Source organism: Flavobacterium sp. ACN6, assembly GCF_002304005.1.
Classification (GTDB): Bacteria; Bacteroidota; Bacteroidia; order Flavobacteriales; family Flavobacteriaceae; genus Flavobacterium.
On record NZ_MRCQ01000003.1, the window covers coordinates 230,687 to 346,029 of the forward strand.

Annotated in this window: 121 protein-coding genes and 2 tRNA genes (2 of these 123 running past the window's edge); 15 read left to right on the top strand and 108 right to left on the bottom strand. The window is 31.0% G+C overall.

Annotated elements, in window-relative coordinates; all coding sequences use genetic code 11:
• The 3 genes from BSF42_RS06345 to BSF42_RS06355 form a co-directional block, all read right to left on the bottom strand.
• Nucleotides 1-493 carry the 5' portion of an ABC transporter ATP-binding protein gene (locus tag BSF42_RS06345; protein WP_095952264.1) on the bottom strand. The gene continues 458 nt to the left of window position 1, outside the view, so the window shows 493 of its 951 coding nt (coding positions 1-493); it begins with the start codon at nt 491-493; its stop codon lies beyond the left edge, outside the window.
• A gap of 106 nt (nt 494-599) precedes the next feature.
• Nucleotides 600-1,295, bottom strand: a complete 696-nt coding sequence (locus BSF42_RS06350; RefSeq protein WP_095952265.1) for an OmpA family protein — start codon at nt 1,293-1,295, stop codon at nt 600-602.
• Nucleotides 1,296-1,313: 18 nt separating this feature from the next.
• Complete coding sequence (locus BSF42_RS06355) at nt 1,314-1,811, bottom strand: lipocalin family protein (protein ID WP_095952440.1); 498 nt, start codon at nt 1,809-1,811, stop codon at nt 1,314-1,316.
• A 201-nt stretch (nt 1,812-2,012) separates the two neighbouring features.
• On the opposite strand from BSF42_RS06355, the gene htpG reads away from it, so the two are divergent.
• The 4 genes from htpG (at nt 2,013) to BSF42_RS06375 (ending at nt 7,176) form a co-directional block, all read left to right on the top strand.
• Nucleotides 2,013-3,896, top strand: coding sequence for a molecular chaperone HtpG (gene htpG / locus BSF42_RS06360; RefSeq protein WP_095952266.1), 1,884 nt, complete (start codon nt 2,013-2,015; stop codon nt 3,894-3,896).
• Between the two features lie 166 nt (nt 3,897-4,062).
• Nucleotides 4,063-5,328, top strand: a complete 1,266-nt coding sequence (locus BSF42_RS06365; RefSeq protein WP_095952267.1) for a patatin-like phospholipase family protein — start codon at nt 4,063-4,065, stop codon at nt 5,326-5,328.
• Nucleotides 5,329-5,487: 159 nt separating this feature from the next.
• A complete protein-coding gene (locus tag BSF42_RS06370; RefSeq protein ID WP_095952268.1) occupies nt 5,488-6,312 on the top strand; it encodes a hypothetical protein in 825 nt (274 codons plus the stop codon).
• 135 nt (nt 6,313-6,447) lie between these two features.
• Nucleotides 6,448-7,176 (top strand): DUF4369 domain-containing protein, encoded by a 729-nt coding sequence (locus BSF42_RS06375; RefSeq protein WP_095952269.1) that lies wholly within the window; start codon nt 6,448-6,450, stop codon nt 7,174-7,176.
• 81 nt (nt 7,177-7,257) lie between these two features.
• Here the strand turns inward: BSF42_RS06375 and BSF42_RS06380 are convergent, their stop codons facing one another.
• The 8 genes from BSF42_RS06380 to idi form a co-directional block, all read right to left on the bottom strand.
• A complete protein-coding gene (locus tag BSF42_RS06380) occupies nt 7,258-7,716 on the bottom strand; it encodes a hypothetical protein (RefSeq protein WP_095952270.1) in 459 nt (152 codons plus the stop codon).
• Nucleotides 7,717-8,032: 316 nt separating this feature from the next.
• Nucleotides 8,033-8,106: transfer RNA gene (locus tag BSF42_RS06385), tRNA-Thr, on the bottom strand.
• A gap of 108 nt (nt 8,107-8,214) precedes the next feature.
• Nucleotides 8,215-8,288 (bottom strand) — tRNA-Thr (locus BSF42_RS06390).
• Between the two features lie 76 nt (nt 8,289-8,364).
• Nucleotides 8,365-8,631 (bottom strand): hypothetical protein, encoded by a 267-nt coding sequence (locus BSF42_RS06395; protein WP_012022371.1) that lies wholly within the window; start codon nt 8,629-8,631, stop codon nt 8,365-8,367.
• 57 nt (nt 8,632-8,688) lie between these two features.
• Nucleotides 8,689-9,657 (bottom strand): type I phosphomannose isomerase catalytic subunit, encoded by a 969-nt coding sequence (locus BSF42_RS06400; RefSeq protein ID WP_095952271.1) that lies wholly within the window; start codon nt 9,655-9,657, stop codon nt 8,689-8,691.
• Nucleotides 9,658-9,705: 48 nt separating this feature from the next.
• Nucleotides 9,706-10,164 carry a peroxiredoxin gene (locus BSF42_RS06405; protein WP_095952272.1) on the bottom strand — a complete coding sequence of 153 codons (459 nt, stop codon included), beginning with the start codon at nt 10,162-10,164 and terminating at the stop codon, nt 9,706-9,708.
• A 3-nt stretch (nt 10,165-10,167) separates the two neighbouring features.
• Entirely contained in the window at nt 10,168-10,578 is a 411-nt protein-coding gene (locus tag BSF42_RS06410) for a 6-carboxytetrahydropterin synthase (protein ID WP_095952273.1), read from the bottom strand.
• Between the two features lie 21 nt (nt 10,579-10,599).
• Nucleotides 10,600-11,127 (bottom strand): isopentenyl-diphosphate Delta-isomerase, encoded by a 528-nt coding sequence (gene idi, locus BSF42_RS06415; protein WP_095952274.1) that lies wholly within the window; start codon nt 11,125-11,127, stop codon nt 10,600-10,602.
• A 331-nt stretch (nt 11,128-11,458) separates the two neighbouring features.
• Between idi and msrB the strand changes: the two genes are divergently transcribed.
• Complete coding sequence (msrB, locus tag BSF42_RS06420) at nt 11,459-12,013, top strand: peptide-methionine (R)-S-oxide reductase MsrB (RefSeq protein ID WP_095952275.1); 555 nt, start codon at nt 11,459-11,461, stop codon at nt 12,011-12,013.
• Nucleotides 12,014-12,020: 7 nt separating this feature from the next.
• The gene (gene msrA, locus BSF42_RS06425; protein WP_095952276.1) at nt 12,021-12,629 is read left to right on the top strand and encodes a peptide-methionine (S)-S-oxide reductase MsrA; all 609 of its coding nucleotides are present in this window, start codon (nt 12,021-12,023) and stop codon (nt 12,627-12,629) included.
• A 54-nt stretch (nt 12,630-12,683) separates the two neighbouring features.
• On the opposite strand, the gene BSF42_RS06430 is transcribed toward msrA, so the two are convergent.
• Nucleotides 12,684-13,121: an META domain-containing protein gene (locus tag BSF42_RS06430; RefSeq protein ID WP_095952277.1), complete on the bottom strand. Its 438-nt coding sequence runs from the start codon at nt 13,119-13,121 to the stop codon at nt 12,684-12,686.
• 261 nt (nt 13,122-13,382) lie between these two features.
• Between BSF42_RS06430 and BSF42_RS06435 the strand changes: the two genes are divergently transcribed.
• Entirely contained in the window at nt 13,383-14,783 is a 1,401-nt protein-coding gene (locus tag BSF42_RS06435) for an aminopeptidase P N-terminal domain-containing protein (protein WP_095952278.1), read from the top strand.
• A 345-nt stretch (nt 14,784-15,128) separates the two neighbouring features.
• Here the strand turns inward: BSF42_RS06435 and BSF42_RS06440 are convergent, their stop codons facing one another.
• From BSF42_RS06440 to BSF42_RS06450, 3 genes are all read right to left on the bottom strand, one after another.
• A complete protein-coding gene (locus BSF42_RS06440) occupies nt 15,129-16,214 on the bottom strand; it encodes a hypothetical protein (RefSeq protein WP_095952279.1) in 1,086 nt (361 codons plus the stop codon).
• A gap of 28 nt (nt 16,215-16,242) precedes the next feature.
• Entirely contained in the window at nt 16,243-16,944 is a 702-nt protein-coding gene (locus tag BSF42_RS06445) for an SMI1/KNR4 family protein (protein WP_095952280.1), read from the bottom strand.
• Between the two features lie 74 nt (nt 16,945-17,018).
• Nucleotides 17,019-18,578: an NAD(P)/FAD-dependent oxidoreductase gene (locus tag BSF42_RS06450; protein ID WP_095952281.1), complete on the bottom strand. Its 1,560-nt coding sequence runs from the start codon at nt 18,576-18,578 to the stop codon at nt 17,019-17,021.
• A gap of 298 nt (nt 18,579-18,876) precedes the next feature.
• Between BSF42_RS06450 and BSF42_RS06455 the strand changes: the two genes are divergently transcribed.
• Nucleotides 18,877-19,116 (top strand): hypothetical protein, encoded by a 240-nt coding sequence (locus BSF42_RS06455; RefSeq protein ID WP_095952282.1) that lies wholly within the window; start codon nt 18,877-18,879, stop codon nt 19,114-19,116.
• 212 nt (nt 19,117-19,328) lie between these two features.
• Here BSF42_RS06455 and recQ read toward each other — a convergent pair whose 3' ends face one another.
• Nucleotides 19,329-21,524 (bottom strand): DNA helicase RecQ, encoded by a 2,196-nt coding sequence (gene recQ / locus BSF42_RS06460; protein WP_095952283.1) that lies wholly within the window; start codon nt 21,522-21,524, stop codon nt 19,329-19,331.
• 86 nt (nt 21,525-21,610) lie between these two features.
• Here recQ and BSF42_RS06465 point away from each other — a divergent pair, with 86 nt between their 5' ends.
• The 4 genes from BSF42_RS06465 to lptB all read left to right on the top strand — a co-directional run bounded on the left by BSF42_RS06465 (nt 21,611) and on the right by lptB (nt 24,564).
• Nucleotides 21,611-22,576, top strand: a complete 966-nt coding sequence (locus BSF42_RS06465) for an SIS domain-containing protein (RefSeq protein WP_172426647.1) — start codon at nt 21,611-21,613, stop codon at nt 22,574-22,576.
• Entirely contained in the window at nt 22,576-23,391 is an 816-nt protein-coding gene (tatC, locus tag BSF42_RS06470; protein ID WP_095952284.1) for a twin-arginine translocase subunit TatC, read from the top strand. The genes BSF42_RS06465 and tatC overlap by 1 nt, the downstream gene beginning before the upstream one ends.
• On the top strand, nt 23,384-23,737 hold the full coding sequence (locus tag BSF42_RS06475) for a carboxymuconolactone decarboxylase family protein (RefSeq protein WP_095952285.1): 354 nt from the start codon (nt 23,384-23,386) through the stop codon (nt 23,735-23,737). Before tatC ends, BSF42_RS06475 begins: the two co-directional genes overlap by 8 nt.
• Nucleotides 23,738-23,823: 86 nt before the next feature.
• Nucleotides 23,824-24,564, top strand: a complete 741-nt coding sequence (lptB, locus tag BSF42_RS06480) for an LPS export ABC transporter ATP-binding protein (protein WP_095952286.1) — start codon at nt 23,824-23,826, stop codon at nt 24,562-24,564.
• A gap of 64 nt (nt 24,565-24,628) precedes the next feature.
• Here lptB and BSF42_RS06485 read toward each other — a convergent pair whose 3' ends face one another.
• Both BSF42_RS06485 and BSF42_RS06490 read right to left on the bottom strand, forming a co-directional pair.
• Nucleotides 24,629-25,483 (bottom strand): glycoside hydrolase family 25 protein, encoded by an 855-nt coding sequence (locus tag BSF42_RS06485; RefSeq protein ID WP_095952287.1) that lies wholly within the window; start codon nt 25,481-25,483, stop codon nt 24,629-24,631.
• Nucleotides 25,484-25,493: 10 nt separating this feature from the next.
• The gene (locus tag BSF42_RS06490; protein WP_095952288.1) at nt 25,494-26,210 is read right to left on the bottom strand and encodes a phosphatidylcholine/phosphatidylserine synthase; all 717 of its coding nucleotides are present in this window, start codon (nt 26,208-26,210) and stop codon (nt 25,494-25,496) included.
• Nucleotides 26,211-26,400: 190 nt separating this feature from the next.
• Between BSF42_RS06490 and BSF42_RS06495 the strand changes: the two genes are divergently transcribed.
• Together BSF42_RS06495 and BSF42_RS06500 are read left to right on the top strand one after the other, a co-directional pair.
• The gene (locus BSF42_RS06495; protein ID WP_256385352.1) at nt 26,401-27,468 is read left to right on the top strand and encodes a PorV/PorQ family protein; all 1,068 of its coding nucleotides are present in this window, start codon (nt 26,401-26,403) and stop codon (nt 27,466-27,468) included.
• A 35-nt stretch (nt 27,469-27,503) separates the two neighbouring features.
• Nucleotides 27,504-28,640 (top strand): DUF4105 domain-containing protein, encoded by a 1,137-nt coding sequence (locus BSF42_RS06500; RefSeq protein WP_095952289.1) that lies wholly within the window; start codon nt 27,504-27,506, stop codon nt 28,638-28,640.
• Here the strand turns inward: BSF42_RS06500 and BSF42_RS06505 are convergent, their stop codons facing one another.
• The 67 genes from BSF42_RS06505 to BSF42_RS06835 all read right to left on the bottom strand — a co-directional run bounded on the left by BSF42_RS06505 (nt 28,641) and on the right by BSF42_RS06835 (nt 99,520).
• Entirely contained in the window at nt 28,641-30,035 is a 1,395-nt protein-coding gene (locus tag BSF42_RS06505) for a sugar transferase (RefSeq protein ID WP_095952290.1), read from the bottom strand.
• A 54-nt stretch (nt 30,036-30,089) separates the two neighbouring features.
• Nucleotides 30,090-31,439 carry an O-antigen ligase gene (locus BSF42_RS06510; protein ID WP_095952291.1) on the bottom strand — a complete coding sequence of 450 codons (1,350 nt, stop codon included), beginning with the start codon at nt 31,437-31,439 and terminating at the stop codon, nt 30,090-30,092.
• Between the two features lies 1 nt (nt 31,440).
• Nucleotides 31,441-32,514, bottom strand: a complete 1,074-nt coding sequence (locus tag BSF42_RS06515) for a glycosyltransferase (RefSeq protein ID WP_095952292.1) — start codon at nt 32,512-32,514, stop codon at nt 31,441-31,443.
• Nucleotides 32,511-33,503: a hypothetical protein gene (locus tag BSF42_RS06520; protein WP_095952293.1), complete on the bottom strand. Its 993-nt coding sequence runs from the start codon at nt 33,501-33,503 to the stop codon at nt 32,511-32,513. Before BSF42_RS06520 ends, BSF42_RS06515 begins: the two co-directional genes overlap by 4 nt.
• On the bottom strand, nt 33,504-34,616 hold the full coding sequence (locus BSF42_RS06525) for a glycosyltransferase (RefSeq protein ID WP_095952294.1): 1,113 nt from the start codon (nt 34,614-34,616) through the stop codon (nt 33,504-33,506).
• Nucleotides 34,617-34,826: 210 nt separating this feature from the next.
• Nucleotides 34,827-35,828, bottom strand: a complete 1,002-nt coding sequence (locus BSF42_RS06530) for a glycosyltransferase family 2 protein (protein ID WP_095952295.1) — start codon at nt 35,826-35,828, stop codon at nt 34,827-34,829.
• Entirely contained in the window at nt 35,825-36,850 is a 1,026-nt protein-coding gene (locus tag BSF42_RS06535) for an exostosin family protein (RefSeq protein WP_095952296.1), read from the bottom strand. Before BSF42_RS06535 ends, BSF42_RS06530 begins: the two co-directional genes overlap by 4 nt.
• A 43-nt stretch (nt 36,851-36,893) precedes the next feature.
• On the bottom strand, nt 36,894-38,183 hold the full coding sequence (locus BSF42_RS06540) for a glycosyltransferase family 2 protein (protein ID WP_253250998.1): 1,290 nt from the start codon (nt 38,181-38,183) through the stop codon (nt 36,894-36,896).
• A 226-nt stretch (nt 38,184-38,409) separates the two neighbouring features.
• Nucleotides 38,410-39,567 (bottom strand): glycosyltransferase family 4 protein, encoded by a 1,158-nt coding sequence (locus BSF42_RS06545; RefSeq protein ID WP_095952298.1) that lies wholly within the window; start codon nt 39,565-39,567, stop codon nt 38,410-38,412.
• The gene (locus BSF42_RS06550; RefSeq protein ID WP_371615272.1) at nt 39,564-40,238 is read right to left on the bottom strand and encodes a hypothetical protein; all 675 of its coding nucleotides are present in this window, start codon (nt 40,236-40,238) and stop codon (nt 39,564-39,566) included. Before BSF42_RS06550 ends, BSF42_RS06545 begins: the two co-directional genes overlap by 4 nt.
• 239 nt (nt 40,239-40,477) lie before the next feature.
• Nucleotides 40,478-41,359: a hypothetical protein gene (locus BSF42_RS06555; protein WP_095952300.1), complete on the bottom strand. Its 882-nt coding sequence runs from the start codon at nt 41,357-41,359 to the stop codon at nt 40,478-40,480.
• Nucleotides 41,359-42,792 (bottom strand): MBOAT family protein, encoded by a 1,434-nt coding sequence (locus BSF42_RS06560; protein ID WP_095952301.1) that lies wholly within the window; start codon nt 42,790-42,792, stop codon nt 41,359-41,361. Before BSF42_RS06560 ends, BSF42_RS06555 begins: the two co-directional genes overlap by 1 nt.
• Nucleotides 42,793-42,833: 41 nt before the next feature.
• On the bottom strand, nt 42,834-44,225 hold the full coding sequence (locus BSF42_RS06565; protein WP_095952302.1) for a UDP-glycosyltransferase: 1,392 nt from the start codon (nt 44,223-44,225) through the stop codon (nt 42,834-42,836).
• A gap of 14 nt (nt 44,226-44,239) precedes the next feature.
• Nucleotides 44,240-45,139: an alpha-1,2-fucosyltransferase gene (locus BSF42_RS06570; RefSeq protein ID WP_172426648.1), complete on the bottom strand. Its 900-nt coding sequence runs from the start codon at nt 45,137-45,139 to the stop codon at nt 44,240-44,242.
• A gap of 1 nt (nt 45,140) precedes the next feature.
• Complete coding sequence (gene neuC, locus BSF42_RS06575) at nt 45,141-46,262, bottom strand: UDP-N-acetylglucosamine 2-epimerase (RefSeq protein WP_095952304.1); 1,122 nt, start codon at nt 46,260-46,262, stop codon at nt 45,141-45,143.
• Between the two features lie 10 nt (nt 46,263-46,272).
• Nucleotides 46,273-47,313, bottom strand: coding sequence for an N-acetylneuraminate synthase (gene neuB, locus BSF42_RS06580; protein WP_095952305.1), 1,041 nt, complete (start codon nt 47,311-47,313; stop codon nt 46,273-46,275).
• Between the two features lie 15 nt (nt 47,314-47,328).
• Nucleotides 47,329-47,997: a cytidylyltransferase domain-containing protein gene (locus BSF42_RS06585; RefSeq protein WP_095952306.1), complete on the bottom strand. Its 669-nt coding sequence runs from the start codon at nt 47,995-47,997 to the stop codon at nt 47,329-47,331.
• An 11-nt stretch (nt 47,998-48,008) separates the two neighbouring features.
• The gene (locus BSF42_RS06590) at nt 48,009-48,932 is read right to left on the bottom strand and encodes a glycosyltransferase family 2 protein (RefSeq protein WP_253251000.1); all 924 of its coding nucleotides are present in this window, start codon (nt 48,930-48,932) and stop codon (nt 48,009-48,011) included.
• The gene (locus BSF42_RS06595) at nt 48,933-49,943 is read right to left on the bottom strand and encodes a glycosyltransferase (protein WP_095952307.1); all 1,011 of its coding nucleotides are present in this window, start codon (nt 49,941-49,943) and stop codon (nt 48,933-48,935) included. It abuts the gene before it with no gap.
• A 24-nt stretch (nt 49,944-49,967) separates the two neighbouring features.
• Complete coding sequence (locus tag BSF42_RS06600) at nt 49,968-50,894, bottom strand: polysaccharide biosynthesis protein (protein ID WP_095952308.1); 927 nt, start codon at nt 50,892-50,894, stop codon at nt 49,968-49,970.
• A complete protein-coding gene (locus BSF42_RS06605) occupies nt 50,891-51,592 on the bottom strand; it encodes a hypothetical protein (RefSeq protein WP_095952309.1) in 702 nt (233 codons plus the stop codon). Before BSF42_RS06605 ends, BSF42_RS06600 begins: the two co-directional genes overlap by 4 nt.
• Nucleotides 51,593-51,610: 18 nt before the next feature.
• The gene (locus BSF42_RS06610; RefSeq protein ID WP_095952310.1) at nt 51,611-52,456 is read right to left on the bottom strand and encodes a glycosyltransferase family 2 protein; all 846 of its coding nucleotides are present in this window, start codon (nt 52,454-52,456) and stop codon (nt 51,611-51,613) included.
• Nucleotides 52,457-53,416: a glycosyltransferase family 2 protein gene (locus tag BSF42_RS06615; protein ID WP_095952311.1), complete on the bottom strand. Its 960-nt coding sequence runs from the start codon at nt 53,414-53,416 to the stop codon at nt 52,457-52,459. It abuts the gene before it with no gap.
• Nucleotides 53,413-54,336, bottom strand: coding sequence for a glycosyltransferase family 2 protein (locus BSF42_RS06620; RefSeq protein ID WP_095952312.1), 924 nt, complete (start codon nt 54,334-54,336; stop codon nt 53,413-53,415). The genes BSF42_RS06615 and BSF42_RS06620 overlap by 4 nt, the downstream gene beginning before the upstream one ends.
• A 51-nt stretch (nt 54,337-54,387) precedes the next feature.
• Nucleotides 54,388-55,224, bottom strand: a complete 837-nt coding sequence (locus BSF42_RS06625) for a glycosyltransferase (RefSeq protein WP_095952313.1) — start codon at nt 55,222-55,224, stop codon at nt 54,388-54,390.
• Entirely contained in the window at nt 55,221-56,210 is a 990-nt protein-coding gene (locus BSF42_RS06630) for a glycosyltransferase family 2 protein (RefSeq protein ID WP_095952314.1), read from the bottom strand. Before BSF42_RS06630 ends, BSF42_RS06625 begins: the two co-directional genes overlap by 4 nt.
• A gap of 3 nt (nt 56,211-56,213) precedes the next feature.
• Nucleotides 56,214-57,044, bottom strand: coding sequence for a glycosyltransferase (locus BSF42_RS06635; protein ID WP_095952315.1), 831 nt, complete (start codon nt 57,042-57,044; stop codon nt 56,214-56,216).
• A 119-nt stretch (nt 57,045-57,163) separates the two neighbouring features.
• On the bottom strand, nt 57,164-57,937 hold the full coding sequence (locus BSF42_RS06640) for a bifunctional 2-polyprenyl-6-hydroxyphenol methylase/3-demethylubiquinol 3-O-methyltransferase UbiG (RefSeq protein WP_095952316.1): 774 nt from the start codon (nt 57,935-57,937) through the stop codon (nt 57,164-57,166).
• Between the two features lie 2 nt (nt 57,938-57,939).
• Nucleotides 57,940-59,226 (bottom strand): ABC transporter ATP-binding protein, encoded by a 1,287-nt coding sequence (locus BSF42_RS06645; protein ID WP_095952317.1) that lies wholly within the window; start codon nt 59,224-59,226, stop codon nt 57,940-57,942.
• Nucleotides 59,227-59,390: 164 nt separating this feature from the next.
• Complete coding sequence (locus BSF42_RS06650) at nt 59,391-60,065, bottom strand: FkbM family methyltransferase (protein WP_095952318.1); 675 nt, start codon at nt 60,063-60,065, stop codon at nt 59,391-59,393.
• Between the two features lie 117 nt (nt 60,066-60,182).
• On the bottom strand, nt 60,183-61,049 hold the full coding sequence (locus tag BSF42_RS06655) for an ABC transporter permease (protein ID WP_095952319.1): 867 nt from the start codon (nt 61,047-61,049) through the stop codon (nt 60,183-60,185).
• Nucleotides 61,050-61,191: 142 nt separating this feature from the next.
• On the bottom strand, nt 61,192-63,159 hold the full coding sequence (locus tag BSF42_RS06660; RefSeq protein WP_095952320.1) for a nucleoside-diphosphate sugar epimerase/dehydratase: 1,968 nt from the start codon (nt 63,157-63,159) through the stop codon (nt 61,192-61,194).
• Between the two features lie 81 nt (nt 63,160-63,240).
• Nucleotides 63,241-64,125, bottom strand: coding sequence for a glucose-1-phosphate thymidylyltransferase RfbA (gene rfbA, locus BSF42_RS06665; protein ID WP_095952321.1), 885 nt, complete (start codon nt 64,123-64,125; stop codon nt 63,241-63,243).
• Nucleotides 64,126-64,180: 55 nt separating this feature from the next.
• Nucleotides 64,181-65,026, bottom strand: coding sequence for a dTDP-4-dehydrorhamnose reductase (gene rfbD, locus BSF42_RS06670; RefSeq protein ID WP_095952322.1), 846 nt, complete (start codon nt 65,024-65,026; stop codon nt 64,181-64,183).
• The gene (rfbC, locus tag BSF42_RS06675) at nt 65,026-65,574 is read right to left on the bottom strand and encodes a dTDP-4-dehydrorhamnose 3,5-epimerase (protein ID WP_095952323.1); all 549 of its coding nucleotides are present in this window, start codon (nt 65,572-65,574) and stop codon (nt 65,026-65,028) included. Before rfbC ends, rfbD begins: the two co-directional genes overlap by 1 nt.
• 23 nt (nt 65,575-65,597) lie before the next feature.
• Nucleotides 65,598-66,734 carry a DegT/DnrJ/EryC1/StrS aminotransferase family protein gene (locus BSF42_RS06680; RefSeq protein WP_095952324.1) on the bottom strand — a complete coding sequence of 379 codons (1,137 nt, stop codon included), beginning with the start codon at nt 66,732-66,734 and terminating at the stop codon, nt 65,598-65,600.
• Nucleotides 66,724-67,152 carry a WxcM-like domain-containing protein gene (locus BSF42_RS06685; RefSeq protein ID WP_095952325.1) on the bottom strand — a complete coding sequence of 143 codons (429 nt, stop codon included), beginning with the start codon at nt 67,150-67,152 and terminating at the stop codon, nt 66,724-66,726. Before BSF42_RS06685 ends, BSF42_RS06680 begins: the two co-directional genes overlap by 11 nt.
• Nucleotides 67,149-68,114, bottom strand: coding sequence for a glycosyltransferase family 4 protein (locus BSF42_RS06690; RefSeq protein WP_095952326.1), 966 nt, complete (start codon nt 68,112-68,114; stop codon nt 67,149-67,151). The genes BSF42_RS06685 and BSF42_RS06690 overlap by 4 nt, the downstream gene beginning before the upstream one ends.
• Nucleotides 68,114-69,010, bottom strand: coding sequence for an NAD-dependent epimerase/dehydratase family protein (locus BSF42_RS06695; protein WP_095952327.1), 897 nt, complete (start codon nt 69,008-69,010; stop codon nt 68,114-68,116). The genes BSF42_RS06690 and BSF42_RS06695 overlap by 1 nt, the downstream gene beginning before the upstream one ends.
• Nucleotides 69,011-69,832: a glycosyltransferase gene (locus BSF42_RS06700; RefSeq protein ID WP_095952328.1), complete on the bottom strand. Its 822-nt coding sequence runs from the start codon at nt 69,830-69,832 to the stop codon at nt 69,011-69,013.
• Between the two features lie 9 nt (nt 69,833-69,841).
• Entirely contained in the window at nt 69,842-70,747 is a 906-nt protein-coding gene (locus BSF42_RS06705; RefSeq protein WP_141248435.1) for a hypothetical protein, read from the bottom strand.
• A gap of 16 nt (nt 70,748-70,763) precedes the next feature.
• Nucleotides 70,764-71,606: a glycosyltransferase gene (locus BSF42_RS06710; RefSeq protein ID WP_095952330.1), complete on the bottom strand. Its 843-nt coding sequence runs from the start codon at nt 71,604-71,606 to the stop codon at nt 70,764-70,766.
• Entirely contained in the window at nt 71,599-72,717 is a 1,119-nt protein-coding gene (locus BSF42_RS06715) for an EpsG family protein (protein WP_172426649.1), read from the bottom strand. The genes BSF42_RS06710 and BSF42_RS06715 overlap by 8 nt, the downstream gene beginning before the upstream one ends.
• Nucleotides 72,718-72,789: 72 nt before the next feature.
• Entirely contained in the window at nt 72,790-73,560 is a 771-nt protein-coding gene (locus BSF42_RS06720; RefSeq protein WP_253251001.1) for a glycosyltransferase family 2 protein, read from the bottom strand.
• Between the two features lie 56 nt (nt 73,561-73,616).
• The gene (locus tag BSF42_RS06725; RefSeq protein ID WP_095952332.1) at nt 73,617-74,693 is read right to left on the bottom strand and encodes a glycoside hydrolase family 99-like domain-containing protein; all 1,077 of its coding nucleotides are present in this window, start codon (nt 74,691-74,693) and stop codon (nt 73,617-73,619) included.
• Nucleotides 74,694-74,738: 45 nt separating this feature from the next.
• Nucleotides 74,739-75,725, bottom strand: coding sequence for a glycosyltransferase family A protein (locus BSF42_RS06730; protein ID WP_095952333.1), 987 nt, complete (start codon nt 75,723-75,725; stop codon nt 74,739-74,741).
• A 72-nt stretch (nt 75,726-75,797) separates the two neighbouring features.
• Nucleotides 75,798-76,952 carry an acyltransferase gene (locus BSF42_RS06735; RefSeq protein WP_095952334.1) on the bottom strand — a complete coding sequence of 385 codons (1,155 nt, stop codon included), beginning with the start codon at nt 76,950-76,952 and terminating at the stop codon, nt 75,798-75,800.
• A gap of 20 nt (nt 76,953-76,972) precedes the next feature.
• Complete coding sequence (locus BSF42_RS06740; protein ID WP_095952335.1) at nt 76,973-78,112, bottom strand: TDP-N-acetylfucosamine:lipid II N-acetylfucosaminyltransferase; 1,140 nt, start codon at nt 78,110-78,112, stop codon at nt 76,973-76,975.
• A complete protein-coding gene (locus tag BSF42_RS06745) occupies nt 78,102-79,544 on the bottom strand; it encodes an MOP flippase family protein (protein WP_095952336.1) in 1,443 nt (480 codons plus the stop codon). Before BSF42_RS06745 ends, BSF42_RS06740 begins: the two co-directional genes overlap by 11 nt.
• On the bottom strand, nt 79,537-80,670 hold the full coding sequence (rffA, locus tag BSF42_RS06750) for a dTDP-4-amino-4,6-dideoxygalactose transaminase (RefSeq protein WP_095952337.1): 1,134 nt from the start codon (nt 80,668-80,670) through the stop codon (nt 79,537-79,539). The genes BSF42_RS06745 and rffA overlap by 8 nt, the downstream gene beginning before the upstream one ends.
• Nucleotides 80,667-81,839: an acyltransferase gene (locus tag BSF42_RS06755; protein ID WP_095952338.1), complete on the bottom strand. Its 1,173-nt coding sequence runs from the start codon at nt 81,837-81,839 to the stop codon at nt 80,667-80,669. Before BSF42_RS06755 ends, rffA begins: the two co-directional genes overlap by 4 nt.
• A gap of 5 nt (nt 81,840-81,844) precedes the next feature.
• On the bottom strand, nt 81,845-82,474 hold the full coding sequence (locus tag BSF42_RS06760) for an acetyltransferase (RefSeq protein WP_095952339.1): 630 nt from the start codon (nt 82,472-82,474) through the stop codon (nt 81,845-81,847).
• Complete coding sequence (locus BSF42_RS06765) at nt 82,475-83,110, bottom strand: HAD family hydrolase (RefSeq protein WP_095952340.1); 636 nt, start codon at nt 83,108-83,110, stop codon at nt 82,475-82,477.
• Nucleotides 83,111-83,112: 2 nt separating this feature from the next.
• Entirely contained in the window at nt 83,113-84,090 is a 978-nt protein-coding gene (locus tag BSF42_RS06770; protein WP_095952341.1) for an ATP-grasp domain-containing protein, read from the bottom strand.
• A complete protein-coding gene (locus BSF42_RS06775) occupies nt 84,069-84,908 on the bottom strand; it encodes an NAD(P)-dependent oxidoreductase (protein ID WP_172426650.1) in 840 nt (279 codons plus the stop codon). The genes BSF42_RS06770 and BSF42_RS06775 overlap by 22 nt, the downstream gene beginning before the upstream one ends.
• 36 nt (nt 84,909-84,944) lie before the next feature.
• The gene (locus BSF42_RS06780) at nt 84,945-86,018 is read right to left on the bottom strand and encodes a Wzz/FepE/Etk N-terminal domain-containing protein (RefSeq protein ID WP_095952343.1); all 1,074 of its coding nucleotides are present in this window, start codon (nt 86,016-86,018) and stop codon (nt 84,945-84,947) included.
• 9 nt (nt 86,019-86,027) lie between these two features.
• Nucleotides 86,028-88,451 carry an SLBB domain-containing protein gene (locus BSF42_RS06785; protein WP_095952344.1) on the bottom strand — a complete coding sequence of 808 codons (2,424 nt, stop codon included), beginning with the start codon at nt 88,449-88,451 and terminating at the stop codon, nt 86,028-86,030.
• Nucleotides 88,452-88,462: 11 nt separating this feature from the next.
• The gene (rfbB, locus tag BSF42_RS06790; RefSeq protein ID WP_095952345.1) at nt 88,463-89,509 is read right to left on the bottom strand and encodes a dTDP-glucose 4,6-dehydratase; all 1,047 of its coding nucleotides are present in this window, start codon (nt 89,507-89,509) and stop codon (nt 88,463-88,465) included.
• A gap of 12 nt (nt 89,510-89,521) precedes the next feature.
• Nucleotides 89,522-90,529 (bottom strand): mannose-1-phosphate guanylyltransferase, encoded by a 1,008-nt coding sequence (locus BSF42_RS06795; RefSeq protein ID WP_095952346.1) that lies wholly within the window; start codon nt 90,527-90,529, stop codon nt 89,522-89,524.
• A 30-nt stretch (nt 90,530-90,559) separates the two neighbouring features.
• The gene (locus BSF42_RS06800) at nt 90,560-91,849 is read right to left on the bottom strand and encodes a nucleotide sugar dehydrogenase (RefSeq protein WP_095952445.1); all 1,290 of its coding nucleotides are present in this window, start codon (nt 91,847-91,849) and stop codon (nt 90,560-90,562) included.
• Between the two features lie 280 nt (nt 91,850-92,129).
• Nucleotides 92,130-92,594 (bottom strand): UpxY family transcription antiterminator, encoded by a 465-nt coding sequence (locus tag BSF42_RS06805; protein ID WP_095952347.1) that lies wholly within the window; start codon nt 92,592-92,594, stop codon nt 92,130-92,132.
• 68 nt (nt 92,595-92,662) lie between these two features.
• Nucleotides 92,663-94,054, bottom strand: a complete 1,392-nt coding sequence (locus BSF42_RS06810) for a UDP-glucose 6-dehydrogenase (protein WP_095952348.1) — start codon at nt 94,052-94,054, stop codon at nt 92,663-92,665.
• 27 nt (nt 94,055-94,081) lie between these two features.
• A complete protein-coding gene (locus BSF42_RS06815) occupies nt 94,082-95,065 on the bottom strand; it encodes an SDR family oxidoreductase (protein ID WP_095952349.1) in 984 nt (327 codons plus the stop codon).
• 10 nt (nt 95,066-95,075) lie between these two features.
• A complete protein-coding gene (locus BSF42_RS06820; protein ID WP_095952350.1) occupies nt 95,076-97,523 on the bottom strand; it encodes a polysaccharide biosynthesis tyrosine autokinase in 2,448 nt (815 codons plus the stop codon).
• A gap of 15 nt (nt 97,524-97,538) precedes the next feature.
• On the bottom strand, nt 97,539-98,333 hold the full coding sequence (locus BSF42_RS06825; protein WP_095952351.1) for a polysaccharide biosynthesis/export family protein: 795 nt from the start codon (nt 98,331-98,333) through the stop codon (nt 97,539-97,541).
• A 69-nt stretch (nt 98,334-98,402) separates the two neighbouring features.
• Entirely contained in the window at nt 98,403-99,023 is a 621-nt protein-coding gene (gene recR / locus BSF42_RS06830) for a recombination mediator RecR (RefSeq protein ID WP_095952352.1), read from the bottom strand.
• A 131-nt stretch (nt 99,024-99,154) separates the two neighbouring features.
• Nucleotides 99,155-99,520 (bottom strand): CoA-binding protein, encoded by a 366-nt coding sequence (locus BSF42_RS06835; RefSeq protein WP_095952353.1) that lies wholly within the window; start codon nt 99,518-99,520, stop codon nt 99,155-99,157.
• A 154-nt stretch (nt 99,521-99,674) separates the two neighbouring features.
• Here BSF42_RS06835 and BSF42_RS06840 point away from each other — a divergent pair, with 154 nt between their 5' ends.
• A complete protein-coding gene (locus BSF42_RS06840) occupies nt 99,675-100,304 on the top strand; it encodes a MarC family NAAT transporter (protein ID WP_095952354.1) in 630 nt (209 codons plus the stop codon).
• Nucleotides 100,305-100,383: 79 nt separating this feature from the next.
• Here the strand turns inward: BSF42_RS06840 and ctlX are convergent, their stop codons facing one another.
• The 23 genes from ctlX to rplN all read right to left on the bottom strand — a co-directional run.
• Complete coding sequence (gene ctlX / locus BSF42_RS06845; RefSeq protein ID WP_095952355.1) at nt 100,384-101,319, bottom strand: citrulline utilization hydrolase CtlX; 936 nt, start codon at nt 101,317-101,319, stop codon at nt 100,384-100,386.
• 91 nt (nt 101,320-101,410) lie between these two features.
• Complete coding sequence (locus tag BSF42_RS06850; protein WP_095952356.1) at nt 101,411-102,325, bottom strand: dimethylarginine dimethylaminohydrolase family protein; 915 nt, start codon at nt 102,323-102,325, stop codon at nt 101,411-101,413.
• A gap of 63 nt (nt 102,326-102,388) precedes the next feature.
• Nucleotides 102,389-103,666, bottom strand: coding sequence for a citrate synthase (locus BSF42_RS06855; protein WP_095952357.1), 1,278 nt, complete (start codon nt 103,664-103,666; stop codon nt 102,389-102,391).
• 154 nt (nt 103,667-103,820) lie between these two features.
• The gene (gene eno / locus BSF42_RS06860; protein WP_095952358.1) at nt 103,821-105,113 is read right to left on the bottom strand and encodes a phosphopyruvate hydratase; all 1,293 of its coding nucleotides are present in this window, start codon (nt 105,111-105,113) and stop codon (nt 103,821-103,823) included.
• Between the two features lie 102 nt (nt 105,114-105,215).
• Nucleotides 105,216-106,334, bottom strand: coding sequence for a glutamine-hydrolyzing carbamoyl-phosphate synthase small subunit (carA, locus tag BSF42_RS06865; protein ID WP_095952359.1), 1,119 nt, complete (start codon nt 106,332-106,334; stop codon nt 105,216-105,218).
• A gap of 247 nt (nt 106,335-106,581) precedes the next feature.
• Nucleotides 106,582-107,073, bottom strand: coding sequence for a 50S ribosomal protein L17 (gene rplQ, locus BSF42_RS06870; protein ID WP_031456031.1), 492 nt, complete (start codon nt 107,071-107,073; stop codon nt 106,582-106,584).
• Nucleotides 107,074-107,109: 36 nt separating this feature from the next.
• The gene (locus BSF42_RS06875) at nt 107,110-108,102 is read right to left on the bottom strand and encodes a DNA-directed RNA polymerase subunit alpha (protein ID WP_008464329.1); all 993 of its coding nucleotides are present in this window, start codon (nt 108,100-108,102) and stop codon (nt 107,110-107,112) included.
• A 21-nt stretch (nt 108,103-108,123) separates the two neighbouring features.
• Nucleotides 108,124-108,729 (bottom strand): 30S ribosomal protein S4, encoded by a 606-nt coding sequence (gene rpsD / locus BSF42_RS06880; protein ID WP_095931494.1) that lies wholly within the window; start codon nt 108,727-108,729, stop codon nt 108,124-108,126.
• 91 nt (nt 108,730-108,820) lie between these two features.
• Complete coding sequence (gene rpsK, locus BSF42_RS06885; RefSeq protein WP_007803677.1) at nt 108,821-109,204, bottom strand: 30S ribosomal protein S11; 384 nt, start codon at nt 109,202-109,204, stop codon at nt 108,821-108,823.
• Nucleotides 109,205-109,212: 8 nt separating this feature from the next.
• Nucleotides 109,213-109,587: a 30S ribosomal protein S13 gene (rpsM, locus tag BSF42_RS06890; RefSeq protein WP_095952360.1), complete on the bottom strand. Its 375-nt coding sequence runs from the start codon at nt 109,585-109,587 to the stop codon at nt 109,213-109,215.
• Nucleotides 109,588-109,589: 2 nt separating this feature from the next.
• Nucleotides 109,590-109,706: a type B 50S ribosomal protein L36 gene (ykgO, locus tag BSF42_RS06895; RefSeq protein ID WP_002987490.1), complete on the bottom strand. Its 117-nt coding sequence runs from the start codon at nt 109,704-109,706 to the stop codon at nt 109,590-109,592.
• 12 nt (nt 109,707-109,718) lie between these two features.
• Nucleotides 109,719-109,934: a translation initiation factor IF-1 gene (gene infA / locus BSF42_RS06900; RefSeq protein ID WP_007136545.1), complete on the bottom strand. Its 216-nt coding sequence runs from the start codon at nt 109,932-109,934 to the stop codon at nt 109,719-109,721.
• 7 nt (nt 109,935-109,941) lie between these two features.
• Nucleotides 109,942-111,288 carry a preprotein translocase subunit SecY gene (gene secY / locus BSF42_RS06905; protein ID WP_007803669.1) on the bottom strand — a complete coding sequence of 449 codons (1,347 nt, stop codon included), beginning with the start codon at nt 111,286-111,288 and terminating at the stop codon, nt 109,942-109,944.
• A 13-nt stretch (nt 111,289-111,301) separates the two neighbouring features.
• Entirely contained in the window at nt 111,302-111,754 is a 453-nt protein-coding gene (rplO, locus tag BSF42_RS06910; protein ID WP_095952361.1) for a 50S ribosomal protein L15, read from the bottom strand.
• A gap of 11 nt (nt 111,755-111,765) precedes the next feature.
• Nucleotides 111,766-111,948: a 50S ribosomal protein L30 gene (gene rpmD / locus BSF42_RS06915; protein ID WP_056068811.1), complete on the bottom strand. Its 183-nt coding sequence runs from the start codon at nt 111,946-111,948 to the stop codon at nt 111,766-111,768.
• A 12-nt stretch (nt 111,949-111,960) separates the two neighbouring features.
• Complete coding sequence (rpsE, locus tag BSF42_RS06920; RefSeq protein ID WP_085949269.1) at nt 111,961-112,485, bottom strand: 30S ribosomal protein S5; 525 nt, start codon at nt 112,483-112,485, stop codon at nt 111,961-111,963.
• A 3-nt stretch (nt 112,486-112,488) separates the two neighbouring features.
• Nucleotides 112,489-112,839, bottom strand: coding sequence for a 50S ribosomal protein L18 (gene rplR / locus BSF42_RS06925; RefSeq protein WP_095952362.1), 351 nt, complete (start codon nt 112,837-112,839; stop codon nt 112,489-112,491).
• 11 nt (nt 112,840-112,850) lie between these two features.
• Entirely contained in the window at nt 112,851-113,393 is a 543-nt protein-coding gene (rplF, locus tag BSF42_RS06930) for a 50S ribosomal protein L6 (RefSeq protein ID WP_095952363.1), read from the bottom strand.
• 18 nt (nt 113,394-113,411) lie between these two features.
• On the bottom strand, nt 113,412-113,810 hold the full coding sequence (gene rpsH, locus BSF42_RS06935) for a 30S ribosomal protein S8 (RefSeq protein WP_029272051.1): 399 nt from the start codon (nt 113,808-113,810) through the stop codon (nt 113,412-113,414).
• Nucleotides 113,811-113,888: 78 nt separating this feature from the next.
• Nucleotides 113,889-114,158, bottom strand: coding sequence for a 30S ribosomal protein S14 (gene rpsN / locus BSF42_RS06940; protein ID WP_031456037.1), 270 nt, complete (start codon nt 114,156-114,158; stop codon nt 113,889-113,891).
• Nucleotides 114,159-114,161: 3 nt separating this feature from the next.
• Nucleotides 114,162-114,713, bottom strand: a complete 552-nt coding sequence (rplE, locus tag BSF42_RS06945; protein ID WP_035619635.1) for a 50S ribosomal protein L5 — start codon at nt 114,711-114,713, stop codon at nt 114,162-114,164.
• Between the two features lie 2 nt (nt 114,714-114,715).
• The gene (rplX, locus tag BSF42_RS06950) at nt 114,716-115,030 is read right to left on the bottom strand and encodes a 50S ribosomal protein L24 (RefSeq protein ID WP_026727873.1); all 315 of its coding nucleotides are present in this window, start codon (nt 115,028-115,030) and stop codon (nt 114,716-114,718) included.
• An 11-nt stretch (nt 115,031-115,041) separates the two neighbouring features.
• Nucleotides 115,042-115,343, bottom strand: partial view of a 50S ribosomal protein L14 gene (gene rplN, locus BSF42_RS06955; RefSeq protein ID WP_007803649.1) — the 3' portion only. 67 nt of this gene lie beyond the right edge of the window; the window shows 302 of its 369 coding nt (coding positions 68-369); its start codon lies off the right edge, out of view; the stop codon is at nt 115,042-115,044.

Genomic DNA, 115,343 nt, shown 5'->3' on the forward strand with positions numbered 1-115,343 from the left:
CAATCTGACTGAATGGCTCATCTAACAAAATCACTTCAGGTTCCAAAGCCAAAACTCTAACCAAAGCCACTCGCTGTTGTTGTCCTCCACTTAGAAATTTAGTTTTTACGTTAGAAAACTGTTCCATTTCTACCATTTCCAGTAATTCCTGAACACGTAGTTTTTTCATGTTGGCAAAACCATTCGAAAGGAATTTTCCAACATTTTCTGCCACAGTTTCATAAGGAGACAAGTCAAAATCCTGCGCAAGATATTTCATATACGGCATTCCCGGAATCAAATTAAACTTTGGTCCCAAGATTGGTTTATCTCCGTAAAAAATCTTTCCTTCGTCTAAATCATACAAACCATAAATCAGTTTAAGGAGCGTACTTTTTCCGCAGCCGCTTTCGCCGATAATAGAAATATTCTGCCCTTTCTCAATAGTAAATGAGATGTCTTTTATAACGGGTTTATCTGTATACGAAAAAGATATATTTTGAATGTCAAGCATGAGTTGTAATATGAGAGGTCAAATTTACAATGTTTAATTTCTAAAGTCAAAAAAAAGCTGCTTCAATTAAGAAACAGCTTTTTTTATATTTTATTTTATGGAGAAATTATTTTCCAGCTTCCGCTTTTGCGTCATTTACCATTTTGTCGTTTGCTGTAATTGAAAATTCAACACGACGGTTTTGAGCTCTTCCATCTGGAGTATCATTTGTTGCAATAGGATCTGCAATTCCTAAACCTGAAGTTTTGAAACGGCTAGATTTTAATCCTTTAGAAACTAAATAAGCCTGAACAGAAGCTGCTCTTTGTCCTGAAAGAGTTAAATTATATTCTGGCTTTCCAGTACTGTCAGTATATCCAAAAATTTGAATATCTGTATCTCCGTAATCATTAAATACAGGAACCAATTTATCTAAATTAGCTTTTGCCTGAGTTGTAAGAGTTGATTTATTAGTATCAAAACGAACTGAATTTTCATTCAAAGTTAAGTGAATTCCTTCACCAACTCTTTCTACAGAAGCACCTGGAAGAGCCTGATCGATTTCACGAGCTTGCTTGTCCATTTTGTTACCAATAAGTGCACCAGTTCCACCACCAACGGCAGCACCAATTGCAGCACCTAAAGCGGCGTTTCCACCTTTTCCTAAATTATTACCTAAAACGGCACCAATTACACCACCGGCAACAACACCAATTCCAGCTCCTTTTTGTGTATTATTTGCATTTTTTACTGAATCACAACTAGTAAAAAAACTAGTTAAAACCAATAAACTACTTAAACCTAAAACAGTTATCTTTCTCATCTTTTATATCTTTAAATATTAATTAGCTCTTTGAAATTGGTAAACCACGTCTTTAACCTGACCACCAACGTTAATGTTATCGATTAACTGAAATGAAGTTTCAGTTACACCTCCAACTTTAAGTAAATAACCATCTCTTACTTTTTTAGCTTTTTCGCCCGCATCAAGAATTTTAAGAACTAGCAAACCTTGATTGTTGATACTCCAAACAATTGGAGAAGAAAATGCTGTACAGCTTGGCGATGTTAAAGCCATTGTTCCTTTATTATTATTGGAAATAAAACTCCAAGTACTTCCAATAAAACATTTTGAATCTGCAAGATCAAATGAGTTTACTTTGATATAATCCGAACCTGGATATGATACATTAGTAAGAACCCAATTTCCTTTTAAAGCGACTTGGGTTTTCTTGTCAAGTTTAGTTGAAAGCGCTGTGTCTGTTGAAGCTGTCGACGAAGCAGATTTACACGCAAAAAACATAGCGGCAATCATGCATATTAAGATACCTTTCTTCATTTTGTACAATTTTTTATAGATTAATACTTGTCTTTTTAACAATTATTGTACCACAAATATACGATTCATTACACTAAAATATCTTTTACAATCTATTTATTTTCTTTCAAAATTAACATTCCGACATTTTGTCACTCACAATACAATTGGTATTCTATTTGAACAAGTGAAAATCATCACATTAAATAAAAATTAAAAAATATGGCAACAGGTAAAATTAATGTTTCAGTAGAAAACATTTTTCCCTTAATTAAAAAGTTCTTATACAGCGACCATGAAATTTTCTTACGCGAGCTTGTTTCTAATGGTACTGATGCTACTTTAAAATTAAAACATCTTATCAGCATTGGCGAAGCTAAGGTTGAATACGGAAACCCGATCATCGAGGTAAAAGTGGACAAAGAAGGTAAAAAAATCCACATTATCGATCAAGGTCTTGGTATGACAGCTGATGAAGTAGAAAAATACATCAATCAAGTAGCTTTCTCTGGCGCTGAAGAATTCTTAGATAAATACAAAGATTCTGCTAAAGATTCTGGAATTATCGGACACTTTGGTCTTGGCTTTTACTCTGCATTTATGGTGGCAGAAAAAGTTGAAATCATTACAAAATCATACAAAGACGAACCAGCTGCTCATTGGACATGTGACGGAAGTCCAGAATTTACTTTAGAACCTGCTGACAAAACTTCACGCGGAACTGAAATTATTCTTCACATTGCAGAAGATTCTTTGGAGTTTTTAGATGATTCAAAAATCAGCGGTTTATTAAATAAGTACAATAAGTTTATGCCTATTCCAATTAAATTTGGAACTAGAACAGAAACACTTCCTAAACCAGAAGATGCTCCAGAAGATTACGTTAATGAAACTTTTGAAGTTGACAACATTATCAATAACCCAAACCCAGCTTGGACAAAACAGCCTTCTGAATTATCTGATGAAGATTACAAAAACTTCTACAGAGAATTGTACCCAATGCAGTTTGAAGATCCGTTGTTCAACATTCATTTAAATGTAGATTATCCGTTTAACTTAACTGGTATTTTGTATTTCCCGAAATTAGGTTCGGATATGCAAATCCAAAAAGACAAAATTCAGTTGTACCAAAACCAAGTTTACGTTACGGATAACGTAGAAGGAATTGTACCTGAATTCTTGACGATGTTAAAAGGTGTAATTGATTCTCCAGATATTCCATTAAACGTTTCGCGTTCTGGTTTACAGGCTGATGGTGCTGTTAAGAAAATTTCAAACTATATCACTCGTAAAGTAGCTGATAAGTTGAAAGCTTTATTTAACGAAAACCGTGCTGACTTTGAAGCAAAATGGAATGATATTAAAATCGTTTTAGAATACGGAATGCTTTCTGAAGATAAATTCTACGAAAAAGCAGGAGCATTTGTTTTATACCCAACTGTAGACGACAAATATTTTACTTTAGAGGAATTAAAAGAAAAACTAAAAGAAAACCAAACAGATAAAGATGGTAAACTTGTAGTTCTTTATGCTGGAAACAAAGATGCACAGCACTCTTATATTGAGTCAGCAAAAGAGAAAGGCTACGAAGTATTGCTTTTAGATTCTCCAATTATCTCACATTTGATTCAAAAAATTGAAGGCGACAACAGCGACTTAACTTTTGTTCGTGTGGATTCTGATCATATTGATAATTTAATCAAGAAAGAAGAAAACAAAATTTCTAAGTTATCTGACGAAGAAAAAGAAACTTTAAAAACGTCATTAGAAGCTTATATCCCTAAAGCTTACAGCGTACAATTAGAAGCAATGGACAGCCAGGCAGCTCCATTCATCATTACGCAGCCAGAATTTATGCGTAGAATGAAAGAAATGAGCCAGTCAGGCGGAGGCGGAATGTTTGGAATGGGTAATATGCCGGAAATGTACAATTTGGTGGTAAATACTAATTCTGACTTAGCGTCAAGCATTTTAAATACAGAAGATAAAACACATCAAGAGCATTTGGTAAAACAAGCTTTAGATTTGGCTAAATTATCGCAAAACTTATTAAAAGGAGAAGCACTTACAGCTTTCGTAAAAAGAAGTTTTGAGATGATTAAATAAGCATCTGAAAATAATATTTTAAAAATCCTGCAAATTAACTTTTGCGGGATTTTTTTTGCTGTAAAAAACCCCTTCAAAAAAAGGGCGATTATCCCCTATTCTTAATAAAATTATTTGTATATTTTTGAAAATCAACGAATTAATAAAAATATAAATTCTAGAAATCATGGATAAAAGAAAATTTACAGAGAATGGGGCAATTCTAGCAATTATTAAAGATTTAAAAGATCAAATCAAAAACAAAAAATTCTCAGACATTACAGACAACAACAACTACCAATACGTAGATCTTGTACAGGAAGGCGGCGGCGTGCTCGGAATTGCATTAATTGGATATGTTTATGTTTTGGAAAAAATGGGAATCCGATTTCTAAGTTTGGCGGGAACTTCGGCAGGAAGCATTAATACAATGCTGATGGCGGCCGCAGGAACTTGCGATGTAGAAAAATCTGAATGGATTTTAGATTGTCTATGCAACAAAAATTTGTATGATTTTGTAGATGGAGACCGCGATGCCCGGGAGTTTATCGATGCATTATTGAGTGATGCCGGAAACCTAAAATTAATAATAAAAGGCTATCAGGTTGTCGATAATTTTAAAGATGATCTGGGTTTAAATCCAGGAAATAATTTTCATCAATGGATGACCAATTTACTTTCTCAAAAAGGAATAAAAAATTATGCTGATCTAAAAGCATTAAGAGAGAAAGGCGTTTCAGATAAAAATAAATTATATCGAATAAATAAAGTCAATTCCGGCGACAAAGAAGAGTACAAACGTGTAGATCACTGGAGCGAAATGGCCATAATCGCCGCCGATATTACTACCGAAAGTAAAATTGTTTTTCCCAAAATGATGGATTTATTTTACTCCAATCCAGAAGTCCAAAATCCAGCCGATTTTGTCCGCGCATCAATGTCGATTCCGTTATTTTTTACTCCTTTTAAAATTAAAAATATTCCGACCGGAGTCGATGCTTGGAATAAATGGAACGAGGCAACCTGTTTGCGTACTTCTGTCCCATCTGAAGTTATGTTTATGGACGGTGGAATTATTTCAAACTTTCCAATTGATATTTTTCACGAAAATCTTAATGTTCCTGCTTCACCAACTTTTGGAATTAAACTCGGCTACGATAAAAATGAGATCAACAAAAATGAAAAATTTCCCAGTTTAATAAGTTCAATGTTTGACACAGCGAGATATGGTTATGATGCTGAGTTTTTAAGAAAAAATCCAGATTTCAAAAACCTAATTGGGTACATTGACACTGGAAGCCATAATTGGTTAAATTTTAATCTGACCGACGATGCCAAAATTGATCTTTTTATTCGCGGCGCACAAAATGCTGCCGACTTTTTAAATCGTTTTAATTGGGAAGAATACAAAAAAATCAGAAAGGCAAAAAGTGATTATTACAAATCAGTCTAATATTTACATACAATTCATAATCAAATTATTATCTATAATTTTTCTTTCGTAAAATCGTTATAATATCCTGCAGTTAAACCATTGCAGGATTTTTTATTGCGATTCATTTTTTTATTACATTTGAATGCCTTTTTTATCTAACCCAAAACAAATACCACTATGAAAAAAACCGCTATTTTAGTCACAACTATTTGTGCCGCAACACTTATTGCCGTTTCATGTTCAAGCGATAATAATGAAAACACTACCTCAACAGACATAACTACAGTTGGCGCCTCACTTGCTGTTGACGCCGCTAATGAAATGGATGTTAATACGGGTCTGTTTGTAACCTCAACTCCTGCAGCAGCAAAAACTGCCGAAACTCCTGTTGGCTTATGTGCCACTATCACCGTTACAACACCAAACGGAACACAATACCCTAGAGTATTTCTAGTGGATTTCGGAACTGGATGCACGGATAATAATATAATTAGAAAAGGAAAACTAAAAATTACCCTTTCTGGACCAATAATTAATACAGGCAGCAAAATGACTATTGAAAGGATAGATTATTCTATGAGCGGCATAAAACTAGAAGGAACGATAGAATATACCAATATTACAACTGTAGCAACAGTACCGCAATGGACTAGAAAAGTAATAAATGGTAAACTTACAGATAACCAAGGAAAAGTATACAACAATTCCGGAATTTACACTACGAAACAAACCGCTGGTGTTGAAACTCCTTTTGTATTAACAGACAATGTTTATGAGATTCCAGAGGGAACGCATACCGTAACCGCTGCCGACGGAACGACTTTGACTTTGACAGTAAAAGAAACTTTAATTAAGAGATATTCCTGTCTTTTTATTTCGAAAGGACAATTACAAATTAAAGGAGGTATTTTGAACGGCGTTGTTGATTATGGAAATGACACCTGTGATTCTTTTTACATTTACACACACGAAAACGGCACTTCATTTAATCTTTCCTTCTAAAACCTTTTCTTACTATACTTTAAATCCCAATTTTTAAAAAGATTGGGATTTATTTTTTTTATAAAAATAAAACTGGGACCTCTAAACATTTAAACTATTTTCTTTATTTTGCACCCAAAATCTAATAACCCACCAATGAAAAAAACATTAATTGCTTTTGTTACTCTTGTCTTACTTGCATCATGCAGCAAAAAAGAAACTACTGGTAACGTACATATTACTGGAAATATAAAAGGTCTAAAAAAAGGAACTTTATACATCCAAAGAATTGTTGATACATCACTTGTCGCAATTGACAGTATTAAAATAGATGGTAGTTCTGCTTTTGAAAGCAATATCACATTAGATTCTCCAGAAATGCTGTATTTATTCTTAGATCGCGGTGTAACCAATTCACTAGACAATAATATTTTATTCTTTGCTGAACCAGGAAATATTACTATTGAAACGAACTTAGACAATTACATTTCTGGTGCTAAAATTACAGGATCAAAAAATCAAGAGTTATACGAGCAGTATGCAAAAATAAACGGTCGTTTCATCGACGAGAATCTTTCATTGGTTGAACCTCGTTTTAGAGCAATAAAAAGACAAGATCAAAAAGCGGTAGACAGCATCACTAAACTACAAGAAAACAATATCAAAAGAAAATACTTGTACGCAACAAATTTTGCCTTAAACAACAAAGACCATGAGGTAGCACCTTATATTGCTTTAGCAGAGATCTACGACATCAATTTGAGATTTTTAGATACTATTCAAAAATCGATGACTCCAGAAGTAGCTAAATCTTTTTACGGAAAGAAACTAACAAAATATGTTGGCGACTTAAAAAAACAGCAGCCGACACAAACACCAGAATAATTTCTGATGTCATTTATATAGAAAATGCCCTGAAATTATCAGGGCATTTTTTTTGTTTATTATCTAAATACTGATTTAGAATTATTTTCCCATTAAACCTCCAAGGATCGCAAATACAAATATCAATGCATAGATCCCTAAAAGGATAACCATTAAAATACCGAAAAATTTGTAATGCGATTTCAAATAACCCAATGAATCTGTCAAAGCCGTTGAATCATTATCCTTGAATGCCTTTTTTGCATTCGAACTAAACTTAAACAAATAATAAACTGGAAAAAAATAAAGGGCTGCCATTAAAAAATATGCTGCTCCCATAGCTGCTCCAAAAGATGCGCCCATGCCTCCCATTCCCTGCATTGAACTTCCCATAGCAGAAAAGATTGTTCCTGCAAAAACAGCGATTAAAAGTAAAAATCCGATTCCGATAAAACCGATAATCGACAAGAAATAAGCCCATTTAGCTGTTTCTTTTAAAAAGTCTTTTGCCGCAGAGTCTAACTGCAATTCAAATTTTTCAAATGCTGAAATTTCTTCCATTAGTTTTAATGTTTTAGGTTATCTAACAAACATAGGAAAAATATTCTTAAAGTTAATATTAGAAAGAAAAATTCCAAAAAAAATAAATTCCAAATTCCAATACGATTCAAATATCATACGATAAAATTTTACTAACGGTTGAAACCAGACGCTATATTTAAAACGAAATAATAAATTCAGATTCCACACAGCAAACTTGAAACCTGAAACCTGAAACTTGAAACCTGAAACTTGAAACTTGAAACCTGAAACTTGAAACCTGAAACTTCAAATTTGAGCAAAAAAAAAAACCATTCACAATGTGAATGGTTTTTTGAGCCGATAGAGGGACTCGAACCCACGACCTGCTGATTACAAATCAGCTGCTCTAGCCAGCTGAGCTACATCGGCGTTTATTTCGGGTGCAAAGATAAAATTGTTTTTTAATATTCCAAAAAAAATTTCACACCTCTCTCTATAATTAAAAAAACCACCACATTTCTGTGATGGTTTCCGTTGAGCCGATAGAGGGACTCGAACCCACGACCTGCTGATTACAAATCAGCTGCTCTAGCCAGCTGAGCTACATCGGCCTCATTACGGGTGCAAATATAAAGCGGTTTTTCGTTTTCCCAAAATAAATTTGCACTTTTTTACACTTTTTTTTGCTTACAATGCGTTGATTTTTTCAATCAATTGATTAGCAGTTTGTTCTAATTCAACATTGATTTGTTTGAAGTGTGCTTTTTTATTTTCAACGTTCTTTGCGTTAACTTTTGTGATCAAAGTATCGAATGCAGCAATAGCTTCATCGATCAAAGCATTCGTTTCTGGAGTTGGATTTCCTGTTGTTGACATCTCAAACAAGTAAACTGCCTCAATAATATCTCCTAATACGAAGTTGATGTCTTTCTTTAAATTTTTAACGTTTGCCATTTTTATTATAATTTTAATTTGCGTTTGCAAAAGTACACATAATCCTCAAATTTAATGCTATGAAATGTAAATTTCTAAAATAGAAGCTTTTCCGCTTAAATTAAATGCATTAATCGCAGCTGGAACCAAAACTGTATCTCCTTTTTTATAGGCTTGTTTAAAACCATCGTATTCAATTTCAAAATCACCTTCGATACACATATAAACCGTAAAAGTTTCGCCAGTTTTAGAAACTTCAACTTTATCTTCTAACGGAATAAAATTGGTTGTAAAATACGGACAGTCAACAACTGTGTTTGATGTATTTGCTTTAGACTCGTATTTTTTCTGCGTATCTACTTTATTATAGTTGATTGCGTCAAGTGCTAAATCTACGTGAAGTTCTCTTTTATTTCCGTTTGCATCTACACGATCAAAATCGTACAAACGATATGTAATATCCGATGTCTGCTGAATTTCTGCAACAACCAAACCTGCACCAATAGCATGAACTGTTCCTGTTTCTAAAAAGAAAACATCTCCCGATTTTGCTTTTACATCGTCTAAGATCGAAACCAAAGTATTGTCTTGTAAATGTTTTAAATATTCTTCTTTACTAGAATCTTCTTTAAAACCAACAATAATTCTAGCATCTGCATCTGCCTGCATTACATACCACATTTCTGTTTTTCCAAATGAGCTGTGACGTTCTTTAGCCAATTTATCATTTGGATGAACTTGAATCGAAAGATCTTCCCTAGCATCAAGATATTTAAAAAGAAGCGGGAATTGTTTTCCAAAACGCTCGTAAACTTTAGTTCCTAAAAGCGCATCTGGCGTATCATTAATAAGATCCATTAAAGATTTTCCTTTTAGATCTCCATTTGCAATCACACTTACATCTCCTTCTACAGTAGATAATTCCCAGCTCTCACCAGTAATTTTAGAAACGATTGGCTTATTCAGTATTGTTTTTAGTTTTTCTCCTCCCCAGATTCTTTCTTTCAAAATCGGTTCAAATTGTAATGGGTATAAATTTTGGCTCATGTTTTTTAGGCTAATATATTTGTTTAATTAATTCTAATCTGATAGCATTTATAATACTAACTCTCTAACGGTTTCTAAAGCTTTTGGTATATGTTTGGCCGCATTTACGCTGTCAAATATCGAAATCACCAAACCGTTTTTATCTATAATATAGGTAACGCGACCCGGAAGGAGTCCAAATAAATTGTTACGGACACCAAAGAGCTTTCTTAATCTTTTATCCTGATCTGAAAGCAAAATAAAAGGCAATTGGTATTTAGCGGCAAATTTATGATGCGACTTCACACTATCACTGCTAATTCCGATTACCTCAGCTCCCAAATCTTTGAAATCTTCATATTGGTCCCGAAAACTGCAGGCTTCTGTTGTACAGCCAGGTGTGTTATCTTTTGGATAAAAATAAATTACCAAAGGTTTTCTTCCTAAAACACTTTGGCTTTCAAAAATTTCTCCATGATTGTTTTTCGCAGTAAAATTCGGAACTATATCTCCTATTTTTAATGACATTTTTTATTCTCCTTTATAAGTTACAAAATTGCGTTCGGTTTCATTCAGCACGATTTCCAAATCAAACTCGGGCTGAATTCTTGTTCTAATTTTATTCCATATCACAACAGCAATATTTTCTGCGGTTGGATTCAAATCTAAAAATTCTGGAACGTCCAGATTTAGATTTTTGTGATCAAACGGAATTTCTACTTCTTCTCGTATAATATCCGCTAATACTTTCACATCTAAAACAAAACCAGTTTCCGGGTCAATCTTTCCTGTAACACTTACTGTTAAACCATAATTATGACCATGAAAATTAGGATTGTTGCATTTTCCAAAAACAGCGGTGTTTTTTTCTAATGACCAATCTTTTCGATGTAGTCGATGTGCAGCATTAAAATGTGCTTTTCTTGATATGGTTACTCTCATCTAGGTTTTTGGTTAGTCTGGTTAAAGTGTATGATCTTCTAAATAATGATAAAATTCATCAAAAATTATTTTAAACCAAACGGTATATATTTCGGGCTGTTTCTGAATGTCAGATTTTACATCTTCGATTTTCATCCATTTCCAGTCTTCTACTTCCTCTGTATTAATATTCGGATTTTCATTGTAATATCCAATCATTACATGATCCAATTCATGCTCGGTTAATCCGTTATCAAAAGGCGCTTTATAAATAAAATGAAACAGCTCTTTTAAATCTGTTTTAAACCCCATTTCTTCAAACAATCTTCTGCTTCCAGCTTCAATATTGGTTTCGCCTTCACGCTGATGGCTGCAGCATGTATTTGTCCAAAGCAAAGGAGAATGGTATTTTTGATTCGCTCGCTGCTGCAGCATAATTTCATTATTTTCATTTAAAACGAAAACTGAAAATGCACGATGCAAAAGCGCTTTTTCGTGTGCTTCTAATTTTGGCATTAAACCAATCTGCTCATCATTTTGATTGACTAATATTACGTTTTCTTCTGTCATAGTACTTCTTAATCAAACAAAAATACAAAAAAAGATATGGCTTAAAAATCTTGATTACAATTGTAAAAATTCTAAACCCTTTCCTAATTTCTATTTTTCTGATTTACAATGTTATAAATTCGGTCTAGAAATTAAAAGCTGTTAAAATTAAGACATAAAAACTACATTGTATTATTTTACGTAACTAATAAAAAGTTAAAACACACTTAAAAAAATCTGAATTATTTTAAAGTCAGCATTTTGAGCCAAATCTCACCGTATCTTTGATAGACTAAATTTAAAGCCTCAAAAAATACCTGATTTTAATCCATTAAACTTTTACTATTTGTTTATGAAATCAAAAACTCAATTTATCAGCCTTTGCTTTTTATTACCGCTTTTTATTTTACAGGCTTGCGGGCAAAACACTAAAAAGCAGACAAAATCAACTTCTATGGAAAATAATATCATTACTAAATCTGGGAATCCTTATTATTCTAATACCGATACTACAAAATTGAATGTGAGTAACGCAGAATGGAAAAAAGTATTACCCGAAGATGTTTATGCAGTGATGCGTGAAGCGGACACCGAAAGACCTTTTACAGGAAAATATTGGAATACCGACGAAAAAGGAACATATTACTGTGCATCGTGCGGCAACAAACTTTTTAGATCTACAGCAAAATTCTCTAGTAGTTGCGGATGGCCGAGTTTCTTTGAACAAGAGGACAAAAAAAGTGTAATTTTTAAAGAAGATAATTCTATCGGAATGGAAAGAATTGAAGCACTGTGCGGTCGTTGCGGCGGCCATTTAGGTCATTTATTTGATGACGGTCCTGCGCCTACCGGAAAACGCTACTGCATGAACTCCATTGCTCTAGACTTTGTTCCTGATTCTAAATAATTTATTTATGAAAAATATACTTTTAATATGCTTTTTTGCCCTTTCCTTGAATGGGTTTTCACAAAATAAAAAAGCTTCAAATCTAGAAACCATTACTTTGGGAGGTGGCTGTTATTGGTGCGTTGAAGCCGTTTATGAAGATTTAAACGGAGTAAAATCTGTTGTTTCTGGATTTTCTGGCGGAAAAGCTGCGAATCCTACTTATGAGGAAGTCTGCACTGGAGAAACAGGTCACGCCGAAGTGGTTCAGATTACTTATGATAAAAATGTGACTGATATTAATGAAATCTTTAAAGTGTTTTTTACTGTTCACGATCCGACAACATTAAATCGTCAGGGCGCTGATGTGGGAACACAATACCGTTCTGTAATTTTTTATAAAAATGCCGAACAGAAAAAAGCCGCTGAAAGCATTATTGCAGAATTAAATAAAGCAAAAGTGTACAAAAGTCCGATTGTGACTAAAGTTGAACCTTTTAAAGTTTTCTATAAAGCCGAAGATTATCATCAAAATTATTATGCAAACAATAAAAATCAGCCATATTGCAAAATGGTGATTCAGCCGAAATTGGAAAAGTTTGAAAAAGTTTTTAAAGACAAACTCAAAAAGAAATAAAAAAGAAAAAGGGAAATGAACTAATTCATTTCCCTTTTTTATAGATTTTCAAAACTATTGTTTCGCAACTTTTTTAAATCGCATCATTGGCACATCGCCTTGAATCAAATTCAGTTTTCCATCTTTATCAATAGCATAACTGGTAGTCAGTTTAATTTGCTTTAGAAACTGTTGTTCTCCTCCTCCTTCACAAAACATCATTGTTGCTGGCCCTGGCTCTCCAAAAGTTAAAGATTTTCCATTTAACGTATATGGAGCACTGTAACCATTGCATCCATTATTACCGTAAACATTTTTTTCTTTTTCGTCAAAAGTAATTTGCGGTTTTTTATTTGGATATAAACCTTCGAAAGCTATTCTTGGTCCAGAAATATATTCTAATTCCCAAGTTGTATCATATAAGTTCCCTGCATTTTTAGTGTCTTTAGATGCCATACATGAAGTAAGTAATAAGGTTAAAACTGAAAGAACTGCGAGTGTGTATTTTTTCATAAATGTGTTTTTTAAAATTAATGTAATTTGTTTTTTGAAGATTAAAGTTATTCTCTAAAAATTACTTTCTCAATATCCGTGCCTATTTACAAGATTTATGAGGGTTAAAATTCCGTTTCAACTGTAATTTCTAACTCTAAGTTACAGCATTTTATTCAAAACTCTATTAATCAAATCTTTAAAATACGATTCGCGATTGCATTTTTTTTGTAATTTGCATCGATCATAAAAACCAAAAACATCAATCAAAAACCAAAAAAAATGAAACAATTTTTCTTATTGTTTGCTCTATTATTTAGTTTAACTAAAGTTCAATCTCAGGAAAATCTTCCAACAGATTATCTTTCAAAAGAATTTCACAAGGAACGTCGCGAAGCATTTAGAAATTTAATGCCTGCCAATTCTGTTGCAGTTGTTTTTTCGTATCCAGAAAGAGTGTTTTCTAAAGATATCAATTACAACTATCATCAAAATCCTGATATGTACTATTTAACAGGATATAAAGAACCAGACGCTGTTTTAATTCTTTTTAAAGAAGCACAAGGAACCGAAAAATATAATGAAGTTCTTTTTGTACGCGAAAGAAATGCATCGCAGGAAACTTGGACAGGAAGACGTTTTGGCGTTGAAGGCGCAAAATCTAAATTGGGCTTTACAACGGTTTATAACGGAAAAGATTTCAAAGATTTTGGAATAGACTTTAAGAAATTTGACAAAATTATATACGATAAAATTCCAACAGATCTAAAAGGCAATAAAACAGGTTTTGATCTTTTTGGTTTAATTGAAAGTTTCAAATCTAAAGCGGCGCTTACAGCTGAAAAAGACACTTCTGATCTTTTTAATACTATCACTAATTCTTTAAGAGAAATTAAAACTGCTGAAGAAATAGCTTTGATGAGAAAATCGGTAAAACTTTCATGCATTGCACACAACGAAGTTATGAAAGCCGTTGGCCCTGATATGAGCGAAAATGAGGCAGACGGAATTCATGCTTACATTCACAGACATTATGGTGCGGAAGGCGAAGGGTATCCTCCAATTGTTGGTGCCGGCGCTAACGGATGTATTTTACACTACGGAGAAAACAATGCCACAAAAATCGACAACCAATTATTATTGATGGATGTTGGTTCTGAATACCACGGTTATTCTGCAGACGTTACAAGAACAGTTCCTGCAAATGGAAAATTTACGGAAGAACAAAAAGCAATCTATCAATTAGTTTACGAATCTCAGGAAGAAGTTTTTAAACTCTGTAAGCCAGGAACTCCGTTTCAGGATTTAAACAAAAAATCAAGAGAAGTTATCGCAGCCGGATTAATTAAATTAGGAATTATTACGGATCCAAAAGATGTTCGAATGTATTATCCGCACGGATGTTCTCACTTTCTTGGCTTAGATGTTCATGATAAAGGAAATTATATGAGTGCATTAAAAGAAAATATGATCTTTACGGTTGAACCTGGAATTTATATTCCGGCAAACAGTAAATGCGATAAAAAATGGTGGAATATTGGTGTTCGTATCGAAGATGACATTTTAATTACTAAAGATTCATACGAAAATCTTTCTGCTGAGTCTCCAAGAAAATGGCAGGATGTTGAAGCTTTAGCCAAACAAAAAAGTACTTTTAATGATATGAAGTTTCCTAAGATATAGTTTACTTTCTGCCACAGATTAAAAGATTTTCACAGATTAGTTTAATCATTTTAATCTTTTAATTTGTGGCGATAAAAAAAAACAAAAGCTTCGTTTATAATTTAAACGAAGCTTTTTGTTTTAAAAAAGAAATCTTATTTATTTTTTGATCTGTGGTTGTAAAAAAACGAGAACTCGAAAAATAATTAATTTTCAGTTTTCAGTCTCAGTCTCACTTTTTACCACAATCTTGTCATCCTTGACGAAGGAAGGATCACACGCGAAACTCCGTCTATACTTTGGCGAATTACTAGTGTGATCCTTCCTTCGTCAAGGATGACAAAAAATAGGATTAATTCAATTAACTTACAGCTGATTAACTTCAATCTTCGTCAATTCTGACAATTCCAATATTCTTTCGACTTCATCTTTATTGGCAACAAAAAACAAATAATTATCTCCAAAAGTTTCGTACGTCAACAATTCCAAATTTGATTTTTCTAATTCCGATTGAATGTATGGAAATAACTCATGGCTATACGTTTCTTCAGGATACGCGAAAGTAAAATCTTCGCCAATTAAGTTAGATATAAAATATTCTGCATCTTCTGGATCAAATTTCCAGTCGCTGTTCCATGCATCAATACTTTCAAAAAAAGCAAAATGATCTTCTACAATACTATATTCTTTTGCCTCTTTTTTATAATTTTTAAAAAGCTTTTTGGTTTGCTTTTTAAGTTGTTTTTCTTCAATATTCCCTCTTGAGACCAATTTTATAAACTCTTCAAAATCTGTTTCTGTCGCCGCTTCATCTGCCAATAAATTTTCAGATGATGGAAGCTCAACGGTTTGTGGGATTTCTAGATTTAAATACTGGCAGATTCCCTGCAGTACTTTTTTAAAATCTCTAATTCCTATTTCCTGAGTTTCATTTTTAGGATTATTAATATCCAGCTTTTCTGTATCTAATAATCCTTTTGTATAATCTAAAAAGTGCGTGCTTGAATATAAAATTTTAAAATCGTTAGTTTCTAAACTATTTGTACAGCAAAAGAAAATGACAAAATTATTAAGAACTCGTTTCAAATACTTTTTCACCTCTGCACTTGGCTCTGAATAAAACTGAATATGAATAAAATCATATTCTAATCCTTGCTGCATTGTTTCTTCTGAAAGCACTCCAATATCAATCTTCTTATAAAGTTCATTTAAAACTTCATAAGCATTATTAAAACCTGCTTTTTTAATTTCTTCTCTGCCTTCTTCATGATCTAGTGAATACGGAAATGAATATAAGTTTACGAAAACAGAATCGTAAATTCCCTTCATTTTAAATTCTACACTATTTGATTCATGATATAAATAGCCGTAAATTGGTTCTATAACGTCATAAGAAAGTATAGATTTAGGATCATTATTTCTATTAAAAAAATTGGAAAAAATATTTATCATGGAAGACACTTATAAGTTATACTAAAATTTAGTCGTTTGAATATTTGAAACTTTTATTCATTTTATCAAAAGGAATCACTTTATTGACAATTGATTCCAATTCGACATCTGTCAACAATCCTCTTGCAGATTCTTTTATTTTTGGAGAAACATTTATTTCGTAATCGATAATTTCACGTTTTAAAATATCCTCCAAAATAGCAGTTTGATGAGTTGTCAAATACTTTTTATGCGATTTAAAAACTGATTCGAGATCACTTCTAAATTCTTCGTCACTGAGTTCGTTATAAACATCCTGCTGCGACATATCTATCAGTAAAACTTTAAAAATAAAATCCTGCAGGTTTTTTGCCAGATAATTGACTTCGTTCATATCATGCCAGACAAAAACGATTGGCACATCTCCATTATTTTCTTCATTGAGAAAAAAGCAATAATGATCGCCGCCGCCGCTTTTTGCAAACGGAATGAATTTATATTCGGAATTTATATTTCGATAATCGTCAGGATCTCTAAGTTCTTCGATTTCTTCGGCAACAGATTTTAAATTAAGAGATTCAAAATCATACGAATGCAAAAGCAAAGGCGGATTATCTTTTAGTGTAGGATAAACTTCAGCATACCAATTTGGGCCATATTCTCCAATATTAAGCATTCCATCACTATCTAATTGTTTGTACAAAAGCGGAAATTCGAATCCGTATTTTGTTTCAATTTCTTGTATTGTCATCTTTGGGGAAATTCGATTAAAATCAAATCACTAAGATAACAATCTTTTTACTACATGAAAAATCTAAAGCCCAATTATTTCAATGCCTCCGCAATCATTAAAGCACATTTTTCTCCATCAATTGCTGCAGAGATAATTCCACCGGCATAACCAGCACCTTCTCCACACGGATACAATCCTTTTATTTGCAAATGCTCGTAAGTAATAGGATCTCTCGGAATTCTAACTGGTGATGAAGTCCTACTCTCTGGCGCATGCAAAATTGCTTCGTTGGTTAAATAACCACGCATTGATTTTCCAAAATCCTGAAAACCCTGACGCATAATCTGAGTTAAAAATCCTGGAAAAACCTGTCCCATTTCTACCGAAGTCGTTCCTGGAACATATGATGTTTTCGGAATATCTGATGAAACTTTACTTTGCGTAAAATCAACCATTCTTTGTGCTGGAACTTTTTGAGTCTGCCCCGCTAAATGCCATGCTTTTTGTTCGATGCTTTTTTGAAATTCCATTCCTGCCAACGCCCCAAATTTTGCAAAAGGTTTAAAATCTTCCAATTTCAATTCCACCACTATTCCAGAATTTGCTGTCGATTGATCCCGTTTTGACGGTGACCAGCCATTTGTAACCACTTCACCCGGACTTGTCGCACAAGGCGCAATTACACCACCTGGACACATACAGAACGAGTACATTCCGCGGCCGTTTACTTGTTTTACAATAGAATATGGCGCTGGAGGCAAATGCTCACCACGATAATCACAACTGTATTGAATACTGTCGATTAGTTCTTGCGAATGTTCCGCACGAACGCCTAAAGCAAAAGGTTTTGCTTCTATAAAAATTTTCTTTTTGTCTAATAATTCAAAAATATCGCGCGCCGAATGTCCTGTTGCCAAGATCAATTTATTGGCATGAATTTTATCTCCATTTTGAGTTACAATTCCTTCAACTTCATTGTTTTTTACCAAAATATCGCTTACTCGGGTTTCAAACAAAACCTGACCGCCAAACTCAATAATTTTATCACGGATATCTTCAATAATTTTTGGCAGTTTATTGGTTCCAATATGCGGATGCGCTTCTACCAAAATATCTTCGGAAGCTCCAAAAGCGACTAAAAGTTCTAAAATTCGGGTTACGTCACCACGTTTTTTAGATCTCGTATATAATTTACCATCTGAATATGTTCCTGCTCCACCTTCACCAAAACAATAATTCGAATCTTCGTTTACAATATGCTCACGGTTTATTGCTTTTAAATCACGACGGCGCCCGCGAACGTCTTTTCCACGTTCGAGTACAATCGGCTTTAAGCCTAATTCAACTAATTGCAATGCAGCAAAAAGTCCGGCCGGTCCTGCACCAACAACAATAACTTCTTGTGCTTTTGAAACGTCTTTATATTTTGGAAGTTCGATTTTAGTTTCCTGAAAAGGTTCACTTTTTAAATAAATAAGAACTTTTAAATTGATTTTAATTGCCTTTTGACGTGCATCAATAGATCGTTTTAAAACAGAAACATGTTGAATTTCCTGCGGAGAAACCTTTATTTGTTTAGACAAATGGTCTTTCAGCAATGATTCGTTTGCAGCAATTTCTGGCGATACTTGAAGTAAAAGTTCTTTAGGCATTTTTTCTTTTTTATTCTATTAGCTTTTCTTTCTATGAAAAGAAGATGCAAAAGTACTATTTTGAAATGAGATTTTATATTTACTGTAATTTTTCACGCAGATTTTGGAGGTTTTAGAGATTTTCAGCACAAAGCATATAGTAGAGACGCACCGAAGTACGTCTACACAATGATTATCTAAAAATACGTTACACGCACAGCAGTGCGTCTCTACAGAAAAAAACTCTAAACCCTAGAAACTTTTTTTCAAACTAACCTTTGTACCTTTGTCACTATCAACCTTTGCACCTTTAAAAAAAATGTCTAGAAAAATAAAATTAATTTGGGATTTCCGCGGTCCTGCTGCTGCAAAAACAGCCGAACACCACGAAATTCATTTAAAAGAATATATCGCAATTGAGAAGTTACCTTTAAATATTACAGGTTTTTCTATTGTAAATGATATGCATGCAACCGCTTTTATGGTGGTTACAGATGAAAATATGATTCAGGTTAGAGATGCTTTGAAACCGCATCGTGGGGAAGTTTACACGGAATAAAATTCCAAATTTTTAAATTCCAGATTCCAAACTGCTGGAAAATTTCAATAAAAAAATTCTAAATTCCAAAACTTGGAAAATCTCAAATAAAAAATTCCAAATTCCAAACTATCGCTAGCACTTGGGATTTGGAATTTAAATATTAAGTATTCCAAAATTGGAATTTATTTCTTTTTAATTGGAATTTGGAATTTTTTTATTGGGATTTAACTTTAGTTAGCTACTTCACTAATAAATTTAATACGCATTAAACGTAATTCGTCAATATCATAATCGCCGTCAAATTCTTTAAGTGCGTCTTCGATTTTGTCTGATTCAGATTCCATGAAATAATCGTGAATTTCTTCCTGCTGATCATCATCCAGCATATCGTCAATCCAGTATTTGATATTTAATTTGGTGCCAGAATATACAATCTGCTCCATTTCTTTAATCAAAGAATCCATTGTTAAACCTTTTGCAGAAGCAATATCGTTTAATGAAAGTTTTCTATCAATATTCTGAATGATATATAATTTGTTAGCAGAATTTACTCCTGTAGATTTTACAACTAAGTCATCTGGGCGAATAATATCGTTATCTTCAACATATCGGCTGATTAAGGCAACAAATTCGCTTCCGTATTTTTTTGCTTTTCCTTCTCCAACCCCATGAATATTATACAATTCGGTTAACGAAATTGGATATTTCAAAGCCATATCTTCAAGTGATGGATCCTGAAAAACAACGAATGGAGGAACTCCTAATTTCTTAGCCACTTTTTTACGAAGTTCACGGAGCATTCCCATTAAAACTTCATCGGCTGTACCAGTTGATTTTGAAGATGCTACTATTGCTTCGTCGTCGGCTTCACTATATTCGTGATCTTCAGACATCATAAAAGAAACTGGTTTTGTAATAAAATCTAAACCAGCTTGGGTAATTTTAATAATCCCGTACGTTTCAATGTCTTTAGACAAATAACCAGAAACCAGAACTTGTCTCAATAATGCCATCCAATATTTTTCGTCGTAGTCTGAGCCAGAGCCAAAATAAGGCTGCGCATCTGTTTTATGAGCTTTAATAACAGCATTAATACGTCCGATTAAAGTAAAGACAATTTCTTTTGACTTGTAAATATGTTTCGTATCGCGAACAATTTCAAGTAATTTAACGACTTGATCTTGGGCTTCGATTTTGTTTTTAGGATTACGAACGTTGTCATCCATATCTGCACCTTCGCCAGTTTCGCTGTCAAACTCTTCGCCAAAATAATGAAGAAGGAATTTTCTACGAGACATTGACGTTTCGGCGTAAGCCACAACTTCCTGTAAAAGTGCGAAACCAATTTCTTGTTCGGCAACGGGTTTTCCAGACATAAATTTCTCCAGCTTTTCTACATCTTTATAGGAGTAATATGCTAAACAATGTCCTTCTCCTCCATCACGTCCTGCACGACCCGTTTCCTGATAATAACTTTCTAACGATTTTGGAATATCATGGTGAATTACAAATCGAACGTCCGGTTTATCAATTCCCATCCCGAAAGCAATAGTTGCCACAACGACATCTACATCTTCCATCAAGAACATATCCTGATGTTTGGCGCGGGTTTTAGCATCTAAACCAGCGTGATAAGGAACCGCGCTGATTCCGTTCACTTGTAAAACTTCGGCAATAGATTCTACTTTTTTACGGCTTAAGCAGTAAATAATTCCAGATTTGCCTTTATGTTGTTTGATAAATCGAATAATATCCGACTCAATATTTTTAGTTTTGGTTCGAACTTCATAATATAAGTTCGGTCTATTGAATGATGCTTTAAAAGTATTTGCATCAGACATATCAAGGTTTTTCAGAATATCTTCCTGAACTTTTGGAGTTGCAGTTGCGGTAAGTCCAATAATTGGCACTTGACCCAATTGCTTAATAATATGCCGCAGATTTCTATATTCAGGTCTAAAGTCATGTCCCCATTCTGAGATACAATGCGCTTCATCAATAGCTACAAAAGAAATTGGCACGCTTTGTAGAAAAGCGACATATTCTTCTTTGGTTAAAGATTCTGGGGCGACGTACAAAAGTTTGGTTAATCCCGAGGTGATGTCTTTTTTAACCTGAGCAATTTCTGTTTTGGTAAGAGAGGAATTTAAAACATGTGCTATTCCATTTTCTGACGAAAGACTTCGAATTGCATCGACTTGATTTTTCATCAAAGCAATCAAGGGAGAAACAACGATTGCTGTTCCTTCCTGAATTAAAGCGGGTAATTGATAACAAAGAGACTTTCCACCGCCCGTAGGCATAATTACAAAAGTATTTGTCTGACCTAAAATACTTGTAATGACTTGCTCCTGCAAGCCTTTAAATTGGCTAAAGCCGAAATACTTCTTTAATTCTTTATGTATTTCAATTTCGTTTGAATTCATTCTCTATATTAACTGTATTTTGTATAAATTTGCAACACATAAAGATACAACTTTCTTTTATACATACAAATTTTAAATATTCTGATTTGATCACAAAAGAAAATATATTGGCAATTGCCAAAAAAACAATACTATCTGAAAGTGAAGCAATTACAAAATTAATTGATTTTCTGGACGAAAATTTCTACGAAGCGGTCCAGCGTATTTATGAAACCAAAGGTCGTCTAATCGTTACAGGCATCGGAAAAAGCGCGATTATTGCTCAAAAAATGGTTGCCACTTTTAACTCTACAGGAACTCCATCTATGTTTTTACACGCCGCTGAAGCAATTCACGGTGATTTAGGAATGATACAAAATGAAGATGTTATTATCTGCATTTCTAAAAGCGGCAACAGCCCTGAAATTAAAGTTTTGGTTCCTTTATTAAAAAGATTCGGAAATACATTAATCGCTATTACAGGAAATGTAACTTCGTTTTTAGCAAAAGGATCCGATTATATTTTAAATACTACAGTTAATGTAGAAGCTTGCCCAATTAACTTAGCGCCAACAAACAGCACAACAGCACAACTCGTTATGGGCGATGCTCTGGCAGTTTGTTTAATGGAAATGCGTGATTTTAAACCAGAAGATTTTGCTATTTATCACCCAGGCGGTGCTTTAGGAAAAAAACTTTTGCTTCGTGTGAAAGACATGATAGAACATTCGTTAAAGCCAGCGGTTACACCAGAAACTTCGATAAAAAAAGCTATTTTCGAAATATCTGAAAAAAGATTAGGCGTAACGGCAGTAATCGAAAACAATAAAATTATCGGAATTATTACAGATGGAGACATCCGACGAATGCTAAATGACGTAGATACTATTGCAGACTTAACTGCAAGGGATATTATGTCTAAGAATCCTAAAGTAGTTTCGTCAGAGACTATGGCAGTTGACGCATTAAATATATTAGAAGATTTCTCTATTACGCAATTAATTGTTGCTGATAACGGAGAATACAAAGGAGTTTTACATTTACATGACATTTTAAAAGAAGGAATCGTATAATGGCAAAGAAAAATCTTGGCGAGATGTCATTTTTGGATCATCTTGAAGAACTTAGATGGTTATTAGTTAGAAGCACAATTGCAATATGTATTATGGCATTTGTCACTTATTTTGTTAGTGATTATTTATTTGATCAAATTATATTAGGACCAATCAGGCCGACATTCTTTACTTATGTTTGGTTTTGTGACCTATCACATCAACTTAATTTTGCTGAAAGCATTTGTATTACGGAGCTAAATTTTATTATTCAGAATACCGAAATGGAAGGTCAGGTTAATATTTTCGTATGGATGTGCCTTCTAGCAGGTTTCATCTTAAGTTTCCCTTATATTTTATGGGAAATCTGGAAATTTATCAGCCCGGCTCTTTATGAGAAAGAAAGAAAAAATGCTAAATTATTTATTTTTGTTTCTTCTTTACTTTTCTTTTTAGGAGTTCTATTTGGATATTTTGTAGTAATTCCGATGTCGGTAAATTTCGTTGCAACTTTCTCTGTGAGTGATGTTGTAAAAAATCAATTTACACTTGAATCTTATATGGGAATGGTAAAAACAAGTATTCTTGGAAGTGCCATCTTTTTTGAATTACCAATTGCTATTTATTTCTTAACCAAATTAGGATTAGTAACTCCTGTTTTTTTAAGAAAGTATTGGAAATACGCTGTAGTACTTATTTTAATTATTGCTGCGATTGTAACACCTCCAGATGTGGTAAGTCAAACCATTGTAGCCATTCCGATGTTAATTATTTACGAAGTTAGTATCCTGATTTCGAAAGTTGTTTATAGAAATAAATTAAAAGAAAATGTCTGATATCATTCAAGAATTTAACGACTATCGTTCTAAAATGAACGAAAAACTGCTTGCTGACAATAACAAAATTGTAAAGCGAATTTTTAATCTTGACACCAACGCTTATGCGCCTGGAGCTCTTGACGTAAAAACAAAAGAACTTTTAGGCTTGGTTGCGTCAACTGTTTTAAGATGTGATGACTGTGTAAAATACCATTTAGAAACAAGTTATAAAGAAGGCGTTTCTAAAGAAGAAATGATGGAAGCAATGGGAATTGCAACTCTTGTTGGAGGAACAATCGTTATTCCGCATTTAAGAAGAGCTTACGAATTTTGGGAAGCTTTGGAAGAAGCTGAAACTAAATAATTGTTAAAGGTTTATTTGTTGAATCGTTTATTCGTTAATTTGTGCCGAATAAACGATTTGAATGTTTAAACGATTAAACTTGAAAAATGAAATTAAGAGCCGATAATTTAATCAAAACCTATAAAGGGCGAAGTGTTGTAAAAGGAATTTCTGTTGAAGTAAATCAAGGAGAAATTGTGGGGCTTTTGGGTCCGAATGGTGCGGGAAAAACAACGTCTTTTTACATGATTGTTGGATTGGTAAAACCAAATCAGGGAAATATTTACCTTGACGATTTGAATATTACCGATTATCCAATGTACAAACGTGCACAGCAAGGAATTGGTTATCTGGCACAAGAAGCTTCTGTTTTTAGAAAATTAAGTATTGAAGATAATATTCTAAGCGTTTTACAATTGACAAAACTTTCTAAAGAAGAGCAAGTTGCTAAAATGGAAAGTTTGATTGAAGAATTCAGTTTAGAACACATTCGTACCAACCGTGGAGATTTACTTTCTGGAGGTGAGCGTCGTCGTACTGAAATTGCGCGTGCCTTAGCAACTGATCCAAAATTTATTTTATTGGATGAGCCTTTTGCAGGAGTTGACCCGGTTGCAGTAGAAGATATTCAGAGAATTGTAGCCCAGCTAAAAAATAAAAACATCGGAATTCTAATTACCGATCACAACGTTCAAGAAACTTTGGCAATTACTGATAAAACCTATTTGATGTTTGAAGGAGGAATTCTAAAAGCCGGAGTTCCAGAAGAATTGGTAGAAGATGAAATGGTTCGCCGTGTTTATCTAGGACAAAACTTCGAGCTGCGTAAAAAGAAACTTGAGTTCTAAAAAAAGTATACAGTCTCAGCTTTCAGTCTCAGTAAGAACTGAAAACTGAGACTGCGACTAAAAACTATTCAACTGTAATAAACTGAAGCTGTTCAATATCTCCATTATAAATATTAACATCCACTCGATGTTTAATTCCCGGCAGAGAAGCTTTTTCTGTAAACTGCCAAAACAACCAGTCGTCTTCAATTTTTTCTCTGTAGAAATTATAATTGGCTATCCAAAAAAGATATTCGCTAAACTCTTCTTTTAGAAAATCAGAATAATAACGCTCCCCAGAATAAATTATCGGACGAACTTGATAATGTTTTTCAACTTTCGTCAGCCAACGCTTTAATCCTTTCTTTAAACTGTCTAGAGACTGATTTTTAGGTAATCTTTCTATATCCAAAACTGGAGGCAAATCTCCTGTTTGCAATTTTACGGTTTTGATAAAAAGATCCGCTTGCTCGATTGAGTTTTCGTTTGGGCGGTAATAATGATACGCACCGCGCATAATTTTATTCTCTTTTGCACCTTCCCAATTTTTTTTAAACTGACGATCAACGCGATCATTTCCTGCGGTTGCGCGAATAAAAACAAATTGAACTGGATATTTTTCGTCCAGAATTTCAACTTCTTCCCAATCGACTTTTCCTTGAAATTCAGAAACATCAATTCCAATTACTTTTCCTTTGTGATTTTCAAGAACTCGAATATTTCGCACATCAGAAAGGTGTTTATCTACCTCATCTTCGTCTAAGACTTTTTCCGATTTAAATCCTAAATAATATGCCAGTCCCTTACGATAATGGTAAATTACTCCAATGAACAAAAGAGAAAAAAAGATTAATAAAAGTGCTCGAAAAAGCTTGCTGAGAAAAGATCTTCCAGCAGGTTTCCTTGGATATGTTTTACGATAAGTCGTTTTCCTTGCCATTAAAATAGAACTACTTTTTCAAAAACAAGTTATTGATAATTGACAATAAAACGTAGAAAATAATAATTAACGGAATTGCAATGTACTGAAGCAAAACAACCATTAATACGGAGATTACTAAAAACATAATTTGAAGTGCATTTTCTTTTAAGCTGAATTTTTTAATTTTTAAAGAAAATAACGGAATCTCGGCATTCATAATATATGCACTGCATAATGTCATTAATAATAAAACCCAATGATTGGTTAAAATCTCAAGCATCATTAGAGAATTTGAAAATTCTACAACTAAAGGAAGACTTAAAACAAACAATGCATTTGCGGGTGTTGGCAAGCCAATAAATGAATCTGTCTGACGTGTATCAATATTAAAATTGGCCAATCTATAGCAAGCACCCAAAGTAATAATAAATCCTAAAAACGGAATATATACTAATCCAATTAGATCTTGAGGATTAGCACTTTTTAAAAACATACTATACATCACATATCCTGGAGCTACGCCGCTGGTTACCATATCTGCTAAAGAATCTAACTGTAATCCAAGCGGACTAGAAACTTTAAATAATCTAGCGAAAAAACCATCAAAGAAATCAAAAAAGATTCCTAAGCAAACCATATAAAAAGCCATTAAATAATCTCCTTGAGAGACAAAAACAATTGCGATACAACCGCAGAAAAGATTTATTAATGTAATTAAATTTGGAATGTGTTTTTTGATATTCATAGTTTGAAATTTTGATTACGGCAGAGAACAAATTTAGCATAATAACTCGATGCAAAACGAGTTTTTCTAATAGTTTTTTATTTCTAAGTTCGACTTTCAGAATATTTAAAGAAACGAACTTAATAGCTGAGTAAAATATTATATTTTTGATAAAAATTAAAACAGAGGTAAGTCTGTAAAAAAAGAACTTTTGAAAAAACTTTTTGCATTTATATTATTTTGGAGTTTTACTTCGCAATATGCTCAAACTGTTCGAAAATATTCGAATGAGTTTATGAATATTGGAGTGGATGCTGCAGCATTGGGAATGTCTAGTACGGTAACTGCTTCTACAAATGATGTTAATTCAGTTTATTGGAATCCAGCGGGTTTAACCCATCTTGAAGATCATCAGATTGCTTTGATGCACGCCAGCTACTTTGCTAATATTGCCCAATATGATTACATAGGCTACGCAAGTCCAATTGATGATAGAAGTGCATGGGGAATTTCGATGATTCGTTTTGGCGTAGATGACATTATGGACACTACACAATTAATCGACAATCAAGGAAATATCGACTACAATAGAATCAGCTTATTTTCTACTGCAGATTACGGCTTTACTTTTTCTTATGCCAGAAAACTGCCTGTTGATGGATTTCAATATGGTGTAAATGCCAAAGTAATTCGAAGAGTAATTGGAAAATTTGCCAATTCGTGGGGATTTGGATTTGACGTCGGACTTCAGTTTGAGAGAAATGACTGGAAATTTGGCTTAATGCTGCGCGACATTACAACAACTTATAATGTTTGGAATATTGACGAGGAAGAATATGAAAAAATCGCTAATGCCATTCCGGGAGAAAACAACACATTGCCAGAAAGCACCGAAATTACGCTGCCAAAAGCACAATTAGGAGTTTCAAAAAGATTTGATTTTCATAACGAATGCAGCTTGGTCACTTCTGCTAACTTAAATATGAGGTTTGAGCAGACTAATGATATTATTTCATCAAAAGCAGTAAGTATTGATCCTGCAATAGGATTTGAATTTGGTTATACCGATCTGGTCTTTGTGAGAGCTGGTGCAGGAAATTTCCAAAATGTAATGCAGTTGGATAATACTGAGAAAGTAAACTTTCAGCCCAATATTGGTTTAGGTTTTAGATATAAAGGCATTCAAATAGATTATGCTTTAACGGACTTAGGGAATCAAAGTACCGCATTATATTCTAACATTTTTTCGTTGAAAGTAGATTTAGGCATCTTTAGGTAATTATAAAACCAAAAAATCTTTTAAAAAATTAAATCATGAAAACTGTCATTTTCAAAAAAGCACTTTTTATTTTATTCTTCTTATCAAGTTTTATTGGTTTCAGCCAAAGTTTACCCTTATCAAAAGATGCAAAAATAAGCGTTTTAACCTGCGGACTTGGAAATGAAAGTTATTCTTTATTTGGACATACAGGAATTCGAGTTTCAGATCCGGGAAACAATTTTGATGTTGTTTATAATTATGGAACTTTTGATTTTAGAACACCCAATTTTGTAATGAAATTTGCAAAAGGAGATTTGCAATATTTTGCTACTGTACATTCTTTTGCTGATTTTTTTAATGAATATACTTATGAGAAAAGAAGTATTTTTGAACAAGAATTACTAATCTCACAAGATCAAAAACAACAGCTTTTTGATAGATTAAATGCTGTTTTAGCTTCTGATGAACGTTTTTATACTTATAAATTTATTGATAAAAACTGCACTTCGATGGTTGTTGATGTAATCAATAAATCATTAAAACAAAACGTAATCACTAAAAAAGAAGATACTGACAAAACGTATCGCTCAATACTTTTTCCTTATTTTGACGGGCATTTTTATGATCAATTGGGGACAAGTATTATTTTCGGAACAAAAGTTGACCAAATGGGAACTAGAATCTTTCTTCCATTCGAGTTAAAAAACAGTTTAGAAAAAACGACTTTTCAAAATCAGCCTTTGGCGGGCAAAAGCAAAACTTTACTAGAATTTAAAAAGGAAAATCCAAAATCGTGGTGGAATAATATTTACACTTATCTTTTTATCTTGATTTTTGTTATTGCAGCAAGAGATATAACAGTTGACAAAATCTATTTTTTGATTTTATCTCTAATAGGAATCTTTTTTATAATAATGGGATTTTATTCTTTTCACCAAGAACTGGCAATGAATTATAATGTTTTACTATTTAGTCCGCTTTTATTAGTGTTAGTTCTGTTTTCTATTTTCAAAAACAAAAAATGGACGTATCGATTTGCACTTATAAATTTTGTGCTTTTAGTAGTTTACTTTTTATTCTTGATTAATAAAGCACATTTCTTTATTACTTTACCACTAATTATTACAAGTGGTGTCGTTTTAGTTAGAACTGGAATTCGTAATAAAAAACCAATTCCGATTATAATTTAATTATTGCCCTCTATAGAATAAAACTGTTGTTATCGTTTTAAATGTAATACTCAAATCTAGAAAAACACTTCGATGTTTGATATAGTATAAATCGTATTGCAGTTTAATTAAACTTTCATCGATTGATTCTCCGTAAGAATAATTTACCTGAGCCCAGCCTGTAAGTCCCGGTTTAATAACATGTCGTGTTTCGTAGAAAGGCATAACGCTGGCAATTTCTTCAACAAAAAAAGGTCGCTCTGGTCTTGGCCCGATTACGGCCATATCGCCCTTTAAAACATTAATAAACTGAGGCAGTTCATCAATTCTTGATTTTCGCATAAATTTCCCAAAAGGAGTAACTCTTTTATCGTTGTGAACTGCAAAAACGGCTCCATCATTTTCAGAGTCTTCAGTCATTGTTCTAAACTTGTAAATTTTGAAAACAACTCCATTTTTACCAACTCTTTCTTGTGTATAAAAAAGACTTCCTTTATTGGCAAAGAAATTACACAGCGCAATTATCGGAATAAAAATTACGCAGAATAAGAGTCCTATGAAAGAAAAGAAAAATTCCATCATACGTATCAAGAGCAGATATAATCTATTATTATTACTTCGGCTAAAAGGGAAAAAACGATAGAAATCCCTGCCAATATAATGCACTGGAATTCGCTGCGTTTTACTTTCGTAAACCTGAGTATATTCTCGAATCACATTACCGCTTTCTAATAGATGAAGAAGCTGCTGATATAAATCGGCTGTAATACCATCTGTTTTCTGCGATGCTATTATAATTTCCGAAACATTGTTTTTAGTAACAAATAATTCTAAATTTTCCTTCTTTATTTCTTTTACATAATGAAAATCAGATTTTTCATTTGCAGTGGTATCAGAATTTACAAATCCAATAATTTTATAATGCGGATCAACATTTTCAAGTCCTAAAACCAGTTCTTCAACTTCATTTTGATCACAAATCAAAACTACATTTTGCGAGAAACGATATGATGCTAAAAAGTAAACATAAAAGAAACGCCATAAGAGTAATGAACTTAAAACAGTAAAATAAAATATTACGATTACCAACCGCTGTTTAGGAAGTTCCGGCGATAATATTGGTGTAAACAAATACACTGTCACAGCAGTAAGTGAAGTTAGAATTACACTTCGCAGAATTTGAAATTGATTACTTGCTGTTTGTAGATTGTACATTTCAAAAATAGCTCCAAAAATATACACATATCCTATCAGTAAAAAAGATTTTAAAAAACGGTATTCGTTTAGTATATAATAGTGATAATCAAAAAATAAGCTCAGTAAAAACAAGGCGGCAAATATAAATGCGGCGTCAAAAAGACAAAGCAGAACTTTTCTTTCTGAAATTTCGAAATGCATTTTTCTTTTTGAAGACATTTTTACAGTTTGTTAGGGGCTTAAACTAGAGGCAAATGTATTATAAAAAAAGAATTAGTCACTAGCCTTTTCTGTTTTTTCAGGAATTTTTACCTGAACCGAAAGAAGAGCCAAAGCATAAACAAAAGCTGGGGCAGCGATACGCATAGCAGCGTGATTTATTGTTAGCAGCCAAAATGTCAAAAATGAGAGCGCTAGAATGTTTCTGCGATCGTTTATGAATAAAAGTAAGGGAGTAAAAAACAAAATCAATAAACTAACTGCTCCAAGAGAGCCATGCTCTGCCAGCATTCTGGTAATTTCGTTATGAGTAGCCAAATCGATTCCCGTTTGCTCTTTTCTTAGTTCTTTATTTTTACCAACTCCTACTCCTAGAATTGGATTATCCAAAAACATTTCCCACTCCGTTTCAATAAGAATCTCTCTTCCGCTTAGTTGCGTACTCTTTTTTCTCCCAAGTGCATCTTCATTTGCATAACGTTTATTAATCATTCCATGAGTCTGTATAGAACTATATGCCCAAACTCCCATTCCGGCTAATAACGAAAGTAAAACAATTAATCCAATTTTAGGCTTAATATTAGAACTGGCCTGAAAATATAAAACTATTAGAAGCAGGAATATCATTCCAATTGACGTAATGACCCCTCCTCTCGAGAAAGTGACAATTCCTCTGAAGGCGAAAACCAAAACAAATCCAATATTAATTATTTGCATTAACATACTTTTGGAATTTAGAAGCAATTGTACAAAAAACACAAAAATCCCTAAACCTAATATGGTAGAAACTTGATTGGGACCAAAACCTCCAGATGTTTCAAAGTTAGATTGTGTTCCTGTAATTACATCCTTTACGCTTGGAGTATACAAGAAAAGATAAACGAGCATTGAGACTAAGGGTAAAGAAAATGATATAATAATTTCCTTTAACCGATGAAATGAAATTTTCCTCTGATAACAATATATAGAACAAATTCCTAAACAAACAGGTCCTGAAATATTAAAGGCAATTGCTTTTCTGATGTTGGTATCAAAATTTAATGAAAATGTAGATAAAACTACACTAGGAATAAGAAGCAACAAAAAAAACCAGTACACAAAAGCATTTTTAGAAAAACCAGAATAGATCATTCCAAGAAAAAAATAAATTGAAATCGAATATTTTCCAAATTCATTTAGGATCATCCCGTCAGTCATTCTCAAAAGCACCTCCATACTTACAACGTAGGCAGACAAAATGAGAGCTTCATTATTTCTGTTTTTGGTTTTAATAATATAATAAATGCCAAAAATGAATATTATTACAGTATATAATTTTGAAATAGATGGCAATATAAATATCAATAATCCTATTAAAGCATGAAATAGTATCTGATAGATATATGATAATTCTTCTTTTCTCATTTTAAGTTCTTTGCATCCAATTTAAATATTTTTCTATCACTGCTTTTTCAGAAAATTTTTCAGAAATAGTCTCAAATAATTTTTCTTCTAAAACTCTCCTAAGTACTGTATTCTCAATACATTCAACTATCGACTCGTAAAAAACTTCTGCATTTTTACTTGGAACAATAAAGCCATTTATTTTATGCTGAATTACAAACGGAATTTCTCCTACATCTGTTGCTATAACAGCCTTTCCTGAATTTCCATACTCTAATAAAGCAACTGGCAAACCTTCAGATATAGAAGTTAGAATAGCAATATCACTTTGCTTTAATATATTTGAAATGTCATCCCTTGAACCATAAAGGAAAACATTATTTTTCAACTTACTTTCTTCTATATTTTGTTTAATTTCTTTAGAATAATTGTCTTCAAAATCTTTTCCAACCAAATGAAAACTCCAATCGGTATGTGATTTTTTTAACTTTTTAGCTATTTCTAGTAACAAAAAATGATTTTTTTGAAATCTTAAATTTGCCAAAGATACAATACGCTTACCATCAACTCCTTTTAAAATTGTATTTGTTTCGGTCACTATTTCTTTAGCAGGAAAGTTTGGAAAATATATTACGTTTTTTGCTTTTAATTCTAGTTCTGACCAATTTTTTAGATTTTGATTTACTGCAATAACTCCATTAAAGAAGAAAGCTGTAAGCTTTAATACAAAATGAGGTCTTGATTCCAAAAATTCATTATTGCCGTAATGATCATGTCTAATGATTTTTAACGAAGGCAAAGTTAACTTTAAAAGAAACACAAGAAAAAAAGAAGTACTATGAGCATGAATATGAGTAACCTTGTTTTTTAAGACATACGATCGTAAATTAAAAAGAGCTTTAATGTCTAACTGCTGTTTTTTATCTAAAAATAAATACGACACAGCGGGACTTATTTGATGAAGTAATGAACCTTCTTTGCGCGTGGCAATAAGCCCGGAAAATTCAATTTCATGAGCTAATGCATTTGCATAATTGACCGCCATACGCTCTGCACCGCCAGCCTCAAGTGAATCGATTACCTGAAGAATTCTCATTGGTTAACTATCCAATTTTTAATATCAATGTATGTCCATTTTAAAGGCCCCCAAATGTTCATTTTCTTTGAATTGCTGTTTAAACGATTACCGTCATAAACATAATAGTATTTGTTTTTACCTATCTTTTGAATATCCAGCTGATGCATTCCTGCATTGAATTCTTTAATTTCTTTGTTCCCTTTTAGAAAAAGAGGAGCCACTCTTTTGGTGGTGTAAGAGCCATCTTTAAAAGAAAAACGGTATAAAGACAAACCGTATCCATAGCCGTTGCTACAATTTTGCACCGGTAAAATTAATCCCTTTTCATCTGCAAAAAAGCGTCCGCCTGCTCTTGCTTCTGTTCCCCTTAAAGCAATTGGCTTTTTATGCAATTTCCATTTCCCAAAAAGAGAATCTGCTTGATAAACGTACATATTTAATTTGTCATCAGATGCTACCAGTATATTTAACGAATCGGACAAATAAATTGAAGGATCTTTTAATCGAACATCTTTTAATAATGTATCGCAGATTTTCCAATCAAAAGGAAAATGCGCCGCTTTATACAACAAAACCCCATTTGCCTGCTTACTTTCTGGAATCATATAAAAATTATTTTTATATTTAAAAACCTGTGGATAAGACAAATGAAATTTTTGAGACAAAACCGTTCCTTTATACTGGTATTTTTTTCCGTCAAAGGAAGTCAGTAAACCAATATCACCATTTTCTTTTGTTTTCTTATGTTCAAAAAACAGGTAAAAAGTGTCCTTTTCTTTTAAAAAGAAAGGATCTGCTAAAAACATAGTGCTGTCGTTTTCTTTTTTCAAATTCTCTATAGAATAAATTGGATTTTCTTTTGCATTGATACTATTGGGATATGTTTCAGACTCGCCATATCCAACGGACCAGCCACCTCCTTCTGGCTGAAAAAAGGGTGTTCTATAATTGATTATTAGTATAGTTAAAATTCCAAAAGACACAACTAGGACTACATATTTTTTCATTTACATCATTTTTTTTATTTCAGATTCAAAAGTATCAAAGGTATAATTCCTAGACCATTCTGACGCTTTTTTTCTTTTAGCATTAAAACTGTCTGGATCATTTATTATGCTTTCCAATTGTTTTGTGTCATTGTCCAATCCTTTATTTAGAAGAATTCCTCTTTTTCCATAATCAAGCATAAAAGGTATACAAGATATAGCAGTTGCAATTGGAATACATCCCCAGAACATTCCCTCGGCTAATGCTTTAGGCCAGCCTTCGCTTTTAGAAGCTAAAATTACAAAATGACTATTCTGATAAGCTTCAGTAATGATTTTTTGATTTTGATTCCCTTTTAATGCTATAAATCTTTCTAATCCAGCTAATGCAATATAATTTTCCAAAGTTTTACGCTCTCTGCCTTCTCCATACAAATTTAAAGATACTTGGTATCCTCTTTTATGAAGATTTTCGACTAATTGAATTGCATACAACGGGTTCTTTCCTGATGATAAAGTGCCAACAAAAATAAAATTATTTATACCATTTAAATCCAACTCTTTTAAAAGAAATTTTTCCTTTTCGAAATAAGATGCGGTAAAAAAAGGTTTAACATTACTACTTGCTTTTTCCCATTCTCCGTAAACTAAAACTTTCATGTTACGGGTTAGAAAAGTATTGTTAAGAATCCATTTTTGAAGACGATATGAAAGTGGCTGTTTGCTTTTAGGATCCCAATTACCAGCATATTTAGCTGTTTTTCTTTTATTTGGAAAAAGTATCTGAACGAAGCACCCTATTAAGCCCACATTTCCTGGACAGCGCAAATGAATGTGATCTGCTTTTTTCATTGCACAGTAAATTGTCCAAAAAATTATTGGCAGTTTATAAACTAAAGCTGCTACATTATAGAAATTTGTACTATTAAAAGAAGGAATTTCTTTAAACAACATTTTCTTATGCGAATAAGCAATATCTATTGTAGTTGGAATTCCTTTTTGTAAGGGCGCAACAATAATTGCTTGATCAACATATTTTAACCAAACATTCATTTCACGCACATATGGCGCATAACCAAAAAATTCATTGGCTTGCTCAATGTGAATAACATGCGTTATAATTATAAATTTCATTTATAAATTTTAGTCAACTTTCTATAATATTATTTGGGTGCCGACTGATTTTCAAATTATCTTTTTCCTTAAAAACTTCAATTACATTTAAATTCTAGATTCTGCATTAACTGGAAGACTGCTTTTTAATTTACTAAAATTCTTTTTACATATAATTGAGTTTGTAAATCAACTACGTATTATAAAGTCGGTAGCGAGATATTTTTGAACTCATAAAGTAATTTTGGGTTTATTAAAAAGTAGACTAATCCAGCCAAAAGTCCTGCCAATTGATTCATTAAATACCTGCTTTTTATCTTTTTCAGTTAATGCGTTACTAAATCTAATCAAAGTCAATAAAACAGTAATTGCATTCCATTTAAAACGGTCTTTTATTTTTGGATCTGGATTTTTAACACGCCAAACATACCAGCCGTTTCTAACTACCATCTTTCCATAACGATACTGATTTGGTCTTCCAGCTGAATCATGAAAATGGGATAATTTTGCATTTGTATTAATATATAATTTACCAGCTTTAGCAACTCTTATAGAGAAATCAGCATCTTCATACAGGCCATATCCCTCAAAATATGTAGAAAATGAAAATCTATCAAAAACTGATTTCCTAAAAGAGGAAACTCCGCCCATTAATTGCTCTGCTTGATAAATTTTACTGCTTGGAGGTAAAAAACTAACACTTCTTCCATGAGAAAAAGAAGGCGAAAATCCGGGAGGACAATTGCTGTCTAGATTTAGTTTTTTTCGTAATACAAAACGACTTCCATCTTTACGTTTCCAGCCATCAAAGTAAAACTCTTTTAATGAAGGTTTATATTTATTTTCTACTTTTTCCCATTCTATTTCATTGGCAACATAACCTCCAGCGCCCAATGCATCAGGATATAGCTCATAAGTATTTAATAATTCTTCAAAATAATTGTTTTTTAAAACAGTATCATCATCCAAAAAACAAATAATCTCAGAGTCAACAGCAACTTTAGATATTCCAAAATTACGCTGTTTTGTAAGGCCTCTATTATCATCTGAAACCAAAAAATACTCTAAGTTCCTAAATTCATTTTCGCTTAAAACATTTTTAGTTTCTTTATTTAATGATGCATCAATTATCAAAATTTCGTTTGGATAAACACTCTGTAAATCAACTGATTTTAAAAGTTCCAACAGAGGTTTAGAACGCATATAGGTGCAGACTATTAAAGAAAATCTCATTTTTTTCTCGATTTTATGTTTGCTATTTGAATAAAATAATCAATTCTGTTTAGTCTTTCCAATATTAATTTTCTGTTGTTTTTTTGCATTTCTCTAAGTTCATCCTCTGTTTTAGATGCATGAAAAAGAATCAAATCTGCAGTTATGGAATTTTCTGAAACTATCAAACAGTGCTGCCTCCAATCAATTTGATCTGACATCGGAAGTCTCACATCTGTGTCTATCAAAACGGGGATTCTTCCCATTATTAAGGTTTCATAAAAACGTACTGAAAAGTTTCCGTTTCCTCGTAAACATAAAGTATATAAATTATTCTGTATGTTTTTAAAAAACTCTAATGTTGTTTTTTCTTGGGAGCCCAAACCTTTTTCTCTTGCTCTATATTTATTCCTAAAAATAAAATTACTTTCGATTTCTGGGAAATTCTCAACTTTATTCAAAAGCTTGTGTCTTTTTTGTCCTACAGGATAAAAAGGATGGTAATCTTCTGAGTACTTTAATCCAAAATTGATTAAATTTCTTCTAAGATATAAAGCAAATTCTTTACTTAATTTTAAAAAAGATCCATTCGCATTACCCACAAATCCAATACTTGGCTTTGTCTCTTTGGGAAGTGTAAAGAAATCATTTTTTAAAATTTTGGCATAAGGATCATTTACAAAACAAGGCAAAATAAAAGACGAAGAACTCAATTTTGAATTAAATCCTCCAAGTCTAAAAGTTATAGCGTTTTTATGCTTTACGCTAAAACCTAAATCTCCTGCAGCGTATGTCCAAATTGGAATATTATATTCCGATACTTTGGCAGTCCAATTTTGAAAAAAATCATTCTTGTCATTTTTAAGAAATGTAACAATATCTACTGGGAAAATTGCAACATCGGCTTCAGAAAGAGAATTTGTCAAAATAAAATTAGACATTGATTTTTCATTTGGTATATACATAATATCAAATAGCAAAGGAAATATTTTCTTTCTATTCTCTTCGTTCAAAAAATTATGATCTGTGTATATCTTCAACATTTAATCTTTTTATCTTGTATTTATTATATAACTGTTTCTCAGATTATATTTTTTTAGACCAATTTCTACTAATCTCCCACTGCTTGTTAAACTTAGAAAATGCAAAAACATTAAATTTATTAAGCTTAAAAAACAACACTGTTTTATATCCTAACAATTGAAGGTTACTAAAATATTTAGAATGGACATACATAATTGTGGGAGATGGTTTAGGAGAAACTCCTTCTAACTCCCAAGGAAATATAAATTTATTCCTAAATCCTCCAATCGGAGCTTTTAAATGAAGAATTCTTAATTCTGGAAAATAGATTATATCTACGCCAATATTACGCAATTGAAGCCCAAAATCTGTATCTTCACCATAACCAAACTCTAAAGATTTATTGAAAGAAACCTCCTTTAAAAATTCTGATTTTAAAAAGCTGTTTCCCGAACCAAAAATTCCTGATTGGTGAATTTTTGTATATCGTAAAACCTCATCCTTTTGAAGGCAAGAAGTTGTTATACAATTAATTCCATACTGTGCAACTTTTTCTAATACTTTTTCATTTAAATCTGCTTTAAGTCTAACATCATCGTCACTTAAAAAGACCCACTCACTTTCTACCTCAGCCAATGCAATATTTCTGGCATTGCAAGCTCCTGCCTGATGTGTAAATATATGTTTAATATGAAATGGCCATTTTTCATTATTTAAATAATCGAGCTCAGAAACACTATTAGTGTCAGTATTTTGTTCAACTATAATTACTTTTGCAGGCAAATGAGTTTGTGCTGACAAATCTCTTAAAACATCATAAAGATGTTTTTTACGTCCCATTGTTGGGATTACAACATCTATAGTTCCTTTTTCAATTGCAGTATTACTGGATTGAACTTCAATTTCATCTAATATTTCTTGCTTCAAATTTCTTCTTCTATAAAGAAAACTTGACAAAAAAGGAAAAAGCAAAACTTTTCCCTCGTAAATAACTAAGTTTAAAAATAGTAGAAAAATCCATTGTACTTTATAGTGCTGCCTTACAAATTGGAATAAAATAAAATTATTTTTTCTGAAATTAGTTTGTAGTTTTGAGGACTCTACAATTAAGTGTGGCTCAGAATAGCACAAAAGCCCAAGCGGCATTGCCAATTTTCCTATTGAATTAATAAAGTAATCAAAATTTTTATCTAATTGAATTTGATCTTTTAAAGCTAATAAAACTGAGGAATGAATTCCGCCAATGTCACTGCTCATTTGCCAAGTGGGATAGTTTACTTTTTTATTACTATTTATAAAAGGTGAAGAATCAACATATCCAATCCTTTTAGAGATAAAATAATCTCCAGACAAATTATAGGAAGCCATAATCTTAGTATGATGAAAAATCCTGTTGAAGTTTGTAATATTAACATTAGATTTTAATGTGATATTGCACCAGATAATCAAATCTTGGGGAAAGTTTTCAGCAATATCAATTAAGTTTTCAGCAATACTTTTTTTTTCAAAAACAAAAGTATTGCTGTCTTCAGTCTTAATCTCAACAATTTTATTATTTTGATGATAAACAATTATCACTTTATTTTTTTTTTGAATTTATAATATTTTGATAAAATCTAATATTTTCAGATACAAGATTATTAATATCAAATTTTTCTTCCATTCGTTTTCTGGCTGCTCTACCAATTTGCAGAGTTAATAAATCATCCTCAAACAATTCTTTAATTCTATCTCCATATAAATCATGATTTGAAGGATGAACCAAAAAACCGCTTTCTTCATCAACAATAAGTTCCTTTGACCAGCCAATATTACTATTCACTACTGCTTTTTGCATAGCCATAGATTCTAAAGTTACCATTCCTAATGTTTCTGCAAAAGTAGGAAATACGCATACATTTGCTTTTATGAGGTAATTTTGAATCTCATGGTATGGAATTTTACCCAGGTAAGAAACATATTTTAAATCTTCCTTTTTAAAAGAGTTTTTCATTAACTCCCAAGTCGATTTTGAGCCTGTTTTTATATCAAATGAATCCCCTCCAATTAAAACTAATTTGGCATCTGGAAAATCATTACGCACTTTATTAAAAATTTCTGGCAATTCTAAAACTCCTTTTTTTCTAATTAAAGTACCAATATACAAGATTAAGTTCTTTTCAAATTGTTCTGGAACAGCATTTTCAAAATTCGAAAGATCTATACCATTATGAATTGTTCTTATTTCCTGTTTTTTTATTTTAAACAGATTTTTTGTAAGTTCTCCAGCAAATTTTGTCGGCGATATAAATGCATCTGCTTGATTAATTGCTAATTTTTCAAACCAGAAATTTTTTATCTTTTGTTGCCTGTTTTCTAAATGGCAAAAATAAGCATCACTTCCGTGAAAACGAATTACCAGCGGAATTCTAAATTTCATAAAAGCTGTAATTCCAGTCCAGTCTGGAGCTTCGAGAACAGCAATTTTGTCTTTTTCTATAACTGAATTACAGTAATTTTGAATGTATTTTCTATGAAAGTACCAGCCAAAAAAATTATATTTTTTATTTTCTATTAAATGAATATTGATACCATTTTCTGAAATTACTTCCTGAGTTTTCTGTCCATAAACAAAAATGGTTATTTTACAGCCCTTTTTAGACAAAGCTCCTGCTAGATTTTTCACACTAGTGCCAATGCCTGCAGCATGTGCAATTTTTTCGTGTGGAAACTCTGGGGTTAAAAATCCTATATTCATTTAGTAAAAAAGTCTTTTATAATTTTTTGCGTAAAAACTTGTGCTCCGGCATCATTTAAATGACCGCAAGACGAAAAGTATTTCTCATCCTTTACAACATCTTCATAATTATAAATCTCTGGATATAAAAGATTTACTTTTTTGAAATAATTATTATCTACAGCCTTGTCACACATAGGTGTCATTACTGCAATGAGGTTAATATTGTTTAATTTACAAACTCTTTTAATTTCTTCGTAGTATTTATTTTTTTTAGGAGAAAAATTTAATACCTCTCCTTCTAAATTTCCATTATTATCTGGCAATGCGTTATATCCACCATTGTCTTGTACTTTGCCTTTTTTATTTATTCCATAAAAAAACATTTCTCTAAAACCAATTTTTGTATCGTATTTTAAGTACCTGTAGAAAGGAATATAATATAGGGAATTAAAATTATCTACACTTTCAAATTGTTCTTTAACTACATTTGAGCTATATAAATATGGCAAAAATTTTAAAGAAGTGCCATCGGATTTTTTTTCAGATTTTAATGTAACGTCGACATCAATTATCACGTTTTTTATTTTATTTTTTTTCTCTAGAAGCAATTTCAAAATCAGATCTGATTCAAATAATTTAGAACCCTGCATTCCAAAATTAAAGGTTTTTAAACCTTTGTCTGTAAACATTTGGGTAACAAAATGATTATTAGCTCTCGACGATCCTAATATAACGACATCATATTCTTTTGGTTCTGAGTTATAAATATATCCTATTTTATCTCTTTGGTTCGAATGCAGGAACGCAAACGAATAAACTTTGTCCAGTATAGCTGCTATAAGAAATGTTAAAATAAAGATGCTTACTATGTAAAGAAGAAATTTTCTCATTTCTCAGAACGAACTTTCTTTAAAGGAAAGCTCTTATTTTATTTATTAAAAAAGTCTCTTAAAATTTTAGCTGTAAATATTTTAGCCCCATAATCTGTCATATGCCCGCAGGAAGAAAAATATTTGTTTTCGATTACACTATTTTCATAATTGTGAATTTCTGGATATGCTTTTTTAACTTTATCAAAATAATTCATTCCCACAACATTTTCACACATTGGTGTCATTATAGCAATAAAATTGATATTGTTTTTTTTACAAATATTCTTAATCTCCTCGTAATATTTATTATGAGGCAATGGATTTAGATTAACAATATTGTTTTTCATATTTCCATTTTTGTGTTTCTCTAACGGATAATATCCCAAATTATCTAATGCATTTGTCTTTTCTCCTTTGGTTATTTTATAAATTTCTCTAAAACCAATTTTAGAATCAAACTTAAGATATCTATAAAATGGTATATAATATAGTTCTTTAAAATTTTCCTCTGTAGAAAAATGTCTTTTTATCACTTCCGAAGAATGAATGTAGGGTAAAAACTTTGCCGAAACGCCTTCCGATTCTTGATCATTAGAAAGATTCAAATCGGCTTCTAGAATTACGTTTTTGATTTCGTATTTTCTTTCAATCATTAATTTTAACATAAGAGAAGCTTCATATAAATGGCCTCCGCTCATTCCGTAATTAAAAGTTTTTAAACCTTTATCTTCAAACATCTTAGAAACAAAATGATTATTTGCTCTTGAAGAACCTAAAATGACAACATCATATTTTTGGATATTTGAATTTACGACGTTTTCAATTTTCCCTCTGTTTCTAGACTGCATAAATACATAAGTATAAACGCCGTCTAAAAGAACTGCTAATAAAATTATTACTAGAAAAATTTTAAATATATAGAGTAAAAACGTCTTCATTAAAATTGAAAATATATAAATTCTTTATAATCAGAATAAGTTCCGAATGCAATAATGGCTAAAATTGCCAATGCTATTTTTAACATGCTTCCTCTGCCTGAAAGAGGTTGAACTTTAGTTCGGTTATTCCATTCAACCAATACAAACAAACCTATCATTAAAACTAATTCATAGTTATATCTTTCGTTATCTAGATATTGAAAAGCAAAGTCTTTATTGGTAAAAATTCTTTTTAAATATAAAAAGGCATCTGTAATAGTCCTTGCTCTAAAGAAAACCCATGCGACGCAGGTTAACATAAAAGTAGTTAGTATACTGAAGAGTACTTTTACTGAATCGAAATTCCATTTTAGTACAATGGAATCCATATTATTTCTATTACTATTTGAAAGTAGTAATGGAAGAAAATAAACCGCATTTATAAATCCCCATACAATGTAAGTCCAATTGGCACCATGCCAAAATCCGCTGACTACAAAAATGATAAATGTATTTCTAATTTTCATCCAAAGGCCGCCTTTACTACCGCCAAGCGGAATATATAAATAATCCCTAAACCAAGAGGAAAGCGAAATATGCCAGCGTCTCCAGAACTCAGCAATGTCTCTTGAAAAATAAGGGTAGTTGAAGTTTCGTAATAAGTCTAAACCAAACAATTTAGAAACCCCAAGCGCGATGTCTGAATAACCCGAAAAGTCTCCATAAATTTGAAAAGCAAAATATACAGCGCCTAAGATTAAGGAAAAAGAATTCATGGAAGGATAATGATCAAAAATTGCGTTTGCATAAACGGCACAGGTATCAGCAATGACAATTTTTTTAACTAATCCCCATATAATCTGATAAACTCCTTCTTTGGCTTTTTCAAGATTAAATTCTCGTTTTACTTTCACCTGAGGCAATAAATGAGTGGCCCGTTCTATTGGCCCTGCCACTAAAAGTGGAAAATAACTTACAAATAAAGAATAATCTACAAAATTGTATTCTGCTTTTATTCTTTTGTAATAAATATCAATCACATATGATAATCCGTGGAATGTATAAAATGAAATACCTACAGGAAGAATTACTCTCAATAAAATCGGACTTGCTTTAAATCCAAAAGCAGTAAACATTTCTGCAAAAGATGCCGCAAAGAAATTATAGTATTTGAAGATTCCTAAAAATCCTAAATTGACTATAATACTAAGCCAAAACCAAAATTTTCGTCCTTTCTCTGAACTACTTTTTTCGATTTGGATTCCAGTAAAATAATCTAAAAATGTAGAGAATACTAATAGAAATAAAAATCTCCAATCCCAGCAGGAATAAAAATAATAACTGGCAATAATAAGCAAAGCATTTTGAGTGCTTTTATTTTTGTTGAAAACGAACCAATACAGAAAAAAGACTATTGGTAAAAAAATAGCAAATGCTAAGGAGTTAAAAAACATATTATTTTAAAAATTTAATCCAAAATAAATTCACAAATTAATTAAACTATTGATTTAACAGCTTTCCAAATTCGGGTAGAAATATCTTGTGGAGGGTGTTGATTTATGATTTCAAACCATTTTTGAGCATTTAGAACTGTTTCTTCGGGCTGCTCTAAACCTTGTCTAATTTTCTCTTTTATTTCACTAGCTGTATTCAACCATAAAACAGCTTTTTTATTTGGCATAGAACGAAAATGAACATAGTTGTATATTTTCGAAACCGACCAATTTTTATCAACCTTATTTGGTACATCATAATTTATAAAAGCACATGGCTTTTTATGTGCCGCATAATCAAATACCATCGAGGAACCAAGATTTACCACCATTTCTGTATGCCTGATTGTATTAATTTGCAATTCAAGGTCTTCTTTTGATGGCAAAATTGTATTCCATCCATCACCTATTTTTTCCCATATGGGTGCAATTGATGTAATGATATCTTTATTCTTTTCAAGAACTAAATCATATCTATCAGAAAAATCTACTGGGCAGCGTCTAAAAATAATTCCAATAAAGTTTCCTTCATTATTCATGTCCCTTACCGCATCTGCAACATCAGATAAATACTGTGGATCATCTGGACAAGTGGTAAAATCATCGCCGGAATAGCAAATATATTTCTTATTAAAATCCAGATTATATTTTTCAAAAAACACGGTTCTTGTTACTAACTTTTGATCATCAAAATGACTTTCAAATTGCGGTGTTCCCGTTATAAAAATCTTATCTTCACTTATATTTGGATAATAATGCAAAAGCTCTTTTTTCATGTACTGACTCCAAACAAAATAAAAATCTGTTTCTACGACCATTGTAGCCTTTGGCAGGTTATCCCATGAAAAAATAAAAGTGGCCGTTGGAATCCCGAGTTTTTGTGCTGCTAATAACGGCGCTATTGCTAAAACGGGACGCTGATTGGTACAGAAAACCAAATTAGGCTTTTCGACTTTTAAAGTCTCTAAACAATGTTGGTAATAACTTGTGTTTTGCTCCAGTTTTTTAATTTTTTCGCAAATTTTATCCAACCCTTTTTGAGAAGAATAAGTCGCGATTAAAAACTGTGCAGCTAAACTTTTTATTGCCGGCTTTATTTTTTTGTATGAAAAGGGAAAAAGATAAGTATCATATACTTTATCATTTTCAGCTTTAATACTTAAATTAAGCTCAATATGTTTACGAGCATTTTTGTAACTATCTGCTAAAGGATTTGATTTAGCATTTTTAATTTTAATTTCGTTAAAACCAAGAGCTGTTAAATTAAATGGGGTGTTATTCCAATAGACAATATTAAAATCAAGATCAATGCCTAATTGATAAAAATTAGAGAAAGCGAAATTTCTAAGTCCAACTCCATCTGGCAGTAAAATAAATATTTTCTTTTGTGGCATTTAACTTTGAATCTTTATTTAAGGATATATTTCTTTATTTTTTTCTTGATTTTATTCTTTCTCTTTCTAAATTTTATTTGGCTTCCAACTAAAAACTCATAAACAAAGCCCTTTATCCTAAACCACCAATACTCATTTCTAAGATTGTAGTTTTTGTCGTCAAAACTAATCCATCTTTTTGGAAAATAATCAACATCATTATTTATTTTTGCAAAATCTCCTCTAAGATTCTTTATAGGCCTGATTACTTTCGAGTTCTCTTTTTCTCCCAGCCATGCTATCCACCATGAGAAGGTTGAATTACTAATAACATAATCATCACATTTTGTTCCAAAAGCTAATTGTTCAATTGCTGACAAACTATCTAAAAAATGACTGTTTTTTAAAAATGAAAAATGATACTTACAATATGCTATATCATCACTTGTGAAAATTATATTGCGTTCTTTCCAATCAGGAAAATTTTCTATTATTGCTTTTAAATAATACGAATGTGATAATTGATAAAAATGTGGGTTTTTTACAAAATCACCCCGTCTTACCGAAACTAAAATCGTTTTTTTTGAAAATAGGAAATTATATTTAAGGTATACATCATTTTTAAAATCTTCAAATTGAAAAATTTCTTTTGTTTTTTCTATATTGAAATATTTCTCAGATTGAAGCCATCCTACGATGTCATAATTACCATTTTCTAAATTCCATTCATAATAGTTAAATTCTTTCTCTCTTACAATTTCAAAGCTGTGATCATTGTGTAAAAAAGGAATTTGATTTCTAAAATATTTAGAATAACTCCAATTCGGAAAACCATATTTATGTCCGTATTTTTCAGCAAGGCCAATAGTTGAAGCAATTTGAAATAATTGATTTCCAAGATTTCCTTTGGTACCAAGTTTAGAGAATGTAATCATGTCAAATATCTCTAAATTGTTTTTGATGATTGAGCTGCCATACATCTTTTTTTTGAAGACATTCTAAAAATAATTGATTACTATTTCCTTGTCCAAAGTCATCATTTATTGTCTGTATTTTATGTAAATCTATTATGGCAAGTGCCTGTTTAATTCCTTCTTCTGTATAATCTGTACTTATTATGTCTGCGTGAATCGATCTGTTTTGCTGTCTGGTTCCAATATTTATTATCGGAATACCATAATAAGGTGCTTCACGAATTCCTGCACTGCTGTTACCAATAATAAATTGGCTGTTTTTTAAAAGCGTTAAAAAATATTCAAACCGTAAAGAAGGAAATACTCTAAATCTTGAATTTCCATTTAATTCTTTATATGCTTCAAGAATATACTGCGTTCCTAAATCATTATTAGGAAAAATCACGACATAATTGTGGGTATCCTCTAGAAGAGAGTTTACAAAATTCTTCGCATACTTTTCCATCTCTTTGACTTCGGTAGTTACAGGATGAAACATTACTATGGCATATTTTTCAAAATCAATTTTATAGTATTCTTTTGCCGTTTCCAAGTCTGGCAGTTGATCTGAAAACATAATATCAATATCTGGAGAACCAATAGTAAAAATAGAATCTTCTACTTCTCCCATTTGAAGAAGTCTCTTCGCTGCTTGATCATTTGAAACAAAATGAATATGACTTAACTTACTAACACTGTGACGAATTAATTCGTCTACTGTACCCGAAATTTCTCCTCCCTCGATATGTGCTACCAAAATATTATTTAGAGAGCCTACAATTGCCCCTGCTAGAGTTTCAACGCGGTCTCCATGTACAACAATCATATCTGGCTGTATATTTTTGCAATAACTGGATAATCCTTCTATAGTTTTTGCAAGCGTCAAATCCATAGTAGTTTCATGCGTGTGATTTTCAAAAGTAAATACATTTTTAAAATTACATCGCTCAATTTCTATCAATGTATAACCATAAACCTCTTGTAAATGCATACCGGTTACAAAAACAAAGACTTCAAATTGTTCTTGTTTTTCTAATGTTTGAATCAGCGATTTTATTTTACCAAAATCAGCTCGGGTACCAGTAAGAAAAAGAATTTTTTTCATTTAACTTGATTTATTCGAAATCGGGGAAATCTAATTGTTCATCATTTTCGATAGCCCTTACCGCAGTTTTTCCAATTAAATCATTAAAATGTTCTGCTAATATTTTTCCTGTTCCTGGGCGCTTTACCCAAATATTTTCTTTTGTTAAAATCTCCCCTTTCTTTATTGGAGCTATTGCGCAAACAGTTGCAAATGCAAAATCAATCGTTACCTGTTCTTCTTGTGCAGGTTGTTTCGTCCCGCCTCTCATCAAAGCTATTTCAGCAGCAGATTCAATTAATTCCTGACATGCTTTTTCGTCCATACTGCAAACAATGTCTGGACCTGTTCGCTGCATATGATCTGTAAAATGCCTTTCTAAAATACTTGCTCCCAAAGCAACTGCTCCTAAGCAAGCATTATTATTTAAAGTGTGATCACTAAGTCCGAAAATTTTATCTGGAAAAGCTTGATGCAATTCTAGCATTGCTCCAAAACGAACTAAGTGAATTGGGGTTGGATATAAATTAGTAGTATGTAAAAGCGCTACTGGGACATTATGCTTATCAAAAACAGCAACTGCTTTTTTAACGCTTTCAATTGTATTCATACCAGTACTTAAAATAACTGGTTTGCCAAGAGAGGCAATATGTTCCAGCAGTGGATAGTTGTTGCACTCACCAGATCCAATTTTATAAGCTGGAATATCAAATTTTTGTAAACGATTTGCTGCAGCACGAGAAAATGGGGTTGAAATAAAAATCATTCCCTTACTTTCCACATAATTTTTAAGTTCTAATTCGTCTGCTTCATTTAAAGAACAACGTTCCATAATTTCATATATGGAGACATCTGCATTACCAGGAATTACTTTTTTTGCCGCTCCGCTCATCTCATCTTCTACAATATGGGTTTGATGTTTTACTACCTCAACTCCAGCCCTATATGCAGCATCAACCATTTCTTTAGCAACATCTAAGGAACCTTCATGATTAATTCCTATTTCTGCAATGACTAAAGGTGGAAAGTCCTGTCCAATTTTTCTTCCGGCTATTTCTATATATGGTTTCATAAAGTACGTACTCTATTAATGTTTTATATGTTTATTGTATAAATACTCAGCGTAATCAAAATCCTCTTGTGTATCAATGTCTACGCTGGCAAAAATATGATCGATTTCGAATGGAAATGCATCGTCTGAAATAATTGTATCTTCAAGAATTAATCCTGCTTTTGTAATGTAAAGTAGTCCATTTTCAAAATAAAGAGGCTCAAGATCTTGACTTCTCTGTCCAATTTGATAATTATATGCAATAAATTTTTGGTTATCTATTTTTCCAAACTTTTTATGATTTTTTGAAACTGTAAACAAACTATTTCTATTTTGTTTTTTATAAATTTCAAAAGCTTCTTTTAATAAATTTTCGGGACGAATAGGATTTGTTGGCTGTAATAAAATTACGTTTTCAACATTTAAATCAATAGTTTCCAAGACATGTTTTAATGCTGAAACTGTCGGTTCATAATCGCCCGAAATAGCTTCTGGTCTTTCAATGACTTTTGCGCCATATTCTAAAGCTATTTGACTTATTTTTTCATCATCTGTTGAGACATAAATTTCATCAATAATTTTATGATTTGCCTTTGCAAATAATATGCTAAATGCCAATAAAGGAATTCCGTCAATTAATTTTATATTCTTTTGCGGTAATCTTTTTGATCCTCCTCGGGCGGGAATTATTGCAATGTTTTTCACTTCACTTAAAGTTAAATAATGTTATCTTCCGGCTGCCAATAAATTTTAGTATTTTCCAATTGTTTAAATTCTGAAAATTCCTGATCTGAAAATTTATTCCTGTTTTTTATTATATTCGGGATAAAACCAATCAAATCAAATCCTGCTAAAATTAAAGCTTTAAGAGCGTTAAAATCACCCTTAAAAACTTTTAGTTTTAATTGCATCCAAATAGAGTAAGCCATCTTTCTAGGAATTAATTTTATTGGCAAAAATAAAAAATATAGTACCCATCCGGCTCTCAAAGATCTTCGCAGTCTAATGGTGTAATCTGCGTGTTTTTTTCGCGATTTTAAGTCGGCTCTGTGATGAATTAAAACTTGCGGTAAATAATGTATTTGCCATTTTTTTTTGAATAATTGCATTGCTGAAAAATCTTCCTCGCCATAAAACTCAAACCATTCCGGATAATTAGGGATGTCTTTCCAAGCATTTATTCTCCATACATGACCGCAACCAACAAATCCTTTTACTCTTTGTACATCTTCTGTAGAAGTGATTCCGACGGGTTGTTTTAATCCCCAAAAAATACGTAATGCAATTAAACCGCAATTCTTGTTTGCCTCAAAATGTTCAAAAATCAGCTGTAACGGATTTTCAGTAATAAAATTGGCATCGTCATCTAGGGAAATTGCAAATTCTGCTTGTGTTTCATTAAGCATTTTATTCCTGCAGTAAAGGTATCCTCTCGAAATTTCATTTCGTTGAATTTTAATTAATGGAAATAAATTTTTAATTTTTTCAAAAGTACCATCAGTAGATCCATCATCAATTACCACACATTCTATATCTTCTTTTTCTAACAAAGAATTTATTTGGGTGAGCGTTAAAATCAAATCATCCTTACGATTTTTGGTAGCTATAAGAATTGAAAAAGTAATTATATTCATGCTCATTTAGTACTTTTTAATCATTTCTTTTGGCAGTTTCTTCCATTTTAAAAACAATCTCGAAATAGGTTTTACAGCAATTAATTTGGTAAAAAACTTATTCTTAATAAAATAATTAAAAGCGCTTAGTTCTTTATGTTTTATAAAGTTCAAGTTTAAATGATCAGTTTGTATTACTTTTTGGGGAATGTTTTCCATCCATTTCTCGTATACGTTACCCATATGGAACGCATAGTTATCATCGGTTGTCAATCTCCAATACCCTTTTTTTAATGGTTTATTGTCAATATAATCTTCACCAATTCCTGCTGCTTTTCTGCCTCCTATAAATGAGAGTAGTTCTTTAAAAACTTCTTTTTTATAAGTTGCAACAAAATGCCCTGAACCAACAAAACAATTTACTTTACCATAATTAAGTCCTAATCCAAACTTCAAATAATCTTGATTATAGTTTCTGTCCCATCCAATACTATCATAAAAATGAATCATTGATTGTGGATTTTTTACTGGAATAAATTTTAATTTTTTATTAAATAAATTATCAAACAACACATTTCCACAATATCTTTTGTACATATTAAACTGAGGAACAATTCCAACTACACCTGCTTTAGGTATTTCAGAAAAAACTTTTATTGTTTCTGTCTGCCAGTTCGAAAGAAACATTACATCTGCATCAGTGACGGTTACTAATTCTATATTATTGCCCGAAAGTCCTTTAAAAACAGCGTTAATTTTACCTATATTATCAGTATGTATTAATTCTTTAATTTTATTCTCTTCAAAAAGTTCGTTGAGATATTTTACAACATTACCGCAGCTTCCGTTATTTACAATCGTAATAAAAGTTCTATCATGTATGGTGTTGAATAAAGAATTCAAGCAAATTTTTAGAATTTTTAGTGCATCTGAAAAATATCCCTCTTCATTGGGAATATATACCGGAACTATTATCTGGTGTTTGTAGAACGATTGTTCCTGATCAACTTCTTTATTAGGATTATCCCCTATTCTCATAATTTTTACTTTTCAACTTAAAAATTAAAATTTGAAAAAATTATTTTCTTTCAATTTTTCAAATAATTTTTCTTTTGATACTACAACATTATTGCTCGAGAATTCCTCAAAGTTCACATTTGAATTATCATAAATATTTTTATAATGCATCATGTATAAATTTAGTTTTTCATCTAAATATGTTCTTGGGGTTTCTTCTTTTGCAATCATAATCTCGTGTATTTTTTCTGAGATTCTTGGTACACCAATTGTAAATTTTAAGCCAAATTCTTCTTTGTAAATTTCAAAAAGATCTAAAACCTTAAAACTAGGGATGTTGGGAATAATATTAAAGCCTGTAAACTCAAATGAATTATGTATTAAATTAACCGCTTCCTCCACATCAATCATAAAACGGGTCATTTCTTTTGAGTACAATTTTAACTCGTACTTGTTTTTAATAGAATCTAATATTAACGGAATAATACTACCGGTCGAATTTAAAACATTTCCATAAATAGCTGTAGTAAGATTAACATTCGACCTCTCGGCATCTACAATGAAAGATTCGCCACCTATAAATTTCATTGCACCATATAATGTCGTCGCTGCTCTGCTTTTATCAGAAGATATAAAAGATGCTGCTTTAAAATCATTCTCTTCAGCAACGTTTCTGGAGTTAATTGCTCCATTAACTATTGTTCTTAATGCTACCTCAACATTTTGATCAACGGCTTCAATTTGTTTTAAAGATGCTGCGAAAATACCATGATCGTGATTTTTAGCCGCTTTATTCATCAATCTAAAATCTGAGACATCTCCTATTATACAGTTAATTTTTGGAAATTGCTTCTTTAAATAATAATGCTTAGCCTCATCTCTACTATAAATAGTTATTTCAGCTTTATCGTAAAAACTTTTAACTATTTCTCTTCCGAGATAACCAGCTCCACCCGTAATAAATAATCTCATATTTTATAATTAGTATAACTTAAATAAGTTTCATATAAGTTCCATTCAAACTTGCTATTTAATTCTGGAAATTTATGGTTTCGTTTCATCTCATCAAAATACTGCAATAACTTATATACCTCCTCTACTGTAGTTTCTTGATGCAAAATTTCACTCTCTTGCAAATTAGCTACTATTGGTACTACATCATTAATACTAGCCAGTTTAATTTTGTTGGCATTAAAATTTATTGATAATTCGTTATGGAGATTATAACAAAATGTTGCAACAAAAGAAGTTTTATTAGGAACTGCATACATCCCAAAAATATTAGGAAGCTTAAACGATACAAATTCTTTATTAATAAAAGAACAATATTGATTTAAAGTCTTTTTGGCTTCTTTCTTAGCTTGACCATATGGGTTATCTAATTCCTCCTGCAAAGAAGATAAAAAAGCAATATTACATTTAAGGTTGTTAACTGTTAAACATTTTATTGTATCATTCGTAAGCTTTCTATTCAGCTCAAGAAGTACATTGAGATCTGGATGCCTATGAATAAATGCACCATGTATTAGCCAGTCTAATTCTTTTACTTTAGGAAGCTCATCCAAGTAATCTCTTCCAAGCTCAATGACTTCATATTTTAGAATGTTCCTAAAATAATTAGTCAAATGTATCCCTATAAAACCTTTTTCACCCGTAATTGCTATTCTCATCTATAGAATTGAAAAATATTATTTCATTAATTTACTTAATCTATAACCTTTAATGCCATTTTTTAATTTTGAAATCTTTCCTGTTTGCAGCATTATTTTGATTCCTTCAATTACTCTTAAATAGAATTGTTGTTTTAAAACAGTATTAGAAAAATGTTTTTTGTAAAAGTAGAAATATAACTTTTCTTTTTCTAATTCGACGTTAACTGATTTTTGCTTATCTCTCTGCCCGCCAGCTGAAACATGCAAATGCTCGACTAGAATTTTTGGCTGAAAATAAATATTTGCTCCCGCTTGAAGCAGACGCATTCCGTAATCCCAATCATCTCCCCAAATTGTAAAATTTTCGTCAAACAAGAAACCAGCTTCTTTGAACACATCTCTTTTCACAATATTCAAACCGGAACATACTTGTAGTCTAAAACGTGATTTTGAAAAATTACCAGGTTTTGAAATAGTATCTAATATCGTATTATATTTAAACTCTTTTGTTTCCATTCCTTCAAACTGAATTCCTGGAATTAGAACGTCTACTATATTGGGTTTTAAAACCTCTATTATTTGTTCAAATGCGATCCTTGGAATTCTCAAATCGTCATCAAGAAAAAATAACCACTCTTCGTTTTGATAATAATCTAGTGCCCGATTTCGAGAATGATTTACTGAATTCTCTCTGTTATTTTTTACAAAAGTAAATTGATAATGCAGCGGTAGTTTATCAATATCCTGTTGAATATCTGTCTGACTCTGATCTACAATGATAACTTGAGAAATAGAATCTTGGAAAGCATTTAAATCTAAAAGTAAATTAGATACGCATTCTAATCTGTCTCTTGTTGGAATAACTAAAAAAAAGTTTTTCATTTATTTGCTAATTTTGGCATACACTGAATTTACAGCATTAAAAATTTTGAGTTTTTTCAGGATCAAAATTATACGATATTTTATTAAACGCAATTGAAATTTTACTGCCGACCAAAATCCAATTTGTTTAAAATGAGATATTATTAAGACTTTATATGTTTTTAGTGAAGGTATATTTAAAAAAGCAATTTCAAGTTTCTTTAGAATTATTGTCTTCTGATGCTTTGTAAATAACGAGCGATATTGAGTAAACAAGATGTTGCAAAATTCGAAAGTTGCCCAGTTTTTTCGATCGTTTGAACTCGAATCTCCTGTTATACTAAAACTCGAAACACGTATCAAAGACTGCGCTTCATTAATTGAGTAAATAAAATTTGGTGTAGAAAATTCTAATACCGCCAGATCATCAGAATGCCACGCTAGAGGAAGATCTTTAAATTTTATTTTTTTTACAACTTCTTTCTTAAATAAATATTCGCCTAGTGAACTTCTTGTTTTTTTAGAAAACTTTCTAGTCAAAAACGCTGCTCCAGTTTCTAAAACGGGATGTTCATATTTTCCAGAAAGGGCTTCATCTTTTTCATTTATTACTGTTGTAGCAAATCGAACAACATTAATATTGTGATTTTTAATTTCGTCTTGGTGATTATAAAAAGCTTCTATAACATTAGTTTCTAAAACATCATCATCTCCTAGAATCATTATCCATTCTTCGCTCTCAACTAGATTTATACAGCGCTCCCATTGTTTTACTAACGAAATTCCTCCTATATTTTCTTTAAAATGATGATACGCAAACTGAAAATCATTTTCAAATTCTTGCAATGTGAATAGCGGGTCTTCAGGACTTGCATCGTTTCCTATGTAAACTTTAAATCTTTTATCTGTTTGTTTTTTTAAGGATCGCAGTGTAGTTTCAAAAAACTCAAGTTTATAGTATGGAATTACTATAGCTATCATTTTTTTACTTTTTTAAGCATCCAATTCCCAAATGAAAGTAAATGTAAATTTAAAAGAATCTTCTTTATTTTATATCCTAACTTATAAGATCCTGAGTTTTTATATTTTTTTACTTCCAATGTTTTTTCTCTGGACTGCTGGTAATATTTTTCAATTAAAAAAATTAAAAACTTTTCAAAATCTTCTTCAAGCAATATTGATTTTAAAATTGGAAAAGAATAAAAGAAATTACTTTTCATATGAGCAAAATCTTTAGTCATATTTTTTTCATGATATCTGTAATACGCTAAGGGTAAATCTAGAAAATGCACTTGTGGTTTGTTTTTAAAAATTTTCAGCCACATTATCCAGTCTTCTTTTGCGCCTAACTCAGATTGAAATCTAAAATTTTCAAAGTTGCTTTTATGAAAAAATCCACAGTGAATCGGGATATTAAACTCAAAATCCCAATCGTATAAAACTTTTTCAAAAGTAAATAGCGTTGGTGAAAGTTTGCAAAAAGGTGCTTCAATATTTTTTAAATCACCTCTAAACATCATAAAATTTGAAATGACTATTTTAGACTTTACTTCCTTACCTGCTAATGTTTCTAAAGATTCTTTTAATTTGTCTTCATGTAATATATCATCGGAGTCCAAAAATTGAATAAACTCCCCTGAAATTTTACTTAACGCATGATTGCGAGCAAAACTTACTCCCTTATGTTCTAATGAATAAAATAAAAAACGTGCATCATCTTTAATAAATTCTTTGACAATAAGTACAGTATTATCTGTAGACCCATCATCTACAATAATACATTCCCAATTTGTGTAGGTTTGCGACACTATAGACTGCAAGGTTTCCTTTATTAGATTTTCTCTATTAAAAGTTGGAATAATAATGGATACTAAAGGAGATATCTGCTCTCTTCTATTCATTTTATATGTTTTGAATATTGCATCAGTAGTTGATTAATATAACAGAATTTACTATTTTAAAATTTGAATTAAAGTTTGAAAGTGAAACTTGCTAAAAGGTTTTAACAAAATCAATTTAAACCAAAAGTAAACAGCTTGTTTTTTTAAACCATATTCAAATAATTTGGTTACAAAAAATTTTCCATTTTTAAATTCATGATATTTTAGATTATTATTCTCTGATATTGATTGAGGTAATATATCTTTATACAAATCATAAAAAAAAATAGATGACAGGAACCAATCTTTATTAATTGTTCCTATAGAATAATGTTCTAATAAAATTTCGTTTGTAACTACAATTTTATAGCCATTTTTAAGGTATTCAAATGATAGGTTTAAATCATAATTATGAAATCCTTTTAATTTAGTATTAAATAAGATCGAATTTGTTTTTCTTGTGGCCATAAAGACGCCATCAATCGTTACAACTTCCTGCAAATTAGTCTTATCAAATCCTGTGTGCCAATGAACTTTTTGTCCGTTAAAATATTGTTTAATATTTATACACCTATCATTTTCACCACAATTCCACCAAGCTGATGGCATTTTAGTTTTGCTTTTTGCGCCACCTACACCAACTAAACCTACATCATTATTTTTATCAAAAATTTCAATTAAAACCTGACCCCAATTTTGAGTAAGCATATTTATATCATCATGAATAAAACAAACAATTCCGTTTTTACTTTTACTAAACCCAATATTATACGCTTCAAAAATTGAATAGTTGTTTTCTGAATTATCGATAACAATTAATTCATAATCTACACCAATAGTTTTTTGTATGTTGTACAGCAAACTAGCAGATATTTCAGGAGTTCTAGAACAAATAATTATCGAAATCATAAACCCAGCTTCTTTAATTTTAATTTTAAGTTCTTTCTAAATTTATATCTTTTTATAAATTCATCTAAGACACTAATTAAAATAAACATTCCCTTCAGTTTTTGACTACTTCGTATTAGAAGTAAACCTTTTTCATATTTTAAAAACTTAATTATTGATTTGTTTTTGGAAAAAACTATCTCATAATTTGAAGGTCTTTTGATTCTTAGAATTGAAAATATTGCTTTTCGCATCTTAAGATTTATATCAACAATTAAGGTTTTCTCATCAGACTTTACTGTCTTCGCAATCACACTATTAGAATGATATCTAAAATTATTAAGAGAATCAGCAGTAAAAGCAACTTTAAAACCAATAATTTGTTGAACGTAAACTATCCAGTCTCCACATGTTCTCAGATCATTACTTGTTAATAAATCTGCCGAAAGAAACAGATTTTTTTTTCTTAATAACACCGCACTGGCATTCGGAATAACATTCACATGAATTAAATATTTCTCAATAAAAGCATCACCCTCTATTATAAAATCCTTTTTAAAATTCTCTTTATCTAAAGAATTGGTGTGTTCAATCCAATTTCCTATTTTATTATTATTTTCATCTACCTTATTTGACTGACAGTAAGATAAAACTACTTTGTTATCATTTATTAATGGTTTAACAACTCTTTCTAGAAGATAAATATCACAAAAATCATCTGATTCTGCTATCCATATAAAATCTCCTGCAGACAAGTCAATTCCTTTCTTCCACTGCCTAAAAGTATTTCCTGAATTTTTATCATTAAAAACACAATACTTTACTTGCGGTTTTTCGGCATACTCAGATAAAATATTTCTACTGCCATCTGTACTGCAGTCGTCGAGTAAAATCACCTCAAAATTTTGATACGTTTGATTAAAAATAGAATCTAAACGCAGCCTAAGATAATTTTCATGATTGTAGTTTGGAACAATTACAGAAATTAAAGGAAAATTAGAATTCATCCTCTACTTTTTAAAATTTTTAAATAAAGTAAATCCAAAAAATGTATTGCAGAAGGCATCTATAACAAATTTTTTACTTTTTAATTTCAGTAGTTGTTCTTTCTTCTGAGTTTCTATTAATGAAATAATATTCACATATTCACTATGAAATAATTTACTGTGTTTTTTTACAATATAATCTTGGTTTAAAAACACCATATTGTCTGAAAATGAACGAATCATTGATTTGTTTGAAACATAATACTTAAAAGTAATTTCATGCAAATTAAAGAAAACAGCACCTACATTACTTAAAGCAATCCAAAACTCCCAATCTTCATGGCCTTGATATGGCATATTTTCATCGTAACCACCAGCCTTTTTCCATAATTCTTTCTTGAAGACAGCGCAAGCATCAATATAATTGTGAACCAGCATTTTATGTAAATTGAAATCATCTACTTTCCACAACCCTTCTCTTTCCCCAAAATATTCTGCATATCCATATACAACTCCAATGCTTAAGTCATTTTTAAAAACTTTAATAGCATTCCTTATAAAACTTTTAGACAATTGGTTATCTGAATCTAACGGAAGAATAAATTCTCCCTCAGCTCTTGTTATTCCGTAGTTCCTTGCCTTTCCTAAACCTCCATTTTCTTTAAAATAATATTTAAACCTATTATCTTTAAGCACATACTTTAACGCAATTTCTTCTGTACTATCAGTTGAGCCATCATTTACAATGATTAGCTCCCAATCTTGAAAATCTTGATTTAAAACAGATTCTAAGGTTGCTTCTAAAGTCGCTTCAGAATTATAACAGGGTGTAATTATACTTAATTTTGGAATCATTAATTATTTATAGTTTAATTTAACTGATAATTATTTACGAATTGATTTAAAAAATTAAAGGATGGCATAAAAACAAATTTTGTTGGACAAATTGATTAATAAAAAAGCAACTATGATAACTATAAGTGCAAAATCAAAATTTTATTTAATTTACGTTTTAAATATTTACCTATTAATCTAAAATAAAATCGTCCATTTCTTTTCCCTTCATTTATTCTGTTTACTTGATTTTTTAAGAATATTAAATCGTTCGCTTTGTAATGTTGCAATTGTGGATGAACAATATGTTTTCCTCTAAAATTATCTAACAAATCAAGTTCTTTGAATAAGCTTGAATCCTTCGTAAACAACATCATGTTTTGTCTATACCATGCATCGATATTATTATCATCCCAAAAGATAGGTCTAAAAATGTCATACAATTTAAAACCCAAATCTTCAAAAATATCAATCCAAAATTGTGGCGGTTGTTCATTTAAATGATTTTGCCCTCCCTGATGAGGAATCGCAGCTGAAAAAACTATTGTATCACTTAATTTTGAAAGACTAATAATAAAAATTGAAGCACTTTCCACACTTAAGTGTTCAGCTACTTCTAAAGAAATTGCTAAATCATATTTCTCATCAGAAGAAAATTCTTTTTCGAGATCATGCTCTATAAATTTAGATTCATCAATCTTTAACTTTTGTTTGTCAACATAGTGCCCATCAATGCCGATAATTTTATCTATATTGTAGTCTTGAAATACTTTCAACCAAGTTCCAATTCCACAACCTACATCAACTACAGATTTAGGTTTTAATAATTTTACAATATAAGGGACTGCAATTTCAGCAGCTTTGAAATTATGAACATGATCTTCATGAACATATTTAATATTTTTAACATTCATATCTAATAAAAATTAATTTCTGAATCGTAAAAATAATTTAGCTTTTCTTGAATTTGTTTTTTTTCATTAAAAGAACTCAGAACATTAAAGCTAAATGCCTCAATAATAGTATCAATGTTATTTTCTTCATCTCCAAAATAGATATCAACAGAATACGTTTTAGATTTTATAATCCTAAATACAGGAAAATTCAAAATAATTTCTCCATCTAATGAATCTATATTTATTTTGTCTCCAGTATTTCTATTATTTATACCTACTATTTCAACTTCATCAGGATCTTTTATAACTATTCCTAAAACTGCTTCTCTAAATTGCGATTTTAATTTATACCTAAACTTAAAGTCAACATTTGAGCCAGTTACAATTGTACTTGTTTTTTTCGAATTACAAAAAATCTCAACACTTAAAATTCCAAAATCTTTTACTTTCTTATTTGGATGATTATCAAAACTGAAATACCCTTTTTTAATTAATTTATCATCATTAAAAATTTGATTAGTAGATAGATAATAATCAACTGATTCGTCAATTTCTCCATCAAAAACAACTTTTCCATGTTCTAAAACAAGTCCTCTTGTACATAGACTTTTTACAGCTGGCATATTATGACTTACAAACAACACAGTACGCCCTTCTCCTTTTGAAATGGACTTCATTTTTCCAATAGCTTTCTTTTGAAATTCTGCATCTCCAACTGCCAAAACCTCATCGATAACTAAAATTTCTGGTTCTAAAAAAGCAGCAACTGCAAATGCCAAGCGTACAGTCATTCCCGAACTGTATCTTTTTACTGGAGTATCAATATATCTTTCACAGCCTGAAAATTCAATAATTTCATTCAATTTTGAGGTAATTTCTTTTTTGGTCATTCCTAAAATAGCACCATTTAGAAAGATATTTTCTCGGCCGGTCATCTCACCATTAAATCCTGTACCAACTTCTAATAAGGATGCTATACGCCCACGAGATTTTATACTTCCTGTTGTTGGAGCCGTTACTTTTGAAAGTATTTTTAAAAGTGTCGATTTTCCTGCGCCATTTTTTCCAATTATACCTAAAACTTCGCCGCGTTCAACCTCAAAATTTATATCCTGTAATGCCCAAACGTAGTCTGATGTTCCTTTAGTAGAGCGATCATTTGCTTCACCAATTTTTAAATATGGGTTTTCTTTACCTCGAATTTGATGCCACCAACGATTAAGATCATGGCTTATTGTACCTGTCCCTACCTGCCCAAGGCGATATTGTTTTGAAATATTTTCGGCTTTTAATATAATGTCTTTCATTTCGAATGCAGGATTACAAATAAAATAATCTAAAAAGTAACTAAACCAATTAGTTAGAGGATCATTATTCTGTAATTTTATTATTTTTCTATTATTTTTTCAACAATTTAGTACTCAATTCACTTAGATTCTTAATTTTCAAAAGATAAAAACTGCAAAGTCGATTACTCTACTTTTTTATCAACTAAAAATAAATTCCCTAAATCCCCAAAAATAATTGATTTTCCAACTACTTTGTAGTCTTTAGATTCTAGATATTTTACAATTTCTGAATTTAAATCTTCCTTCAAAGAAAAATTCGTTTCTATAAGAACAATTTTAGGTCGGTATTTAATCCAATTGTTTGTTTTTAAAACCTCTAAGTCAAATCCTTCAACATCGATATCAAAGAAGTCTAATCGCTCATTTGGTTTGATATTTTTATCGAGTATTTTTTCTAATGAAAATGACGGTACATCTATCGTTTTTCTGATTTTATCAACCAAATTATGTTTTTGTATAAAATCATAATCCAATGTATTCATCGAGCTTTCTTCAAGCATGTAATACTTATAAATTTTCTCATCTTGACCAATTGCACAATTTATAAAATTATCTTTTGGTCTTATTTTTTTATATAATGATTCTAATTCTGGATTTGGATCGATACACAAGCCTTTCCAATTTCTTAAATAAAAGAAATAACTATTCGATGCTTTAATTGGATGCCAGCAGCCAATATCAACATACACACCGGGAGATGTTGAAGCAATCAATTTATTTAATTGAATATCTTCACCCGATTTAGAAAAACTGACCTTAAATCTCTTAAAGATTAATTCTTTTATCTTATTTTTCATCTTTAATTGTATTTCATCCAGTTACTAAACTAAAAAACTTATCTCCGACCAACATATTTCTACTAATGTTAACAATGTTTATTGCAAATAATGAAGGCTATATATTTTTAAATATAACTAGACTGTATCTATAAAACTCTTCTCTGTTTTATTAAACAATAATATCCCGACAAAGAAAATAACAAGTGTTACAACAATAGTGTATGAAAGACCTAAAATTGAAACATTTCCTGTGTTTAACAACATATACCGAGAGGTTTCAATTGCGTATGCCAACGGATTGTACTCTACTATCCAGCCAAACTTTGGCAATTTTTGTTTTATTAGGTCCATCGGATAAATCACCGCAGACAAATACATTAAAAGTTGCATCCCAAAACCAATTAAGTTGCTAAAGTCACGATATTTTGTAACCACTGATGAAATCATCATTCCTAGACCTAAACCTAAAATTCCCATGAAAGCTATCAGTAATGGAAAAAAAAGTAATGACGGATTTAAGCTCATAGCAGCACCATTTAAAAAATAAAAGATATAAAAAGCTATAAAAATGCAAAATTGAATTCCGAATTTAGTTAGGTTAGAAATTACTACTGATAATGGGGTGATGATTCTTGGAAAATAAACTTTCCCGAAAATTGCAGCATTCGCTTTAAAAGTATCAGAAGTACCCGTTACGCAAGCTGTAAAATAATTCCACACTGTAATACTAGCAAGATTAAATAAAAAAGGAGGAATTGCACCTGTAGTAATTCCTGCTACATTATTAAATATTATAGTAAATGTAACTGAAGTAAACAAAGGTTGAATAAGATACCAAAGAGGCCCCAAAACAGTTTGCTTGTAAACTGTTATAATGTCTCTTTTTACAAATAACATTACTAAATCACGGTATTGCCAGATTTCTTTAAAATTAAATGATAAAAATTTATTTTTAGGTGTTATTTCAAACAACCAATCATTTGTGCCATTAGAATCGTTCATTACATTAAATTGGGAAAAAATAGTTTTTTAATTTTAAAATTAACAAGATTTTTAACATTTATGCTATTGTTTAAAAATGCCAAAAGGTGTTTTTTAAAAAAACACCTTTTGCAATAATTCGATATATTTATTAAAAATAAGATTACTTATCTAAGACTTCAAAAGTGGAATTCATACTTTTAAACTCTGGAACAATCTTTTTCATTTTAGATACAATATCATCATTTTCATAAAAATCAGCAATTCCTATAAGCTCATCAACATCAATATGGAGATTCTCGTATTCATCTTGAATTTCTTGCGCAATCATAATTTTTTCATGATAAGTTGGCAGCGTTTTAGAAGTATCATTTAACAGTTCCTCGTAAAGTTTTTCACCAGGTCTTAGTCCAACAATCTTAATTTTTATTTCTTTATCTGGTATAAAACCAGCTAGTTTAATCATTTTTTTTGCCAAATCTATTATTCGTACTGGCTTACCCATATCAAATATGTAGATTTCACCTCCGTTACCCATGGCTCCAGCTTCTAATACCAGTTGACAAGCTTCTGGAATAGTCATAAAATAACGAATAATATCTTGATGTGTTATTGTTACAGGTCCGCCTTCTGCAATTTGCTTAGTAAATAAAGGAACAACTGAACCGTTTGAACCTAAAACGTTACCAAAGCGAGTTGTTATGAATTTTGTACCACCCTCAATATTTTCTCTCTGATTTTTCAAGAACAAAGATTGTACATATTTTTCAGCGATACGCTTACTCGCTCCCATCACATTGCTTGGGTTAACAGCTTTATCTGTAGAAACCATAACAAATTTCTTCACATGGTACTTACAAGCCAGATCTGCCAAATTTTTGGTTCCTTTAATATTAGTTTGAATAGCCTGAGATGGATTTTCTTCCATTAAAGGTACGTGTTTATAAGCTGCCGCATGAAAAACAACGTGTGGACTATAGTTCTTGAATACCTTTTCTAAAGCCTTTTTACTTCGAACATCAGCAATTACCGCCACAATCTTTGCACTACAATTCATAGCTTGAGTCTCTAAACACAAATTATGTAATGGCGTTTCAGCATGATCTAAAACAATAACAATTTTTGGATTAAAGTTTAAAACCTGTCTTACAATTTCACTTCCAATTGAGCCAGCCGCTCCAGTAATTAAAATTGTCTTATCCTTCAATTGTTTAGAAATCGATTTACTATCTAGAACTATAGGCTTCCTTTCTAATAAGTCTTCAATTTGAATATTCTTTACTTTTTGAGAAATTTCTTTTTGATTTTCCCAATCTGAAATTAAAGGGACAGTATATACTCTGTAATTAAACTCTAAGCATTGATCTACAATAATTAGTTGTTCGTCCTTACTTAAACTTTTATCAGCGATAATAACACCTTCTGCCGCCACAGATCTCATTAATGCAGGAAGTTTTTTTCTTAAAATCAAAATTGGAAGATCCAGCATACGCTTGGAAGCATTCTGATTATTCTTGTCTACAAAACCAACAATTTTAAATCTTGATGGTGTTTCAAATTTTAAAGCGTTTGCTACTGAAATTGCATTAGCATCTGTTCCGTAAATTACAGTCCGCACCAATTTCGTTGTGGCTTTTTCTGAAAAGTACATTTCGAAAGTTTGTTTTACAACGACACGATATAAAAACAACCCACAAAAAGATAAAACTAAATTGATAAATAATGCAGTGTTTAAAAAAGCTTTATTTCCTGTATATAATTCAAATACTAGATTTATAAATAAGAAAAATACCAGAACCGACATTTGAGAGAACAGCAACTTTATTGCATCTATATAAGAAGAGTGCCTAATAATTCCTGAATAAGTTCTGAAAAGCCAGAAAAAAAACACATTTACAATAATTAGTGTCCCAACAAAATAAAAATCATGTGAAGTAATAATATAACCTATTGCAGTACCTTCAAAAAGCAAATAAGTTAGTGAAAACGAAAAAAATAGAACCATTACATCTATAGCAACGATTATCCATCTAGGTAAATAACTTAGATTATTGATATTTGCCCGAAGATTTCTCGGCGAAAAAGTATTGTATAACAATGAAGTTATACTATTTGGTTTTTCTGTGTTCAATTGAGGTTTTGTTTAAATCTGCAAACTAGTTTTTACAAAAATACAAATTAAAGGTTTTAAATAATTACTTAAAGATGTAAATTAAATTTTAACACCTTTTTTCTTTTGTTTTAGAAAATCTAATAAATATGTTCCGTAACCAGATTTCAGTAATGGCTGCGCAAGTTTTTCTAGCTGTTCATCAGTAATAAAACCCTGTCTCCATGCAATTTCTTCAATACAGCCAACTTTTAAACCCTGTCTTTCTTCTAAAACCTGAACAAATTGTCCAGCCTGCATTAAACTATTAAAAGTTCCTGTATCCAACCAAGCTGTGCCTCTACTCAATATTCCAACTTTTAATTCCCCTTTTTCAAGATAAACTTTATTAACATCTGTAATTTCATATTCACCGCGGGCGCTGGGTTTAATATTTTTTGCAATCTCTACAACAGAATTATCATAGAAATATAATCCAGGAACAGCATAATTAGATTTTGGTTCAAGAGGCTTTTCTTCGATAGAAATTGCATTCTTATTTTCATCAAACTCAACTACTCCGTATCTTTCAGGATCTACAACATGATATGCAAAAACAACACCACCTTCTGGATCAGCATTCTCCTTTAATAATTGCTGCATGTTAGTTCCAAAGAAAATATTATCCCCCAATACCAGAGCAACTTTATCTTTTCCAATAAAATCTTCTCCTATGACAAAAGCCTGAGCTAAGCCATTTGGATTTGGTTGCTCTGCATAGCTAAATTTACATCCTACTATACTTCCATCTCCCAAAAGCTTTTTGAAATGAGGGAGATCATGGGGAGTTGATATAATTAAAATTTCATTAATTCCTGCCATCATTAAAGTTGAAAGAGGATAGTAAATCATAGGCTTGTCATAAACCGGCATTAGCTGTTTGCTTACTGCTAACGTTAACGGGTGTAATCTTGTGCCAGAACCTCCAGCTAATATAATTCCTTTCATAGTATCTTGTTAAATTTTAGAGATTATCAATTAATTGAATATTTTAATAGCTTTACTATTCAAATATTTTTTTTAGACTTACTTTATAATCAGGAATTTCCAGATTATAAATTGATTTTATTTTTTCTTTGTCTAATAATGAAAAATTAGGTCGCTTAGCTGGAGTTGGGTAAGATGAAGAACCAATTCCTCCAACTTTACAAGAATAGTTCCCTAATTCTTTTATTGCTAACGCAAATTCATACCAGCTTATTTCACCTTCATTTGAATAATTAAAAATACCTGAAACCCAGTTAGTAGATTTCACAATTGTAATTAATGCTTGTGCTAAATCAGCAGCGTAAGTTGGCGACCCCATCTGGTCATTTACAACATTAATTTCGTCTCTTTCCTGCATTAAACGCTGCATTGTTTTAACAAAATTATTCCCAAACTTACTATAAACCCAAGAAGTTCTAATAATAATTGCGCTAGGATTCTCTTTCATACAAGCATTTTCACCAGCTAATTTGCTTTCTCCATAAATATTTATCGGATTTGTTACCGCTTCTTCGTTTAAAGCAACAGAAGATTTTCCATCAAACACATAGTCAGTAGAAATATGAATTAATTTCACATTATTTTCTGCACTATATCTTGCAATTTTTTCTACCGCTAAATGGTTTACTAAAAATGCAGTTTCTTTTTCTGATTCCGCTTTATCTACTGCTGTATATGCTCCGCAATTTAAGATAATATCAGGTTGGATTTCATTTAATTGATTTTGAAGCAGTTCTAAATTATCTAATGTTATTTTAGTTCGATCAGCAAAAACCCAGTCAAACTCCGGATTATTAACTGCCAAAACTGCAAGTTCAGAACCTAACTGTCCGTTTGCCCCTGTTACAAGAATTTTTTTCATTAAAACAAACTATTACAATTATCAATAAAAGGAAGAATTTGATCTTTCTCAGAAACAATTGCATCTTTTAAATTCATTCCCCAATCAATATCTAAAGACGGGTCGTCATATTTAATTCCTCCTTCTGAAGCTTTATTATAAAACTGATCACATTTATACATTACAGAAGCTGTTTCACTTATAACTGAAAATCCGTGTGCAAAACCTTGGGGTACTAATAATTGTTTTTTATTTTCTGCAGATAATAGAATACTGAATGCTTTACCGTAAGTTGGCGAATCTTTTCTTAAATCCACAGCAACATCTATTATTTCCCCTTCTAAAACACGAACTAATTTTGTTTGCGCAAAAGGAGGATTCTGATAATGTAATCCTCTTAAAGTTCCATATTTAGAAAATGATTGATTGTCCTGAACAAAATCAATTTCAATACCAAGCTCTTCAAATTTAGTTTTACTGTAAGATTCAAAAAAATAACCTCTTTCATCTCCAAAAACACTTGGTTCGACAATCACTAAATCTTCTATAAATGTTTTTTCAATTTTCATATTATTAATTTTATTTTATTTATTCAACAATTGAAAAAAGTCTTAATCACTTTTTCAATTCTATCTCTATCTTCTTCTTTAAGATTTGATCCCGATGGCAAACACAATCCGTTATTAAACAATCCTTCAGCAATTTTATTTCCATAATACGGATATTTATCAAAAATGGGTTGTAAATGCATTGGTTTCCATAATGGTCTGCTTTCAATATTTGCACTTTCAAGACTAAGTCGCAAGCTTTCCTTGTCTCTATTCTTATCTGTTTCTATAATGATTGTATTTAACCAATAATTAGAGAAAAAATTCTGATCTAAAGCTTCTAAAAGTTTAACACTTTTGATTTCACTAAAAACATCTTTATAAAAGAAATGATTTTTTCTTCGTTTCTCGACATTCTCTTCTAGAATTTTTATTTGCCCAAGACCAATTCCCGCACAAATATTACTCATTCTATAATTATAACCTATCTTGCTATGTTGATAATGTGGTGCTTTATCTTTCGATTGCGTAGCATAAAAAATTGCTTTTTCTTTTAAATCAGATGAATTTGAGACCAAAGCTCCTCCACTAGAAGTTGTTATTATCTTATTGCCATTGAATGATAAAATTCCAAAACTACCAAAACTACCACATTTATTCCCTTTGTATTTGCTTCCTAGAGCTTCGGCACTATCTTCTATTATTGGAATCTCATATTTGTCTGCTATTGCATGAATTTCATCAACCTTATAAGGCATTCCATATAAATGTACTGCAATTATAGCTTTAGGCTTTTTACCTTTTTTAATACGATCTTTTATAGCTAGTTCCATGCTTTGCGGGCATATATTCCAAGTTTCCGCTTCACTATCAACAAAAATAGGTATCGCTCCCTGATATAAAATTGGGTTTGCAGATGCAGCAAATGTCATGCTTTGACAAATTACTTCATCACCACTTTTAACTCCCAATAAAATTAATGCTAAATGAATAGCTGATGTTCCAGAGTTTAAAGCCGTTGTAAAACAACCTTCGCCAAAATAGTTCTGAAGTTCCTTTTCAAAATCATCAACATTTGGTCCGCCTGAAGTTATCCAGTTAGAGTTTAATGCTTTTTGAACATATTCTTGTTCAAAACCACTTTGATGCGACAATGATAAATAAATTCTTTTATAATGCATTTATATTCCAATAATCTGAAGGATAACGAACATCGTCTTCTTTCACATTCATTAATGGTAGGGTCGAAAACGAAATTAATTTTGAATTTGATTCTAACGATTCTATAGCATTTGCATAACCTGCTGGAATATGAACTATCTTGCTTTCTGATTCTGATACAAAAACAGTCTCTATCTCTAACATTTTGGAGGGCTTTTGCCAGTTATCAATTTTTACAAAATAGATTTTAAAAGAACCACTAACACAGTAAAAATTTTTTGCATCTAATTTATGTCCCTGCCAAGCTCGAAACGGGTTTTCATCGGAATTACTTATTATATAAAATCTTTCAATATCATTAAACTTGAAGTCATTGACATAAGAAATAGTCCCACGATGATCTGAAAAATTTCCTCCCTGAATTACTTTCGTATTCATATAGACAGCTTTAAATTATTTTTATTTATTAAATAAAACTTTACTGAGTACAAAAAAAGCAACGGAATCAAGATAACTGAAAACAAGATGATATCATTTACTTTTTGATATAATGCTAGTACCAGCGTCGAAATCGCAATTTGAACCACCGCATAATAAAGCGATACCAATCGATGTTGAATTTTGCATTCGTTACTCAGAATTTGATAGAAATGTAAACGATGAGCTTCAAAAATATTTTGTTTTAAATACAAGCGATGTACAATTGTACAAACTGCATCGATACCATAAACAGCTAAAAATAAAAGCCAGATAATTGTATTGGTGCTAATAATAAGTTTTAAAAGTAAATAGATGATCCAGAATGCAATAGCAATACTTCCGACATCACCTGCAAAACATTTTGCTTTTTTTCTATAATTGAAAAACAAGAAAACGATACTGGCAATCATTCCGTATCTTATCAAATCTCCATCAATAAATAATTGGAGCTTAGTATTGACATATAATAAAGCACCTAATACAACTAAGGTATAAAGTCCGGTTATACCATTAATTCCATCCATGAAGTTGTAGGCATTGATTAGACCGATAGCCAAAATATAACTTACAACAACTCCCCAAATTGGCATTAATGTAAACAATTCTAAATCGATAAAAATCAGAGTTATGGCAAGAAAATGAATAGAAATTCTAATTTTATTGGATAAACTTTGGATATCATCCCAAAAACTAACTAAGCTGACCAACGTAATCCCAGTAAAGAAAAGATAATTGCTTTGGATATTTTGTATAAAATATAGCAATGCCGAAAACCAAAAAATGATTCCGCCTCCACGTAACGTTATTTCTGTATGTGAACTCCGTAGATTTGGTTTATCAATAATATTATAACGATCTGCTACCTTAAAGTAAACCAGCATCAATATCATTAGAATTATTCCTAAAATTGTGTATTGCATTATTTTAAAAAGCTTTTTATTGTTTTTTCTAACCCTTCTCTTGTTGAAGTCGGTAACTTTTCGACTCCTATAGCTGCTTTTATTTTCTGATTTGAAACTCTATAATTCTCTGTCAATTTTTGAACTGTTTCAGAATTCAATGGAAATCTCACTAAATCGCCAATTTTTGCAATTCCATTAATTAAGGGCTTCGGAATAGCGATATTTAAGTTTTTTTTATTTAAAACTTCTGCTATAATCTGAACTAATTCAATGGTGGACAACACATCGTCATCTGAGAAATTATATATACCAGAAGTAATATTTTTATTTTGAAGAATTTTTTTAATTATAAAATTAAGATTATCGATTCCCAAAAAAGACCTTTCATTATAAAAAGCTCCTAAAGGGTATGGAATCCTTTTTTTAACTACATTATAAAGAAGGTTCAAATTCCCTTTATTTCCTGGACCGTGAACCATACAAGGTCTGATTATAAAAATTCTTTTACCCAATGGAATTTCCTTCGATAAAATATATTCTTCTGCCTTTATTTTTGATAAACCATAAGGTGTTTTAGGATTAGGAACTACATCTTCATATAAAACGTCCGTTACATTATCTGCAACAGCCTTTACGCTGCTGAAATAAATAAAGTCTTTTATTTCACTTTTTAAGAAAGCGTCAAATAGTTCTTTTGTTAAATCTGTATTGACTTTAAAATATTCTGACGCATCGCTTGAATTTTTTGTATCATGTGCTTTGCCTGCAAGATGAATAAGTACGTCACCTCTCAACTCGTTTTTCCAATCCAGATTTCGTAATGAAATTTTATCAATTTCAAAAGAATGATTTAACAAATAATCAGATAAATTTTTACCCACAAAACCAGAAGAACCAGTAACTTTTATTTTCATTTATTTAAATTGAGAAAGTGCATTTTTATTAATTTTATTTCTTTCCATATCGAAAAACCACCCCCATTTATTAAAGTAAGTTAAAGCTGAATTCACAAAAATTTTAAACAACTTACGGTTTTTATTTGCTCCTGATTCGTATCCATGGTAAACAGAAACTAGTGGGAAATATATTGTTTTATATTGTTGATGCATTCTTCTTGATAAATCCCAATCTTCAAAATACATAAAAAAATTATCATCATATGCACCAATTTTCTTAATTGCTTGAAGCTTTAATAGTGTAAAACATCCCGAAAGTATTGGGGCGTTGTAAATCATATCTTCTGGTACTTTTCTCAATTCATACTGCTCAATAAATCTTTGATATGCTTTAGCAGGCTTTTTAACCTTTCTCCAAATAATACTTAATGGATTAGGTAGAAGCTTTGGTAAATTTTGGGTAGTTCCATCTAAATTTAATATTTTAGGCATCATCATTCCGATAGCCGCATCCTTTCTCATGTATTCCAACATTGGAAAAATTACATCTTTTTCAAAATAAATATCTGGATTAACAATAAAATGATAATCTGAACCAGATTCAATAGCTTTTTGAATAGCGATATTATGAGAAGCTCCAAAACCTGGGTTAGAAGGATTGTGAATATAAATTATTCTAAAATCATTAAGCTTTTTTTTTAATACATCATTTGGAGAATTGTCTACTAAATATAATTTCGCGCTAATGTTTCCTTGCAAAATACTTTCTATCGTTTTTAATAATTCTACTTCATCTGTTTTATAAAGTACTATTGAAGCAGTAAAGCTATAATTACCCATAATGATTAATTATTTGACACCTAATTTTAATGAATTTATTGCATTTGGTTTTCTTGTATGCAGTCTATAATCCCCATAAAAATTTTTCCATGAATTTCTGCCATTATCTATAAAATGGCTTTTATCAAACAAGAATGGTTTCCCATTTTCTAACACGCATGCTAATGTATATCCCATATCCAAGACAATTTTTGATAATTTGATTTCTCCTTTTTTAATTAATTCTAATTTATAATCAATGCCTTTTCCAGGAAAACCATTATTAAAATCAACTACTTCCTTTAGAACTTGGGTTGTGGTTAACAAAAAAAAACTTTGTAAATGCGGGTTAAAGTTATTTTTAATTAAACTTTGATACATTTTTGAATTAAAAGAAATTCCCATCATTCCTATTGATGAATTTTCTTTAAAAAATGAAATATAATCATCTATAAAGTTAACTTGATATTTATTCACAGAGCTATTTGTTAAAATAACGTATTGATTCTCCTCACTCTTGATTTTATTGAAAAACGCTTCATATCCTGAGAAATCCATACCCTCATTGGGAACTTCTATCATCTCAACATTATTTATTTTGCTTTTAAATAAATTCAATTCTGAAATTGTAATAGATAAATTCAAATCATATTGTCCAGAATAATTTTGAAATCTTTCCAATTGGTAATCTAAACCACATTCAAATTCTGGAATGTTTTTAATTTTCTTCAGCCTTTTCCCCTCATAACCACCCCATTCATGAATACATACAGACACCTTATTTTGATTAACTGATTTTCTTTTTTTAGTTAAAACTTCTTTATTTTCAATATTTCCAAAATGCCATTTCAAAAAATTATTCATATATGAAATTGGACTTAATATAATCTCAAACAGTAGATCAAGATAAAATCTATTTTTATGTGATAGTTTCATTATAAATTATTGGCAATTATTTTAAATAACTATTGTAAAATGTTTTAATAAAAATTATTTTTCGAGTCCTTGCTATTAATATTCCCATTCTTAAAAAAACAATTATAAAAAATTGCAAATGTTCATATAGATTATTTCGTTCGCAATTCTTTATTCCATCACAAAAATAGTCAAAGCGTACATTAAGCTTATTGGCATCTGTCTCTGAATTAGAAAAGTCTTGAATACAAGAAGTATCAACTACTTTAAATTCTTTATTATATTTCGCAAATTTTCTAATAAATTCAATATCACTAAAATCTAATTTAACATTTTTATTGTAGCCACCAGCTTCCAAAAATGAAGAAATTCTCACTAATATTCCACTATTTACAGGAGAAAAATTTTTCAGGGAGTATCTTACAGGAGATACCTTTTTTAAAACTACACCTCTCTTAAAAACTTTCTTGAAAGGCGAAAATATTGTTCCGTCTTCAATTTTAATTATTGGTGTAAATAAATTGACATCCTTACAAAGGTTAATATTCTTTAAATATTCAAATATAGCTCCATTTTCAAACAAAGTATCTTGATCTAGTAATAAAGCCCATTCTTTATTATGAATATTCGCAAATTTAACCCCCTCATTGTAGGCACCACTTACTCCAATATTTTCTCCATTCCAAAAATGATTTACAATATTAAATCCTTTCATTTTAAAGTCTTCTTGCTTATTAGCACTATTATCGTAAATGAAAAGGTCTAATTCAAGTCCCAATATTTCTAAATCTTCACCTAATGACTTTAATGTTTCTGATCTGTATAATTCCTTATTATAAATAACAATTATTGCTATAAAGTTATCTAGCATTTTATCCATGAATTTCTGCGTGTTTATTTAATCTTTCTTCACCTGTACTTCGTAAATCAAAAAGTTGATAAATCAAATAATTTTGATACGGATGATACGCAATAGTAGTTGGCAAATTAAGAATGTATGGTTTACATGAGAAAAAAGCAAAAACTACAACATAAGTAAAAACCATTATCCGGTCAATTCTCGTATAAAATAAATATACCAGGCTTGGCAGAATAATCAAATTTGAAATTGTAAAATATAATCGTAATCTATCTGCCATTTCAATAAATTCATACATACAAAAAAATGTAAAAATTTGAAATATGTAAATATTAAAGAAAATATTAAAAAAATTATTCTTTTTTTCTAATTCTTTTCTATAATTAATCAATAATGCAAAAGTGATAATAAAAAACAATACGTTAATAATAGTATTTGCATTTAAGACTCTTTCCAAATTGGCACTATTGTAATTTGAGTATATCACTAGACGGGCAGCAATACTAAAGTCACCTATTAAAGGTACAATTTTCGTAATTATTAAGCCTAGCCATGAGATTTTTAAAAAGAAAATAAGTAGCGAAATACAGAAAAAGACTATCAAAGATATTGATGACAGCCTTCTTCTAAAAACAAAGTATAATGGTAGTAATAAATATGCACTCCAGTGAAATGAAGCTGCAAAAAATATACAAGCAAGATATTTTAAGAAATTTCTTTCGCACACGAATTTTATTGAATAAAAAAACACTGCCAATGCAAAGCCTTGCCGGAGACCACTCATATCAAGAATGAAAAACAGTAACGAAAAATGCAGCAACAACGATGTTGATTTTCCCTGGGAAAAAAAGACGATACTTTTATATAGAAAAAAATATCCAACTAGTGATATTAAAAAGAAAACTGTTTGTATAGATCCATTAAAATATTTTATTATAGAAATAAATAAACAATATCCATAATCTGGCGACGAAAAAATTAAAATTCTTCCATATGCATCTGTTATTTCTTCTATGCTTGGTGTAGATTCAAACATTGCAGTATAAATACGCCAATCTACACCAGTTTCATATCTTAATCCTGCAATAAACAAAAAAAGAAACGCTATAATTTTTGGAAATATTCTAGTCATCTTTCCCTGTAAATTTATAACTTCAAGAACAGAAAAAATAACGATTAATAAAAAAACAAACAAATAAAACATCTATTTTTTTTTATTCAATTTTGTCCAATGTGTACTTGTTGTAGCATTTCTTATGTAAAAGTTTTCTTCAAAAGATAAATTTAAAGAATCCACATACCATGGCATATGATATGCTTGATAAGGATATGCAGAACGATACATTAATGCTCCTTTACCTGCTTCCATAAAAGGTCTGTATAAAGCAAAAGTTGTATCAATAAATCCCTTAAAAAATTTATCTTCTACTTTATTTTCATAAAATTGTTGTTCCCATTCTATTACTTCCTTTTTCTTAGCGAAAGAATCAGGGAGATCATCTATTTTTAAAGAGAACCCAACTTTTTGTACTGCAGGATATTTCTTTAACGTCTGCCAAAAAAAATGCATAAAATCAGCAGGGCAATCTTCAATAGGAACGACATCAGCATCCGTATAAACATAATAGTCTTTAATAAATTTTTTATGTATATCTGTTTCCCACATCGCTAAATGTCCAACATTCTTTCCCAACATAAATATCTCATATTTGCATGTTTTATAGTATTCTAGTAATGGCGGATAGGTCGAGTCATTATCAATTATAAATATATTAGTGTACCCTCTTTTTTCAAGTGCGTTTATTAATTGAGTCAGATATTCAAATCTATTTCTGTTGTTGATTATTATAGGAATCTGAAATGAGTTTTTAATTTTTGAAGGATAGATAAGGGATAATGTTAACCTTCTAATTGTCCTAAAAAAATACACTAATGGCCTTAGAATGACCTTTATTCGTTCTGTAAAATTATTCATAAATTAGAATTTATAGTTTAAAATTAATTTACCATTTCTTAAAAAAATTAGCACTTTTATTTTACTACTTTTTGTAACGCTTTAAGATAATCCATTCCATATTTTAAATCTGGTTCCATATAATTGCCCTCAGCCCATTCATTCCATGATTTTAGAAAAATTATTTTTTTATCCTCTGACTTCGCAGTAACCAATTTTAAAGCATCCGAAACATGCTTCTCAAATAATTCGGGAGTTGAATTATGAAAAACAACCCCTTCTCTTCCGCTTCTAGGTGAATGATCCCAATTTGGCAAAATAGTTGGAAAAATATTTTCTTGCAATTCCTCTTTTCCTAGAAAATATTTAGTCATTTTCTTATAATGATAAACAAGTGGCATCCTCAAAATATGTTTTTTCATTTTATCGGACACTTTCCTGCTGAAAGATCTATTAGAATGTACATATGAAAAAATCCTATTTAGATTTACTGCATCTATTTTATATTTGAGAATTTCAGGTATCTCTTCTACAAATGAAGTATGAGCAACAAAATAGATACCTGCGAGTCCATTTTCAAGCGCCAATTTTTGCCATAAATTAATAAACTGATTTAAATCTGGATGTGAAAGGGGTTTGTAAATCATGAATATGGGTTTTCTATCAACAGTCAAATACCGCTTATCTTTAAATGCTGGCAAAACTTCATAAAAGTGAGCTTCATAATCTTCAATGCCTGGATATAATTGCTCTATTAAAACATTTCTATTTGTCATTCCGTGTGCGAAACCTTTCCAAGTCTCATTAGCCCATGCTAAGCAAAAAGGAAAATCTGGTTCGCCTAAATTGACAACCTCATTAAAAGGCCTTTCTATTAATCTTTTACCATGACCGAACCAGTAATGCCAATAACAAAATCCTTCGATGCCATATTCTTTTGCCATTTCTGCTTGAGCCTCCCTAGTTTCTGGAACTCTCAAATCGTAATATCCTAAATCTGCTGGAACTCTTGGTTGATAATGACCTTTAAAAAGAGATTTTGCTTTACCGACATTTCTCCATTCAGTGAAACCTTTTCCCCACCAATCATCATTTTCAGGAATTGGATGAAATTGTGGCAAATAAAATGCTATTACCCTTGCTTTTGCTTTCATTATTTATTATAAACTTTAGTACTCATTTATTTTATTTATTTTAACCTATGATACATAAAAGATATTTTGTAAAATTCGGGAAATTCTTCTAAAATATCGAAAATCATAAAATATATAGGAAAAAAAGACAACTGTTTTTAATCTAAAAATTCTAAATGCAGAAAAATACTGACTACAGAAATTCACATAATCTTTAGTTTTACTTTTATCAAGAAGAATGCGATTAAAATAAAAAATGACAAAGCCCCAAAATTCAATTCGGTATTCTTTATGATTTGGAAAAGTATTATAAATAGTTTTAACTACTTTATCGATCAAGTATTTAGCGGAATTATATTTTTTGTCCTCTGCCAAATTTGAAGAAATAGAATTTTCATTATGGGATGCTCTAATAAAATAATCGTAATCTGTAATTTTATCAAACTCACAAAGTAAACCTTTTGATAAAGTTGTAAAATTAAAATCTATATCTTGCAAGACATTCAGGTTTTCATCCCATTGAATTTTATTTTCTATTAAACTCAATCTTCTGTAAATATTTGTATAAACCACAAAAGGGTATAAACCTTTTAAAAAATTCAAAAAAGAATCCCTAGGTTCTGATATAAGTTCATATGAATAGTCTGCTTTACAAAACTCTTGATTTTCTAAATCACTTACACTATGAAAACTTCTTGCCCTAAACACTCCAAAATCTATTTTTAAATTAGAATTCATAAACTTTATCCTATTCTCTAAACATGTGGAAGAAATCAAGTCATCAGAATCAAAAAACATAATAAACTCTCCATTGGCATTTTCTAGACCGATATTACGACATGTCGGTGCCCCCTTAGGTAATCTATCTCGTTTAATTACCCTAATTTTATTATTTAAATGAGAGTAATTCATCATCATTTGTATCACATCTTCATTTGAACCGTCATCTACTAAAATAAGCTCCCAATTTTTCATTGTTTGAGATAAAACACATTCAATCATTTCAGAGACAAGAGCCTTACTGTTAAAAACGGGAATAACTAAAGAAATCATATAATATTGTTTTTATGAAAAAAAAATCCAAACATACGTGTATGAAAGGTCATACTGACAATCCCATAATTATTATTGTATTTTAAGTACTTCTTTTATTTTTTTATTATCCCTAAGTTTCATCATCGGAATTTCAAAATACTTGTATAGTAATATGGAGAGGAGAATCAAAGCTATCCAGAAAAATAATAACTTATAAAACATTAAAAAAGTTAGATTAGTTGTTACTAAATACCATGGTATTATACTGCCAATTATAAGTTTTAAAATAATTGTGTAATTCAGCAAATACATTGAGTAGGATATTAAGCTTATATAAGTAACTATATAAAAAATCTTTCCTTCTTTCAGATGAAAGGTATACAGATATGGTAAAACTAAAAATGTTGCGACAGAATTTACACTAAAGTATAAAACAGCAATATAAAATCCATTTATCGAAGGAATATAAATATTGCTAAAAGTAAACAAGAATAGTCCAATAATAAATTTAAATTTTTTGTATAATAGAAATATATGATTATAATAATAATTTAAATATGCAGCAAATACACCATACATAAGAGCATCCATCCTCATAAAAACACGTTTTTTGAAGATTTCACCAAATTGTTCATGATTCATAATCTCCATACTCATGAATGTCCACATTCTCAAAAAAGTAATGCTAAGTAATACTAATATGCATGTTATTAATACTGCCATTTTATTTGAGATTCTCAAGAATACTAATCCGAAAATTAATACTGGTGTAATTATATAAAACCATTCTTCAATACTCAAACTCCATGCTTCTGGAAAAAAAACAGGATGTGATTGAAACAGATTTTGCGAAAAAAAATAGTATTTTATATACATATTGAAATCAAAATTTTCAACTTTCAATATTGAATACAGTACAATTAAAAAAGTTAATACTAAAAAATAAGCAGGTAATGTTCTAAACCATCTTCTAACCCAAAAATCCATTAATATTTTAGAATTAAACCCTTTATTTTCAATAGTTTTAATCAGAATACCACCTATCAAAAATCCACTTAATACAAAAAAAATTCCAACTCCATCAACTACAAATAAATCAAATATTTTTCTTGTTTTTTCTGGAAGCAATATATTTGCATGACCGATTACTACAGATAGAATAGCTACAGTTCGTAAAAGATCAAGTCCAAAAATTCTGTTTGGGCTAATTTCAATATTAAATACATTTTTAAATTTCTTCAACATTCTTTATCTTTAATTCTAATTTAAAATTTATCCTTTTTAAGTTCAATCATCTTTTCAATTTCTACAAAAAATTCTTCGTTGGCCTTAATTACTATTTTACTTAAAATTATATCTCTATTTTTTTCAAAAGGCCTAATATCTAAATTATCTAATTGATCTAATTTGTTAGTTTTTAAAAAATGTAATCCCCAATCTTCAAAAGTTTTTATCATTGGATTTTCTTCATCTAAAACAACAATTTTTTTTGTGCAGAAAGCTGCAAACAAATTCCCTGCCGCTTGCTGCCTAATGTGATTCATCCAAACGATTCCACAGCTATTAAGTACATCTTGATATTCATGAAGTGGCATAAAATCTAAAAGAGGAATAAAATTCTTATTGAACATTTGATACCCTTTTTTCTCTATTGCCCTAATATAAGTATTGCTCCCACTATAAGACAAAGGACAAATTATTTCACCGGAAAATTTTTTTTTATGTAAAAGCTCAAGAGCTTCAATATGATTATTAGAATGATTTCCAGAATTGCCTAACAGAACTCGATTTTTATTTATTGGTGTTTCCAATATTTTGTCAAGCCCCATAAGTTCATTTGAATAATATGAGAAATACAGCCTTTTTATCTTTTGATTAATAATTTTGGCTAAATCATAATCTCTATCAACCCATGTTGCACAATAATCCATTTTTTTAATAATGGACCTATTTAATCTATTATTTTCACTTAAATAATAGTTTAAAATATAGTCTTTCCAAAATCTTAATTTTCCAAATAATGTATGAGGATATAATAATTTGCCCGAATTAATTTTTGTATATCTTGAAGAAGGCAGTGCGCCATATCCTTCATGCCCCCAAAATAGCCAAACTTTAACAATGTTTTCAGGAATTTCATTAATAAATTCCAAATGGAGATCTATAAAGCTATGAAATATTACGACTGAAACATTTTCAAAAAATTTTGATAGTTTTAGATAACTTTGTTGTGAATTACTGATTTTTACCAAATTAGGGTTTTTGGATTTGATAAAATTAAGTTCTTCTTTATCCGAAAATACGACATAAGAGGATTTTTCAGGACATAATTTTTCAGAAATATCAATGTAATAGTCTAAAAATTTATCATCTGGCATTACATTAACAATCGCTTTAAATTCCATATATTTTTTCTTTTAAAAAAATAGCACCGTACAATCTAAAGAATAGCGCTAAACCTATATATATAGCAATCCCCGCAAATAAAACGATGCTAAATACTAAGAACATGTTATATTCTATTAAGGATTTTTTCACAAGAAAACTTATAAATAGAAGACCACTAGTAATTATAAATTCCTTATAGAACCCTTTAAAAATTTGATAAGTTTTTTGGTGTAGTATTCTTGCCAGAAAAAAGGATTCTATAAAAAATGCTAAACAACTTGTCAGAGTGTATCCAAAAATGACCCCCATAATACCGTTGTAATATAGACCGATCACAATTCCTAAAATCATAACAGGTTTCGTAATTAATCCAACTCTAAATTGTAAATATGTTTGTCCTTGAGAAGAAAAAATACTTCCACAATATACACCTATAGACTGAATTGCTCCTAAAAAGCATAAGTTTTTTAATATAGGAATTGTACCTATCCATTTTTCGCCATATAGAAGTAAAATGATTTCATCTCCAAATAAGTAAAGCATTCCCATCAATGGAAAAGTAAAAAAAGCTGTTATACTTATAATCTTTGAATAACTTTCCCAAACTTTCTGCTTGTCATTTTTAATAATTGATAATGAAGGAAACATTACTCGAGTTATGGCTCCAGAAATTTGACGAACTGGTAGTAGCATCAAATTATAGGCTCGTGAATAATATCCTAGCACTTGGTCACCGAGCATTTTCCCAATTAACAAATTATCTATATTTCTTACCCAATAGTTAATTGTGTTTTCTCCTAACAAAGGCATGCTAAACTTTAAAAAAGGTTTGATTAAAGGCCACGAAAACTGCATTCTGGGCCTCCATTTAATCATTCTAAAAGATATGACTACTTCTAATATTGTTGAAACTAATGTTTGTATAATTAAAGCCCAAACACCGTATTTTAAATAAGCAAAGAATATAGCAATCGAACCTGATAAAACTATATTAATAATGTTTTTAATGAAAAAACTTTTAAAATCTAAGTGCTTATGGATTAGCCCATCAGGTACAAGTCCAAATGCACTTAGAAAAAAGATTAATCCCATAATCTGCATGAGAGGAATCAATTTTGGATCTTTATAAAAATTTCCAGCAAAATAAGCTCCAAAAAAAATAATTAAAGCAATGATTAAAGCCAATAAGTTATTAAACCAAAACACCGAGTCAATTTCTAACTGTGTGGGCTCATCTTTGTGAATTAAAGCTGCACTTAGCCCAAAATCTCTAAAAATAGTAAGAAAGCCAACCGATACAGTTACAATTGCAAACAATCCAAATTCGCTGGGATCAATTAATCTTGCTAAAAATATGGAAATCCCTAAAGATATTATTACTTTGAAAACTTGATCAATGATAGACCATTTTATTCCTTTTTCAGTTCTCTTTTTTAAATCACTATGCATTCTCGAGTATTATTTTACAAATTGCATCAATATTCGAATTTTCAAGTTCATAAAACATTGGTAACCTAAGTAAACAATCTGTAAAATTATCAGACTTTTCTAAGATTCGTCCATCATGTTTTTCAATATAATAGGGGCTTGAATGCAGAGAAATATAATGAAAAACTGCATAAAAACCGTTTAACTTTAATTTTTCAATTAATCTATTTCTGTCTTCAATACTTTTCGTTGTAATATAAAACATATGCCCATTATTAGTGGCATAATCTGGTACGGTAGGAAGGGCAAAATTACTGGGAGGTTCTTGATTTAAATTTTCAAAATATCTATTCCATAATTCTTTTCTTTTATTTTGAATTTGCTCAATATTTTCAATTTGAGCCCAAAGAAAAGCAGCTATAATTTCTGAAGGCAAGAAAGAGGATCCAGTATCCACCCAGCCATATTTATTGACCTCTCCTCTAAAAAATTCAGCTCTATTAGTTCCTTTTTCCCAAATTATTTCGGCTCTGCTAATAAATCTATCATCATTAATAGTTAACATACCTCCTTCTCCAGATATAATGTTTTTTGTTTCGTGGAAAGAAAAGGCTGCAAGATGCCCAATAGATCCTAAAGCCCTTTTAACACCGTTTTTGCCAATGTAAAAACTATCAATTGCCTGAGCTGCGTCTTCAATTACAAACAAATTATATTTAGCAGACAATTCCATAATCATATCCATATCACATGCTACACCTGCATAATGAACCGGAACAATTGCTTTAGTTTTGTCAGTTATTAAGGCTTCTATTTTATCTGTATCAAAATTTGGATTATCACTATATGAATCTGCAAATACAATTTTCGCTCCTTGTCTAACGAAAGCAATTGCTGTAGAAACAAAAGTAAAACTAGGCACAATAACTTCATCTCCTTCCTTAATATTTATTAAAATAGCAGCCATTTCTAGTGCATCAGTACAAGAGGTGGTCAAAAGACATTTTTTAAAACCATAATTAGATTCAAAAAAGGTTTGACATTTTTGTGTATATTTTCCGTTACCTGAAATTTTTCCTGAATTTACTGCATCATAAATGTAATGCGTCTCTTTTCCTGTTAAATAAGGTTTGTTAAAGGGTATCATAATGTTTTGTATTTATTATCTTTTATATTTATAAATATAGATTCAAAGTATTTATATGAAAAATGGCTCATTAAAATAGTAAGTGAAAAGACAAAAAAATAAACAGAAAAGTTATAAAAAAATGAATTCGTACTAAAAGGAAAATATTTATTAACAAATGGAAATACCAAAAACATTACAAAAGGATGAAACATATATATACCATAAGAAATTTTACCTATGTAAGATAATTTCCTACTCCTAAGCACAAAATTATTTTTATCATTAATTGTGATTAATATTAAGCATAAGAAAAGTACACTTAAAATAATACTTTGAAAATAGGTCATAAAAAAAGGAATAAACATTAATCCTAAAATTAATGATAGTAATAAAAAATAAACATATTTACTTTTAGTAAAAACAACAATTATATCGTTATGATGTAAATACAAATAACCACCAATTGCACCTATAGTCATGTATTCGAATGGTACTAGCGAAATAATTCGATAAACATACAATAAAACAACTGCAAGATTATTAACGACATAATCGAGTTTGAAAAATATATTTGAAGAAATAAAAAAGGTTAATAACAGCAAAAAGAAATATAGCGTTTTTCTTTTTGTAAATAAAAATATTAATAACGGCCATAAAATATAAAATTGCTCCTCTACACCTACTGACCAAGCTTGAGAACACCCAACCAGTATAATCTGAAAATAACTTAATGCTACATTTGGTAAAAAGAAGATGTACAATAAAATACTTTTCAAAGAATAATTTTCTTGGTTAGAAATTAAACCAAAAAAGCTTGGAGTATTTTCAAATATTTCAAAAGTATAAGCTAAAAATGGAATTATAATAAAACCAATAATTAGAATTATATAATATAAAGGCCATATCCTATATATTCTTCTTAAGTAAAACTTCTTAAACAATATTGTTTGAGATTTTTCTTTTTCAATGAGCAGAAGATATGTAATCAAAAAGCCACTCAAAACAAAAAATAAGTATACCCCATTTTTACCTAGCCTTTCAATAAAATACGAAAAATAAATCGATTTTAACAAACTACTTATTTGATCACTATTTTTAAATAATTCTATGTGATGAAAAATTACTGCAAGAGCAGCAAAAGCTCTAAGTTCGTTTAAACCTTTGAAAAATATTTTTTTATTTTCCATATATACTACCTAATTAATCTGTGAGGGTTACCAACATATAAACCCGCTTCATTGATACTTTTTATGACCACTGTTCCCCCTCCTATCTTTGTTTCGGATACAATATGAATATTATCAATAACTGTAGAATTAATTCCTAGTATACACATTTCTTCAACATTTATAAATCCAGCCAATGCTACTCGAGGAGAAAGAAAACAATGCTTGCCAACTATTGTATCATGAGAAACTGTACATCCAATGTTAAGTATTGTATTGTTGCTAATAATTGCACTCGCATCAATAATGCAGCTTGGATAAATTACACATCCATCCCTGACAGTGGCTGTTTTATCTATCCAAGAGGAACTGTGCACTATCTTACCAAATGGAATAACATTTTCAAACTTTTCGAACAATGCCTTTCTAATTGATAAATGCTTATAACCTATTCCAATTATTAATTCATCAAAAATATTCATAGAAAATGCGTCTACAATGGCATTTGAATTTCCTACAATGGAATATCCATTTATACTGATTTCATTATTATAGTCGTCAAAAAAGACAACTTTTTGGTAATGCCCGTCTGAAATTGCATAATGAGCGATTTGTTGTCCCAAGTCTCCTGAACCAATTATAGCAAGTATCTTCATTTAAATAAATTGTAAAATATTACTCAAATCTTCTATTTTATTACTCGATTTTTGATAAAAATTGTCTCTGTCAATTAACAGGCATTGCATTCCTAACAATGTAGCTGGCTCAATATCTAATTTCAAAGAATCACCAATGTACAATACTTCATTTGCATTATGTCCAATTCTTTCTAATGCCTTGTCGTAAAACTCAAGCTGAGGTTTTGCAATCCCTAAATCCTCAGAAACTAAAATATCTTTAAAAATTGGTCCAAAAAAATGATTTAATTTTTCATTAAGGCTATTATTAAAATTTGATATTATGCCCATTGGTAAATTAATTTGAGATAATATAGATGTATCTTCAAATTTTTCCCAAGGTAGATAAGTACAATTTTTAAAAATGCTATCTAGAATTTCTTCTGAAGGAATTATTCCCAACAACCGTAAAAGCTCAGAATTAAAATGATCATAAAATTTTTTATCTGTTCTATCTGGAAAATGTATAACTTCTGATAATAATTTATGTTTTAGTTTTATTTCATTTGAGGAATTAAAAAAGCCAAAAGTATTTAATGATTCTTGAATTTTTTGAAATAAAGTTGGCTTTCCCAAAATAGTTCCTGAAACATCAAAAAAAATATATTTAATCATTATTAGTATAGAATATGTTTTGATAAGTTATTATTTAGTTCTTTTTCATCTGTTGCATTAGGATAGACAACATCTAATAGGATACGTGTTGCAATACCCTTAATTGGTTTTGAAATATCAGGTTTTTCATTAAAAAGATATTCTTGTATTGTGTATTTAACATCCTGAAAGCCTAAATTGTGACGGATCGAATTAGTTCCTGAAATTCTACAATTAACTTCAAAAGGAATAATCTCGTTAGTATTGCTTACTATTGACTGTATATTAAAGCTACCTCTTAAGCCTCCTAAGTCAATCATCTTTTTAATAATTATTTTCAATTCTTCATCATATTCAAACGTCACCATAGATTTAGATGTAGTACCATTGGTTAATTCTCTTTCCATAGTAAATATTGAATGCAAAATATTCTCTTTAGTAACATACACAGCTGTAGTAATTTCTTTGCCCTTTACTAATGATTGAATCATATATCCATCCGGCAGTCCTGCAGGATTTTCTGGATTAATCAAAATACCTCTAGATCCTCTTCCCTCTCTGGGTTTTGCAATAATTTCTTTCTCTGAAAAATCGTAATCCAGAGGTAGCCATGATTTCGCAAAAGGAATATTGTTTTTGCTGTGATATAAAAAAGTTTTGTATTTATCTAAATATAATTTTGTTTTTTCCGAATCACTGGCTGCTACAACAGCATCTATAATTGACTGATTTAATGATAAATAATAAACTTCAAAATCCGTCGAAGGAATAATCAAATCAATTGATTCTAATTTGACTATTTTTTGAATTACCGAAATATAATTTTCTTCATAAGAATAAGGCACTCTATATGTTTTATCACATAAATAGTTACCCGAAGTAAAGTCCGCAATATCAACTCCGATGATAGTTAATTCTGGAAATGAATCACGAATATTACGTAATATACCTTGTCCAACATTACCGCCAATTCCTGTAACTAAGATTTTCCTTCTTTCCATTTAATATATTTTTGTAATTCTAATTCAATATTTTTTTCAGCTTTACAACCAAGTAAATTAGTTGTTAAACTATTATTATACTGCATAGAATTAGAATTATCATTATTCGTAAAATTAATTTCTGCTTTTGTAAAATTTGAGATTATTTGTGCTATTTGCAAATTTGAATAATGCTTTTTAGAAACTCCTAAAATTAATTTACCAAATAACTTTTTTTGATTGTCTATAATTAAATTAATGTAATTAGCAACATCACTTACGTGGATATAATTTTGAATTCTTTGACCTTTCCCCCAAATTTCAATTTTCTTATTTTGAATAGATTGATTGATATAGTTGGGAATCAAAGTATTTTCTTTCATACCGATTCCATACATTGATGATATTCGCAAAATAATTGATCTTTTATTATCAGAAACTACCCTTTCTCCCCATAATTTTGACAATGCATAACTAGATTGCGGATTAATTGCTGAGTTTTCATCAATGACGGTTAAATTTTTATCGTATATTGAAACGGTGGATATATATATTATAGTACTATTTCTAAATTTTGTTACAATCTTTTCTGTTAGGGAAACATTCACATCAAACAAATCGTCGTTCATAAGAATTGTGTCACCAGAAGCAACTGCTGCATGACAAATAATTATAAAATCAAAATGTAAATTTAATTTATCTAAGTCAGCAGAATTAAATACAGGTATATTTCGAAAAATTTCATCTTTTGTACCCAATCCAAAAATTTCATGAATGCCCAAGCTGTCTATCAGATTTCTACCTAAAAAACCTTTAATTCCTGTTACAAGTATTTTCAAAACTATATGCTCATTTAAAGATAAAAATATAAGGCCTTAACTTATATCTATAACGTTTTTTAACAAACGTTTACAAAGTAAAACAACTATACTAAAGAAAGCTCCTAAAAAACCTCCAATTAGCACTCCTTTAAATTTTCCAAAAGCAACTTTATTAAGTGGCAGAATTGGTCTATCAATAATTTGAATAAGTGGAGTTTCTTTTCTTAAAGTAACTTTTGCCAATTCAGTTTGTTTAACTAACTCCGTTAATATTGCAGTGTTTGCCTGAACATCTACCTGCCTTTTAGCTGAAGGTGTTCTCCTTACATTTAATGCAGGGTTTAAATTAAAAGTATTATCATTTGCAACAGCAACTCCCATAATCGCACCATTCAGTTCTCGTCTAATAGAATCAGTTTGTCGTTCTAGTATAGCCATGTTCATTCTCGCTTTCTTACTTTTAGTAGCAATATAAAAATCTGAAACTTCTTGAGCTAAGGCATCACAAAAATACTTTGCAAAAATTTCGTTTGTAGAAGAAATATCAATAGATGTAATAGAAATCTTTTTATCTTTTTGAGCAACAGAAAGATCTGATTTTGATAAATTTTTATACATAACTCCTAAGATACTGTCTTGCACTCGAGTAAATACTTTACGGTCTGAATTTGGTAAAAATTGTACATTTGCCAATTTAGGAATTTCAGCCCAATCTGCACGCCATTCATTAATTTGAATATACATTTCTGCTAAAGAGATGATTTTACCATCGTATTTTACAGCAGAAAGAAGTGTTTTTTCCACCATAGATCGAGATTTAATCAACTCTGTTAAATTACTTCCTTCAAATATTCCGCCTCCACTTCCTCCTAGATCTAAACCTAAAGTATTTGCCAAACCGAGTGCCCCTCCAATACCTCCACCTTTTTCATCTTCTAGTGCAAAAGATAAACTGGCAGTATAAATAGGTTTCTTAATTAGAGAATATGTAATTCCTAATAATGTTCCAAAGAGAGCAGCAGCAATAATAATTTTCCACTTTGAAAGTAAATACAGAAACCAATCTTTCAATTGTAGAATTAGGTCTTTCAACGAAATCTCTTCGTTCACTAAAGTTTTATTATTCATTTAGATAATCTATTTAAAGGCTGTTACAATCAACAAGGCTAAACTTGTTATTACACTTCCAATACTAACCCACTCTCCAGTGCTCATTTTTTTAGTTTCGGGCTTTTCAGGAACTACTATTTGTGAATCTGGTTCTACTGCAGGGTATGATCTAAAAAATAAAAACGATTTCGTCACATCTGCTTTTCCATTTGGATAAATAATATATGCTTTTTTCTTCCAGCCCTTGCTGTCAACCCCTCCTACTGAATTGATATAATATTTAAAGTTTTTCCCCTTTCTATATGGAATTTCAGAAGTCAATAAGACATTACCTGTTACTTTAACTCCCTCATTATAAACTGCAACATCAATTTCATCACCTGGAAACAAAGTCACGTTAGAATAATGATTTTTATTATTAACAATTTTTTCCCAGTTAACTGGAATAGTCGCAAATCTTAACTCGTCTTTTAATTTCCTAGTTAGTTTTTCATTTAATGTATCGTTGTTTGATAGATTTAAATCAACACTTTTTATTTTATCTATTTGATCTTCTTTAATTGGTCTGAGAATTTTCATTCCTTCTAAATTAGCAACTGAGGTTAGACCGCCAGCTCTCATTACAACATTATAAACAGTTTCTTTTTTATTTGCTAAAACATATTTTCCAGGATATGCAACAGCTCCTTTTATCACTACACTCTGCGGTTTTTCATAAACTGCTATACGTCGAATATTAACCACATCGAAAGGCTTTAAAATAAAATTCTTTGTCTGTTCATTATTATCAGATAAAATTTCAAACTGAATCAATTCAATACGTTTAGGGTCAGAATCATCAATATAATCAGATTTTATCATTCTGGCAATTTCAACTCTTTTAGATGCAGATCCAGTTAATCCGCCAACTTGAACAATTAAGTCATTTAAAGTCAAATTCTCATAAAACTCGTATACTCCAGGATTTTTAACTTCGCCCTCTATGGTCACTTTGTACTCTTCCCTAAAATCAAGAATAGAATATACGGTAACTATATCCTCTCTTTTTAGTTCAATGTCAGCATTTAGATCTCCAGAAATTGCCGCACTTAAATCAATATTCACAATTTCTGTCGTTAAGTCTGTTTTTAAACGAATTACTCTCGCTCTCTTTGTGTACGCATCTTCGGTAAGTCCTTCTGCTCTTGTAATAAGATCCGTAATTCTCATTCCTTCATTATAAGAATAATAGTTTGGTCTAAAGACTGCTCCTTCAATTTTAATTCGATTCTCAAAACGGTTTAAAATTTTAGTAATTCTAAAAACATCTCCAGACTGAGGAAAATAAGAGCTATATTCACTTTCATTTATATCATGAACTTTAAATTCCTTACCTGTTTTCTGTAATACATTTACTGAAGCTGTATAAGCAAATTCATTAAAGCCTGAAGCAAAATTTAGTAAATCTGAAAAACTTTCCCCGTTTTTCATTTCAAAAATTCCTGGACGTTTTACTTCTCCTGCAACTATAACGCGTTCACTATAAGCTGGGATTCTTATTACGTCATTTTCTTTTAAATTAATGTTATCAGATTGATCTCCTTTTACCAAAAATCTATAAATGTCAATATTCTTAAAAACTTTATTATTCCTAATTAATTCTATATTTCTGTAACTGCCATTTTTTCCTGGACCACCTGCTAAGTGCAATGCATTATAAACAGTTGCCAAAGAAGAAATAGAATAATTTCCTGGCTGTTTGCCACCTACAATGGTGACTTTAATTGTTCGTATTTTGCCCAAACTAACACTGACCTGTGACTGTCCAGAGCTAACTGTACTGTAAACTCTTGCTATGGAAGCCTTAATTTTTTGTGTCGCTGCCTCAACCGTCATTCCTGATACCGCAATTTGACCAACATATTGAATAGAAATTTTACCTTCTACACTTACTGGTATATTAGCATTAAATTCTTGGACTCCATAGATGCTCACTTGTAATTCGTCACCTGGTCCTAATATATAATTAACAGGAGTAGCTATGCTTAAATCTGGTTCAAAATTCAAAGTCGGATTATCAAAAAGTTCAGATCCGAAAATCAATGCATTTACTGAATCTTTTACTTTCTCATTTTTAATGTTATCTTGACTTCTTCCATAATCATTTTCCTTTTTTTGAATTCTAGGTTTTTCCTCTTCTTTATTAGATTTTTTTAAGTAATCATTTAACCTCAGCTTTAATTTGTTATATTCATTCTGACTCATTCCTTTCGAAATTGCCATCGTTTCAACTTGTTCAATTGTAGTATTATTAGCCTTAAGTTGTGCACTAATTTTAGATAAGTCGTCATCCGATAGATAATCAACTTTAACTGTACTTAAATCTTTCGTTTTTAGAATATCTTGCGCATTCGCATTATAAGAAAGTAAAAAAATAAAAAACAGAATAAGAACAAATGTTATTTTTTTCATGCTGATTTAATTTAAGAATATTGTTTCTTATAATAATCTTTATAAGATCCAGATGTTACATTTTGCAGCCACTCTTCATTAGTAAGATACCAATTTATCGTTCTCTCTAGACCTTCCTCGAAAGTCACAGATGGTTTCCAACCTAGTTCTTTATTAATTTTTGAAGCATCAATTGCATAACGCAAATCATGGCCAGGTCTATCTTGTACATAAGTTATCAATTTTGCTGATGTTCCACTTTCTCTCCCTAATTTCTCATCCATTATTTGACATAACAGTTTAACCAAGTCAATATTTTTCCACTCATTAAAACCACCAATATTGTAAGTTTCATGATTTTGGCCTTCATGAAAAACTAAATCTATTGCGATAGCATGATCTTCTACAAATAACCAATCTCTTGTATAATTACCATCTCCATAAACTGGCAATGATTTATTATTAATAATGTTATTTATAAAAAGCGGAATTAATTTTTCAGGAAAATGATAAGACCCATAATTATTAGAACAATTTGTTAAAACGTAAGGTAAGCCATAAGTTTCTCCATAAGCTCTAACGAAGTGATCTGAACTTGCCTTTGAAGCTGAATAAGGTGAATTTGGATCATATGGTGTCGTTTCAGTAAAAAGACCTTCGGCTCCAAGGGATCCATAAACTTCATCAGTGCTAATATGATAAAATCTTTTATTTTCAAAATTCTCTTTCCATTGATTTTTTGCTGCATTTAGAAGGTTCATTGTACCAATCACATTTGTTTTAACAAATGCTAAAGGATCTTTGATTGAACGGTCTACATGAGATTCTGCGGCTAGGTGCAACACCCCGTCAAAATTATGAATTGAAAATAATTCATTTATAAACGTCTCATCAACAATATCCCCTTTTACAAACGTATAATTTGATTGATCTTGAATATCTTTAATATTTTCCAAATTACCAGCATAAGTCAAAGCATCTAAATTAAAAATTTGATACTCAGGATATTTATTTACAAAACGTCTTACTACATGAGAACCAATAAAACCAGCACCACCGGTTATAAGAATTTTTTTCATTTTAAATTTCAATTAATTTAATAAATCTGAATTTTGTTTTTCTAAATCATTATATATATCCTTTACATCTTGCGAATTTTCTTTTTGTAAAATCAAATTAGCAGTATTTGTATGTATAAAAATAGTGTTTCTTAGCCCTAAAAACACAGTATATTTTTCACAACCGATAACCATATTTCCGTTGTTATCGATAGGATGTCCTTTCGTTACCAAATATTCGTAAACCGATTCGAAAGAACCTAAATCAGACCACGAAAATGAAGCTGGTACTACTTTAATTTTTTTGCTTCGCTCCATGACAGCATAATCAATACTAATTGAAGGAATTTCCATAGACAAATCTAAATCTAAAAACCCCTCTTTATTAGCTTCCCAAACTGCTCTTGATTTTTGATAAACATCAGGCTGAAATTGTTTTAATTCTTCTAAAAGGACGCTAGCCTTAAAACAAAACATACCACTATTCCATAAAAAATTACCTCTTGCTATGAAATCTTTCGCAGTAGTTTCATTTGGTTTTTCACGAAATGACAATACTTTATCACCTTTTGATTCAATATATCCATAACCTGTTTCAGGTTTTGTTGGAATAATTCCAAAAGTAACAATATAACCCTCTTTTGCTTTTGAAATTGCTTCTTGAATTGCATTATTATAATCAGCCATTTTATCGATAATATGATCTGATGGTGTGATAATTAAAATATCATCTAGTTCTGATGCAAATGCTGCAAAAGCGATTGCTGCGGCAGTATTTCGCGGAGTTGCTTCAATAATGTTTATATAAGAAGTATTGGTTTTATCCATTACTTTAGCGCTTAATTGATGATTATCGATATTACCAACTACCATTACTTTATTAGCTAAATGACTATTTCTTTCAACGGTCATTTCAAATAAAGATTTTCCTTCAAATATTTCGAGGTATTGTTTAGGTTTACTTTTGCGAGAGAGAGGCCATAATCTGCTTCCAACTCCTCCCGTCAAAATTACATGTATAATTGAATTATTATTTTCCATTTCTCTTTAAATTAAAAAAGCTTTAAACTATTACAATCTGTTGTCCGCTATGGCACCTAAAACTCCTTTTACATCATACAATAAACTATTTTCATTTTGTAATGCTGAAAAATTCAATTTTAAAAATTCATTATGGGATACCCCCAAAACAATTGCATCAAATTTTTCTTTTGACAAAGATTTAATAGTTTCTAATTTATATTCTTTTTTAACCTCATCTGCATTCGCTAACGGATCAAAAATCGTAACTACTATACCGTAATCCTTTAAAGCTTTTACGACATCAACAATTTTAGTATTTCTAACATCTGGACAATTTTCTTTAAAAGTAATTCCTAACATTAAAAGACTTGCTCCATTTACCGAAATTCCTTTCTTTATCATTAACTTCACTATTTGTGAAGCCACATATTCTCCCATGCTGTCATTCAAACGTCTTCCTGCCAAAATTATTTCAGGATGATATCCAAATTCTTGTGCTCTTTGTGCTAAATAATAAGGATCGACACCAATACAATGTCCCCCAACAAGACCTGGTTTAAAAGGCAAGAAATTCCATTTTGTTGATGCAGCCTCTAAAACTTCTTGTGTATCAATATTCATTAAGTTGAATATTTTAGCCAATTCGTTTACAAAAGCAATATTGATATCACGTTGTGAATTTTCAATAACTTTCGCTGCTTCTGCTACTTTAATACTTGGTGCTAAGTGGGTTCCTGCTGTAATGACTGATTTATATAATTCATCAACCTTGAAACCGATTTCTGGTGTCGAACCAGAAGTAACTTTTAGAATTTTTTCGACAGTATGCTCTTTATCTCCTGGATTTATTCTTTCTGGTGAATATCCTGCAAAAAAATCTTCATTAAATATCAGACCTGAAACTCGTTCTAGAACTGGTACACATTGCTCTTCCGTAGCGCCAGGATATACTGTAGATTCGTAAACAACAACGTCGCCTTTCTTTAAAACCTTTCCAACAGTCTCACTAGATTTATATAAAGGAGTTAAATCTGGTCTGTTATTTTTATCGACTGGTGTTGGTACTGTAACTATATAATAATTGCATCCTTCAATATCACTTAGCGATGTTGAACAATATAGTCCTTTTACATCATTAGGATTCGTAATTAAAACCTTTTGCAAAACATCATCTTCAACTTCTAAAGTTGAGTCAGTCCCAGATTTTAAAGAATTGACTCTTGATTCATTAATATCAAAACCAACTACCGAATATTTTGTAGCAAATAATCGAGCTAAAGGCAATCCTACATAGCCTAAACCTATAACCGCAATTTTTACATTTTTTTCTAATTCCATTTTTTTTAATTTATTTAGGTCATTAAAATTCACGGCTTCGCCGTTCCAAGTCACAAATTGCAACTCAGCTACCTAAATTAATCATTTTCGGCAAATATAATACAATAACTCTACTTTTTCAATACGGTTTCCCGTAATAAACAAAAAACAGTTGTTAATAAAAAAGCCTTAAAACACAATACGTTATTAATCAAGGTGTAAATAATTACTTTATAAAAAAAACAGAAGAAAAAAATCTAAAAAAGACTTTCTCTTCTGTTAATTTTATTTGATAACGCAATTATTTATACTTTATTTTCAAAACGCATCCTAATGTTTCTAATACAAGAACATAATATTTATTCGATATTTCTTGTACAATAGCATTTTGATTACTAAATGCTCCCGAATCTAATTTAATTTTGTCACCAACTTGTATTGTTGAAACTGAAACATCACTTATGTTGGTTGCCTGAAGACTTGTTTTTATAACTTCAATTTCTTGATCTTTTACTATCGCGGGTTTACCAAGCCAAAATAAATATCTTACAACCCCTGCAACTTGAAAAACCGAATTCCTATCTGAATCTGCTATCTGGACAAAAACGTAAGAATTAAAAAGCGGCACTTCAATTTTTTTCTTTCTATCTGACCATTGTTTAACTTGAGCAATTAAAGGACAATAGCATTCAATTCCTAATTGACCCAGTTTATCTGCAACTTTCTTTTCCCATTTAGGTTTTGTATAAACTACGTACCAATTCATTTTTTTCTTTATATCGAAGTATTTTTTTACTACCTCATATTAGTCACTTCAATTTCTTACAAACTAATTTAAGAACCAATATTTGTATATACAAAACCAATTGATTCTAATTGTTTACCATCCAAAATATTTCTTCCATCAAAAACGAAAGCGGGCTTATGCATTGAATCGTAAATCTTTTTCCAATCGTAACTCGTAAATTCGTCCCATTCAGTTAGTATTGCAATTGCATGAGATCCAGCACATGCCTCATAAGCATTATCAAAAACATTCAAAGATTTGATATTCTCTTCACTTATTCTTGTTTCTAAATAATCTAAATCAGCCAGCATTTTATTTCTCGAAACTTTTGGATCAAAAACTGAAATCTTTGCCTGCTCATTAATTAAGTCATCTGCAACATAAATTGCAGCAGACTCTCTGGTATCATTTGTATCTTTTTTAAACGCCCAGCCTAAGAATGTAATTTTTTTATCGGCAACTGTATTATATAAAGTTTGAACAATTTTATTTGAAAATCTTCTTTTTTGATGATCATTCATAATAATAACTTGCTCCCAATAATCAGCAACTTCGTTCAATCCGTATGATTTAGCTATGTAAACCAAATTTAAGATATCCTTTTGGAAGCATGAACCTCCAAAACCAACTGAAGCTTTAAGAAATTTAGGCCCAATTCTACTGTCCATTCCAATCGCTCTAGCTACTTCATTTACATTTGCACCTGTTTTTTCACACAATTCAGACATTGCATTAATTGATGAAATGCGCTGCGCTAAAAATGCATTTGCAGTAAGCTTCGATAACTCTGAAGACCAAACATTTGTTGTTAAAATTTTATCTTTACTCACCCAGTTTGCATAGACACCCACTAGTGCATTAATTGCCTCCTGACCTTCTGGAGTTGTATCTCCGCCAATTAAAATCCTGTCAGGATTCAATAAATCTGTAACTGCTGTTCCTTCAGCTAAAAATTCTGGATTGGATAAAATCTGAAATTGAACTCCATTTCCTGTATTATCCAAAATACTTTTAATTGCCTCAGCAGTACGAACAGGTAACGTAGATTTTTCAACTACGATTTTGTTTTGTTCTGCCACTCTCGCAATTTGTCTGGCACATAATTCAATATATTTTAAATCTGCAGCCATCCCTTTTCCTTTTCCATACGTTTTTGTTGGCGTATTTACCGAAATAAATATCATCTGCGCCTCGTCGATTGCTTTATCTACATCCGTAGAAAAAAACAAGTTTCGACCTCTTGCTTCCGATACAATTTCAGAAAGTCCAGGTTCATAAATTGGGATATTTTCAGGATTAGTATCGTTCCAGTCAGCTATTCTTTGTTCATTTAAATCAACAACTGTAACTTGAATATGTGGACATTTTTGAGCAATAACCGCCATTGTAGGACCACCAACATATCCTGCCCCTATGCAGCAAATTTTTGTAATTTTCATTTGATCTATTATTATCTTAATCTTTATTTATTTTAAATTCTCCCAATACCATCCAACAGCTTCTTTCAATCCAGCTTCTAAGGAATATTCTGGATCATAACCTAATATATTCTTTGCCTTTTCGATGCTGGCTAATGAATGAGGAATATCTCCCACCCTATTTTCTCCATAAACAACTTGAACATCATTTATTTTTGAATCAAATTCAGACAAATATTGTTTTAAATATTTAACTAAATCATTTAATGTATTTCGATCTCCAAATGCGGTGTTATAAACAGAGTTTACAGCCGCTGGATTTTCACAAATCATCGCTAATTCATTCATTTGAATCACATTATCAATGTAAGTAAAATCACGAGAATAATTTCCGTCTCCATTAATTACTGGGCTTTCATAATTCATAAACTGCTTTACAAATTTTGGTATTACAGCTGCATAAGCTCCATTTGGATCTTGCTTTCTACCGAAAACATTAAAATAACGTAATCCTATAGTTTCCAATCCGTATGTTTTACTGAAAATTTCAGCATATAATTCGTTTACATATTTAGTAATAGCATAAGGCGACAATGGCTTCCCTATTACTTCTTCTACTTTTGGAAGCCCTTGTGAATCTCCATAAGTTGAAGAACTCGCCGCATAAACAAAACGTTTTACTTTAGCATCTCGAGCCGCAGTAAGCATGTTTAAAAATCCTGAAACATTAACATCATTTGTAGTAATAGGATCTTTTATTGATCGAGGTACAGAACCTAACGCTGCTTGATGCAAAACATAATCTACACCTTCAACAGCAAGAACACAATCATCTAGATTTCGAATATCTCCTTCTATTAATTTAAAATCAGGGTTGCTTAAAAAATCTTTTAAATTATGACGATGACCTGTCGAAAAATTATCCAAACAAATCACTTTATGACCTAATCCTAAAAAGTATTCCGTCAAATTAGAACCAATAAATCCAGCTCCTCCAGTAATTAAAATTATTTTTTTTGATGTGTTTTCCATTTATCTAAGATTAGCTCTTTTTAAATCTATTTAATAGTGATTTCCAAAATCCTAATTTAACTTCTTCTTCATGATAACCATCTGAATAAGCACCATAACCATATCCGTAGCCATAAGCTGTACCATATTTAGCCTTATTTTCATAACCATTAAGGACTATACTAATATTGCTTAACTCACCACGTTTGATTCTGTTATTTAACATTGTTATCATTTCTTTTTTGGTATAATTTTGTCTCACAATGTATAATGTAACATCTGCAAATTGAACTAATTCTAATGAATCTGCAACTAAACCAACGGGCGGCGTATCCAAAATTATATAATCGTATTTCTCTTTTAATTTATCAATTAATTCCTTCATTGCATCACTTAAAATAAGTTCAGATGGATTTGGAGGAATTGGGCCAGAAAGTATTACATCTAAATTTGGAATGGAAGTTGAACTCGTAATTTCTTCCAAACTATTTTGCCTAATTAAGTAGTTAACAACTCCTAAGGGCGTTGTCAATTGAAACTCATCCGCTAATCTAGGTTTTCTCAAATCTAAACCAACAATTACAGTTTTCTTTTCACTTAATGCAAAGACAGTTGCAATATTTATCGAGCAAAATGTTTTTCCTTCACCACTGATTGAAGAAGTAATCATTAACGTTTTTGATCCGCTGACTTGTTGTTTTTTATATAAAAATTGCAACGAAGAACGCACCCCTCTAAAAGCCTCGGAAAGAGCCGACTTGGGCTTATCAAAAACTGCCAGACTTCTTGAATCTTTACTTACACCAATTACTCCTAGTAAAGGTATTTGAGTCAATTTGCTTATATCCTCGGCATTTTGAATAGAATTATTAATGAAGAAAATAGCAAACACAAATAACAAAGGAATTAGAGTACCTAAAAATAAAGCCAGAATATAATTTGCTGACGTTTTAGGACCAATTAAACCATCTCCAATATCTTTGGCTGGATCAATAAAATGAATATCTGACAAATTAGATGCTTTTACAATTTCTGCTTCGTTTCTCTTTTGAAGAAACTCAGTATAAATATTATCATTTAAATCATATTTTCTTTTGATTTTCAATAATTCTTGCTGTTCTTCAGGAAGTTTTCGAACAGTACTTTCTGCTTGACCTATTTTAGCATTTACTACGGACAGATCATAAAGTAAAGACGTTTTTGCTGTTGTTATATTTTCTTGTAGAACATTTTTTAAAGCCTGCATTTGATTATCAAAATCTTTAAAGATTTTTTCGCTTTTTACAGCATAGGACATTTCAGATCTTTGAGTTGAAAGAGCTATTAATTTTGAAACGCTGGCTATGATGTTTGGATCTTCAATTCCTGCTACTGAAGGTGCTGGTAATCTAGAATAATCACTACTGCTGTTTAAATACGATTTTAATGAATTGTAATATGCAATTTTTCGAGTTACTTCATCTCTCTCAAGATCAAAATTCATTATTTTATCGGAAACTTTAGAACCGCCATCTTCTATTTGAAAAATATTTTTGTCCTTTTGAAAAGTTTTTAGTTCGTTACCTGTTTGTTTCAACTGGGATTCCATCGCAACCAAAGTACTATCAATAAATTTAATAGTATTGGTTGCAAACTGATTTTTACCATCCAACTGTATTTTTATAAGCATTTTCACAGTAGAATTCAAATAATCAACCATTCTTGCTTTATTTGTTCCCTGCATTGACAATGTCAACAATGATCCGCTTCCTTTATCACCGTCAACATTTATTCCCCTATACCTAGAGACAGTCCCTTCAAAATCATTAAATCTAACAAAATATTCTTTCCCCTTATAAAAACCTGGATTATCTGTTATTTGAAGTGTCCAGTTTAAAAAAGGCAGCTTTACCTGTTCTCCGACTTTGTATCTTTTTGAAAAAGTTCCAACTTGTACAGATGTATTACTATAAGTGTTATTACTGTAAGTAATTAATGAAACTGAATTATTTTCAAAAGGAATTTCAATTTGATATTCGCTTTCACTCAAAAATTTAATTTTTATTAATGCATTGGCAAGCTGTCCTTTTGATTTATCAATATTTACATAAAAAGGCACAGCACCATACGAATCAATTAAATTATATTTTCCTTGTTCTAAATAATCAATATAAAACTGCAGTTTATCCACAACTAGTTCGTTGTGAGATCTTGATTTTAAAATTGTGGAAATTCCATTGACTTGATCCGAAATCCCTCCCCAATTAAAAACTAAACTTGTATTTGAAGTAAAAAATGGATTACTTTCTTCTTTAATAGAAATCATAGTCTGCATTCCATAAATTTTTTCTTTACGAATGTTTACCTGATAAGCTATTGTTAACGCAATGATCAAACTAATAAGAAACCATTTCCAGTAACTAACAATTTTCAATAAGAGACCCTTAAAATCAAAATTGGAATGATTTTCAAAAATGGAAAAATCTTTAATATCTAACATTTTTTAGATCTGTTTTTAATTTTGTATAATAAGATAAACCGTTGTTGCCAAAGATAGTAATGTAATAATTGTTCCAATAGACTGAATCCCAGTTTGCCCCGTACCCCAAGTTTTTTGTCTTAATGGTTTCACATAAATATAATCGTTTGGCTGCAAATAATAATAAGGAGATTTCATCACATTCACATCTGTAAGATCAATATCATTCATTTGGACACCCGTAGGTGTCTGACGAATTACAGTTACTGCTTTTCTATTACCAACTGTAGTAATATCTCCAGCATTAGCGATAGCCTCCAGAATAGTAACATTATCTTTAAATAAAGTTTTTGTGCCTGTACTTCCAACTTCTCCATTAATTGTATATCTAAAACCGGCCAGTTTTACAGTAACAAAAATATTTGCTTCACTTTTAAAATATTCTTCTAATAATTTTTTTTCAATTTTTACACGAACTTCTTCAAGTGTATAACCAATTACATTTATTTCGCCTAAAATTGGCATTCTGATATTTCCATGATCATCAACTGTAAAACCATCAAAATAAAGATCTGATTCCGACTTAGCAGCTTGAACTCCTTCTGTATTTGATGTATTAAATATAGAAACTAGTTTTGGATCAATTGCTTTTATGTTTATACTTAAAACATCATTAACTTGTAATCTATATGGTTTTGATTCTACCGCGGCAATAGAATTTTGCTCGCTTGAAGTACTTTTATCTTGAAGATAAACTAAATCTTTAATCGGAATACAAGATGTAAATAATACCGAGATTAATAAAAATAGATAAAAGTTGTTTTTTGTCATTAGTTTAATTTTATACAAATAAAGTTTTTCCTTTAATGCTTGGAAAATCGAAATTATTTGGGGTTTTAGTTAATTATTTTTAAATGTTTTTTCAAAAGGAACCCTATGTAAAATACTTCTCCCTAATGTTATTTCATCTGCATATTCTAATTCGTCACCAACAGATATTCCTCTTGCTATTGTTGATATTACAATATTTGACTCGCCTATTTGCTTATAAATATAGAAATTCGTTGTATCTCCTTCCATTGTTGAACTTAGGGCAAAAATAATCTCAACCACTTTCCCTGATTTCACTTTTTCTACCAAAGTTGAAATATTCAGTTGATTTGGCCCCACTCCTTCAATTGGTGAAATCTTTCCTCCAAGAACATGATAAATACCTTTAAATTGGCCCGTATTTTCGATCGCCATTACATCTCTAATATCTTCAACTACACATATAGTCTCATGATTCCTGAGAGCATTAGCGCAGATTTCACAGATTTTAGTATCCGAAATATTATGACAGCTTTCACAAAATTTAATATCTTCCCGCATATTTAATAATGCTTGGGACAAAAAAGAAGTTTGTTCTTTAGGCTGCTTAAGCAGATGAAGAACCAATCGAAGTGCTGTACGCTTACCAATGCCAGGCAATTGCGACATTTCGTTAACCGCTTTTTCAATTAATTTTGATGAAAATTCCATGACGACAAAAGTAATACTTTTAATGATTTAGCCTGCATACGATTGATTAAATTCACAATGAATAAAATTCACTGATTAAATAAAATCTCATCAATCGAATGCAGGCTAAACTATTTAATAAAAAACAGTTTTTAATATTGATTTGTAGCCAGTAAAACTAAAGTACATGCAACTTCTACCTCAATATTATTCAACTCTAACAATTGATATAATTGCGGATTTTCTGTACCTGGATTAAAAATCACTCTTTTAGGCTGTGCTTCTATAATATAATTGTAGTAATCACGCTGATTATTCGGATTCAGATATAATGTTACTGTATCTATATTTTTTACAGGAATGGCTTTTGTGTGAATTTTTACACCTGCAACTTCTCCCGTTTGTTGTCCAATTGCAATTACAGTATGTCCTTTTTGAGTCAGGGCATTTATAGCTCTAAAAGCATAACGATCTGGTCTTGTAGTAGCACCAAGAAGTAAGGTTTTTTTGTTTTTCATAATAATAAATATATGGTACAAAAGTAATCAAAAGTGCTGGTTTAAATTGTTTTATTAATTTAGAATATTAACTGTAAAAAAATAATATCCTCTTTTTAATTTATCATGCAGCTATTAAAATTTGATTATTTTTACCTCACTAACCAATTTTTATATGGATTTATTTATTTACCTATTTGCCGCTCTTTTTTCAGTCTTAAACCCTATTGGCACTGTGCCTATTTTTGTTGGATTAACACAGCATGATTCACAAAAAGAACGTTCAAGAATTTCGTTATGGACAGCAATAAACGTCTTTATTATATTATTAGTTTCTTATTTTATAGGTCAATATGTTTTGACTTTTTTCGGAATCAGCATTGATGCGCTTAGAATTGCCGGCGGTATTGTAATTGTAAATTCAGGATTTTCACTGCTTTCTGGTAAATTCAATAAAAAACGAGGAATTAACAAAAAAATAGAAAATGAAGTACAACAAAGAAATGATATTGCACTCACTCCTTTAGCTATACCAATGCTGGCGGGACCAGGCTCAATGTCCTTACTAATTGCATTTTATCAAGAACATCACGAGATTGAAGAAATTATTTTTTCTTGTCTTGCGATTTTAGCAATTGCTGTTGCAATTTTTGTAATTCTAAAAAGCGCTCATTATTTAGCTAGAATTTTAGGTGCTTCGGGTATTGTTGCAATTTCCAGAATTGTTGGCTTTATAGTTATTTCTATCGGAATTCAATATATTGTAAGCTCGCTAGTAAATATTATTAAAGGAAATTTAATGTAAGATATATGTTTGTAAATAAGAAAAGGGATAAAATCTAATTTTTGATTTTATCCCTTTTCTTATTTATATTTTTCATTTTTTAACTTCTAGGCAAAAAGACCTCGGCCATCATGCATCTCGCACTTCCGCCTCCGCAGGCTTCAATCGTATCAAGACTTGAACTTATAATTTCAGCGTGATTTTCTAACTGGGCAATTTGTTTCGCAGTTAAACTTTGATGAGCAGATGCACTCATTATAAGATATCGCTTATCATCTTTCCCACGAACTTCCAACATATTTCCAGCGAAATTATTCACTTGAGCTTCGGTAATTAAAATGATTTCTTTTTGATCAGCTTTAAGATTATCCAAAACCATTTTGCGTTCTTTTTTATCATCAATACAATCTGCACAAATAACAGCAAAAGTTTCACCTAAGCACATCATTACATTTGTATGATAAATAAGCTTACGCTCGCCATCAACTGTTTGAAAAGCTTCAAAAATAACTGGAGCATAATCAAAATCTTCGCAAAACTCTATAAACAACTCTTCATCTGCTCTTGGAGACAATGCACAATACGCTTTTCCATTTGCTCTATCCAACAACAAACTTCCCGTTCCTTCCAAGAAAATTCCATCTTCCTCTGCAGATGTATAATCCATTATATTAGAAATCTCAAATCCTTTTTCTTCCAAAGTATCCAAAATATCTTCACGACGTTCCTGACGACGATTTTCTGCAAACATTGGATAGAGAGCTACATCTCCATTTTCGTGAAATGAAACCCAATTATTTGGAAAAATACTATCTGGCGTATCTGTTTCTAAAGAATCTTCAATCACAGTAACATCAACACCAACAGCCGTAAGCTTTTCAACAAAAGTATCAAACTCCTGTTGTGCTTTTGCATTTACAGTACTTGGTAATAAACCGTCTAATACTTTTTGGTAATAATTATTTACAGCCGTCTGCTCATTCATTCGAAAAGCAACTGGCCGAATCATTACAATTGCATTTGTTGTTTGTTTCATTTTTTATGTTTTTTTGTTTCAAGTTTTAAGTTTCAGGTTTCACGTCTTGTAAAAAACTTGAAACCTGAAACTTGAAACCCAAAAACTATTTTTAGTCTCTAATTAATGGTAAAGTTGAACATCTCAACAAACCTTCTTGTTTTGCAATTTCTGCATACGGAATTTCCTCTACAGTAAATCCTTTTGAACGAAGCCAATTATTTAATCGGGTAAAATTTTTCTCAGAAACAACAACATCTTTGTCAATCGAAAAGACATTTGAGAACATATTGTACATTTCTTCTCTTTCGATATGAAACAAATTTTCTTTACCAAAAAGATTAACTAAATACAAATAATCTGCTTCTTCGCGGAAACCTCTTTTGTAAATAATTCCTTTATCTTTTCCAACAGGCTGAAAACAGCAATCTAAATGCAGTGCATTATCTCTAGCTTCTAATTTTGATTTAACCAAATCAAATTCCTTTACAATTTTATTAGGAAATAATTCTTTAATAAAATTAACACCGTGCATATTTGTTCTTGCAGTTATATAATCTTTATAATCACTTCCTTTGTAAGTACCTATAAAAATGTGATCATTCCACAGCATTACATCACCACCTTCGATATGAACTTCTTCTGGCGGACGCACAACTTTTAAAGGATCTATTTGATCTATTACATATTGAATTGCATCCAATTCACGTTCACGATCTGGTAAAATATTAGATTTTATAAAAATATCATCAATTACAAATCCAATATCTCTTGCAAAGATCTGATTGTAGTTTTCTATCAATTCAGGGCGATAAACAGTTACATCATACTTTTGAAAAACGGCATTAAAAGCATCCATTTCAGCAACCATATCTTTTTCGATTGGATATGTTCCTGCTTTAATATGTTCCAACGACTTAGGATCATAGGCTTCTTCTAATGAAGGAGTTGGCCCATTATGAACGGCAGAACCCAAAACTACAGCACGTAATCTTGACGTTTCGTTCTTTACATTTAATTGCAACATAACTTTATTATATTTTGGACAAAGATAAAAAAAGCTTTACAGTTAAGTAAAGCTTTAGTTTTTTTATTTGTTAGACTTAAAGTCTCTTAAAGGATGTCCAGTATAAATTTGTCTTGGTCTTCCAATTGGCTCTTTGTTTTCACGCATTTCTTTCCATTGTGCAATCCAGCCTGGCAATCTTCCAATTGCAAACATAACAGTAAACATATCAGTTGGAATTCCTAACGCTCTATAAATGATTCCAGAGTAGAAATCAACGTTTGGATATAAATTTCTTGATTTGAAATAATCATCTTCAAGAGCTGCAGTTTCTAGTTTTTTAGCAATTTCTAAAATTGGATCTTCAACACCTAAAGTTTCTAAAACTTCTTTAGCTGCTTTTTTAATGATTCTTGCTCTTGGATCGAAGTTTTTATAAACTCTATGACCAAATCCCATTAAACGGAAAGGATCATTTTTGTCTTTTGCTTTCGCTAAAAACTTATCAGTATCACCACCGTCTTTATTAATTTCCTCAAGCATTTCAAGTACCGCTTGGTTTGCACCTCCGTGAAGAGGCCCCCAAAGAGCAGAAACACCCGCAGAAACTGAAGCAAATAAACCTGCATGTGAAGAACCTACCATTCTAACAGTAGAAGTTGAACAGTTTTGTTCGTGATCTGCATGAAGAATAAATAGTTTATCTAAAGCATTTACAATTACTGGATTTGCAGAGTAAGGTCCTGTAGGCAATTTAAACATTAATTGCATAAAGCTCTCTACATATCCTTTTGTATTATCGTAATAATTTAATGGATACCCCATTGACTTTCTGTAAGTCCATGTAGCAATCACAAGAAATTTAGCCATTGTTTTACAAATAGCTTCATACATTTCTTTTTCGTTATCAACATTTACCGCTTTTGGATTAAATGCCGTTAAAGCACTTGTTAAAGCAGATAAGACTCCCATTGGATGAGCTGTTTTTGGAAAACCATCAATGATATTTTTCATTTCTTCGTTTACCAAAGAATGTTTTTTAATACCATTTTCAAAATCTTCTAATTGTGCAGCAGTAGGCAACTCTCCAAAAATCAAAAGATATGAAACTTCTAAGAAACTAGCTTTTTCAGCCAAATCTTCAATTGAATATCCTCTGTAACGTAAAATTCCTAATTCTCCATCTAGGAAAGTGATTTCGCTTGTACAAGATCCAGAGTTTTTATAACCCGGATCAATTGTAATAAAACCAGTTAAATCACGTAATTTGTTAATATCGATAGCTGATTCGTTTTCGCTCCCTGTGATTACCGGAAGTTCAATCTTTTTACCATCTATTTCTAATGTAGCTATTTTTGACATAATATCTTGGAAATAATTCTTTAAATAATAATTTACCAAATCTAATGAATTTAAGACTAATTAAAAAAAGAATACTGCTATGAATTTGTTAAAACTCCAAAAAAAAACCATCTGCAAATACAGATGGTTTCTTTTCAATATATAATTTTTACAATTATTTGATTTTAAAAGCGTTTAAACCAGGGAAATAAGCAGTGCTTCCTAATTCTTCTTCTATTCTCAATAATTGGTTGTATTTAGCCATACGATCTGAACGAGAAGCAGAACCTGTTTTAATTTGACCACAGTTTAAAGCAACAGCTAAATCTGCAATTGTATTATCTTCAGTTTCTCCAGAACGGTGAGACATTACAGATGTATAACCAGCATTTTTAGCCATATTTACAGCAGCAATAGTTTCTGTTAAAGTACCAATTTGGTTTACTTTTACAAGGATTGAGTTAGCAATTCCTTTTTCAATACCAGTTGACAAACGAGCAACATTAGTAACAAATAAATCATCACCTACTAATTGTACTTTATTTCCAATTTTTTCAGTTAAATATTTCCATCCGTCCCAGTCATCTTCGTACATACCATCTTCAATAGAGATAATTGGATATTTAGCGGCAAGTTCAGCTAAATAATCAGCTTGCTCCTCAGAAGTTCTGATTTTTCCAGTTTCTCCTTCAAATTTCGTATAATCGTATTTTCCGTTTACATAGAATTCAGAAGCTGCACAGTCAAGAGCAATCATAATTTCGTCACCGAAAGTATATCCTGCTTTTTCAACTGCAAGTTTGATAGTATCTAAAGCATCTTCAGTACCACCAGCTAAATTTGGAGCAAAACCTCCTTCGTCACCAACAGCTGTACTTAAACCTCTGTCATGTAATACTTTTTTCAAACTGTGGAAAATTTCAGTTCCCATTTGCATAGCATGTGTAAAAGAAGTTGCTTTTACTGGGAAAATCATAAACTCTTGAAATGCGATAGGAGCATCAGAGTGAGAACCACCATTAATGATGTTCATCATTGGAACTGGCAATGTATTAGCAGAAACACCACCTACATATCTGTATAATGGTAAGCCTAGTTCATTAGCAGCAGCCTTTGCAGCAGCTAAAGAAACACCTAAAATTGCATTAGCTCCTAATTTAGATTTGTTTGGAGTTCCATCTAAATCAATCATTAACTGATCGATTGTATTTTGTTCGAAAACAGAAGTTCCAACTAATTCTTCAGCAATAACAGTATTTACATTATTCACTGCATTCAAAACTCCTTTTCCAAGATAAGCTTTACCTCCATCACGTAATTCAACAGCTTCATGCTCTCCGGTTGATGCTCCAGATGGAACAGCCGCTCTACCTAAAACTCCATTTTCAGTTATTACATCAACTTCAATAGTAGGATTACCTCTAGAATCAAGAATTTGTCTTGCGTGAACTTTAATTATAATACTCATTATTTTTGTTTTTTATTAATAAATTCTATTTTTTTTTTCGAAATTATAAAAATATTTAATACTATAAACGGATTCTAATTATTAAACACCTTTATTTATTAACTATATCGTTTTAGACTCAGCTAGTTTAATATTCTCTACAAACTGATCGAACAAATAGGACGAATCGTGTGGTCCAGGACTAGCTTCTGGATGGTATTGAACTGAGAAACAATTCTTATTCTTCATACGCATTCCTGCAACCGTATCATCATTTAAATGTATGTGTGTAAGTTCTAACTCAGGATGTCCTACTAAAGCTTCTCTTTTAACAGCAAATCCATGATTTTGAGATGTAATTTCACCTTTACCTGTGAGAAGATTTTTCACAGGATGATTAATACCTCTGTGTCCACCAAACATCTTATAAGTTTTTACACCATTCGCAAGTGCAATTACCTGATGACCTAAACAGATACCAAATAAAGGCTTATCATCAGCTATAATTCTCTTAGCAACTTCGATTGCACCAAAAAGCGGATCAGGATCCCCAGGTCCATTTGACAAGAAATAACCATTTGGATTAAATGCTGTTAAATCTTCATAGGTAGAATCGTATGGAAAAACCTTGATGTAACAATCTCTTTTGGCAAGATTTCTTAAGATATTCTTTTTAATACCCAAGTCTAAAGCCGAAATTTTATAAGTCGCATTTTCATCACCAACAAAATAAGGCTCTTTTGTAGATACTTTAGAAGCCAGCTCTAATCCTTCCATGTCTGGAACATTAGCCAATTCTTTCTTCAAATCTTCAATAGAAGTTCCATCTGTACAAATAACAGCGTTCATTGCACCATTATCGCGAATGTAACTAACTAGAGCTCTTGTATCAACATCAGAGATACAAATTAAATTTTGCTTAGTAAAATAATCCTCCAAACTTCCTGAAGCACCTTCTCTTGAATAGTTAAAGCTAAAATTTTTACAAACTAAACCAGCTATTTTTACACTTTCTGATTCAATTTCTAAATCGTTTATACCATAATTCCCAATGTGCGGATTAGTAGTAACCATAATTTGTCCAAAATAAGAAGGATCTGTAAAGATCTCTTGATATCCTGTCATTCCTGTATTAAAACAAACTTCACCAAAAGTTTTACCGCTAATTCCGATAGATTTTCCGTGAAAAATTGTTCCATCACTAAGTAATAAAATGGCGCTTTTTCGTGTTGTGTATTTCATTATTTAATTTGTATTGTTTTTTTTATCAAGTTTAAAACCATAACAATGGTTATAAATGTAATTAGATATTGTGCAAATTTACTTCTTTAAAGAAGCGCTTCCAAGATTTTTTAAAACTTTCATTAATAAAAATAAAACCTAACATTCTAAATAAGTTACATTTCTACAGGTTTAAAAAAATCAAAAAAAAAAGGATAAACTAAAAATTAGTTTATCCTTGATTTTTATAGAATCATTACTTTCATAATTATTCAGAAGCTTCAGTAGTCGTTTCTGATTCAGCAGCTGGAGCTTCAGGAGTTGTCTCCTCAGCTTTTTTTGCTTTACCACCACGACGGCTTTTAGCTTTTTTAACTTCTTTTTTACCACCATTGTAAAGTTCATTGAAATCTACAAGTTCGATCATTGCCATATCAGCATTATCTCCCAAACGATTTCCAACTTTAATGATACGAGTGTATCCACCTGGACGGTCACCAACTTTAGCAGCTACATCTCTGAACAAGTCAGTTACAGCATATTTGCTACGTAAGTAAGCAAAAACAATACGACGATTGTGAGTCGTATCTTCTTTTGATTTTGTGATTAAAGGCTCAACGAATTGTTTAAGCGCTTTAGCCTTAGCAACAGTAGTGTTAATACGTTTGTGCTCAATAAGAGAACAAGCCATATTAGCCAACATAGCTTTTCTATGTCCAGTCTGTCTGCTTAAGTGATTGAATTTTTTTCCGTGTCTCATTGCTATTTTAAATTTAATCCGCCTAGGCGGATTGAATTATTCTTTATCTAATTTGTATTTAGCTAAGTCCATTCCGAAAGTTAAATTCTTAACAGCTACAAGTTCATCTAGCTCAGTTAAAGATTTTTTACCAAAATTACGGAATTTCATTAAGTCATTTTTATTGAACGATACTAAATCACCAAGTGTATCAACTTCAGCCGCTTTCAAGCAATTTAATGCTCTCACAGATAAATCCATATCAACAAGCTTAGTTTTAAGCAATTGTCTCATATGCAATGACTCTTCATCATACGATTCTGTTTGTGCAATTTCGTCAGCCTCAAGTGTAATTCTTTCATCAGAAAACAACATGAAATGGTGAATTAAAACTTTAGCAGCTTCAGTAAGAGCATCTTTTGGATTAATAGATCCATCAGTTTTAATTTCAAAAACCAATTTTTCGTAATCTGTTTTTTGCTCTACACGGAAATTTTCGATTGCATATTTTACATTTTTTACCGGAGTAAAAATAGAATCTGTAAAAATCGTTCCAATTGCAGCATTTTGTTTTTTGTTCTCCTCAGCAGGAACGTATCCTCTACCTTTTTCGATTGTTAAATCGAAGTTCAATTTGATTTTAGAATCTAAATTACAGATAACAAGGTCTGGATTCAAAACTTGAAAACCTGAGATAAATTTTTGAAAATCACCTGCTGTTAATTGATCTTTACCAGAAACAGAAATAGTAACTGATTCATTATCGATATCTTCAATTTGACGTTTGAAACGTACTTGTTTCAGATTAAGGATAATTTCGGTAACATCTTCAACAACACCTGAAATAGTAGAAAACTCATGATCTACACCTTCGATACGAACAGATGTAATTGCATAACCTTCTAATGCTGAAAGCAAAACTCTTCTAAGTGCATTACCAACTGTCAATCCGTAACCAGGTTCTAAAGGTCTAAATTCGAATTTACCTTCAAAATCGGTTGAATCGATCATGATAACTTTATCGGGCTTTTGAAAATTAAATATTGCCATAAATTTCGACTAAGTCAATTATTATTTGTTGTACAACTCTACGATTAATTGTTCTTTAATGTTTTCTGGAATTTGAAGTCTCGCAGGTACAGAAACGAAAGTTCCTTCTTTAAGATCATTGTTCCAAGTAATCCATTCATAAACATGACTTGAATTTGATAAAGAACGTTCGATAGCTTCTAAAGATTTAGATTTTTCACGAACTGCAACTTTATCACCAGGCTTAAGGTGGTAAGAAGGAATATTAACAACTTCTCCATTTACAGTAACGTGTCTGTGAGAAACGATTTGACGCGCACCTCTTCTAGATGGAGCAATTCCCATTCTAAAAACAACATTATCTAATCTAGCTTCACATAGTTGTAATAAAACTTCACCAGTAACTCCTTTAGTAGCTGATGCTTTTTCGAATAAATTTCTGAATTGTTTTTCTAAAATTCCATAAGAATATTTAGCTTTTTGCTTTTCCATTAACTGAACAGCGTACTCAGATTTTTTTCCTCTTTTTTTAGCCATCCCGTGTTGTCCAGGTGGGTAATTTCTTTTTTCGAAAGATTTATCATCTCCGAAGATTGCCTCGCCAAATTTACGAGCGATTTTGGTTTTAGGACCAGTATATCTTGCCATTTTAAAAAAAATTTAAGGTAGAAATTATGAATTCAGGTCTAATCCTTCGATAATCTATGTTCTACCTTGTTTATACTATAAAAATAAAAAATTAAACTCTACGTCTTTTCGGAGGACGACATCCGTTGTGAGGCATTGGAGTAACATCAATAATTTCTGTAACTTCAATTCCACCGTTATGAATAGAACGGATAGCAGACTCACGTCCGTTACCTGGTCCTTTTACATAAACTTTCACTTTTTTAAGTCCTGCCTCAAGTGCTACTTTAGAGCAATCTTCTGCTGCCATTTGAGCTGCATAAGGAGTGTTCTTTTTAGAACCTCTAAAGCCCATTTTACCAGCTGAAGACCAAGAGATAACTTCACCTTTCTTATTAGTCAAAGAAATAATAATGTTATTAAAAGTGGCAGAAATATGAGCCTCACCCGTTGATTCAACGATAACTTTACGTTTTTTTGCAGTTGCTTTAGCCATATTACTTATTATTTAGTTGCTTTTTTCTTGTTAGCAACAGTTTTTCTTTTACCTTTTCTTGTTCTTGAGTTGTTTTTAGTTCTTTGCCCTCTTAATGGAAGACCAGATCTATGACGAATACCTCTGTAACATCCAATATCCATTAAACGCTTAATGTTTAAAGAAACTTCAGAACGTAATTCTCCTTCAATTTTGTAAAATGAAACAGCTTCACGAATTGCTCCGATCTCATCATCATTCCAATCTTGAACTTTTTTATCTTGGCTTACTTGAGCTTTCTCCAAAATCTCAATAGCTCTACTTTTTCCTAATCCGAAGATGTAGGTAAGTGCAATAACACCTCTTTTGTTTTTTGGGATATCTACCCCTGCTATTCTTGCCATAATTATCCTTGTCTTTGTTTAAATCTAGGATTCTTTTTGTTTATTACGTACAGTCTCCCTTTTCTACGCACGATAATGCACTCGGCACTTCTCTTTTTTACTGATGCTCTAACTTTCATAGTGAATATCCTTTAATATCGATAAGTAATTCTTGCTTTTGACAAATCGTAAGGACTCATTTCTAGTTTCACTTTATCACCAGGTAATAATTTGATGTAATGCATACGCATTTTTCCAGAAATATGAGCAATTACAATATGTCCATTTTCTAACTCTACACGGAACATTGCATTTGATAATGCTTCTATAATTGATCCGTCTTGTTCTATTGCTGATTGTTTTGCCATAAATATATTAAGCTACCGCTTTTCTATTTTTACCAGTCTTCATTAAACCATCATAATGTTTGTTTAACAAGTATGAATTGATCTGTTGAATAGTATCTATTGCAACACCAACCATAATTATTAATGAGGTACCTCCAAAAAACATTGCCCAAGATTGTTGTACATCCATAATACTTACAACAATAGCTGGGAACACAGCAATCAAAGCAAGGAATAAAGATCCTGGGAAAGTTATTAAAGACATCACTTTATCAAGAAAATCAGAAGTTTCAGCTCCTGGACGAACGCCCGGAATAAAACCACCGCTTCTCTTTAAATCATCAGCCATTTTGTTAGTAGGTACAGTGATCGCTGTATAAAAGAATGTAAATACAATTATTAAAGTTGCAAAAACAAAATTATACCAGAAACCAAACATATTACTAAATGCACCAACAATAGATTGTGATGTGTCTGATTTAGACAATCCAGCTACAGCCGCAGGAATAAACATAATTGCCTGAGCAAAAATAATTGGCATAACCCCAGAAGCATTAAGCTTTAGAGGAATCCATTGTCTATTACCTCCTGCCAAATCTTGCTCATAGTCTCCAGTTGTTGTACGACGAGCGTACTGAACTGGAATTCTACGTACTGCCATTGTAAGCAATACACAAGAAATGATAACTAACAGCCACACAATAATTTCAATAACTAATAACATTGGACCTCCATTGTTATTGGTAACACGAGTGGTAAACTCTTGGATAAAAGCTTGCGGTAAACGAGCTAAAATTCCAACCATAATTAACAATGAAATACCATTTCCAATACCTTTATCTGTAATTTTCTCTCCAAGCCACATAGCAAAAATTGTACCAGTAACTAAGATTATAACAGAAGAGAACAAAAATTCAGGAGAATTAAAGCCTAGCAAAAATGCATTACTAGGCAATGTTCTGTATAAATTATAGATATAAGTTGGACCTTGAACCAATGTGATAGCGATTGTCAACCAACGAGTGATTTGATTAATCTTTTTTCTACCACTTTCTCCATCATTTTGAAGTTTTTGTAAATATGGAATCGCAATCCCCATCAACTGAACAACAATAGACGCAGAAATATAAGGCATGATACCTAAAGCAAAAACTGAAGCTTTAGAGAAAGCACCCCCGGTGAACATGTCTAGAATAGATCCTAGACCATTTTTAGTTTGTCCCGCTAAACCAGTCAATTGCGTTGCGTCAATTCCAGGAAGCGTAACGTGTGCTCCAAAACGATATACTAAAAGTAATCCTAATGTAATTAAGATTCTATTCTTTAGTTCTTCGATTTTCCAAACATTACTTATTGATTCAATAAATTTCTTCATCTTAATAGATAAGTTATATAGTTACAGCTTCTCCACCAGCAGCTTCAATAGCCGCTTTTGCAGTTGCAGTAAATTTGTGGGCAGTTACTTTTAATTTTGCTTTCAATTCTCCTCTACCTAAAATCTTAACGATTTCATTTTTAGTAGCTAAACGATTTGCTACGAAATCTGTCATAGAAACAGAATCAGTGATTGCACCGTTATCAACTAATAATTGAAGAGTATCTAAATTAACACCTTCGTATTCTTTACGATTGATGTTTTTGAAACCAAACTTAGGCACACGTCTTTGAAGTGGCATTTGCCCTCCCTCAAAACCAATCTTTTTAGAATAACCAGAACGAGATTTAGCTCCTTTGTGTCCTCTTGCAGCGGTACCACCTTTTCCAGAACCTTCTCCTCTACCTAATCTTTTATTTTGATTGTGTGTAGAACCCTCAGCAGGTTGTAAGTTACTTAAATTCATAACAGTATTTGTTATTTAGCTTCTTCAACAGAAACTAAGTGTTTAACTTTGTTTATCATCCCAAGGATAGCAGGATTTGACTCATGCTCCACAACTTGTCCCATTTTACGTAGACCTAAAGCTTCCAACCCTCTCTTTTGAGAAAGAGGACAGTTGATTTTGCTTCTTACTTGTTTTACTAATAATTTAGCCATAATTTCCTTGAATTAACCTTTAAAAACTTTTTCTAAAGAAACACCTCTTTGTTTTGCAACAGTATGAGCGCTTCTCATTTGCAATAAAGCATCAAAAGTTGCTTTTACTACGTTATGTGGATTTGATGATCCTTGAGATTTAGACAATACGTCGTGAATTCCTACTGATTCAAGAACTGAACGAACAGCTCCACCAGCAATAACTCCAGTACCATGAGAAGCTGGAATTAAAAATACACGCGCACCACCAAATTTTCCTTTTTGTTCGTGAGGAACAGACTGACCATTTAAAGGAATTCTAACTAAATTTTTCTTAGCATCTTCTACTGCTTTCGCAATTGCTTCAGAAACGTCTTTAGATTTTCCTAATCCATGACCAACTACTCCATTTTCATCACCTACAACTACAATAGCAGAAAAACCGAAAGCTCTACCTCCTTTTGTAACCTTAGTAACACGATTAACACTTACTAGACGATCTTTAAGTTCAAGACCACTAGGTTTTACCAATTCTACATTTTTGTATTTAGACATAATATATTAGAATTTAAGTCCAGCTGCTCTTGCGCCTTCCGCTAATGATTTAATACGACCGTGATATAAATATCCACCTCTATCAAAAGTGATGGTATCAATCCCAGCTTTTAACGCTTTCTCTGCAACTAATTTTCCAACAGCAGCAGCGATTTCAACGTTAGTACCTTTTCCTATTTCTTTTTCTCTCGAAGATGCAGCTAATATAGTAACTCCATTTACATCATCAATAATTTGAGCGTAAATTTCTTTGTTACTTCTAAATACAGATAATCTTGGTTTAGCAGCAGAACCGCTAATCGTTTTTCTAATTCTGAATTTAATTCTCTGTCTTCTTTCAGATTTTGTTAATGACATAATCTTATTTTTTAAGCTGATTTACCTGCTTTTCTTCTTAATACTTCACCCACAAATTTAACACCTTTTCCTTTGTACGGCTCAGGCTTACGGAAACCTCTGATTTTCGCAGCTACTTGACCTAAAAGTTGTTTATCAAATGATGTTAATTTTACGATAGGGTTCTTACCTTTTTCAGATATTGTTTCTAAAGATACTTCTGGAGCAATTTCTAAAACAATATTGTGAGAATATCCAAGAGCTAAATCTAATTTTTGACCTTGGTTTGAAGCTCTATAACCAACTCCAACTAATTCTAGTTCTTTTGTAAAACCTTCATTCACACCAATAATCATGTTATTGATTAATGATCTGTATAATCCGTGTTTTGCTCTATGGTCTTTATGATCAGACGATCTTTCTACTTGTACTTGATCGCCTTCAACTTTTACATTTACGTCCGAAAACTCCTGAGTTAGTTGACCTTTTTTTCCTTTTACTGTAATTATACCGTCTTTAACTTCTACAGTTACTCCAGCAGGAACTACAATTGGGCTTTTACCTATTCTTGACATCTTATCTAGTCTTTAAAATTAGTATACGTAACAAATTACTTCACCACCTACATTTAATTGTTTCGCTTGTTTTCCAGTCATAAGACCTTTTGAAGTCGAAACAATTGCAATTCCTAATCCGTTAAGGATTCTTGGTAATTTGGCAGCACCTGCATATTTACGTAAACCAGGTTTACTAATTCTTTGGATATCTTTAATTACAGGCTCTTTAGTATCTTTATCATACTTTAAAGCAATTTTGATAGAACCTTGAACAGTGTTCGTTTCAAATTTGTAACTCAAGATATAACCTTGATCAAATAAGATCTTAGTTATTTCTTTTTTAAGATTAGAAGCTGGAATTTCAACAACTTTGTGGTTTGCAGCCACAGCGTTACGAACTCTAGTCAAATAATCTGCAATAGGATCTGTATACATATGTATTTGATTGCGATTATGGTTTTCAGGAAGCACTCTGCCTCCTGAACCTTTAATCAATTTATAAACTTTTTTAAATTACCAGCTGGCTTTTTTCACACCTGGAATTAATCCATTGTTAGCCATTTCACGGAAAGTTACACGTGAAATACCGAATTGACGGATATAACCTCTTGGTCTACCTGTTAATTTACAACGATTGTGTAAACGAACTGGTGAAGCATTTTTAGGTAATTTTTGCAGGCCTTCATAATCTCCAGCTTCTAATAAAGCTTTTCTTTTTTCAGCGTACTTAGCTACCGTTTTCTCTCTTTTAACCTCGCGGGCTTTCATTGATTCTTTAGCCATGTCTTAATTCTTTTTAAAAGGTAATCCTAATTCAGCCAATAATGACTTTGCTTCCTTATCTGTTTGTGCAGTAGTAACAAATGTAATATCCATTCCTGAGATTTTGTTTACTTTGTCAATATCAATTTCTGGGAAAATGATTTGCTCCAAAACTCCAAGATTGTAGTTACCTCTTCCGTCGAAACCAGTAGCTTTAATACCACTAAAATCTCTAACACGCGGTAAAGCAGAAGTAATAAGTCTATCTAAAAACTCATACATTCTTTCACCACGTAAAGTAACTTTTGCTCCAATAGGCATCCCTTTTCTCAATTTGAAAGACGCAACGTCTTTCTTTGAAATTGTAGATACTGCTTTTTGTCCAGTGATCTTTGTTAACTCATCAACTGCATAGTCAATAAGTTTCTTATCAGATACAGCTGCACCAACTCCACGGCTCAAAACGATTTTTTCAAGTTTTGGAACTTGCATAACGTTTGTATATCCGAACTCCTCTTTAAGAGCAGAGATTACTCTACTCTTATATTCTTCTTTTAGTCTAGGTGTATATGCCATTACTATAGTACTTGATTAGATTTTTTTGAAAATCTTACTTTCTTATCTCCTTCTACTCTAATACCTACTCTAGTTGTTTCCTTTGTTTTAGGATCAATTAGTGCAATGTTAGAAATTTGAATAGAAGCTTCTTTTTTAACGATACCACCTTGAGGGTTTTTAGCACTTGGTTTTGTATGTTTCGAAACCATGTTTACACCTTCAACTATCGCTTTATTTTTCTCACGGTAAACACGTAAAACTTTACCTTCAGCACCTTTATGGTCTCCAGCAATAACTCTTACGATATCTCCTGATTTAATTTTTAGCTTTATCATCTTAAAACGAATTAAAGCACTTCTGGTGCTAATGATACAATTTTCATGAATTGTTTTTCACGAAGTTCTCTTGCTACCGGACCAAAAACACGTGTTCCTCTCATTTCCCCTGCAGCGTTCAAAAGAACACATGCATTGTCATCGAAACGGATATAAGAACCATCAGCTCTTCTCACTTCTTTTTTGGTACGTACAACAACTGCAGTTGAAACAGCTCCTTTTTTAACGTTACCGTTAGGAGTTGCATCTTTAATAGATACTACAATCTTGTCACCAACAGAGGCATACCTTCTTTTGGTACCTCCTAAAACAC

Coding starts and splice junctions, on each gene's coding strand:
- BSF42_RS06405 (WP_095952272.1), bottom strand. CDS start 10,164: ATGTCATTAAAAATAGGAGATATAGTTCCGAATTTTACTGCGAAAAAC.
- BSF42_RS06450 (WP_095952281.1), bottom strand. CDS start 18,578: ATGCCTAAAGAACTTTTACTTCAAGTATCGCCAGAAATTGCTGCAAAC.
- BSF42_RS06455 (WP_095952282.1), top strand. CDS start 18,877: ATGTCTAGAAAAATAAAATTAATTTGGGATTTCCGCGGTCCTGCTGCT.
- BSF42_RS06510 (WP_095952291.1), bottom strand. CDS start 31,439: ATGAGAAAAGAAGAATTATCATATATCTATCAGATACTATTTCATGCT.
- rfbB (WP_095952345.1), bottom strand. CDS start 89,509: ATGAAAAAAATTCTTATAACCGGTGGTGCTGGTTTTATTGGTTCTCAT.
- BSF42_RS06735 (WP_095952334.1), bottom strand. CDS start 76,952: ATGTTGAAGAAATTTAAAAATGTATTTAATATTGAAATTAGCCCAAAC.
- rfbC (WP_095952323.1), bottom strand. CDS start 65,574: ATGAAAATTGAAAAAACATTTATAGAAGATTTAGTGATTGTCGAACCA.
- BSF42_RS06850 (WP_095952356.1), bottom strand. CDS start 102,325: ATGTTGCAATTAAATGTAAAGAACGAAACGTCAAGATTACGTGCTGTA.
- BSF42_RS06365 (WP_095952267.1), top strand. CDS start 4,063: ATGGATAAAAGAAAATTTACAGAGAATGGGGCAATTCTAGCAATTATT.
- BSF42_RS06710 (WP_095952330.1), bottom strand. CDS start 71,606: ATGGATAAAATGCTAGATAACTTTATAGCAATAATTGTTATTTATAAT.
- BSF42_RS06610 (WP_095952310.1), bottom strand. CDS start 52,456: ATGAAAAACTTTTTTTTAGTTATTCCAACAAGAGACAGATTAGAATGC.
- BSF42_RS06550 (WP_371615272.1), bottom strand. CDS start 40,238: ATGTTTACAGACAAAGGTTTAAAAACCTTTAATTTTGGAATGCAGGGT.
- BSF42_RS06380 (WP_095952270.1), bottom strand. CDS start 7,716: ATGGAAGAAATTTCAGCATTTGAAAAATTTGAATTGCAGTTAGACTCT.
- BSF42_RS06650 (WP_095952318.1), bottom strand. CDS start 60,065: ATGAAAAATAAGATAAAAGAATTAATCTTTAAGAGATTTAAGGTCAGT.
- ykgO (WP_002987490.1), bottom strand. CDS start 109,706: ATGAAAGTTAGAGCATCAGTAAAAAAGAGAAGTGCCGAGTGCATTATC.
- BSF42_RS06820 (WP_095952350.1), bottom strand. CDS start 97,523: ATGTTAGATATTAAAGATTTTTCCATTTTTGAAAATCATTCCAATTTT.
- BSF42_RS06485 (WP_095952287.1), bottom strand. CDS start 25,483: ATGGCAAGGAAAACGACTTATCGTAAAACATATCCAAGGAAACCTGCT.
- BSF42_RS06755 (WP_095952338.1), bottom strand. CDS start 81,839: ATGGAAAATAAAAAAATATTTTTCAAAGGTTTAAACGAACTTAGAGCT.
- neuB (WP_095952305.1), bottom strand. CDS start 47,313: ATGAAACCATATATAGAAATAGCCGGAAGAAAAATTGGACAGGACTTT.
- idi (WP_095952274.1), bottom strand. CDS start 11,127: ATGACAGAAGAAAACGTAATATTAGTCAATCAAAATGATGAGCAGATT.
- BSF42_RS06840 (WP_095952354.1), top strand. CDS start 99,675: ATGGATTTATTTATTTACCTATTTGCCGCTCTTTTTTCAGTCTTAAAC.
- rfbD (WP_095952322.1), bottom strand. CDS start 65,026: ATGAAAAAAATTCTTGTAACAGGGGCAAACGGACAGTTAGGTTCTGAA.
- BSF42_RS06440 (WP_095952279.1), bottom strand. CDS start 16,214: ATGATAAATATTTTTTCCAATTTTTTTAATAGAAATAATGATCCTAAA.
- BSF42_RS06800 (WP_095952445.1), bottom strand. CDS start 91,849: ATGGAATTAGAAAAAAATGTAAAAATTGCGGTTATAGGTTTAGGCTAT.
- BSF42_RS06720 (WP_253251001.1), bottom strand. CDS start 73,560: ATGAATAATTTTACAGAACGAATAAAGGTCATTCTAAGGCCATTAGTG.
- BSF42_RS06590 (WP_253251000.1), bottom strand. CDS start 48,932: ATGAGCATGAATATAATTACTTTTTCAATTCTTATAGCTACCAAAAAT.
- neuC (WP_095952304.1), bottom strand. CDS start 46,262: ATGAAAAAAATTCTTTTTCTTACTGGTACCCGAGCTGATTTTGGTAAA.
- rpsM (WP_095952360.1), bottom strand. CDS start 109,587: ATGGCAAGAATAGCAGGGGTAGATATCCCAAAAAACAAAAGAGGTGTT.
- BSF42_RS06785 (WP_095952344.1), bottom strand. CDS start 88,451: ATGAAAAAAATAACATTTGTTCTTATTCTGTTTTTTATTTTTTTACTT.
- BSF42_RS06725 (WP_095952332.1), bottom strand. CDS start 74,693: ATGAAAGCAAAAGCAAGGGTAATAGCATTTTATTTGCCACAATTTCAT.
- BSF42_RS06615 (WP_095952311.1), bottom strand. CDS start 53,416: ATGATAGCTATAGTAATTCCATACTATAAACTTGAGTTTTTTGAAACT.
- rffA (WP_095952337.1), bottom strand. CDS start 80,670: ATGATACCCTTTAACAAACCTTATTTAACAGGAAAAGAGACGCATTAC.
- htpG (WP_095952266.1), top strand. CDS start 2,013: ATGGCAACAGGTAAAATTAATGTTTCAGTAGAAAACATTTTTCCCTTA.
- BSF42_RS06730 (WP_095952333.1), bottom strand. CDS start 75,725: ATGATTTCTTTAGTTATTCCCGTTTTTAACAGTAAGGCTCTTGTCTCT.
- recQ (WP_095952283.1), bottom strand. CDS start 21,524: ATGAATTCAAACGAAATTGAAATACATAAAGAATTAAAGAAGTATTTC.
- rpsK (WP_007803677.1), bottom strand. CDS start 109,204: ATGGCTAAAGCAACTGCAAAAAAACGTAAAGTTATCGTTGAATCAACG.
- rpmD (WP_056068811.1), bottom strand. CDS start 111,948: ATGGCTAAATTATTAGTAAAACAAGTAAGAAGCAAAATCAACTGTCCT.
- BSF42_RS06695 (WP_095952327.1), bottom strand. CDS start 69,010: ATGAAAATAAAAGTTACTGGTTCTTCTGGTTTTGTGGGTAAAAATTTA.
- rplX (WP_026727873.1), bottom strand. CDS start 115,030: ATGATAAAGCTAAAAATTAAATCAGGAGATATCGTAAGAGTTATTGCT.
- infA (WP_007136545.1), bottom strand. CDS start 109,934: ATGGCAAAACAATCAGCAATAGAACAAGACGGATCAATTATAGAAGCA.
- rplE (WP_035619635.1), bottom strand. CDS start 114,713: ATGGCATATACACCTAGACTAAAAGAAGAATATAAGAGTAGAGTAATC.
- BSF42_RS06435 (WP_095952278.1), top strand. CDS start 13,383: ATGAAACAATTTTTCTTATTGTTTGCTCTATTATTTAGTTTAACTAAA.
- BSF42_RS06810 (WP_095952348.1), bottom strand. CDS start 94,054: ATGAAAATTACAAAAATTTGCTGCATAGGGGCAGGATATGTTGGTGGT.
- BSF42_RS06630 (WP_095952314.1), bottom strand. CDS start 56,210: ATGAATTCTAATTTTCCTTTAATTTCTGTAATTGTTCCAAACTACAAT.
- BSF42_RS06625 (WP_095952313.1), bottom strand. CDS start 55,224: ATGATTTCGATAATTATTTGTTCTAGAACTCCTGAAATATCTGCTAGT.
- BSF42_RS06700 (WP_095952328.1), bottom strand. CDS start 69,832: ATGGGTAATTATAGCTTTACTGCTTCAATAGTACTTTATAAAACAGAT.
- BSF42_RS06825 (WP_095952351.1), bottom strand. CDS start 98,333: ATGACAAAAAACAACTTTTATCTATTTTTATTAATCTCGGTATTATTT.
- BSF42_RS06855 (WP_095952357.1), bottom strand. CDS start 103,666: ATGTCAAAAATAGCTACATTAGAAATAGATGGTAAAAAGATTGAACTT.
- BSF42_RS06500 (WP_095952289.1), top strand. CDS start 27,504: ATGAAAACTGTCATTTTCAAAAAAGCACTTTTTATTTTATTCTTCTTA.
- BSF42_RS06400 (WP_095952271.1), bottom strand. CDS start 9,657: ATGAGCCAAAATTTATACCCATTACAATTTGAACCGATTTTGAAAGAA.
- BSF42_RS06680 (WP_095952324.1), bottom strand. CDS start 66,734: ATGCATTATAAAAGAATTTATTTATCATTGTCGCATCAAAGTGGTTTT.
- BSF42_RS06490 (WP_095952288.1), bottom strand. CDS start 26,210: ATGAATATCAAAAAACACATTCCAAATTTAATTACATTAATAAATCTT.
- BSF42_RS06545 (WP_095952298.1), bottom strand. CDS start 39,567: ATGAATATAGGATTTTTAACCCCAGAGTTTCCACACGAAAAAATTGCA.
- rplQ (WP_031456031.1), bottom strand. CDS start 107,073: ATGAGACACGGAAAAAAATTCAATCACTTAAGCAGACAGACTGGACAT.
- BSF42_RS06555 (WP_095952300.1), bottom strand. CDS start 41,359: ATGAAGACGTTTTTACTCTATATATTTAAAATTTTTCTAGTAATAATT.
- BSF42_RS06705 (WP_141248435.1), bottom strand. CDS start 70,747: ATGAAACTATCACATAAAAATAGATTTTATCTTGATCTACTGTTTGAG.
- BSF42_RS06875 (WP_008464329.1), bottom strand. CDS start 108,102: ATGGCAATATTTAATTTTCAAAAGCCCGATAAAGTTATCATGATCGAT.
- eno (WP_095952358.1), bottom strand. CDS start 105,113: ATGAGTATTATAATTAAAGTTCACGCAAGACAAATTCTTGATTCTAGA.
- tatC (WP_095952284.1), top strand. CDS start 22,576: ATGGCAAAGAAAAATCTTGGCGAGATGTCATTTTTGGATCATCTTGAA.
- BSF42_RS06690 (WP_095952326.1), bottom strand. CDS start 68,114: ATGCAATACACAATTTTAGGAATAATTCTAATGATATTGATGCTGGTT.
- BSF42_RS06745 (WP_095952336.1), bottom strand. CDS start 79,544: ATGCATAGTGATTTAAAAAAGAGAACTGAAAAAGGAATAAAATGGTCT.
- BSF42_RS06570 (WP_172426648.1), bottom strand. CDS start 45,139: ATGATTACATTCTCTAAACTTGGTACCAAAGGAAATCTTGGAAATCAA.
- BSF42_RS06525 (WP_095952294.1), bottom strand. CDS start 34,616: ATGAAATTTATAATTATAACGCATGTTATTCACATTGAGCAAGCCAAT.
- BSF42_RS06430 (WP_095952277.1), bottom strand. CDS start 13,121: ATGAAAAAATACACACTCGCAGTTCTTTCAGTTTTAACCTTATTACTT.
- carA (WP_095952359.1), bottom strand. CDS start 106,334: ATGAAATACACAACACGAAAAAGCGCCATTTTATTACTTAGTGATGGA.
- BSF42_RS06765 (WP_095952340.1), bottom strand. CDS start 83,110: ATGATTAAATATATTTTTTTTGATGTTTCAGGAACTATTTTGGGAAAG.
- BSF42_RS06620 (WP_095952312.1), bottom strand. CDS start 54,336: ATGAATAGAAGAGAGCAGATATCTCCTTTAGTATCCATTATTATTCCA.
- BSF42_RS06645 (WP_095952317.1), bottom strand. CDS start 59,226: ATGAAAGACATTATATTAAAAGCCGAAAATATTTCAAAACAATATCGC.
- BSF42_RS06535 (WP_095952296.1), bottom strand. CDS start 36,850: ATGTTGAAGATATACACAGATCATAATTTTTTGAACGAAGAGAATAGA.
- BSF42_RS06595 (WP_095952307.1), bottom strand. CDS start 49,943: ATGAGAATAGGGGATAATCCTAATAAAGAAGTTGATCAGGAACAATCG.
- BSF42_RS06410 (WP_095952273.1), bottom strand. CDS start 10,578: ATGAGAGTAACCATATCAAGAAAAGCACATTTTAATGCTGCACATCGA.
- BSF42_RS06740 (WP_095952335.1), bottom strand. CDS start 78,112: ATGGAATTTAAAGCGATTGTTAATGTAATGCCAGATGATAAATTTTTA.
- BSF42_RS06350 (WP_095952265.1), bottom strand. CDS start 1,295: ATGAGAAAGATAACTGTTTTAGGTTTAAGTAGTTTATTGGTTTTAACT.
- rplR (WP_095952362.1), bottom strand. CDS start 112,839: ATGTCATTAACAAAATCTGAAAGAAGACAGAGAATTAAATTCAGAATT.
- BSF42_RS06640 (WP_095952316.1), bottom strand. CDS start 57,937: ATGAATGTTAAAAATATTAAATATGTTCATGAAGATCATGTTCATAAT.
- lptB (WP_095952286.1), top strand. CDS start 23,824: ATGAAATTAAGAGCCGATAATTTAATCAAAACCTATAAAGGGCGAAGT.
- BSF42_RS06795 (WP_095952346.1), bottom strand. CDS start 90,529: ATGGAAAATAATAATTCAATTATACATGTAATTTTGACGGGAGGAGTT.
- rpsN (WP_031456037.1), bottom strand. CDS start 114,158: ATGGCTAAAGAATCAATGAAAGCCCGCGAGGTTAAAAGAGAGAAAACG.
- BSF42_RS06355 (WP_095952440.1), bottom strand. CDS start 1,811: ATGAAGAAAGGTATCTTAATATGCATGATTGCCGCTATGTTTTTTGCG.
- BSF42_RS06715 (WP_172426649.1), bottom strand. CDS start 72,717: ATGACTAGAATATTTCCAAAAATTATAGCGTTTCTTTTTTTGTTTATT.
- BSF42_RS06515 (WP_095952292.1), bottom strand. CDS start 32,514: ATGAGAATTCTTCAGGTAATCGATTCACTTGAGGCTGGCGGTGCAGAG.
- secY (WP_007803669.1), bottom strand. CDS start 111,288: ATGAAGAAATTTATTGAATCAATAAGTAATGTTTGGAAAATCGAAGAA.
- BSF42_RS06565 (WP_095952302.1), bottom strand. CDS start 44,225: ATGCCACAAAAGAAAATATTTATTTTACTGCCAGATGGAGTTGGACTT.
- BSF42_RS06655 (WP_095952319.1), bottom strand. CDS start 61,049: ATGAACGATTCTAATGGCACAAATGATTGGTTGTTTGAAATAACACCT.
- ctlX (WP_095952355.1), bottom strand. CDS start 101,319: ATGAAACAAACAACAAATGCAATTGTAATGATTCGGCCAGTTGCTTTT.
- BSF42_RS06560 (WP_095952301.1), bottom strand. CDS start 42,792: ATGTTTTTTAACTCCTTAGCATTTGCTATTTTTTTACCAATAGTCTTT.
- BSF42_RS06770 (WP_095952341.1), bottom strand. CDS start 84,090: ATGGAAAGAAGGAAAATCTTAGTTACAGGAATTGGCGGTAATGTTGGA.
- BSF42_RS06605 (WP_095952309.1), bottom strand. CDS start 51,592: ATGAGAATAGCAATTACGGGTGAAAAAGGTTTTATAGGGATACATTTG.
- BSF42_RS06505 (WP_095952290.1), bottom strand. CDS start 30,035: ATGTCTTCAAAAAGAAAAATGCATTTCGAAATTTCAGAAAGAAAAGTT.
- BSF42_RS06780 (WP_095952343.1), bottom strand. CDS start 86,018: ATGAATAATAAAACTTTAGTGAACGAAGAGATTTCGTTGAAAGACCTA.
- rpsH (WP_029272051.1), bottom strand. CDS start 113,810: ATGTATACAGATCCTATTGCAGATTATTTGACTAGAGTTCGTAACGCT.
- BSF42_RS06445 (WP_095952280.1), bottom strand. CDS start 16,944: ATGACAATACAAGAAATTGAAACAAAATACGGATTCGAATTTCCGCTT.
- BSF42_RS06600 (WP_095952308.1), bottom strand. CDS start 50,894: ATGAGATTATTTATTACGGGTGGAGCTGGTTATCTCGGAAGAGAAATA.
- BSF42_RS06375 (WP_095952269.1), top strand. CDS start 6,448: ATGAAAAAAACATTAATTGCTTTTGTTACTCTTGTCTTACTTGCATCA.
- BSF42_RS06815 (WP_095952349.1), bottom strand. CDS start 95,065: ATGGAAAACACATCAAAAAAAATAATTTTAATTACTGGAGGAGCTGGA.
- BSF42_RS06395 (WP_012022371.1), bottom strand. CDS start 8,631: ATGGCAAACGTTAAAAATTTAAAGAAAGACATCAACTTCGTATTAGGA.
- BSF42_RS06635 (WP_095952315.1), bottom strand. CDS start 57,044: ATGATTCCAAAATTAAGTATAATTACACCCTGTTATAATTCTGAAGCG.
- msrB (WP_095952275.1), top strand. CDS start 11,459: ATGAAATCAAAAACTCAATTTATCAGCCTTTGCTTTTTATTACCGCTT.
- rpsD (WP_095931494.1), bottom strand. CDS start 108,729: ATGGCAAGATATACTGGTCCTAAAACCAAAATCGCTCGTAAATTTGGC.
- BSF42_RS06520 (WP_095952293.1), bottom strand. CDS start 33,503: ATGAAAAAATATGTAGTCCTAGTTGTGTCTTTTGGAATTTTAACTATA.
- BSF42_RS06475 (WP_095952285.1), top strand. CDS start 23,384: ATGTCTGATATCATTCAAGAATTTAACGACTATCGTTCTAAAATGAAC.
- recR (WP_095952352.1), bottom strand. CDS start 99,023: ATGGAATTTTCATCAAAATTAATTGAAAAAGCGGTTAACGAAATGTCG.
- BSF42_RS06805 (WP_095952347.1), bottom strand. CDS start 92,594: ATGAATTGGTACGTAGTTTATACAAAACCTAAATGGGAAAAGAAAGTT.
- rplO (WP_095952361.1), bottom strand. CDS start 111,754: ATGAATTTAAGTAACTTACAACCTGCTGAGGGTTCTACACACAATCAA.
- rfbA (WP_095952321.1), bottom strand. CDS start 64,125: ATGAAAGGAATTATATTAGCTGGAGGTTCTGGCACAAGATTACACCCG.
- msrA (WP_095952276.1), top strand. CDS start 12,021: ATGAAAAATATACTTTTAATATGCTTTTTTGCCCTTTCCTTGAATGGG.
- rplF (WP_095952363.1), bottom strand. CDS start 113,393: ATGTCAAGAATAGGTAAAAGCCCAATTGTAGTTCCTGCTGGAGTAACT.
- BSF42_RS06835 (WP_095952353.1), bottom strand. CDS start 99,520: ATGAAAAACAAAAAAACCTTACTTCTTGGTGCTACTACAAGACCAGAT.
- BSF42_RS06760 (WP_095952339.1), bottom strand. CDS start 82,474: ATGAAGATACTTGCTATAATTGGTTCAGGAGACTTGGGACAACAAATC.
- BSF42_RS06370 (WP_095952268.1), top strand. CDS start 5,488: ATGAAAAAAACCGCTATTTTAGTCACAACTATTTGTGCCGCAACACTT.
- BSF42_RS06530 (WP_095952295.1), bottom strand. CDS start 35,828: ATGAGATTTTCTTTAATAGTCTGCACCTATATGCGTTCTAAACCTCTG.
- BSF42_RS06685 (WP_095952325.1), bottom strand. CDS start 67,152: ATGAATACGAAAGTAATTCAGGGAGGAAATTTTTCAGATCATCGTGGG.